Raw genomic sequence first — 110,804 nt, forward strand, 5'->3', positions numbered from 1 at the left:
GAGCACTTGCGAAACCCATCATGCTTTTGCGCAGACAGAGATGTGATGGGGTTCGCTTCGCTCTACCCATCCTACGCACCGCCTGTTCAGCCGCCGAGGTAAGGTTAATTCTTCCTTTCGATTGTCGGTAAGATTTTATCTATTATCGTCCTGGGCATTCAAGACGAACTCGGGGCTCCGATAGTGTTTGCGTTTTGCTTGATCGTGACTGGAACTGCGTTGCTTCTGTCCGGCCTGGTTGCCTTCGGCCTTCATCGAAACTCGCTGCACTCCTTGGCGCTGCTGTAGCGCGATCGGCACCGAAGTTTCGTAGCCCGGATGGAGCGCGAGCGTAATCCGGGGTAGGAAATGCGGACATATGCCCCCGGATTACGCTTCGCTCCATCCGGGCTACGAACTCGAAGGGCGGCCTACGCCCTCACTACAGGACAAGCCAGCAACGCCGGCAGATCGGCGATGCGATGAAAGACGCCGTGGGAATCGAAGATCACGAGCTCGAGAATTTCAGGCGCATTCATCTCGCAGAGGGCTCCCCATCGCGCATCTGATACGCCGCGACGCGCTCATCGGCCCGGCGCAGCCGCCGGCACAGTTCGCGATTGATGTTCTGCAGGATGATCACATAGGCGCGGATATCGGCCTTGTAGCAGGCGTAGAGTTTTTGGGCCGTCAGCTCGTAGAGCACCGTCGGGCTTTCGGCGACCACGGTGGCGGAGCGGTTCTGCATTTCGATCAGCGTCATCTCGCCGAAGAAATCGCCGGGCTCCAGGGCGGAAAGCGGAATGACGCTGCCCGCGTTCGCCCGTTTGCTCACGGCGAGCCGGCCAGACTTGACGATGAACATCGAGCGGCCCGGCTCGCCCTCGGCGACGACGGTCGCGCCGGTGTCGAAATAGCACTCGACCAGCATCGAGATCAGGAGGTCGAGGCTGGCATCCGACAGGCCGCCGAAGAACGGCGTCGCGAGCAGGAACGCTTTCAGGTCGGGAGCGCTGGCGGTCATCCTGCGAGCATAGCTGTCGCCGCCATCAGCGGCAATCGGCTCGCAGGATAGGTTCAAGCCATGCGGGCGCTATTGCCGCGCAAGGTTCTCGCTCCGCACCATCCGCTTTCGCCAGAGGTCCACCATGACCTTGACGGCGGCCGCAAGCACGGCTGCGCAGAGCACCGCTTTCGAGACCGTCTCCATCGTGCCCTCGATCAGCAGGCAATGCACTACGGCTCCGATCACGATGACGATCGCGAGCGGGATATGGACCGCGCGCCAGGTGCGCAGCCGCAATCCCAGCCGCCGGCGCATGGAAGCGAGAAGCGCGACTGCAAAAATGGCCCACATGGCGATCACGCCGAAGGGGGAGAACGGGGTGGGCGATGAGAAGGTGAGCGCGTCGATCATGTCGGGCGGGCTGGTGAACCAGAGGCCGGCGACATGGATCACCACCGCGAGGATGAGCGCACCACCGATCCAGTGATGGACGCGCCTGCTACGATAGGCCGATAGTCCCGGCAGAACTCCGCCGATCAGCAGGGGTTGAACCAGCACGAGACCGAGGGCGATGATGCCGGCGAAACCGGCGAGGATGTAGACCGGGCCGCGCCATGCGAGCTGTTCGCTTGTCGCCGCGAGCGCGACCGGCACGCCGATGACCAAGGCGAGGGCGGCCCAGATCAAGGGTCCCCGGGCCGATCTCCACGCCTTCCCTTGCAACGCGGTCAGGCCGGCTGAAGCACGAAGTGCGCCTCGAGGCTGGCGTCTTTTGCGCTCCGCATGATCGGCCGCAGGAACACGGTCTTGAACTCGCCGCTGTCATAGGCGAGGTGGCCATGCGGCTGGCCGAAGATCGGAATGATCTGCGGCATCTCGAGCCTGAAGGCGCCGTCCTTGTCGGTGAGCGTGGCGCCGTGACTCTGCGGCTCGTGCTCCTGCCCTTCCACCGTGTGGGCCCAGATCTGGATGCGCTGCCCGGCCAGCGGCGCCCCGTCGCCGGCGCGGCGCACGGTGCCGCTCATCCAGAAGCCGCCCTTGCCGATCCGTTCCACGATCGGCGCGCCCTTGCGATAATTGTTGGCGCCGCCGGTCATGGACTCCGTCGGCGCCAGGCCTTCCGCGCGCGCGGGCAGCAAGAGGCTGGAAGTTCCGGCTGCCAGGACGCCTGATGCAAGCACGGCGCCGCCGCTAATGAGGAGGTTGCGGCGATTGAGTACGACAAGGCTCATGTCTGTCCTCCTGGCAACGGTGGCATTGGTTGGAGCCTACAACAACACACGCGGAACGCCCAGTTGAGACAATGGGCGCCATGGTTCGCAATAACAGGGTTGTGAACGCTGCTCTATCTATTCGGTGCGGTGACACTACATGTGGCTTTCCCGGACGCGCAGATCCCTCCACTTCGGCAGCCACACATGATCCCCTTCTCCGTGCTCGACCTCGCCCCGATCAAACAGGGCTCAGACGCCTCGCAGGCGTTTCGCAATTCGCTCGATCTCGCCCGGCATGCGGAGAATTGGGGCTTCAAGCGGTTCTGGCTCGCCGAGCATCACAACATGACGGGGATTGCGAGCGCGGCGACGTCGGTGGTGATCGCCCATGTCGCGGCTGGCACCAGGACGATCCGCGTCGGCTCCGGCGGGGTGATGCTGCCGAACCATTCGCCGCTGGTCATCGCCGAGCAGTTCGGCACGCTGGAATCGCTCTATCCCGGCCGGATCGATCTCGGGCTCGGCCGCGCGCCCGGCACCGACCAGCTCACCGCGCGGGCGATGCGGCGCGACCTTGCGACGGCTGCCGAAAACTTTCCGCACGACGTGCTGGAATTGCAGGCGCTGCTCGGAGATGTCGAGCCGAACCAGGCGATCCGCGCCGTGCCCGGCATGGGCATGAAGGTCCCGCTGTGGATCCTTGGGTCCAGCATGTTCGGGGCGCAGCTTGCGGCGATGCTTGGGCTGCCCTTCGCATTCGCCTCGCATTTCGCGCCGCAGATGATGATGCCGGCGCTGCGCGAATATCGCGCCCGGTTCGAGCCCTCGGCCCAGCTCGGCAAGCCCTATGCGATGATCGGCGTCAACGTGTTCGCCGCCGACAGCGACCGCGAGGCACAGCGCCTGTTCAGCTCGCTGCAGCAGCAATTCATCAATTTGCGCCGCGGCACGCCCGGCCAGCTGCCGCCGCCGGTCGACGACATGGACGCGCTGTGGTCGCCGGCCGAGAAGGCCGGCGTCGCCCAGTCGCTGGCCTGTTCCGCCGTCGGCTCGCCCGCGGTGGTCGAAGAGAAATTGCAGGCGCTGATCGCCGACACCGCGGCGGACGAGCTGATGACCACGGCCCTGATCTACGATCACGCCGCGCGGCTGCGCTCGTTCGAGATCGCGGCCGAGGTGCGGGACCGGCTGGCCGAACGGTCTACGCCGCCCTGATCGAGTTCAGGAAAGTGGCGACGCCGCGCTTGAGGCGCGCGCTTTCGCCGGCGAGCGATTGCGCGGCCGACTGCACCTGGGCCGAGGCGCCACCGGTCTCCGACGCGCCACGCTGCACGTCGGCGATGCTGGCCTCGACCTGCGAGGTGCCTTCGGCAGCGCGCTGCACGTTGCGGGAAATCTCCTGCGTCGCAGAGCCCTGCTGCTCGACCGAGGTCGAGATCGCCGACGATATCTCCGAGATCCTGCCGATCGTCGCGCCGATCTCCTTGATCGCTGCGACCGAGTCGCGCGTCGCCGACTGGATGTCGGCGATCTGCTGGCTGATCTCGTCAGTCGCCTTCGCGGTCTGCTCGGCCAGCGACTTCACCTCGGAGGCCACCACGGCAAAACCTCGGCCGGCATCACCAGCACGCGCGGCTTCGATGGTCGCATTCAGCGCCAACAAATTGGTCTGGCCGGCGATGGTCTGGATGAGATCGACGACGTCACCGATCCGGCTCGCAGCCTGCGACAGCTCGCTGATACGGCTGTCGGTCTTCTGCGCCTGGCTGACGGCCTCGCCCGCGATCCGAGCCGAAGTCTCGACCTGGCGGGAGATCTCGCCGATGGAGGAGGCCAGCTCCTCGCTGGCTGCGGCAACCGAATGCACATTCGCCGATGCTTCGCCCGACGCCGTAGAAGCGCGGTTCGAGACTTGCGAAACGATGCCGGCCGTCCTTGACAGCGTGGTCGACGATGTTTCGAGCTGGCCAGCGGCCACCGAGACCAGCTCGATGATTTCGCCGACCTCACGCTCGAACTGATCGGCGAGCCGTTTCATGTCGACCTTGCGCGCTTCGCCCTGGCGGTGCTCGGCGACGGCCTGCTCCTCGCGCAGGCGGTTGGCTTCGGTCATCGCGTCGCGGAACACCTGCACGGTGCGCGCCATCTCGCCGATTTCGTCGCGGCGATCGGCATAAGCGACCGGCGCGTCGAGTTGGCCAGCGCTGAGTGAAGCCATGCGCTCCTTCAGCCCGATGAGCGGCTTGACCACGCTGCGGCCGACAGCCCAGGCGATCACGATCGAAATCAGCATCAGGACAGCGATGACGACCGAGGCGGTCTGCACCATCGACCAGAAGGAATTGTCGACCTCGGACATGTATTCGGCCGAGCCGATCATCAGGTTCCAGGGCGCGAAGCCCCGGGTGAAGGCGACCTTATCGAGCGGCGTGGCGTCGTTGCCGCTGCGACGGAACGAATAGCGCAGCGTGCCCTGGCCCTTTTTTGCGAGGTCCATCAGCGCGACCGCGAACAACATGCCGTTGGCGTCTTTGTTCGGACGCATGTCCTTGCCGACGAATTGCGGGATGCCCGGGTTGGAGACGCAGAGGCCCGTCTCATAGTCGTAGATATAGGCGTAGTTGCTGTGGTCTTCGTACCAGACGTAATTGTTGGCTTCGAGGAACCGCTTCTTGGCTTCCTCCTCGGTCATTTGGCCGGCCTTGAAGGTCTTGTAATAGCCATCCGCCAGATTCCAGACGATGTCGACGGCGGCATGCGCCTTCTCGATCCGCTCGGTCACGAGCTGGCCCCGGGCGATCCACAGCACGGTCGAGGCGACCAGCGCCATGCAGACCGCGCCGACCAGGGTCATCAGCGCGAGCTTGGGGCCAATCGAACGGAGCGAAAACAGTGTCCTGAGAGCCGGCATTCTGCCTCTTCGGTGTTGCCGGACAGCGCACACGCGAATCAAGGTGCAGGCCATCCCGAGGTGAGGATGCGCAAATTAGAGGCAATTCGTTAAGGACGCGGTTACGCCGGGAAAATCTGGAAGTGTCGCGGGTGTTACTGCGAGGTTAACTGCGAGCCTCCCGACATGGCGACGAAAACGCTCTAGTCCGGAAAGCCGAACAGCTTCGCCGGATTGTGCACCAGGATCTTCTCCAGCTCGGTCTGATCAGGCGCGTAGCGGTACATCAGCTCGAGCAGATCGGTGTCGTTCGGCGGCTGCTTGACGGAGACCGGATGCGGCCAGTCGCTGGCCCAGACGCAGCGGTCGATGGCGGCCTCGATATAGGTGCGCGCGATCGGGATCACGTCGTCATAGGGCGGACCGGCCTTCGAGGTCTTCTCGCCGAGTGACAGCATCACCCAGAAATTGCCCCTCTTGAGCAGCTCCAGCATCTTGCGCAGGTTCGGATCGCTCTTGCCGGCCTCGGGATCGGGGCGCGCCATGTGGTCGATCAGCACGGGCACGTCGAGATTCTCGTACTTGGCAACGCTGGAGACGATGCCGTCCTTCTCAGGCTGAATCTTGACGTACCAGCCGAGCTCGCGGATGCGGGCGATGGCGCGGGCGAAATCGGCATCTGACAGCACCGCGCCAAGCTCCTGGCGAAAGCTGAAACGCGCGCCGCGCACGCCGGCGTCGTGCAGCTTGGCCAGATAGGCGTCGTTCGCCTCGGCGAACACCAGCGCATTGGCACAGCCTCGATAATTCGGTCCCATTGCGGCGAGGCCGTCGAGCACGACGGAATGGTCGGCGCCGTAGGTCGTGGTCTGCACGATGATGCCGCGCTCGATGCCGAGCGTCTTGTGCATGCGCAACGCCGCTTCCCAGGTCGCCGATGGCATCCGGTACGCCGCACCCGGACGTTCCGGATATTTGTCGATCGGCCCCAGCACGTGAAACTGACTGTCTATCGTCTTCGGCGGCGGAGCCTTGATCGGACGGCGCGGATTGGGATCAAACGGCAGATAGGTCGGCATGCGCAAGAGCTCCCTCAGTCGATCACGGCGGTGAAGTCGCACTGCACCAGTGCGCCGCCATCCATGTTGTCCATCGGCAGCGCGTGGCGCGCCGGGCGCGAATGCTCGTCCGGAAACATTTTCAGCCACTCGACATTGACAGGGCCACGCTGCGAGCGGTCCTTCAGCCACACTGTCATCTTGATGATGTCATCGGTGGTGCCGCCGGCCGCCTCCACCGTCGCCTTCATATGCGCGAACATGTTGGCGCATTGGGCGTCGAGGCTCTCCGGCATCGCGTTGGTCGCGGGATCGCGGCCGAGGATGACGCCCGACATCACGAGATTACCGATGCGGCAGGCATTCGGAATCGGATTGACGTGCTTGAACCCGCCGATATGGACGCTCTTGCGCCGCGATGAGGCTGTCATGGTGCGCTTCCTCCTACGTTTTGGTTCAGACGAACTGGCACGACACCGAGCCGAAGGCGCCGTAGTCGGCATGAAACGTGTCGCCCCGCTTGATATCGACGGGCCGCGTGAACGAACCCGCTAGCACCACCTCGCCGGCCTTAAGATGCTCGTCGTGCGGCGCAAGACGATTGGCGAGCCAGGCGATGCCGTTGGCGGGATGGTTGAGCACGCCGGCCGCAAGCCCTGTTTCCTCGACCTCGCCGTTGCGGAACAACAGCGCGCCGATCCAGCGCAGATCTGCGTCCATCGGGCGGATCGGCCGGCCGCCGAGCACCAGCGCGGCGTTTGCCGCGTTGTCCGAGATCGTGTCCATGACCTTGCGGGTCTTGCCCGTTTCGGGATCGACGCGATGCATGCGCGTCTCCAGAATCTCGAGCGCCGGCGTGACGTAATCCGTAGCGTTGAGCACGTCGAAGATGGTGCAATCGGGCCCGCGCAGCGGCGCCTTCAGCACGAAGGCGAGCTCGACCTCGATCCGCGGCGCATGGAAGCGGTCGAACGGGATCGGCGTCGCGTCGGCATAGAACATGTCGGCGAACAGCACGCCGTAATCGGGCTCGGAGATGCCGACTGCATTCTGCATCGCCTTCGAGGTCAGGCCGATCTTGAGGCCCTTGATGACACGCCCGCGGCCGAGCTGAAGTCTGGTCCAGGCGCGCTGGACGGCGTAGGCATCCTCGATCGTGAACTCGGGAAACTCCTTCGTGAACATCGGGATCAGCCTCTTGGTGCGCTCGGCTTCATCGAGCCGCGCGGCAAGGCGTTCGATCGTGGCAGCGTCGAGCATGGTCTACTGCTCCGCGGCCACGGTGTTGCGCAACACGCCGATGCGGCTGGACTCGACTTCGACGACGTCGCCGACCTTGAGCCAGCGCGGCGGGTCGAAGCGTGCACCCGCGCCGGTCGGCGTGCCGGTCACGATCATGTCGCCGGGCTTGAGCGTGGCGAAGGTCGAGAGATAGGAGATCAGGAAGTCGAACGGGAACATCAGCCGCTCGGTCGTGTCCTGCTGCCGCACCTCGCCATTGACGCGCGTGACGATGTCATGTGGTCCGCGCGGGTCGAGCTCGTCCGCGGTGACGATCCAGGGACCGATGCTGCCGGAGCGATCGAAGTTCTTGCCTTGCGTGACGTTGAACTTGCCGTGGCGCAGCCAGTCGCGAATCGTGCCTTCGTTGCACAGCGTCATGCCGAAGATGTGGGCCCAGGCTTTCTCGCGCGGGATGTGGCGGCCGCCCTGCCCGATCACGATAACGAGCTCACCTTCATAGTCGAGCTGGTCGGAAACGTCAGGCTTCTCCAGCGGCTGGCCCGAGCCCGTCATCGAGGACATGCTGCGCACGAACAGGCTCGGATATTTGGGCAGATCCGAATTGTCCTTATATTCGGCGTTGCGCTCGGCGTAGTTGACGCCGATGCACCAGAGCTTCTCTGGTGCCAGCACCGGCGGAAGCAGCGTCAGTTCGTCCAGCGGGTAGTCCGGCTTTTGTCCGGCCACCGCCTCCTGCGCATCAGCCAGCGCGTTGGCGGCGATCAGCGCCTTGACCTCGGAGAAATCGCGACCGATCCGCCTGGTCAGATCGACGACACCGCCTTCGACCGCCGCGCCATAGCGCGGCTCGCCGTCCACCAGATAGCTCACCAGTCGCATCGTCGTTCTCCTGATGTCTCGAGGCGCGGTCGGAGCTCGCGCGCTCAGTCTTTCGATTTGGGCGTCTGGAAGACGGTGTTCAGCGTCACAATCTCGCCGAGGCGGGCGTAGCGTGGCCCGCCGATCCGGGCGATCGGATCGAGCGCCCTGGTCTCGACCTTGCCGTCATTCACGAGACCGTCGCGCAGGTGGAACATCACGACCTCGCCGACGATCAGCCGGCTGCGGGCATCGCCGAATTCGAGGCACTGCCGGAACACGCATTCCATCGCGACCGGCGCGGCTGCGAGCCGGCTCACCTTGATGCGCTCGCAGGGCAGCGTCTCCAGCCCGAGATGCTCGACCTCGCTGATCTCGGGCGGATGCTCGACCGAGCTGTCATGCACCGCAGACATCAGCGGCGTATCGGCGATGTGGATGACATATTCCTCGGTATCGAGGATATTGTGCGCGGTGTCCTTGTAGTCGGCGCCCTTGCGGCCGACGCTGATGGCGAGCATCGGCGGCTTCTGCGAGACGAAGGTGAAGGCGCTGAACGGTGCGAGGTTGAGCACGCCCGCGCGCGACAGGCTCGTCACCCAGGCGATCGGCCGCGGCACCACGATGCCGGTCATCAGCCGGTAGATGCGTTCCGCGCCGAGTTCGGTGGGGTCGATCCGCATCGCTCAGTCAGCCTTGATGTTGGCCTTGCGGACGACCGGAATCCACTTGGCGTCCTCGCGCTCGAGATAGGCCTTGAACTCGTCCGGCGTCATCGCGACGGCTTCGCCGCCGAGCTTTTCGAACTTGTCGATAACGCCCGGGTCTTTGAGGATCGCGACCAGCGCCTCGTGCAGCTTGTCGACGATGGGCGCCGGCGTGCCGGCGGGGGCGAACAGGCCGGTAAAGGTCTGACCGTCGAAGTCCTTGTAGCCGAGCTCGGCGAAGGTCGGGACATCAGGCAGCGACTTCAGCCGGTGCGGGCTGGTGACGGCGAGCGCGCGGAACAGGCCGGCCTTGATGTGCTGGAGGCTGACCGTGAGCTGGTCGAAGGCGAACTGCACCTGTCCGCCGAGCAGATCGTTGATGGCAGGGGCATTGCCGCGGTAATGCGCCGTGACCCATTGCAGGCCGAGGCTCTCCTGCATGAGCTCGCTGAGCAGATGGTTGGTGGTGCCGGGACCGGGCGAGGCCATGGTCAGCTTGCCGGGTTCGCGCTTGGCGAGATCGATGAATTCCTTGAAGGTATTGGCCTGCACTGACGGATGCACCTCGAGCACCAGCGGCGTCATCGAGATGGTCGAAATGGGCAGGAAATCCCGCTTCCAGACATAGGCTTCGCGCTTGTTGATTTCGGTCGCGAACAGCACCGGACCATTGGCGCCGACGAACAGCGTGTAGCCGTCGGGCGCGGACTTGGCGAAGGCTTCGCCAGCGATCATGCCGCCGGCGCCGGCCTTGTTCTCGATGATGAAGGGCTGACCGAGCTTTTCCTGGAGCTTGTCGGCAATGATGCGCGCCGCGCTGTCGACATTGCCGCCGGCGGGATAGGGCACGATCAGCTTGACGCTGCGCGCCGGCCATTGCTGAGCCGACACAGGCCCCGCCAGCATCGCACCGACAGCGGCGATGGCAATCCAGATTAATCTCATGTTAACCTCCCGGCGGCGCGTCCAATTCCAATTCGATTGCCCTGAGGTCGCGCAAGGCATCTCGACGGGAGCGCAATCTCCAGATGCGCGCTTGTCCTGTCGAGCGAATTGTGGCGTTGTTGTCCATATTATGGACAACAGATCTTCCCCGAAAGCGGCCCGTATTGCGGCGGAACCCCGGCAGGGCGCCCAGGCGATCCGGCGCGCATTGTCGGTGCTGCGCATTCTTGCCGCAGGCCGCGAAGACGGCGTGCCCTTGGCCGAGGTGGTGCGGGCGACCGGCCTGACGCGTCCGACCGTGCACAGGATCGTTCACGTGCTGATCGAGGAAGGCATCGTCGAGCGGCATGACAGGAGCGGCCGCTACGCGATCGGCAACCAGGTGCCGGAACTGGCGCTGGCGCGTCCCCGGCCCTCCCCGCTGCTGGTCGCAGCGGAGCCCTCGCTGAGGCGCGCCTCGACCGAAATCGGCGATACGCTGTTTTTGACGATGCGGACCGGCAACGACACGCTGTGCGTCGATCGCCGCATTGGCGCCTATCCGATCCAGGTGCTGTCGATCGAGGTCGGCGCACGCCGGCCGCTCGGCGTCTCCAGCGCCGGCGTCGCCATCCTCGCCGCACTGCCGGCGCAGGACGCGCGAAAAATCGTCGCGGCGAATGAGAAAAGGTTCGAGACCTACCGGACCGACGCGGCAACGGTGCTCGGCCAGGTCACCGCGGCGCGACGTCGCGGATACGGCATGCGGGAGATCGGCCTCGTGCAGGGCACGAAATCGATCTCGACCTGGATCAAGACAACCGACGGGCGGCCCGTCGCGGCGATGACCGTCTCCGCCGTTCGGACGAGGCTGGGCCCGCGCCGCGAGCAGGAGGTCGCCGAGATCCTGTTGCGCGAGACCCGCGCGATCGAACAGGCGATCGGTGGCTAGCTCGCCTATCCTCAGGCAGGACGAGGAAGCGCACTGCCCTTGCGGCGCTGTCAATGGCTGACTTGATGCTCCGTTTTATGGCACAACGGCCACCCTGACCGACCGACCAACGAGGCCACGCATGCCCGCGCCCAAACCGCCCGCCTTCGAAACCCTGAGCCTGCATGCGGGCCAGCATCCGGATCCTGTCACCGGTGCCCGCGCGGTGCCGATTTACCAGACCACATCCTACGTGTTCCAGGATTCCGATCACGCCGCGGCGCTGTTCAACCTCGAACGTGCCGGCCACATCTATACGCGGATCTCCAATCCGACCACCGGCGTGCTCGAGGAACGGCTCGCGGCGCTCGAGGGCGGCGTGGGCGCGATCTGCACCGCGAGCGGCATGGCGGCGTTGCATCTGGCCATCGCGACGCTGCTCAATGCCGGCGACCATATCGTGGCCTCGAGCTCGCTCTATGGCGGCACCATCAACTTGCTGGCGCACACGCTGCCGCGCTTCGGCATCACCACCACTTTCGTAAAGCCGCGCGATCACGACTCGTTCCGCGCCGCCATCAAGCCGAACACGAAACTCGTAATCGGCGAGACCATCGGCAATCCCGGGCTGGAGGTGCTCGACATCCCGAAGGTCGCGGAGATTGCGCATGATGCCAAGATTCCGCTCCTGATCGACAACACCTTTGCGACGCCCTATCTCAGCCGTCCGATCGAGCTTGGCGCCGACATCGTCATGCATTCGGCGACCAAATGGATCGGCGGCCACGGCATCGCGATTGGTGGCGCCATCGTCGACGGCGGCCGCTTCGACTGGCGCGGCTCGCGCAAGTTCGGCGTGCTCACCGAGCCCTATGGCGGCTATCACGGCATCGTCTTCGACGAGCAGTTCGGCACGGCCGCCTTCATCATGCGCGCGCGCACCGAGGGCCTGCGCGATTTCGGCGCCTGCCTGTCGCCGACCAACGCCTTCCAGCTGCTGCAGGGCGTCGAGACGCTTCCCGTGCGCATGGACCGCCATATGCAGAATACGCATCTCGTTCTGGAGGCGCTGAAATCCAACAAGGCCGTCGACTGGGTGCTGCATCCCTCGCTGGAGAACCATCCCGACTATCAACTTGCCAAGACGCTGCTGCCGCGCGGCGCCGGCTCGATCGTCTCCTTCGGCATCAAGGGCGGCCGGCCTGCGGGACGCAAGTTCATCGAGTCCCTGCGCATGATCAGCCACCTCGCCAATGTCGGCGACGCCAAGACGCTGGTGATCCATCCCGCCTCGACCACGCATCAGCAGATGGATGCCGAGCAGCTCAAGGCCGCCGGCATCGGCGAGGAGCTGGTACGCCTCTCGGTCGGCATCGAGACCGCCTCCGACATCATCGACGATCTGGCGCAGGCGCTGCGCATCTCGCAGAAGGTTTGACACGATGCAGCTCTCCGTCAACGGCACTGATGTGTTCGTCGCAACCGGCGGCCGCGAGTTCGACAAATCACTGCCCACGGTCGTCTTCCTCCACGGCGCCGGCTTCGATCATTCGACCTGGGCGCTGCACACCCGCTGGTTCGCCCATCACGGCTTTGGCGTGCTCGCGCCCGACCTGCCCGGCCACGGCCGCTCGGCCGGGCTATCGCTGGCGAGCATCGCCGAGATGGCCGACTGGACCGCGGCACTCCTCGACGCAGCAGGCAGCCCAAAGGCGCATCTGATCGGCCATTCCATGGGATCGCTGATCTCGCTGGAGACCGCGGCACGCCACCCCGACAAGGTCTCGGCGCTGAGCCTGATCGGCACCGCGGCGACCATGACGGTCGGGCCGGATCTGCTCAAATCAGCCGAAGCCAACTCGCAAGATGCCAATGACATGGTGTCGATCTGGGGCCTCGGCTTCAAGGCCGAACTCGGCGGCAGCCTCGCGCCGGGGCTGTGGATGCATGGCGGCGCGCAGGCGGTGCTCAAACATTGCGAGCCGGGCGTGCTGTTCAGGGATTTGTCGGCCTGCAATGCCTACGCGAATGCGCTTGCCGCTGCCGCGGGCGTGAAGGTGCCGACCACGCTCATCCTGGGCGAACGGGACATGATGACGCCGGCAAAAGCGGGAAAGGCGCTGGCGGCGGCGATCCCGCATGCGAAGACCGTGGTGGTGCCCGGCGCCGGCCACATGATCATGGCCGAGCGGCCCGACGAGTTGCTCGCTGCATTGAAGGGCTGACAGGATCAATTGTCGCGTCAGCGCGTTGCGGTCAAACATCCCTGCGACTCAAAAAGGGAACTCGACCCATGCCAAGACAAGAGATCATTCGCAAAGCCAGGCAAGACAAGCGGGCGGGCAAATCGGCCAGCACGCAAGCCGGCGAATTCGTCAAGGACGAGATCGACAAGATTCGGAAAGGCAAGCACGGCGCGCGCTCCACCAAGCAGGCCATTGCCATTGGCCTGTCCGAGGCGCGTCGCGCCGGCGTCGATCTTCCCCCGCCGCGCAAGGGGCGCACCAAGAAGTCCACACGCAAGAGCGCCAAATATGCCTATGAGGTCGGCCAGGGCAAGCGGACGCCGAAACGCCGGCCACGAGTGTCGCGCGCGGTCGAGAATGTCCTGAAGAAGGAGCCGCGCTCGACCGCGTCGCGGAGCGCGCTGTCGAAGCAGGCCAAGGCCGCCGCGGGCCGGCGAAGCGCCGCATCGCGCTCGGCGGCTGCGCGCAAAGCGAGCCAGACCAAGGGTGCCAAGGTCCGCTCCGCCGCCGCCCAAAAAGCGGCGCGCACCAGGGCGCGCCGCCAGAGTTAAGTCGGGCGCCGCGCCGGGCGAGACTACTCGGCGGCCTCGCTGAGATCGAGCCGGGCTCGCGGTGCCTCGCCGGTCACCACCGAGACACGCTCGCCCCAGCGCTCCTCGGGATAGTAATCCCAGATCGCATGGTGCTGGCTCGCCCAATTGTCCCACACCAGCAGCGAATTCGGCAGCCAGCTGACGCGCGTCTGCAACGCAAGCTGGCTTTCGACATGCCGGAACAAGAGCTGCAGAATGGCGTCGCTTTCCCGCCGCGTCAGTTGCACAATGTGCGAGGTGAACGACGCATTCACATAGAGGAACTTTCGTCCCGTGCGCGGATGGATTGCCACCACCGGATGCTCGGTCTGCGGATAGGTCTTGCCGGGATCGGGCTTCGCACCATAGCCGGCGGTCCAGGCCAGCGCCCCGTCATGGATCGCGGTCAGGCCGTCGAGCAATTGCTTGACCGGATCCGACAGGAATTCGTAGGCGAGATACATGTTGGCGAAGGCGGTATCGCCGCCGAGCGGCGGGGTCTTCGTCACCCGCAGCAACGAATAGGCGATCGGACTGGGATCGCAGGACACGTCGGGATGCCAGCCATCGCCGGCAGTGAAGCGCGAGTCCCGGCCGGTCTTCCATGACAGGAATTCCGGATCGAACGGACCATCGCCCTTAAGCGCGTGGCGGCGAGCTCATGCCGGTGCAAAGACTTGCCGAAGCGGCGCGCAAAGCGCTTATGGTCCTCCGGCGACAGTTTCTGGTCGCGGAAGATCACGGCAAGATTCTCGTCCAGCGCCCGCCTGATCTCGGCGAATTGCGTCTCGCTCACCTCCTTGGAGAGATCGATACCAGAGATCTCCGCGCCGACGGTCGGCGAGAGCTGCCTCACCTTGATCGTCTGGAACGGTTCGCGCTGGTGCGTATTCCACCGTTCGATCGCGAGCTTGTCGTTGAAGTCTCTGTAGAAACTCATACTGCCACTCCTCAAAAGGATGCCCGCTCAGGAGCCCGGATTCCATTTCCAGACGATATCGGAGACGTTGACCGGCTTCGGGATCGGGCCAAGCCTGGCGAAACGATCGGCCACCGCTTGCTGGCTCCTGATCACCTCGTCGTCGATCGGCACCACGCTGAAGTTGGAACGATCGACAAAGCGTCTGACAGCCTCGATGTCGACGCCCGTGGCCTCCGCCTGCGCCTTGGCGACCTCCTCGTGATGACCGTTGGCCCAAACGCCTTCGGAGGCGAAGGCGGCATTGAGCTTCGCGACCAATGATGGGTACTTGTCCACGAAGTCGGAACCCGCGATGTAGAAGGCATTCGGCTTGTGCACGTCCTTGTCGAAAGCGATGACGCGCGCGTTTTCCTTCAGCTCAGCCAGCGCGAGATAGGGATCCCAGATCGACCAGGCATCGACCGAGCCCTTGATGAAGGCGGCCGTCGCATCCGCCGGAGCAAGCGGTGCCGGCGTGATGTCGGACCAGGACAGGCCGGCCTTCTCGAGCGCGGCCACCAGGAGATTATGTGCGCTCGATCCCTTGCCGAAGGCAACGCGCTTGCCCTTGAGATCAGCCAGCGTCTTGATGGCCGAGTCTCTCGGCACGATGATCGCCTGAGTGTTGCCTTCCGATTTCACCGCTGCGACGTAGCGGATCCTGGCGCCGCCGGCCTGCGCGAAGATCGGCGGGGAGTCGCCGACATAGCCGAAATCGACGCTGCCGACATTGATCGCCTCCAGCAGCGGCGGACCGAACTGGAAGTCGATCCACTTGACCTCGATGCCGAGCGGCTTGAAGGCATTCTCGATGGTGTGGCGCTGGCGCACTGCGGGGAAGAAGCCGCCCTTCTGCGTGCCGATGCGGATCTCGGCCGGCTTGTCCTCGGCCCGCACCGGCGAACCCGCCGCACTTGCCAGCAATAGAGCGCCGGCGATGATGTGTCGTCGCGTGATCATTTGCAAAGTCCTTTCGGTCTGCTGGTGCTCAGATGGAGACAAGGTGCCGGCGCTCCGCGAACACCGCGCTTGCGGCGCGTTCGGCGTCCCGGGCCGAGCGGAACTGGCGGCCCTCGAGGCTGTCAAACAGCCGTTCTGAGGAGAAGAAGCGGAAGCCGCGCTCGTCGCTGGCGATGATGCCGGCGGTGCGGTCGTGAACTTCGATGATATAGGCTTTGGGCATGGCTGCTCGTTCGCCGACGGGTCGGCTTTCCTGTCAAGAGATTGCGATCGGGATTTGGCTCGGCGATCAGCGGCAACAACAGGTGCCGGTCGCGGCCGAGACGCAGCGACGCATCATGCGCTTGCGCATGTCGCTCTTCACTCGCTGGTCATTCGATGTCATGCAGCGGCTTTCGGCCCGAAGAAGCAGTTTCGATGTTTCGAATATCGAGGGATTGACCCGATCGGTCAATGAAATGGCTATCCATATTTGCCGCGGTCGCGTGCGCGCACTTCTCTGCGCGCAAGCCGCCACAGCCGAAATCATCTCGCAATGATGTCAACACGCAAGGGTTCCATAGCGTGGTACCGTTGCCCTGAGAGGCGCAGAAAAATGCGGGAGGACAACATGACGGATACCATCAAGGGGCGCGCGGCGCTCGTCACCGGCGGCTCGCGCGGGATCGGCGCAGCCGTCTGCCGTGCACTCGCCGCATCAGGGGCAGCGGTCGCGATCAACTGCCGCGAGCAGATCGGACAGGCCGAGAGGTTGGCAGGCGAGATCGGCAGGAACGGCGGCCACGCCATCGTGGTCGCTGCCGATGTCTCGCAGCGTGAGGCGGTGGCCGGCATGGTCGAGTACGTCACGACGACGCTCGGGCCGGTCGACATCCTCGTCAACAATGCCGGAATCGCGATCACACGCGGCATCGACGATCTTACCGAGGACGATTTCGACCGCACCATTCTGGTCAACCTGAAATCGGCCTTCCTGTGCAAGCAAGCGGTGCTGCCGTCGATGCGCGCGCGGAAGTGGGGCCGCATCGTCAACATCTCCTCGGGTGCTGCGCGCGGCGCCGGCTCGATCGGCCCGCACTACAACGCCTCAAAGGCCGGCATGGAGGGTCTGACGCGCGGCTATGCGGCGCGGCTGGTGAAGGAAGGTATCACCGTCAATGCCGTCGCGCCGTCGCTGATCGAGACCGACATGATGAGCGGCCAGCCGCAGCTCATCAGCCGGATCCCGCTCGGCCGTTTCGGCACCGCGGACGAAGTGGCGAAAGCCGTGATGCTGCTGGTCGACAACGCCTATATGACCGGGCAGACGATCGCGCTGAGCGGCGGGATGGCGTTCAACTGAACGGGGGCGGCGGACTGCCTTCTCCCCTTGCGGGTGGCGCGAAGCGCCGGATGAGGGGTATCTATCCGCGCGCAACACTCTTGGTGAGGACGGATACCCGTCTCGCCGCTGACGCGGCGATCCACCCTCTCCCGCAAGGGGAGAGGGGAAGAAGAGCCATCACCACATCGTCGCTGCGGCGCGCGCCGGCCACAGGCGGTCGTATTCGGCGCCGCCGACCGTGTTCTGGCTCATCTCGGCAAGGATCTGGCCTGGGGTCGGCAATTTTTTGGGATCGACCCGCCTGTCGGGATTCCAGAGGTCGGCGCGAACGATGGCGCGGGCGCACTGGAAGTAGATTTCGTCCACATTCATCACCATGACGCTGCGCGGCGGCTTGCCCTCGACCTTGAACGAAGTCAGCAGCTCGGGATCAACGGAGAGATGCGCGCGGCCATTGGCGCGGACCGCGTTGCCGGAGCCGGGAATCAGGAACATCAGCGACACGCGGGGGTCGCGTACGATGTTGCGCAGGGAATCGATCCGGTTGTTGCCGCGGCGATCCGGCAGCATCAGCGTCTTCGGGTCATGAATGCGCACGAAGCCGGGCAAATCGCCGCGCGGCGAGCAATCGATGCCTTCGGGACCGACGGTCGCAAGCGCCGCAAACGGCGCCGTCTCGATGAAGACACGGTAGAGCGGCGTGATGTGATCGGCGACTTTCACGGTCGAGGCGTCGTTGGTGGCGCCGTAGATGGCCTCGAGCTCCTCGACCGTCCTGATCACCGTCATTGCACGCTCTCCTGTTCCGCCAGCCGTTAGTTTTTGTTCGACGCGTTTTCTTCACGCGAACCGGAGTCCCACTTCGCCTGAAAACGCTCTACTCGCGCCAGCCTTCGTTCCTGATGACGCGCACGAGCTGGCGGCCGTGATAGTCCGCGCTGCCGGCATTGAGGATGGTGACATCCGCCTTGGCCGACGCGTCGTCGATGCTGCGCGCGAGCCGGTCGGCGATGTTGCCGTCGCTGTTCCGCGCCCGCGCGGCGAGCCGCTGCGCCAGCACGTCAGGCGGTGCCGTGACGGCGACCACGACGACATTGGCATAGACCTTGCGCAAGGCGGCGATCACGGTGCGCGAGACGTTGGCGACGACAGAACGCCCGGCACGGATGTCGTCGTTGATCTCCCGCGGCAGCGCATAGGAATGTCCATGCGCATCCCAATGAACGGCGAAATCGCCGTGATCGCACGAACGAGCAAATTCCTCAGGGCTCACGGCGATGTTGTCCTCATCGACCGAGGACGCGCGCGTCACGATTCGGCGCGGAAAAACGACGTGGTGGTCGTCGGCGCAGGCCGCCTGGGCCAGCCGCAGCAGCGTGTCCTTGCCGGCGCCGCTCGGGCCAACCACGAGCACGAGCCGCCCGGGGCCGATCGCAGCCACCGCGTCCTTCGCCGTCGTGACGGTCTCGCTCATGCGACGCGGCCCCCTTCGCGCCAGACGCTGCGCACCACGGGAACGCTGCCCGCGACATGGACGCGGATCAGATCAGCACGCTTTCCGAGTGCGATCTCGCCGCGATCGGTGAGGCCGACGGCTTCCGCCGGCGCCTTGGTCACGGTCCGAACGGCCGCGGGCAGGCTGATTGATGGCGCATGCTCAGGCAGTTGCAGCGCACCCATCAGGAGGCTCGACGGGATGTAGTCCGACGACAGGATATCGAGCAGGCCTTCCCGGGCAAGATCGACGGCGGCGATGTTACCGGAATGCGAGCCGCCGCGCACCACGTTAGGCGCGCCCATCAGAATGTCGATGCCGGCCTGGTGCAGGCCGCGCGCAGCTTCAAGCGTGGTCGGAAACTCGGCCACCGCGACGCCGTCGCGCACGGCGTCCGCGACATTCTCGTCGGTGGTGTCGTCATGGCTCGCGAGCGGAATCTTGTATTGATGCGCCAGCGACACGATCTCGCGCATGTTGGCCGCTGCGTATTTCTTCTGGTACTCGAAGCGCCTTGCGAACAATTCATCGAGCTCGGCGTCGGTTTTGCCGCCACCCTTGCCGCGATAATAATCACGCAGCTTGACCTCGTCGCGGAACTGGCGCTGGCCGGGCGTGTGGTCCATCAGCGACATCAGCTTGACGTCGGGCCGGTCGATCAGCTCCCTGGCCTCCTCGACCACGCTCGGCATCGGGATTTCGCAGCGCAGGTGCAGGAAATGGTCGGCGCGCAGCAGGTTCGAGTCGCGCGCGGTGGTGATCGCGGCGGCGAGGACGCCGGCACGGCCATCGACCTCCTCGGCACCATCCTCCCGCCAGACCCGAAGCGAGTCGAACACGGTGGTGATGCCCGAGGTCGCGAGCTGGCCGTCATAGGAGATGACGGCGGCGACCGGATTCCAGAACACTTTTGGACGCGGCACGTAATGCGCTTCGAGATGATCGGTGTGCAGCTCGATCAAACCCGGCATGATCAGATCACCGCCGGCGTCCTCAGCACCCGCGGGCGCGGTCCCATCGCCGATCTCGACGATCCGTCCGTCGGCGAGAGCGAGCCAGCCCTGCTCGATCACCCGGTCAGCCAGCACGATCCTCGCGTTGGCGATCACAGTCTCCTTCGGCTTGGCGTTCATGTCCCTCTTCCTTCAGGCCGCGGCGGCAAAGCTGGTGACGTCGACGATGCGGTCGGCAATCAAATGGCGGATTTCGTCGTCATGGACAATGGCGAGCATGGCGACGCCCTGGCGCTTCTTCTCGGCAACCAGCTCGACCACCACAGCGCGGTTGGCGGCATCGAGCGAAGCGGTCGGCTCGTCCAGCAGCAGGATCGGCAGATCCGGGATGAAGCCGCGCGCGATGTTGACGCGCTGTTGTTCGCCGCCGGAGAAGGTCGCGGGCGGAAGCTGCCAGAGCCGCTCGGGGATGTTGAGGCGATGCAAGAGCTCGCCGGCTCGGGCCTGCGCATCAGGCCGGTTGAGGCCGCCAGCGATCAGCGGCTCGGCAACGACGTCGATGGTCGCGACGCGCGGCACCGCGCGCAGGAACTGGCTGACATAGCCGATGGTGGCGCGACGGACGTTGAGCACTTGCCGCGGCTCGGCCGTGGCAAGATCGATCACCTCGCCACGATGGCGGATACCGATCCGGCCGCCATCGCAACGGTAGTTGCCGAAGATCATCTTCAGGATCGACGATTTGCCGGCGCCCGATGGCCCTGACAGCACGACGCACTCGCCCGGCTGGACCTGAAAGGTCACGCCGCGCACGACGGGCAACGCGATGCCGCCCTGCAGGTGCATCGTGAAGGTCTTGCTGGCGTTGGCGACGTCGATCATGGCGGTCATGGGTGAGCTCATGTTGCGAAGTTCATGGCGGCAGAATCGAGGAGACGAGGAGCTGGGTATAGGGCTCGCGGGGATCGTCCAGAACCTGGTCGGTGAGACCGGTCTCGATGACACGGCCGCCCTTCATCACCATCACGCGATGCGACAGCAGGCGCGCGACCGCGAGATCGTGGGTGACGATGACGACGGCCAGGTGCAGCTCGGCGACGAGATTGCGCAGCAAATCGAGCAGCCGGGCCTGCACCGACACGTCGAGGCCGCCGGTCGGCTCGTCCATGAAGACCAGCCGCGGCCCGGTGACGAGGTTGCGCGCGATCTGGAGCCGCTGGCGCATGCCGCCCGAATAGGTGCGCGGTGCATCGTCGATCCGCGCGACGTCGATCTCGACACGGGTCAGCCAATCGGAGGCCGACTCGCGGATCCGACCGTAGTGATTCCAGCCGACCGCCATCAGCCGTTCGCCGACATTGGCGCCGGCCGAGACGGCCATGCGCAGACCCTGCGCGGGATCCTGATGCACAAAGCCCCAATCGGTGCGGAACAAGAGGCGCCGTTCGGCTTCGCCCAGCGAAGCGAGGTCGCGGGTGACGCCGTCGCGCATCCGGTAGGACACGTGGCCGCCGCTCGCGGCGAGCTGACCTGACAGCATCTGCAGCAAGGTCGACTTGCCCGAGCCGGATTCGCCGACGATTGCCAGCACCTCGCCGGGATAGAGCGAGAACGACACATCGCGGCAGGCGGCGATGCGGCCGTAGGACTTGCTGAGGGATCTTGCGATCAGCAGCGGCTCGTCGGTTTCGAGCAGACCTTGGTCAGCCATTCGACGCCTCCTGCGCCTTGTCCTTGTATGGCGCAGCACTCTGGGCGCCGTGATGGCCGGCGGCCTGACGCCCCTCGCAATAGTCGGTGTCCGAGCAGACGAACATGCGGCTGCCCTTGTCGTCGGTGACGATCTCGTCGAGGTAGGAATTTTCAGCACCGCACAGCGCGCAGGGCGCGTTGAAGCGATAGGGCTCGAACGGGTGATCCTCAAAGTCGAGCGACACAACTTGCGTATAGGGCGGGATCGCATAGATGCGCTTTTCGCGGCCGGCGCCGAACAATTGCAGCGCCGGGCAATTATCCATCTTGGGATTGTCGAATTTCGGCGTCGGCGACGGGTCCATCACATAGCGCGCGTTCACCTTGACCGGATAGGCGTAGGCGGTCGCGATGTGGCCGAAGCGAGCGATGTCCTCGTACAGCTTCACATGCATCAACCCGTATTCGGCAAGCGCATGCATGCGCCGCGTTTCGGTCTCGCGCGGCTCGAGGAAGCGCAGGGGCTCCGGGATCGGTACCTGATAGACCAGCACCTGATTCGCATGCAGCGACGTCTCGGGGATGCGGTGCCGCGTCTGGATCACGGTCGCCTCGTCGGTCGACGTCGTCGTCGCGACGCCGGCCGTCTTGGCGAAGAATTTGCGAATCGAGATGGCGTTGGTGGTGTCGTCCGAACCCTGGTCGATCACCTTCAGAACGTCCTGCGGCCCCAGGATCGCGGCCGTCACCTGCACGCCGCCGGTGCCCCAGCCATAGGGCATCGGCATTTCGCGGCTGGCGAACGGCACCTGATAGCCGGGAATCGCGATCGCCTTCAGGATCGCGCGGCGGATCATCCGCTTGGTCTGTTCGTCCAGGTAAGCAAAGTTGTAGGCAGGCGCGTTCATTCCGCGGCCTCCTTCATGGCATCGGGCGCGTTGGCGCCAGCAGAGGTTTCGGCAAATTCCTTGCGCAGCTTGCGCAGCAGGCCCAGCTCGGACTGGAAGTCGACGTAGTGCGGCAGCTTCAGATGCTCGACGAAGCCGGTCGCCTGGACGTTGTCCGAATGCGACAATATGAATTCTTCATCTTGCGCCGGGGCCAGGGCCTCTTCGCCGAGTTCGCGGGCACGCAAGGCACGATCCACCAGCGCCATCGACATGGTCTTGCGCTCGCTCTGGCCGAAGGCGAGGCCATAGCCGCGGGTGAAGCACGGCGCTTCCGTTGTCGAGCCCTTGAACTGGTTGACCATCTGGCACTCGGTGAGTTCGATCGAACCGAGCGGCACGGCGAAGCCGACGTCCTCCGCGGCGAACTCCACCTCGACCTCACCGAAGCGGATTTCGCCAACGAAGGGGTGGTTGCGGCCGTAGCCGCGCTGGGTGGAGTAGCCCATCGCCAGCAGAAAACCTTCGTCGGCGCGCGCGAGGTTCTGCAGACGCAGGTCCCGGTCCGCCGGGAAGTTCAACGGCTCGCGGGTGAGATCGCCGACGCTGGCTCCGTCCTCCGCCTGCGGCGAGGTCTCAATCAGCCCGTCGCGGCCGAGAATGTCCGTTACCCGCGGCGTCGCCGCGGTTGAAGCCTCAGCGCTCGCCGGCGTTTCCGGCACAAAGCCTTCGGCCAACGATGGATCCAACAGGCGATGCGTGTAGTCGAAGGTCGGCCCGAGGATCTGGCCGCCCGGAATGTCCTTGAAGGTCGCGGATACCCGTCGCTGCACGCGCATCGCACCGGTGTTGACGGGCTCGCTCGTCCCGAAGCGCGGCATCGTGGCGCGAAAGGCGCGAGCCAGGAAAATCGCTTCAATCAGGTCTCCGCGCGCCTGCTTGATCGCAAGCGAGGCGAGCTCGCGGTCATAGAGTGATCCTTCGCTCATGACGCGATCGACGGCGAGCCCAAGCTGTTCCGAGATCTGATCGAGGGAGACTTCCGCGACAGTTTGATCGCCGCGCCTGGCATTGGCGAGCAAGCGATGGGCGTTCTCGATGGCGCGTTCGCCGCCTTTGACTGCCACATACATGCGTCAGACTCCCTTGCTCACGACGCGCGTTGTGCGCGGGATCGCAACAACCGCGTCATCGGCGACCAGAACCACGTCGATGCCGCGCGGAAACAGCGTCTCGTTCACACGCAGGCGCTCGAACAGGTCGAAGGGCCTGATCGACGCCTGAAGCGTCGCAACGCCATCGATGCCGGGCCCACGCAGCTCGAAGCTTCGCCCTGTGCCCAGGCTGTCGACCTGAATGATCACCGTGGTCGAACGATCCGGATATTCGTTGGTGCCAAGCGCGAAACGCTCGAGCGCGGGCAGCAACACGCCGTCGCTGATCAACGCGAAAGCCGCGATGGAGGAATCCTGAATCACCGGCGCGCCGGTATGGAACTTGAGCCACTTTAGGACATCGCTGCTGTCAGCCATCCGTGCGTCGAGCCAGAGCGGCGTATCGTGGTCGAACAGCGTCAGCGCGATCGCGGCGGTGCCGCGCATCATCGTATCGGGCGCTCCCGCCATCGGCACGATGGGCTGGACCGAGCCCGGCCGCGCCATCGCGTCCATCACCGAGCGAAAGGTCGATTGCGCCGACAACACCTTGTCCGCGAATCCCGGCGGCAGTTCCGCAATCGTCGTCATGGTCTCACCCCTCACCGCGCACCATGGTGTAGAAATCAACCTTCGTCGCAGCAGTCTCTTCCGCCGCCCGCTTGCGTCTAACCATAAGCTGCTCGCGCAACGGCCCGATAACGTCGCGCTCGACGGTGGCGCTGAAATCGCGCGACTGCACCAGCGCGTCGCACAGGGCGATCAGCCGCGCCTTCTCGCCGTCGCGTCCGAGCGTATAGCCGAAACCGACCTCACCGCTCGCAAGCCGCACGGCCGCGCGCGATACCGTGGCTTCGCCGAGATTGAACGGCGCGCCGTCACCGCCGATCCGGCCGCGCAGCATCAAGAGGCCGCTCTCCGGCGCGCGCATATCCTGATGGCCGGGCAAGAGAATCGTGCGGAGGCGGGCGGCGATCTCGCCCGCCTCCGCGTGAGCCAGCACGGCCATGGCGGCCTGGCGCTGGGCTTGCTGGGTGTTTTGCTGGGTCACCAAATCCACCGACCGTTTCTGCAGAACTTGCCGAATCCAAGTTGTCTATGATACTAGACAACTTGATACGGAAGCGCCATGACTGTTTCGTGACAAACGTGTGATTTGTGGGCTAGGCTCGCCGTCGAGATGAGCATGCAGGACACCGCCTCCTCGGGCGTCGCGCTGTGGCGCCTCGTTGCCGACGGCATCGAGCGCGGCATCGCCGACGGCCGCTTTTCCGCCGGCGACAAATTGCCGGGCGAAATGGAGATCGCCGAAACCTATCGCGTCAACAGGCACACGGTGCGTCGCGCGCTCGCCGCGCTTGCCGAGCGCGGCATCGTGCGCGCCGAGCGCGGCAGCGGCACCTATGTCGAGGCGCAGAAGCTCGCTTATCCGTTGCGCTCGCGCACGCGCTTCTCCGAGATCGTCGGCGCCGAAGGCCGCGAGCCGCAGGGCCGATTGATCGAAGCAACCGATGACCTCGCGACGCGTGAGCTTGCACGGGAACTGGGATTGAAGGTCGGCGCACCGCTGGTGCGCATCGAGGCGATACGACTCGCCGACCGCACACCGATCTGCGTTTCCACCACCTGGTTGTCGGCGGAGCAGTTCCCGGGCGCTGGCGAGGTGTTTTCAGCCACGCGCTCGATGACCAGGATGCTCGAGCATTACGGGATCCGCGATTATCGCCGCGGCGCCACCAGGATCACCGCCGGCATCGTCGACGCCACCGACGCCGCGCGGCTCGATCTGCCGCTGGGGCGGCCGATCCTGGTCGTGGATGCCACCGACCTCAATCTCGAGGGCAAGCCGCTGGTGACCAAGCATTCGCGCTTTGCGGCGGAGCGGGTGGAGTTTCTGGTGGAGAACGGGTGAGCGTTTCGTAGGGTGGGCAAAGGCGCACTTGCGCCGTGCCCACCTTCTTTCCGAGATACGCGAGAAGCGGTGGGCACGCTTCGCTTTGCCCACCCTACGGCGCCCTTGCTCAAGCGACAGCGCGCCTTCCAATAATCGCAAAGCGCAGCTTGCCCGAGATGAAATCGATCGCGGCGACTGCGACCAGGATCATCAGGACCAGGAACGACACCTTCTGCCATTCCAGCACGCGGATCTGCTCCGCGAGCTGGAGGCCGATGCCGCCGGCGCCGACGATGCCGATGATGGTGGCCGAGCGGGTGTTGGATTCGATGAAATAGAGCACCTGGCCCGCGATCACCGGCAACACCTGCGGCATCAGGCCGAAGCGAATCTCATGCAGCGCGCTGCCGCCGGAGGCGCGGATACCCTCGACCTGCTTCTGGTCGGCCCCCTCGATCGCCTCCGAGAACAGCTTTCCGAAGGCGCCGAAATCCGACACCATGATGGCGAGCACGCCGGCGAACGGGCCGAGGCCGACGACGTTGATCCACACCAGCGCCCAGATCAGCGTGTCGACACCTCGGATCGAATCGAGGAAGCGCCGGATCGGAAAGCGGACGATGTTCGGCACGACGTTGCGTGCCGCCAGCAGGCTGACCGGCAGCGCGAACAGCGCAGCAAGCGTGGTGCCGAGCAGCGCGATCGACAGCGTCTCGCCCAGCGCCTTCAGATAGAGCGGCAGCGACGAGCCGGGATCGGGCGGGATCATCATCATGCTGATCCAGCCGAGCTGGCCCAGCCCCGAGATCAGCCGCGCCGGCGAGAAATCGAGATCGACGAGGCCGAACACGAAAATCGCGAGCGCGGCGACGAGCATCAGGGGCGTTGCCAGACGCGCCGAGGCTGGGCGATCGAAGACATCGGGATAGCGCGCGCGGATCTCGGCGGTATTGATGTCGGGCGCCTTGCTCACGTGCGCGCCTCCTCGCCGAACAGGCGGGCGCGCAGCCAGCCGGTCGTGATGTCGATGATGAAGACCGTAACGATGATGGTGACCAGGATGGCGCTGACGTCCGAATAATAGAAGTTGCGGATGGCGACGACGAACTCCTGCCCGATGCCTCCGGCGCCGACCAAACCCATCACCGAGGCTTCGCGCACATTGACCTCGAAGCGCAGCAGCGCGTAGCTGACGTAGCTTGCAGACACCTGCGGCACGATGGCAAAGCGCATGCAGGACATCCAGCTCGCACCGGTCGAGCGGATGCCCTCGACCGGCTTCATGTCGACGTTCTCGACGATTTCCGAAAACTGTTTTCCGAGCGCGCCGGTGGAGTGGATTGCGATCGCGAGCACGCCGGCCATAGGACCCAAGCCGAAGGCGATGACGAAGATGAGCGCGAACACGATACCCGGCACGGTGCGCGCAAACTCGAGCAGCCGGCGCACGGTGAAACGCAGCCAGGCCGCAGGCGAGGTGTTTTCCGCGGCGAAGAAGTTGAGGACGAAGGCGAACACGGCCCCGATCAGCGTGCCAACATAGCTGATGAGCAGCGTCTCACCGAGCAACTTCAGCCATTTGTGCCAGCCCCAGAACCACTCGCCGACATTGGTCCAGACACGCTGACCGCTTTCGAGGGTCAGGATGCGGTCGAAATAGCTGACGAAGTTTCCGAAACTGCTGAAGAAGGTACGCAGCCTCACGTCGGCGCCGATGGAGGCCACGATCAGTGCGACCACGAACAGAGCAAGGCCAGCGAGGAGCCGCAGGCGCTTGCGCGCGACCGCCTTGCGGTAGACGGCGTTCAACGCGGCGAGCTGATGCTCGGGAAGGATCGAAACCGCAATCGTCATCGATCACACTGGTCCATCAAGAAAAAGAGCCGGGTCCATCGACCCGGCTCGAGTGGCATCGTCCCGACGGGGTCAGGACGCCTTCTTGCGCAAAGCGTCGACGAACTTAATCAGCTCGATGGTCTTGTTGTAATCGTCGTTGGCGATCGGCTCCCACGGCTTGTTCTTGCCGTCGGACAGCTTCTTGAACGCCTCGGGATCCTTTTGCGCCGCATCGAGGAAGGCCTTCTTGATCGCAGCCTTCATGTCGTCGGGCAGATCGCTGAGATAAGCATAGGGCGAGTTGATGATGAGGTCGGACTTCACGATGATGCGGAAGTCTTCCTTTTTCATCACGGTGCCGTCGGTCGACTTCACCATGCCCTTGTTGAGCATGCGGGTCAGGTTGGAATCGTCATCCGCGTTCCACCAATTGGCGGCAACGTCGACGGTGCCCTGGGCCAGCGCGAGAACCGCGTTCTCGTGGCTGCCGGTGAAGACCACCTTGGAGAAATAGGCGTCGGGATCGATGCCCATCGCGTTCAGCTTGAAGCGGGGCATGTTGTTGCCCGAGGTCGAGTTCGGGTCGACCAGACCGAGATTCTTGCCCTTGAGGTCCTCGATCTTCTGGTAGGGCGACTTCGCCAGCACGTAGAACACTGAGTAATAGCCCTTCGAGCCGTCGGCATTGACGTCGATGACGAAGGCATCGGTCTTGACGCCCGTGAGACGGGCGCGCGCGAACGAGGCCGGGCCGTAATAGCCGATGTGGATGTTGCCGGCGCGCTGGCCCTCGATCACCGCAGCGTAGTCGTTGGCGACGCGCAGCGTCACCTTCACGCCGAGCTCCTTCGACAGATAGTTGATGAAGGGGCCATATCGCTCGGTGACGCCCGAGCCGTTCTCGGCCGGGATCACGGCGAAGGTGATCTCCGGATATTTGGCCTTCCAGTCTTCGGCGGAAGCAGATCCGGCAAAGGTCAGCGCGGCGACGCCGGCGAGAATGAGTCTGCGAGTGATCATGATGCCCTCTTCACAGGTTGGGATCGGTTGACGCAAAAACTGGCAACAACGGATGCGATGCGGCTCAAGCCGCGGCAGCCGTTCCGAGTGCCGGGACGCCCTCTGGCGCCGGGGCAGGCGTGCCGCCCATGACGTCGGCGGCTTCGAGATCGTAGAGCTCACGCGCGACAAGGTCGGTCAGCGCTGACGGCGCGCCGTCGAACACCACCCGGCCCTGCGCCATGCCGATCAGGCGGTCGCAGTAGCTGCGGGCCAGGTCGAGCGAATGCAGGTTGCAGAGCACGGTGATGCCGAAGTGCTTGTTGATGCGCAAAAGCGCATCCATCACGATCTTGGTGTTACGCGGATCGAGCGAGGCGATCGGCTCGTCGGCGAGGATGATGTCGGGCTGCTGCACCAGCGCCCGCGCGATCGCGACGCGCTGCTGCTGGCCGCCGGAGAGCTGGTCGGCGCGCTGGGCGGCGAGCGAAGCTATATCGAATTGCTCGAGCGCCGACATCGCCAGCGCCTTGTCTTGCTCGGGCCAGATCTGCGACAGCGAGCGCCAGGCCGGCATTGTGGCGAGACGTCCCATAAGCACGTTGGTCAGCACGTCGAGCCGGCCGACCAGGTTGAACTGCTGGAAAATCATCGCGGAGCGCGCCCGCCACTGCCGCAGCTCCTTGCCGCGCAGCGCGGTGACGTCGAGGCCGTCGAACAGGATTCGGCCCTGCGTCGGCGTCGCGAGGCGATTGATCATGCGCAGCAAAGTCGACTTGCCGGCGCCGGAGCGCCCGATCACGCCGACGAAGCCGCCGGGGGCAATTTGAAACGAAGCGTCGTCCACCGCGGCTTTTGCGCCGAAGCGGCACGTCAGACCTTCCACCACCAGCATGCAGGGCTCCAGAGTAGCTGGGACCACCGCTAACGCTGGCGCTTGACAGTTGTGTGACACGCGCGCTGCGGTGCGGCGATGCTACACACCTCGTCCCCTGTCATCACGCCGTCATGAAGATGTCATCAAGCACCCCGAAGACGAGCGCCCGCCCCTCGAACTGCCGGATGCAACATGGCCAAGGTGCTATCGATCGAACCGACCATCGATCCCTCGGCGAAGCTCCACGAGGTCAGGCTCGGCGCCTACACGGAGGTCGGCGCACGCACCATCCTGCACGAAGTGGCGATGGGCGATTACTCCTACGTCGTCAACGACGCGCAGATCACCTACACCACGATCGGAAAATTCTGCTCGATCGCGGCGATGACGCGGATCAATCCCGGCAACCACCCGATGCACCGCGCGACGCAGGCGCATTTCACCTACCGTTCAAGCGCCTACTTCCCGGGCGAGAGCGACGACACTGACTTCTTCGACTGGCGGCGCCAGCACCACGTCCATATCGGCCATGACGTCTGGATCGGTCATGGCGCGATCGTGCTGCCCGGCCGCAACATCGGCACCGGCGCTGTGATCGCGGCCGGCGCCATCGTCACCAGGGACGTGCCGGCCTACACCATCGTCGCCGGCAATCCCGCACGCATCGTGCGGCGGCGCTTCTCGGAAGAGGTTGCCGGACGGCTGGCCAGGCTGGCATGGTGGGATTGGGATCACGACAAATTGCGCGCCGCATTGCCGGATTTCCGCCAGCTCGCGATTGAAGATTTCCTGACGACATACGAAGCAGGGGCGCATTCCTCTGCCAGCAAACGAAGCGCGGTCGCGTGACAGACATTTTCATCGAGGGTGGCCGGACCCTGCTCGTCTTCGGGCTCGTCGAAACTTCGCTCTCCGTATCCGGAACCGACATCGCGCAGATTGATGCGCCGCGCGGCCACGCGCGGCTGGCGATCGATGCGCGCAACCTTCTGGTGCTGCCCGGCATCGTCGACCTGCATGGCGATGCCTTCGAACGGCAAATGATGCCGCGCGCCGGCGTCGATTTCCCCATCGACGTCGCGCTGGCCGACACCGACCGCCAGGTCGTCAGCAATGGCATCACCACGGTGTTCCACGCAACCACCTGGTCGTGGGAGCCGGGGCTGCGCAGCGGCGACAATGCAAGGCGCCTGCTCGAGGCGATCGAGCGACAGCGTCCGCGGTTCGCCGCCGATACCCGCTTCCATCTGCGGCACGAGACCTACAATCTCGATGCCGAGGCCGAAATCAGCCGATGGCTCGCTGATGGCCGCGTCGACCTGTTCGCCTTCAACGACCACATGGACGGCACGATCGGCGACATGGCCAAGCCGCGCAAGCGCAACCGCATGGTGGAGCGCACAGGCCTATCGAGCGAGGAGTTCGACAGACTGGTCGCACATATCGTGTCGCGTTCGGCCGATGTTCCTGCATCGATCGCCCGGCTCGCCGCCGCGGCTCGCGCGGCCGGGGTGCGGATGCTCTCGCATGACGATGCGACGCCGGCGACGCGCCGGGAGTTTCGCGCCATGGGCGTGACGCTCGCCGAGTTTCCGATCAACGAGGAAACGGCGCGCGAAGCCGCAAGCCACGGCGATGCCATCGTCTATGGCGCGCCGAACGTCGTGCGCGGCGGCAGCCATACGGGCTGGACCAAGGCGGCGGACATGATCGCGAAGGGGCTCTGCTCGGTGCTCGCCTCGGACTATTACTATCCGGCTCCGCTGCTTGCCGCGTTCCGCCTTGCCGCCGACGGCGTGCTGCCGCTGACCGAGGCCTGGAAGCTGATCTCGTCGGCGCCGGCGCAGGCCACCGGCCTCACCGATCGCGGCACCCTCGCCGCTGGCCATCGCGCCGACATCCTGCTGGTCGACGACAGCATCCCGCTGCGGCCGCTTCTGGTCGCGGTGATCGCGGCCGGCAAGCTCGTGCATCTGACCGATGCGACACGGCTGCTCGCCGCGGCAACGACGCCGCGCAAGACTGTCGTTGCGGCGTAAATTGGCTATGCTCACGCCATGACAGGTGTCCCCCGCTACGCGATCTATTTCGCCGCCGACGCCGACAGCGCGCTTTCCCGCTTCGGCGCCGAGTTGCTCGGCTACGATGCCTATGCCGGTGACGAAGTTTCATTTCCACGGGACGCGCTGCATGTCGCGCCGGACTGGCGTGACATCACCAACGATCCCCGCAAATATGGCTTTCACGGCACGCTGAAGGCGCCGATGGCGCTGGCATCAGGCAAGTCCGAGGCTGGGCTCATGGCGGCCTGCGCGGCCTTCGCCGAGCAGGCGCGGCCGGTGCCGGTGATCCGGCCTGTCGTCGATGCCATCAGCGGCTTCATTGCCGTTATTCCGGCTGAGCCCGTCTCCGCGCTCCAGCAACTGGCTGCCGATTGCGTCCGCGATTTCGACTGCTTCCGTCCGCCCTTGACGGCGGAAGATCGCGCGCGGCGCCAGCCCGGGAAACTCACCGAGCGGCAGCGCGACTATCTCGACCGCTGGGGCTATCCTTACGTGATGGAGGAATTCCGCTTCCACATGACGCTGACGGGGCGGCTGGATGCGGAGCGGCGCGGGCCGATCCTGGAGATGCTGCGCGGGCGGTTTGCGGCGCTGCAACTCGAGACCCTGGCGATCGATCGCATCACGCTGTTCAGACAGGATGATGCGAAGGCGCGTTTCCGCATCATTGACGAGTGGAAGCTCGTTAGTTAGCCGGGATCGTGCGGCGCGCTCAGTGTCGTCCCGGCGAAGGCTGCGACCCATATCCATAGGGAGTGGCTATGGAGCGAGAACGCAACTCCGAATCTTCGTCGAATGTCTGCCGGTGGTTATGGATCCCGGATCGGCGCGCGCTTGGGCGCGCTTGTCCGGGATGACAGCGGAGGTTTTGGTCGGCTGTGCGGCTCTACTTCCCCCACCGCAGCGCCAGCGCGTCGCGCTCCTTGGCGAGCTCCAGCAGTCCCGCGCGCGTCGCCGGATGCAGCGGCTGCAACGGATGGCGCACGGTGTCCGACTTGATGATCCCCCCGGCCTGCATCATCGCCTTGCAGGCGATCAGGCCGCATTGGCGGTTCTCGTAGTTGATCAGCGGCAGCCAGCGTTCATAGGCAGCCTTCGCCTTCTCGCGATCGCCGGCGAAATAGGGATCGATGATCTGGCGAATACCGTCGGGATAGCCACCGCCAGTCATGGCGCCGGTCGCACCGGCATCGAAATCGGCAAGCAGCGTGATCGCCTCCTCGCCGTCCCAGGGGCCCTCGATATCCTTGCCGCCCGCCTCGATCAGGCTGCGGAGTTTTGACGCCGCGCCTGCGACCTCGATCTTGAAATAGCGGATGTTGGCGAAGTCGCGCGCCAGCCGCGCCAGCAGCTCGACCGACAGCGGCGTGCCCGCGACAGGCGCGTCCTGGATCATGACCGGAATGTTGATCGCGCCCGAGAGCACTTTGAAGAACTCGACGATGCCTTTTTCGGGCACGCGGAAGGTCGCGCCGTGATAGGGCGGCATCACCATCACCATGGCGGCACCGGCGGCTTCGGCCTGCTGGCTGCGCGCGGCGCAGACGGACGAGCTGAAATGCGTGGTGGTGACGATGACCGGCACGCGGCCCGCGACGTGCTCCAGCACCGCATGCATCACGGTTTCGCGCTCGGCATCGGTCAGCACGAACTGCTCGGAAAAATTGGCGAGGATGCAGATGCCGTTCGACCCTGCATCGATCATGAAATCGATGCAGCGGCGCTGGCCCTCGAGATCGAGCTCACCGCGCGCGTCGAAGATGGTGGGCGCGACCGGGAACACGCCGCGATAGGGGCGCTGGGCCTTGTTTGGGGTAACCGGCATCGAATGATCTCCCTGTCGTCCTGCCGCAGCTTTTGCCGCTTGCGGAGTATGGTACCGCTACCATTTACAGGGCGCGCGCACGCGCTGCAATGCCGATCCGCCAAACAGGGAACAGAGGCCTAAGCGGACTTCACCGCACCGAGGAAGCCCTCGACCGCGACGCGGAGGCGATCGGCATCGGCCGACATCTTGGTCACGGACTGAGACAGCGTGGTGCCGGCATTGCCGGTCTCCTGATTGAGCTTGGCGACGCTGCCGATCGTGTCGGTGACCTCGCGGGTGCCTTGGGCGGCCTGCTGGAAATTGCGGGAGATCTCGGTGGTGGCCGCACGCTGCTGTTCGACGGCGGCCGCGATCGCGGTCATCTTCTCGTCGATGCCGCCGATGGCACCGCCGATCGAACGGATGGCGGCGACCGCCTGGCTGGTCGCGCCCTGGATCTCCTCGACCTGGCGCGAGATTTCTTCGGTCGCCGTTGCGGTCTGCGAGGCAAGGCTCTTCACCTCGCCCGCGACCACGGCAAAGCCACGGCCCGCCTCGCCGGCGCGCGCCGCCTCGATGGTGGCGTTCAGTGCGAGCAGATTGGTCTGGCCGGCGATGGCGTGGATCATCTTCACGACTTCGCTGATGCGGCTTGCAGTCTGATCGAGGATCTCGACGGTGGCATTGGTCCGCTCCGCCTGCGACACCGCTTCGCGCGCCTCGCGCGCGCTCGCCTGCACCTGCGCGGAAATCTCGCCGACGGAGGCCGAGAGTTCCTCGGTCGCGGCAGCGATGGTCTCAAGGTTGTTGGTGGCCTGCTCGGCAGCAGAAGAGACCGCAGCGGTCTGGCTGCTCGATTCCGACACAAGCGAGCGCACGTCGGTTGCGGTGGCGTCGAGTTCCTTCGCCGATGCGGCGACGCTCTGGATCACGGCCTGCACGGTGTCGTCAAAGCTGCGGCAGGCGGCATCCACTGTTCCGGAACGGGCCAGCTGCAGCGCCTGCTGCGATTCGCGCTCCTGGCCGAGGCGTTCTGCGGTGGCCGCGCTCTCGCGCAGGCTTTCGAGCGCCGCCGCCATGGTGCCGAACTCGTCGGGATATCTGGATTGCGGAACCGGCGTCGCATAGTCGCGGGCGCCGATACGGGCGATGGCATCGAGGATGGCGCGTACCGGACGCATGAGGCGATTGCGCACGACATAGACGCCGGTGAGCGTCACGGCGAGCGCCAGCAGGAAGGCGAGCGACTGGACCACGAGATTGCTCAGCGCCTTCGCCTGCACCGCTTCCGCCCGCGCGATCGATTGATCCAGCGCCTTGGTTGCGACTGCGACGATCGGCGCGAACGGCGACTGGCACAGCGCGTTCCATTCCGAAGCCATCATCGCCGGCTTGCCGCTGCCGTCAAAATTCTTGGTGATATCCCCGATCTGCTTGAGAACGCCATCGGTCTTGGCCCTCGCCTCCTTGGCCGCGTTGACGAGATCCGCCGCCACGTCAGGCGCCGCCAGAAGTTCCTCCATGCCTGCCCAGGCGGCGGTGACGACGCCGTTCCATCCCGCGACAGTCTGCTTCTGGGTCTCGTCGAGCGGCTTGCTGGCGTTGACGTTCGGCCGCAGGGTCGAGCACTGGATGCCGTAGCGGTCGCGCACCTGCCAGGCGAGGCGGCGGGCCTGGATCATGCGTGCGATGTAGGGATCGTTCATCCAGGCGCGATTCGACACCGCGGTGGACGCGAGGTTGGCAGTCTCGATCACCTTCGTGACCGCATCGTACCAAGGTGCGGTGCGCTCCAGCTTGCGCTCGGCGCGCGGCAGCTTGGCCTCGTCGTGGAACAACTGGAACTTTGGAGCGGCCTCAGTCCAGCGCTGCTTCAGCGTGCCTGCGAGCTCGCCGCGCGCTGCGAATTCGATGGTGGCGAGTGCGGCGCTGATGGCGTCGAAACCGGCCTGCTCGGCCTTCTCGGCGGCTCCGAGCTTGGCGCGCGGATCGTCTTCGCCCAGCAACGCACTCTGGGCATCGCCGCGATTGCTGCGCAGGGCTACCACGCCATGGAAGATCGCCTTGTCGGCGGCGGCAAGTCGCGCCGTCTCGAGACTGTCGCTGTAGCGGCCAAAGGCGCCGACCATCTGGATGGCCGTGCTGGTGAGCGCGCCGGCCGCCAATAGGGCCATCAACAGCAGCAGAAGCGAGCTTACTGATTTCTTAAACATCGCCATGGGACAGGGGCCTACTCTTCGAAGGAAGCAACCCTGCACCGCGACCCGCCAACGTTCCGTTAAGGTTTCAATCAAATGCGGGTGATCCCCCTTCCACGAAACCTCAAGCAGGCCCTCGCGGCCGTCATGAAACCTTCGTAAAATCGGGCGGACGCCGCTCGGCGAACGCGGTGAACGCCTCGCGCGCCTCAGCGGTGCGTAGGCGCTGCGCGAACTGCTTGCCCTCGGCCGACATCTGGGCGACCAGCGCTTCGCCGTTGCGCATCAGCTTCTTGGTGGCAGTGAGCGCGCCGGCCGGCTGGTGGGCCAGCCGCTGGGCGAGCGCGAGGGCCTCGGCATCGAGCTTGTCGAGCGGCACCACGCGGTTGGCAAGGCCCCATTCGAGCGCGGCCTTGGCGGGGACAGTCTCACCAAGCGCGAACATTTCGTAAGCGCGGGCATAACCGATGCGCGCCGGCATCAGCAAGCTCGAGGCCGCCTCCGGCACCAGTGCGAGACTGACGAAGGGCGTCGACAACTGGGTGTTGTCGGCGAGCACGACGAGATCGCAGTGCAAGAGCATCGTGGTGCCGACACCGACGGCGCGCCCTTGCACCGCCGCCACCAGCGGACGAGTGCAGCGCGCCAGCGACTGGATGAAGCGGCCGACATTGCGACTGCCTTCCGACTTTCCGCTGGCGACGGCCGCGAACTCGCCGACGTCATTGCCGGCCGTGAACATGTCGCCTTCGCCACGAATCAGCAGCACGCGCGCGGAGGGATCGAGCTCGGCGGATTCGATGGTGTCGGCGAGCTTGCCGTACATCGCGTCCGTCAGCGCGTTCTTCTTGTCGGGGCGCGCCAGGGTGATCGTGAGAATTCCGCCGCTGTTCTCGACTCGCACATGTTCGGTCATGAGTGTCTCCTCTTATTCCTCGGGATCTCTCGTGGTGTCTCTGTTTGGTCTCTTGGAAACTTGTCCTGAATGCTCGTCAGCCAGCGTGCGACGACGTCGATCTCAGCAGCGCTAAAGCCTTCCGTCAGCGCAGCATTGACCGCGGCCGCGTCGGTCTTCGCCTGCGCCAGCACGGTGCGGCCCTTCGGCGTCAGCCATACCCGCCAGGCGCGGCCGTCGTCGCGATCGGTACGCCGCTCGACGAGCTTGGCCGCGGCGCTGCGATCGACCAGCCCGGAGATGCCGGCAGGCCCCAGATCCAGCGCCGCGCCCGCCTCGCCCATCAGCACGCCGTCCTGCTTGCCTAGAATGAAAAGCAGTCCCGCCTGCGCCGGCGTCACTTCGTTCGAGGGCTGCGTCGCCATCCAGCGCTGCAGCCGGCGCTGCGCGACGTTCAGCAGGTAGATCAGCCGGTGATGTCTCGCCTCTGGCGATTTATTTCGCATACGAAATAGATAGCCCGAAGGCTGCGGGTTGTCAAAGCCCGTGGCCGCTAGCTCGAGCGCCCGCGACAGCCGTCGAGCAGAATCGCGGCGCAGACCCGCGCGCGCCGCTCGATCTCCCTGCGTGTCGGCAGCGTCAGGCCTGCGTAGATGGCCGCACGCTGGGGCGCCGACACCATCATGCCAATCATCATTCCAGCGGCTTCGTCGACGTTATCGAGCGCGATCCGCTTCTTTCCAACTTGATCACGCAGCCAACCCGCGAGCGCCGCCGCGGTGCGCGCAATGCCATCGCGGTAGAAATTCGCGGCAAGATCCGGGAACGTCGCTGACTGCTGCAGCACCATACGTTGCAGCGCCACCACCTCGGGATCGAGCGCAAGATCGGCGCAGGCGACCAGCACGGCAGCCAGGCTCGTTTCGATATCGGCCTGATTGTTGGACTGGAGATTGAAGTCGGAGAGCAATCGCTCGAGCCTATCAGCGCACATCGCCTCGAACAGCGCCGCCTTGCCCGGGAACAGCCGATAGAGCGTCTTGGTGGAGATACCGGCGCCCCGCGCCAGCTCCTCGGTGCTGGTGGCCGCATAGCCGTCGACGGCAAAGGCGTGCCGCGCGGCCTCGAGGACGATCCGCTTCGTCTCCTCTTCGCTGCGCACCGGCGGCCGGCCGCGCGGGCGGTTCTCGCCTTCCGATCTTGTCCGAGCCATGCCTTTAAATCGAGCCATGCCTTTAAATGATGTCTGTCATTCCATTGACAGTCCCAAAGCTAGTCCTATTTTGGAAATCGTCAAGTTTCCTAATTCAGGGAGCCGGCGATGACCGTGCACACCAATCCGTCCAAGACCGAGCCCAATGCGGTTCCAGCCAAGGCGCCGGAGGGCGTTCTGCCCACCGCGCGCACGTCCGCCTTGCGACAAAAGCCGAACTTCCGCAAGCTGTTGCTGGCCGGAGTGGCGGTCGTCGGCCTCGCCGGCGCCGGCTGGTATGGCTACGATTACTGGACCGTCGGGCGCTTCCTCGTCTCCACCGATGACGCCTATGTGAAGGCCGACAACACCACGATCGCGCCGAAGGTCAGCGGCTATCTCGACCGGGTCCTGGTCGGCGATAACGAGCATGTGAAGGCGGGCCAGGTGCTGGCCCGCATCGACGACCGCGACTTCCGTGTCGCGCTCGATCAGGCCAAAGCCGATGTCGCCGCCGCGAACGCGACCGTGAGGAGCAAGCAGGCGCAACTGGACGTTCAGGACGCAGTGATCGCCGCAGCCAAGGCGACCATCGACCTCGACACGGCCGCGAGGACCTTCGCGCAGCAGGAGAACAAGCGCTACACCGATCTCGCCGCGACCGGTTATGGCAGCGTGCAGAACGCGCAGCAGGCGCAGTCGCGCAATGCCGGCGCCGATGCCGCGATCCAGCGCGACACCGCCAATCTTGCCTCGGCCCTCAAACAGGTCGAATTGCTGAAGGCCGAAATTGCGCAGGCAAACGCCGCAGCCGCTCGCGCCGCCGCGCTTCAGCATCAGGCCGAGCTCAATCTCGGCTATACCACGATCGTGTCCCCGATCGACGGCGTCATCGGCAACCGTACGCTTCGCGTCGGCCAGTTCGTGCAGGCCGGAACGCAGCTGATGTCGATCGTGCCTACCGAAGGCGCCTATGTGGTCGCCAATTTCAAGGAGACCCAGCTCACCCATGTCCGCGCGGGACAACAAGTCGAGATCGAGGTCGATACGTTCCCGGGCCAGGTGGTGCACGGCCACGTCGATTCCATCGCGCCGGCCAGCGGGCAGGAGTTCGCCCTGCTGCCGCCCGACAACGCCACCGGCAATTTCACCAAGATCGTGCAGCGCATCCCCGTGAAGATCGCGCTGGATGCCGAAAAGCAGCCTGCGATCGCGCTGCGGCCCGGCATGTCCGTGATCCCGACGATCGCAACCCGTTCAGCGCCGGCCGCGCAAGCGGCAACGACGCCCAAAGCGAAACTTGTTTCCGGAGGGTCGTGCCATGTCAAACAGCCTCTCGATCGCGACGCCAGCACAAGCAACAGCGGCCGCGACGCCTGATCGCGTCGCCGCCGATCCGAACCGCGCCAGCGCCACGGTCTGGATCGCCGTTTTCGCCGCAATGATCGGCGCCTTCATGGCGATCCTGAACATCCAGATCACCAACGCCTCGCTGCTCAACATCGAGGGCGGCATCGGCACCGGGGTCGACAACGGATCCTGGATCTCGACGTCATATCTGATCGGCGAGATCATCGTGATTCCGCTGACCGACTATCTGTCGCGGGTGTTCTCGTTTCGCAACGTCATGCTGAGCTTTGCCTCGCTGTTTGCGGCATTCTCGGTCGCCTGTGCCTTCACCCACGACCTGCCCTCGATGATCGCGATGCGAGGCTTCCAGGGCTTCTTCGGCGGCGTGCTGATCCCGATGGCCTTCACGCTGGTCTTCACCAAGCTGCCGAGGGGCCAGCAGCCGATCGGCCTTGCCATGTTCTCGCTTGCGGTGACCTTTGCGCCCGCGATCGGCCCGACCATCGGCGGCTATCTCACCGAGAATTACGGCTGGCAGACCATCTTCTATGTCAACGTGCTGCCGACCGCCGTCATGGTGAGCATTCTGTTCCTGACGCTCGAGCGGCAGTCGACGAACCTCGCTTTGCTGCGCGAAGGCGACTGGCTCGGCATCGCGACCATGGCGATCGGCCTCGCCTCGCTTCAGGCCGTGCTCGAGGAGGGCAACAAGGACGACTGGTTCGGCTCGCCCTTCATCGTGCAGCTCGCCATCATCGCAGCAATCAGCCTCTCGCTGTTCATCTTTATCGAGCTCGTGGTCGAGAAGCCGCTGCTTCGCCTGCGCCTGCTGACACAATGGAATTTCGGCGTCGGCACCATTGCCGCGGTGTTCCTCGGCTTCGCGCTATTCGGCTCGGTGTATCTCTTGCCGGCCTATCTCGGCCAGGTGCAGGGCTACAATGCCGAGCAGATCGGCAACGTGCTGGCCTGGACCGGCCTGCCGCAACTGCTGCTGATTCCGCTGGTGCCGAAATTGATGCAGCGTTTCGACACCCGCTATATCGCGACGGTCGGCCTGCTGCTGTTTGCCGTGAGCTCTTTTCTGAACGTCGAAATGTCGCTCGATTATTCCGGCGATCAGTTCTTCATTCCGAATGTCGTGCGCGCCGTGGGTCAGGCCCTGACGCTGGCACCGCTGTCAGCGCTCAGCCTCGGCAGCGTCGCGCCGCAGGACGCGCCCGCGGCGTCCGGCATCTCCAACATGATGCGCAACCTCGGCGGCGCCATCGGCACCGCGGTGCTCGCGACCATCGTCACCAAGCGCGAGCAGTTTCACTCCAACATCATCGGCCATTCCGTCACTCTCGGCCGCGAGGAGGTCCGCGCCCGCATCGCGCAGATGACCAACTATTTCATCGCCCACGGCGTGCCCGACCCCAACGCCGCGCGCGAGCAGGCCATCATCGCGCTCGGCAAGACCGTGAAGCGCCAAGCCTTGGTGATGGGTTTTTCCGACACGTTTGCGGTCATCGGCGTCGTGCTGGTGCTGGCCGCGATCGCGGTGCTGCTGACGCGGCGCGTGAAGGCGGCGGGCGGTGGAGGTGCGCACTGACAGCTCGCCCATCGACTGCAATTGATCGCGGCAGTTACACTTGACGGCCGCTTCTTTTTGTGTTCCCTATTTGTTCTAATCAATTTTAGATTGTCCAAAGGGAGCGTTTCGTGAGCGAGACCGAGGTCGAGATCGTGCCAGTTCAACTCGTGTTGCACGACGACGAAGACGTTCCGCGTGAGTTCATTGTCGACCTGTTGAGCCGTGTCTTCGGCAAGTCGGATAGCGAGGCAGCTTCCGTCATGGCCAACATCAAGAAGAACGCGACCGCTGTCTGTGGCCCTTACCCACCATCTGTCGCGGATGCTCTGCTGGAATCCGCCCGACGGCGCATCACCATCGCCGGCCATTCTCTCCTGATCGTGCGGGAAACGGCGAAACCTCGCTGCGGGCTTTGCGGTCAACCTGCAGCGCAATCGGAAGTGCAGTTAACGGACCGTACAATCTGGCTCTGCGCCGATTGCGTGCGCGCGGCGGCAACGGCATCCCAGCAACTCCCCGAGGAGGAGTTCAACTACGCGTTCAGCGTCCTGAATGCGTATTTCGCCGACGTCCCGCGCAGCCAGCTCGTAACCACGGTCCGCCAGTTTCCCGGCCACATGCGCGCAGATGTCCAAGCTGCCGTCGATCGACTATTCGCCGCACCGGTTCGGTTATTCGGCCTTGCTGAGGATCGTCGCTACGAAACGCTATCGATGTCGCGACTGATGCAGGACGATAATTTCGCGGTGACAATCGCACCACTTCAGTACAATGACGTCGATATCGGCGAACCGATACCGGCCAAATGCCTCGACAATGGTCTCTGGCTTTGCGCTGTGTCTGGCCTTCGCTACGCGATACTTTTGGCTATTCATCGGGAATACAGCCGTGAGGCCGGGGTGCGAATCGAGATCATGGTGCCGGCCGGGGCCGCAGGAGCGGAACTTGTCCAACAGTGCTTTACCGCACTGGAAGATGCAGTGCAGGCCGCACGCACTTATCGCGGCAAAATCCTCTCGCTCGATGCCGATCCCGACTATCGCGGACGCTCGCGCGGGATCACGGTGCACCGGCTTCCTTCTATCGGTCGTGATGAAGTGATACTGCCCGAACAAACGTTACGACTACTTGACCGCAACGTCCTCAACTTCGTGGGCACGCGGGATGTTCTGCGCCGCCTCGGCCAGTCGACCCGGAAGGGTATCTTGCTCTACGGACCGCCGGGCACGGGAAAGACCCATACGATCCGCTATCTCGCGAGCCATCTGCCTGGGCACACGACGCTGATCATCACGGCGGAGCAGATCGGCCTGCTCGGCGCCTATATGAATCTCGCTCGCCTGCTGCAACCGGCCATGGTTGTGATCGAAGACGTCGATCTCATCGCTCGGCAGCGCGAGAACATGAACGGCTGTGAGGAACCGTTGCTCAACCGTCTCCTCAACGAGATGGACGGCTTGAAGCAGGACGCCGACATCCTGTTCGTGCTGACAACCAATCGTCCTCAGCAACTCGAAGGAGCCCTCGCCGGTCGCCCGGGCCGCATCGATCAGGCGATCGAAGTGCCGCTGCCCGACGAGACCGGCCGCGACAAGCTGGTCCGGCTCTACGGCAAGGGACTGCCGCTCGACGAACCGATAATCGCGGAGGCGGCACGCCGCAGCGAAGGAACGAGCTGCGCGTTCATCAAGGAATTGATGCGGCGGCTGGCGCAGGCGAGCCTCGCGCGGGATGGCGGCAGGTCCGTTATCTCCGCCGACATCGACGAAGCCCTCGACGACATGTTGTTCTCCGGCGGGCGGCTCAATGCCCGACTGCTGGGAGGCGCACAGGCCATGGCGGCGGGGTGACACGCACCGCCGTGGCGTTTTGCGACCGCTGCCGGCCGTCGACGAAGCGCTAGTGCTCGAACACCAGCCGGGCGCCGACGGTGCCTTCGAGGCTACGGATCTGCGCCAGCAGCGCGGCTGAATCCTGGCCGCCGAGATCGGCATCGAGCACGACATAGCCGAGGTCGCCTGCTGTCTCCAGATATTGTGCGGCGATGTTGATGTCGCGCTGCAGGAAGACCTCGTTGAGCCGGCGCAGCATCCCCGGCACGTTGCGATGGACGTGACTGAAGCGCGCGCCGGAGGGGCGCAAATGCAGCTGCACCTCCGGGAAATTCACCGCACCCATGGTCGATCCCGTGATGAAATAGTCGACCAGCTTGCGCGCGACCTCGCCGCCGATCCGCTCCTGCGCCTCCTCGGTCGAGCCGCCGATATGCGGTGTGAGAATGACGTTGCGGAGGCCCTGCACCGGGCTCTTGAAGCGCTCCGAATTCGACGACGGCTCGACGGGGAACACGTCGATCGCGGCACCGGCGATATGGCCGTCACGCAGCGCGCCCGCGAGCGCATCGAGATCGACCACCGTACCGCGGCTGTTGTTGATCAGGAACGAGCCCGGCTTCATCCTGCGCAGCTCCTTCTCGCCGATCATGCCTGCGGTCTCCGGCGTCTCCGGCACGTGCAGGCTGACGACGTCGCTCTGCGCCAGCAGTTCTTCCAGCTTCTCGACCGGCTCGGTGTTGCCGTGGCGGAGCTTGTCAGTGCGATCGTAGTAGATCACACGCATGCCCATCGCCTCGGCCAGCGTCGAGAGCTGCGATCCGATATTGCCGTAACCGATGATGCCGAGCGTGCGGCCGCGCACCTCGCGGCTGCCGGTCGCGGACTTGTCCCAGCCGCCGTCATGCGCCGAGACCGAGCGCGGAAAGATCTGCCGCAGCAGCATCACGATCTCGCCGATCACGAGCTCGGCAACGCTGCGCGTGTTGGAAAACGGCGCGTTGAACACGGGAATACCGCGCTTGCGCGCCGCCAGCAGGTCGACCTGGTTGGTCCCGACGCTGAAGCAACCAACCGCGAGCAGGCCGTCGGCGGCCTGCAGCACGTCGTCGGTGATCTGGGTACGGGAGCGGATGCCGAGCAGCGACACCCCCTTGAGCGCCTGGCGCAGCGTCTCGCCGTCCAGGGCCTTGGTCAGGCGCTCGACATTGGTGAAGCCCGCGCCGCGAAACAGATCCACGGCGCTGTCGTTGACACCTTCAAGCAGCAGCGCCTTCGCGCTCCGCTCAGGGCTTTGGCCTGGGGCTGGCATGTGATCTCCATGAATGACGGCTTTGCCGCAGCTCTTAAACCGCGGACGACGCACAGCACAATAGGGTTTGGATATGGGTTTTCGCTTCGCTCCGTGCACGCGACGGCCTACAAGCATACAAAACCGGCTGGAAAACCCGCCTGATGCGCCCTGCCATCTTTTTCGACTGCGACGGCGTACTGAACGAGGAGCCCGGCGGCCACGGCGTGCTGGGGCCGGACGACGTCCACCTGATCCCGGGCGCGGGCCAGGCCGTGCGGACGGCGCGGGACGCCGGCTACCTCGCGATCATCGTCACCAACCGCGCCCAGGTGGCAAAGGGTTTTGTCACGCTCGCCGGCCTGGAGGGGATTTTCGCAAGGCTCCGTGACCTGCTGTCCCGGGACGGGGGTATCGTCGATGCCATCTATTTTTGCCCGCATCATCCCGAGCGGACGCCGGGCGGGGCGCCCGATTTCCAGATCGCCTGCGAATGCCGCAAGCCGGGAACGCTGCTGTTCCGCCGGGCGGTTGCCGATTTCGACATCGATGTCGGCCGTTCCGTGCTGATCGGCGACAGTCTGCGCGACATCGGCGCAGGCCGCGCAATGGGGCTGAAGTGCTACGGCGTGCGCACCGGCTTCGCCTGCCGCGATGTCGAGCGCTATCCGGACCGCACGCCGCCCCAGGCAGACCAGATGTTTGCCGACGTCGGCGAGGCCGTCGCATTCTGTGTGTCCCATCCGGCGAAACACGGGCAAGCCGGCCAGCCCGATTGACGCGGTCCGGCCGTTCGCCGATACCGGCATGATCGCGATTCGAGCGGGGACTGGACCGGACCGATGAAGACAGCTCTGGTGATCGGCGGCGGCATCGCCGGCTGCGCGGCCACGCATCAGCTCATGAAGCTGGGCGGCTGGGACGTCACGATCGTCGAAGCCGCGCCGTTCCTCGGCGCCGGCGTGCGCACCTTCTGGTATGGCGGCCATCCCTACACGTTCGGCCCGCGCCACTTCCTGACCCAGAACCGCGCCGTGTACGACTATATGGACGCGATCGTGCCCTTGCGCTCCTGCGCCGACCACCAATTCATCACCTATGTCGAGCGCGACAACGCCTTCTACAATTATCCGATCCACGAGGACGACATCGCGCGGATGCCTGACAGCGCCAAGATCGCCGCGGAGCGGGAGTCGGCGCGCGGCGTGGCGGAGGCCAAGAACCTCGAGGAATACTGGGTCGGCTCGGTAGGCCAGACGCTGTATGACAAGCTGATCGACAAGTACAACAAGAAGATGTGGCTGGTCGACGACAACAAGCGCATCGACACGTTCAACTGGTCGCCGAAGGGCGTCACCATCAAGAGCGGCTCCCGCGCGGCGTGGGACACGGCATGGTCGGCCTATCCGCACGCGGAGGACGGCTACAACCGCTATTTCGACGTCGCGACCGAGGGCGCGCGCGTGCTGCTGTCGACCCGCATCGAGCGCTACGATCTGCCGGCGCGCGCGGTCTGGTTCGGCGGCGAGAAGCACAGCTACGACGTCATCATTTCCACCATCTCGCCGGACGAACCGTTCGGCCGCTGCCATGGCGAGCTCGCCTTCATCGGCCGCGACTTCCACAAGATCGTGCTGCCGACCGAGCACGTCTTCCCCGAGCACGTCTACTTCCTCTATTACGCCAATGACGAGGCGTTCACGCGCCTCGTCGAATACAAGAAATTCACCCACCACAAATCGCCGACGAGCCTCGTCGGCATGGAAATCCCCTCGCACAACGGCAAGCATTATCCGCTGCCGTTCAAGTCCGAGCAGGAACTCGCACGCAAATATTACGCGCTGATGCCCGACCACGTGTACTCGATCGGCCGCGCCGGCAGCTATCGCTACGGCCTCGACATCGACGACTGCCTCGAGCAGGCGATGGTGATGGCGCGCCAGATCGCCGAAGGCGGCCGAGATCATCCGGTGCCGATCGAGGCGTGGCGCTAGATGAACAGGCCCGCCGCCACGCCGCATCGCTGCGTCGTCTGCGGATCGGGCGATGCGATGACGATTTGGTCGGTGGCGCACGCGCCGATGCATGCGGTGCGTCCGGCCGGGATGACGGATGCGGCAGGCGGCTTCGGCCGTCTGGACATCGCCGCCTGCCGCAGTTGCGGACATCTCTCCAACAGGGCCTTCGACATTGACGCAGCCGATGAGCTTTATGGCGCGCTGGTACTGACGAACGAGCCGGTGAGCCCGGGCATGATCGCCGCGGTGGACGAGACCGCCGCGCTGATCATGCGATATCTGAAGCCCGATCCCACCGTGCTCGAGGTCGGCGGTGGTGGCGGCGCATTGTCGCTGGCAATGGCGCGCCGATCGGCACGCGTCGATCTGGTCGAACCCAGTCGCGCGCTTCAGCCCGAGCGCTTCGCCGGCACGGGCGTGACGTTGCATCGCGCGATGTTCCCGGTCCCGGCGCTCGCCGGGCGCCGCTTCGATGCGGTGGTTTGCCGCCAGGTCATCGAGCACGTGCCGGACCCGGCGCCATTCCTCGCGGCGCTGCGCGCCAGCCTTGCCGATGACGGCGTCGCCTACATCGAGCTCCCAAGCGCCGACGACATCCTGCGCCGTCATTCGATCGTCGATTTCCATTACCCGCACGTGCACTACTACCGGCGCGCCGAGATGGAACTGCTGCTCACCCGCGCCGGCTTTGGGGTTGCGGAGGTCTTCGACATCAAGCAGGGACACGACATGGGCTTCCTGCTGCGTGCGGCCGAGCCGCAGTCGCGCCAAATCCGCACGCCGTCCGATATTTCCGCCTCGGAATTTGCCGCGGCGCTGGCCGAGCGACGCGCGCGAGGCGCGCGGCGCCTCGCCGCGATCGACGGTCTGATCGCGCTCTACGGTGCCAATGCCTATGCCCAGGCGCTGCTCGGACTTTATCAGGACAGCACGCCGTTCGCGGCTGTTTTCGACGACACCGCCTCCTATGCAGGACGCTGCGTCTATGGCCCTGCCGGCGAGATCGCGATCGAACCGCCGCGCGGCGAACGCCTCGCCGGCATGGCGGCCATCGTCATCGCAGCCTATCTGCACGATGTCGAGATCGCGCGGAAAATCGCGGCGATGGGATTCCGCGGGCCCGTCTATACGCTGCGGGCGCATGATGTGAAAGGACTGGGCCCGGATGCAGCAAGCCCCATCGCAAGCCTGTTCGATCCCTAGAATCGATCAGATCAGATCAGATCAGATCCGACTCGGTCTCGGAGGCAATGTAGGACCGCCCCCACCAGCCAATGTCGAGATGACGCACGAAGCGCCAGCGCGAGCGCTGGCGGTATTCAACGAAGGCCTTCGCCAAGCCGCGGCCGGGATTGCCGCGGTTGCCGACAAAGAGATCGTCGATATAGAGCACCGATCCGGCCTGAAGCAGCGGCTCGATGAAATCGAACACGGGCACGGCGGACTCATAGAGATCGCAATCGATGTTTGCGAGCGCGATCTTGCGCCCTTGGCTTGCGAATTGCTGCTTCAGCGCCGGCGTGAGAGAATCGCCGTAGAGGCCCTTCACCGTGCGCACCTTGTCGGTGTAGATGCCGTGCTCGCCGATCAGGCGCAGAAACTCCTGCTCCGAGGTCGCGAGCGCGCCCTGGGTCCATTTGCCGACGCTGGTCTCGGTTTCCGGCGCAGGCAGGCCCGCAAAACTGTCGAACGCCCAGAACGCCATCTCGTCGAGATTCTTGCGACGCGCCTCCGTCAGCGCCATGCGGAAGGTTCGCGCGCGATGGCAGCCAAATTCATGATAGTCGCCGGCGATCTCGTTCTCCTTCAGGAAATCGAAGACCTGGCGGAAGAATTTCAGCTTCTCGCCCTGCCTGACCTGCTGGTTGTAGCGGATCTCGTCCTCCCCCGACCAGTTCGCAAGCGCGGCCCCATCGGCGATCTCGACCCAGGGCTCGCGCGCGAGCGGCCTGATTCCGGCACCTGCTGAGACGTCGTCGGCACGATTGCTGCTCATGGCGCTTCACCGGCTGGAGGTATTTCGTGGTCCGCCCCTGCCTCGAACCCGGCGCGGGATAGAATCAGCGCGTGTTAGCTTAAGCGAGCCGCCGATCAATGCCAGCGGCCGCTTGGCACCCTCGATTGGCGCCAGCACGAGCCTTTCCCCGCACGACCTGTTGATAACTGCCCCCGGCCTATCGTCGGCGGCCTCGAATCGACTCAGAACAAGACATGGAACAGCAATACGCGGACACACGTAAGACTACGGTGACGCAGGTTGTGGCCGTGCGTCGGGATTCGCGGCGGGATAATCAGGTCAGCAGTGATTCGCCGGCTGCCCCCCACACCGGGCTCGGCGATACACAGACGAGGCCGGTTGCGAAGGTGGAACACGTCGCCCAATATTTGCGGGAGGTCTGCGACATCGCCCTGGCCCTGCCGGCAGGCGAGATCGAGGCGCTCTGCGACGAGCTCGTGGCCTTGCGCGAGCGCGGCGGCCGGCTGTTCATCCTCGGCGTCGGCGGCAGTGCGGCGAATGCAAGCCACGCCGTCAACGACTTCCGCAAGCTGTGCGGCATCGAGGCCTACGCACCGACCGATAATGTCTCGGAGCTCTCCGCCCGCACCAATGACGAGGGCTGGCCAAGCGTCTTCGTGGAATGGCTGAGGGTCAGCCGCGTCGGATCGCGCGATGCCATCCTGGTTCTCTCGGTCGGCGGCGGCAATCTCGAGCGCAATGTCAGCCCCAACATCGTCTCGGCGGTACAGGAGGCGAAGGCCAGGGACGCACGCGTGCTCGGCATCGTCGGCCGCGACGGCGGCTATGCCAAACAGGCCGGCGACGTCGTCATCGTCATTCCCACCGCAGCAGAGCAGCGTGTCACGCCGCATGCCGAAGCGTTCCAGGCGGTGGTCTGGCATTGCCTGGTGTCGCATCCGAAGTTGCAACGCAACGCCACCAAATGGTGAGGCGCTGGCTTGGCGACTCCGGGAGGAGTAATTTTAGGTCGTGCGTGAGTCGCGTTTGTGCCGGGCGGAATGCGCTCGGTGCGATGGGGTAGATGGGTTTGATCTGGCTGCGCTGGCCCGCGTGAGGTGGATCCAGCGGGCAACGGGCTGAAGGGGCTTACGCAACATGAACGCACCGAGCATCGACGCGCTCAATATCAAGATCTTCGGCGACGGCGCGGATCTCGCAACGATCCAGCGCACGTCGCTCGATCCTCGGATCAAGGGCTTCACCACCAACCCGTCCCTGATGCGCGCGGCGGGCGTCGGCGACTATCGCACCTTCGGTTGCGCGGCGCTGCAGATGGTGCGTGATCGGCCGATCTGCTTCGAGGTGCTCGGCGACGACCTCGCCACCATCACCCATGAAGCCCGCGAGATCGCTTCCTGGGGACCGAACGTCTATGTGAAGCTGCCGGTGACGACCACCCGCGGCGAGTTCTGCGGCCCGGCCATCGCCGAGCTGGCGCGCGAAGGCGTAAAGGTCAATGTTACTGCCATTCTCACACTGAGTCAGGTGGAGCTCGTCCGCGACGTGCTCGACGCCACGACGCCGGCCATCGTCTCGGTGTTCGCCGGGCGCATCGCCGACACCGGACGCGATCCCGTGGCGATGATGTCGGAGGCGCTGGACATTCTGGCCGATCGTCCGGCCGCGCAACTGCTCTGGGCCAGCCCGCGCGAGCTGCTCAATCTGTTCCAGGCCGATGCCATCGGCTGTCACATCATCACGCTCTCCGCCGACCTCCTGAAGAAATTCGACCTGGTCGGCAAGGACCTCGATGTCTACTCGCGCGAGACCGTCGCGATGTTCCGCAATGACGCGCTGGCAGCCGGCTACGAGCTGTCACCGCGCAAGCCGGCCCGCAAACGCGTGGTCGGCCGTAACGATCGTTAACGACACCGGATTGCAATGTTCAAGAACGTCCTCGTCACAGGCGGTGCCGGATATGTCGGCCATGTCCTGGTCCCGCGCCTGCTCGCCGACGGCTACAACGTCACCGTCTACGATCTCCTGTTCTTCGGCTGCCGGCTGCCGAACCATCCGAACCTGCGCGTCATCAAGGGCGACATTCGCGACACCGCCAAGCTTGCTACGTATCTCAAGGGCCAGGATGCCGTGCTGCATCTCGCCTGCATCTCCAATGATGCAAGTTTCGAGCTCGACGAGAACCTCTCAAAGACCATCAATTACGACTGTTTCGAGCCGCTGGTGGTCGCGGCGCGCAAGCAAGGCGTGAAGCGCTTCGTCTATTGCTCGACCAGTTCGGTCTATGGTGTCAGCGAGGCGCCTGACGTGACTGAAGAGCATCCGCTGGTGCCGCTGACGCTCTATAACAAGTTCAAGGGCATGTGCGAGCCATTGCTGTGGAAGCATAAGGCTGACGACTTCACCTGTGTGACGGTGCGCCCGGCGACGATCTGCGGCTACAGCCCGCGCACGCGGCTCGACCTTTCCGTCAACATCCTGACCAACCACGCCGTGAACAAGGGCGTCATCACCGTGTTCGGCGGCAAGCAGATGCGGCCCAACCTCCATATCGAGGACATGGTCGACGCCTACAGGCTGATGCTGACGGCGCCGCACGACAAGATCCACGGCGAGACCTTCAATATCGGCTTCGAGAACCACTCGATCGCCGATCTCGCCAGCATGGTGAAATCCGTCGTCGAGGCGAAGGGCAGCCGGGACATCGGCATCGTCACCACACCGTCGGACGACAATCGGTCCTACCACGTCAATTCCGACAAGATCCGTCGCGTGCTCGGTTACGCGCCTGCGCGGACGATCGAGGACGCGATGCGTGATCTCACCCGCGCCTTCGTCAACCACCTGCTGCCGCACAGCTTTGACGACGACTGGTACTACAACGTCCGCACCATGAAGAAGCTCGGGGCCAGATGAGCGCGCGTCCGACCGCACTGGTGACAGGTGGTGCCGGCTTCATCGGCAGCCACATGGTCGAGCTGTTGCTGGCGCGGGGTTACCGGGTGCGCGTGATCGACAATCTCGTCGGTGGCCGTGAGGCCAACCTCGCCGCTCATGCCAAAAATCCGGATCTCGCCTTCGAGCGTGGCGACATTCGCGATCTTAAGCCGGGCGGCGCGCTGTTCCGCGACGTCACCGGCGTGTTCCACTTCGCCGGCATCGGCGACATCGTGCCCTCGATCGAGTCCCCGCTCGACTACATGTCGGTGAACGTGCAGGGCACGGCGCAGGTGCTGGAATGCGCCCGACAGGCCAAGGTGCGTAAGCTCGTCTATGCGGCGTCGTCCTCCTGCTACGGGCTGGCCGCGACGCCGACCCGCGAAGACCATCCGATCTCGCCGCAATATCCCTACGCGCTGAGCAAATACCAGGGTGAGCAGGCAGTGCTGCACTGGCACGCCGTGTACAAGCTCCCGGTCAACGTCATCCGCATCTTCAACGCCTATGGCACGCGCTCGCGGACGTCGGGAGCCTATGGCGCGGTGTTTGGCGTGTTCCTGCGGCAGAAGCTGGCCGGCAAGGCCTTCACGGTGGTCGGCGACGGCACCCAGACGCGCGATTTCGTCTATGCCAGCGACGTTGCCGACGCGTTCTTGCGCGCCAGTGAAACCGAGCTCGCCGGCGAAATCTGGAACCTCGGCGCCGGCAATCCGCAATCCGTCAACCATCTGGTGGCCCTGCTTGGCGGCCCCGTGATCCATATTCCCAAGCGTCCGGGCGAGCCGGATTGCACCTTTGCGGATATCGCAAAAATCCGCCGCGAGCTCGGTTGGGAGCCGAAGGTGTCCTTCGAGGAAGGGGTTCGCCGTATCCTCGCCGAGATCGAGTATTGGCGCGATGCGCCGCTCTGGAACCCGGAGACCATTGCCGCGGCGACGTCGGCATGGTTCAACGCCCTGGCGACCAAGGGAGCGCCGGCATGATGGACGATGCGACGCATCGTATGGTGAGCCATAAGCTGAAGAGCGCGGCCGAAATCGCCGCGCTGATCGGCCGCCGTCCGCGCGCCCGCAAGGTCATCATGTGCCACGGTACATTCGATGTCGTGCATCCCGGCCATGTCCGGCATCTGCTCTACGCCAAGAGCAAGGGCGACATCCTGATCGCGAGCCTGACCGCCGACGCGCATATCCTGAAGGCGAACTTCCGCCCCTTCGTGCCGCAGGAGCTCCGCGCCTTCAACCTCGCCGCGCTCGAGGCGGTCGATTACGTGATGATCGATCCGAAGCCGACGCCGATCGACAACATCCGCCTGATCGAGCCCGACATCTTCGCCAAGGGTTACGAATACACCGCCGCAGGGCTGCATCCGCGCACCGCCGAGGAGAAGGAGGCCGTCGAGGCCTATGGCGGCGAGCTGATCTTCACGCCCGGCGACATCGTGTTCTCGTCCTCGCACATCATCGAGACGGCGCCGCCCTCGATCGCGACCGAGAAGCTCCTGACGCTGCTCTATGCCGAGCACCTCGATTTCGACAGCCTGCGCGGCGTGCTCGACCGTTTCCATGATCTGCGCGTCCACGTGATCGGCGACACCATCGTCGACACCTACACCCGCTGCGCCGTGATCGGCGGAGGCACCAAGACGCCGACCATGAGCGTGCGCTTCGAGGAGAAGCAGGATTTCGTCGGCGGTGCGGGCATCGTCGCGAAACATCTCGCCAGCGCCGGCACGCGCGTGACTTTCTCCACCGTGCTCGGCGATGATGCGACCGCAGAATTCGTCAAGCAGGATCTTGGTACGACCGACATTGATTTCCACGCCGTGATCGATCCGAACCGGCCGACGACCAACAAGGACGTCATCGTCGCCGCCGGACATCATCTGCTCAAGGTCGACCGCGTCGACAACCGGCCGATCCCGGAGCGCATTCTGCGCACCCTGATCGATCGCATCGCGTCGGTGCCGGCCGACATCGTCGTGTTCACGGATTTTCGGCACGGCATCTTCAACCGCGAGACCATTCCGCATCTGGTCAAGGCGATCCCGAAGACCGCGTTCCGGGTCGCGGATTCGCAGGTGGCGAGCCGCTGGGGCAACATCCTCGAATTCCAGGGGTTCGATCTGATCACGCCAAACGAGCGTGAGGCGCGGTTCGCGCTGGGCGACCAGGATTCGGTGGTGCGGCCGCTCGGCACCGAACTGTACCGCCAGGCGCACTGCAAGACGCTGCTGCTCAAGCTCGGTCCGCGCGGCCTGATGGCCTTCCGCGGTGAGCCGAAGGGCGACGAGGATGTCCGCTCCTTCTTCGCCGTCGACAGCTTTGCCGATAACGTCGTCGATGCCGTCGGCTCGGGCGACGCCCTGCTCGCCTATGCCGCACCGGCGATGTACCTCACCGGCAACGCCGTCGTGGCCGCCGTGCTCGGCTCGCTCTCCGCCGCGGTCGCCTGCGAGCATCAGGGCAATGTCCCGACCGAGCCGAACGACATTCTCGACAAGATCGACCGTCTCGAGCGGCAGGCGCAGTACCGCTGAGGTCGCGATGAAAGTCATCGTCGTCGGGTACGGCGTCCAGGGCCACAAGCGCTTCAGGGTCGCGGGCGAAGACGCGGTCGGGATCGTCGACCCCGTCACGCCGGAGGCCAACTGGCGACGCCTCGAAGACGTTCCTGCCGACAGCTTCGATGCGGCCATCGTCTGCACGCCTGATGCCCCCAAGATCGAGCTGCTGCGCTATCTGCTCGAGCGCGGCAAGCATGTGCTGGTGGAGAAGCCGCTATTTGCCGCCAACGGTGACGAACTTCGCGCGCTGGAAGCCCTGGCCCGACGGACAGGCGCCCTGTGCCTCACCGCCTACAATCATCGATTTGAGCCGCATTTCGTGCGGATGCGCGCGCTGCTGCAATCCGGCCGGCTTGGTTCGGTCTATCGCTGCCGCATGTTCTATGGCAACGGCACCGCGCGGCTGGTGCGCAACTCGGTCTGGCGCGACAGCGGCGACGGCGTGCTCGGCGATCTCGGCTCGCATCTGCTCGACACCGTGCGGTTCTGGTTCGGTGATGTCGCCGATACCTTCCGCATCGTCTCGGCTGAAAGGTTCGAGAACCGCGCACCTGACCACGTGGTGATCGCCGCCGAGGGGCGCCCGCAGATCGAACTCGAGATGACCCTGTTGTCGTGGCGCAATCATTTCACCTGCGACATCTTCGCCGAGCATGGCTCGGCTCATATCGAATCGCTGTGCAAATGGGGCCCGAGCAGCTTCATTCACCGCACCCGCGTGCTGCCGAGCGGCCGTCCGCCGGAGGAGAGCCAGGTCCTGGTGCAGGACGATCCGACCTGGGCGCTGGAATACGCGCACTTCAAGCAGCTCTGCGAAGTGCGCGCGGCGACCGATCTCGCCAATGACATCTGGCTGCATCGCGCGCTGATGCGGCTCGGCGATGAGATTCGAGCGGGGAGGGCTGCATGACCCTGCTCCGCATCGCCTATGCCGGCATGACGCATCTCGGCCTCTGCTCGGCGGTCGCCGCCGCCGCCCAGGGTTTTGCGACACTCGGCTTCGATGCCGATGCGCACCTGGTCGGCCGCGTCGCCGCAGGCGAATTGCCGGTGCGGGAGCCCGGGCTCGATGATCTCTTGCGTGCGCACCGCGGCCGCATCAGCTTCTCCGCAGACGCGGCGGCGATGCGCGCATGCGACCTCGTCTATGTCGCTCCGGACGTCCCGACCGATAGCACCGGCGTCAGCGATCTCGGCAGCATCGGAGCCCTGCTCGACCTCGTGCTCGCCAACACGCGCGACGATGCCACGATCGTCATTCTGAGCCAAGTGCCGCCGGGCTTTACCCGGGCCCGACAGCGTCCCGGCCGCACCATTCTCTATCAGGTCGAAACGCTGGTGTTCGGCCGCGCGGTCGAGCGCGCCACGAAGCCCGAGCGCTTCATTCTAGGCTGCCTCGATCCGGAGGCGCCATTGCCGTCCGCCTGGCAGAGCTTTCTCGAATCCTTCGGCTGCCCTCTGCTGCCGATGCGGCTGGAGAGCGCCGAGCTTGCAAAGATCTCCATCAATTGCGCGCTGGCGGCGTCCGTTACCACCGCCAATACGCTCGCTGAACTCTGCGAGCGCGTCGGCGCCGATTGGTCGGAGATCGCGCCGGCATTGAAGCTCGATGGGCGCATCGGCCCCTATGCCTATCTCGCGCCCGGGCTGGGTCTCGCCGGCGGCAATATCGAGCGCGATCTCGCCACCGTGATGCGGCTGTCGGACCAGCACGGCACCGATTCCGGCATGATCCGCGCCATCGTCGCCAACAGCGTCCATCGCAAGGATTGGGCGCATCGCGAGCTGGACGAGGCCTTGCTGGCGACAGCGCCGCAAGCCCGCATCGGCGTGCTCGGTCTCGCCTACAAGGAAAACACGCATTCGGTGAAGAATTCGGCCGCACTGGCCCTGATCGCGCAGCTCGCCGCATGGCCGGTGCGTGCCTTCGACCCGGCCGTGCCTGCTTCCGCTGCACAGCATCCGAATGTGACGGCCGCTTCGAGCGCGCTCGACGCCGCGCGCGATGTCGATGCGCTCGCGATCATGACCCCCTGGCCTGAGTTCCGCGCGCTCGCCCCCGCCGATCTGGCGCGCCTCATGCGCGGGCGGCTGGTTCTCGATCCCTACCGCGTGCTCGACGCAGCGGCCGCGCGCATGGCCGGGCTTGATTACCGCACGCTCGGCGCACGAGCGTCGTGACCCGAACTGGATGATGCCAATGGCTGAAGTGGACCTCCTCTCCAAACTGCCGCGCGGCAAGCGCAATCTCTCGGCGCGCGCCACCGCCAAGACCGAGGAGCACATCCGCATCTCCCGCGAATATGGCGAGACCTATTTCGACGGACCGCGCGAATATGGCTATGGCGGCTATCGCTATGACGGACGCTGGGTGCCGGTGGCGCGGGACTTCATTGAGCACTTCTCCCTAAAACCGGGCGATCGCGTGCTCGATGTCGGCTGCGCCAAGGGCTTTCTGGTCAAGGATTTCATGATTGCCTGTCCGGGACTCGAGGCTTTCGGTCTCGACATCTCCCGCTATGCCCTGATGCATTGCGAGCCTGAGACGATCGGCCGCCTGCATCTCGGCAACGCGCTGGAGCTGCCGTTCCCTGACAACAGCTTCGCCTGCGCGACCTCGCTCAACACCATTCACAATCTCGACCGCGCCGGCTGTATCCAGGCGCTGAAGGAAATCCAGCGCGTCTCGGGCGGCCGCGCCTTCGTGCAGGTCGATTCCTATCGCACGCCGGAGCAGAAGGCTGTCTTCGAGGAGTGGGTGCTCACCGCCCGCTTCCACGACTATCCCGAAGGCTGGATCGCGCTGTTTGGCGAAGCCGGCTATACCGGCGACTATTTCTGGACGATCATCGAGTAGGACGAGGACGCTGTCATGACCCAAGCCAGCTTCACCCAAGCGAGCTTTACTCAAGCCAGCTTCGATGCAAAGGCGGCGCGAGCGCGCTGCCAGCGCTACCGCCGGCGTATCCTCGACATCTCGCAGCGCGTCTCGGCGCTGCATATCGGCGGCGCGTTCTCCTGCACCGAGATCGTCGACGGCATCTACAATGAGCTGATGCGCAAGCCAGGACTGTCCTCGCCCGACACGTTCCTGATGTCGAAGGGCCACGGCTGCATGATCCAGTATGTCGTGCTGGAGGAACTCGGCGTGCTCTCGCGGGCCGATCTCGACGCCTATTGCACGCCGCACGGCCGCCTCGGCGTGCATCCGGATTATGGCAATCCCGGCATCGAGGCCTCGACCGGCTCGCTCGGCCACGGCCTGTCGATGGTGGTGGGCATGGCCCTCGCCGAGCGCGGCAGGCGCCGTGACGGCATGATCTACACCGTGCTCAGCGACGGCGAGACCCAGGAGGGATCAACCTGGGAGGCCGTGCTGATGGCGTCCTCGCTGAAGCTGACCAACATCGTCGCCTTCATCGACAACAACGATTTTCAGAGCCTCGGGCGCACCTCCGAGACCCATCCCTCGCTGTATCCGCTGGCCGCGAAGTTCGAGGCGTTCGGCTGGGAGACGGCTGAGATCAACGGCCACGATTCCGCGGCGATCTTCCACGCGGTGACGACACGCAAGGGCGACCGGCCGCTGATGGTGGTGGCGCGCACCACCAAAGGCAAGGGCGTCAGCTACATGGAAAACGCACCGATCTGGCACTATCGCGCGCCGAACAAGGACGAGTATGCCCAGGCGATCCGCGAGTTGGAGACACAGGCGTGAGAAACACTTTTTCCGAGACGCTGTACGCTGAGGCGACCGCCAATCCCGAGGTCTACATTGTCGTCGCCGACATCTCGCCGGCCGGCAGCATGGCAAAGTTCTCCAGCGAATATCCTGAACGTTTCATCAATGTCGGCGTCGCCGAGCAGACCATGATCGGCATCGCCGCCGGTCTCGCGCTGAAGGGCTGCCAGCCCTTCGCCTACACGATCGCGACCTTCAGCCTCTACCGTCCGTTCGAGATGATCCGCGACGATCTCTGCTACCAGAACCTGCCGGTCACCGTGGTCGGCATGGGCGCAGGCGTGATCTATTCGACCTTGGGCGGCACGCATCACACCCAGGAGGACATCGCGATTGCCTCGGCGCTGCCCAACATGCAGGTGCTCGCGCCCTGCGATCCCCTCGAATGCATCGAGGCCACGCGCTGGTGCGCGCGGCAGAAGAACGGGCCGGTGTATTTGCGCATCGGCAAGGCTGGCGAGCCCGTGCTGACCGCGGACGCGGAGCCCTGGCAATTCGGCAAGCTGCGCTATCTGCGACGCGGCAGCGACGTCTGCATCCTCACCTATGGCGTGATTACGGCGATGGCGGTGGAAATTGCCGACAAGCTTACGGCGCAGGGGCGCTCGGTTTCGCTGGTCTCGGCCCATACGCTCAAACCGCTCGATCGTGAGGGCATCAGTTCCGCCCTGCAACAGCACCGCCACGTCGTCGTCATCGAGGAACACGCGCCGCAGGGCGGCCTTGCCTCGCAGGTGAAGCAGATTGCCTGGGACGTCCGCGCCACCTGCCGGCTCGATACGTTCACCCTGCAGGATGCCTTCATCCACAATTACGGCTCGACCAATGATCTGCTCGCGGCGCACGGCCTGTCGCCCGAGCGGATCCTGGCCACGATCGGCTGAGGTCGAACGATGCGCGTGCTCGTGACCGGCGTCTCCGGCTTCTCGGGCTGCGCAGTGGCGCGACGGCTGGCGAGCGCCGGCCATGATGTCGTCGGCACTCATCGCCGCGACACGGATTTTCTATCATCCTTGCGAGACGTCAGGCGGCTGGAGCTGATCCGGACCGATCTGGCCGATGCGGGCCAGCTTGCCGGGCCGTTCGACGCCATCGTGCACACCGCGGCGACATCGCCCGCCCCGGGCGTCGACGTCGCAACGCTCGTGCGTGACAACATCGGTGCAAGTTTCGCGTTGATCGAGGCGGCCCGGCGCTGGCGCACCAGCCGCTTCGTCTTCTTCTCGTCGCTCTCCTATTATGGCCGCATCGCGCAGGACGTCGTCGACGAGGCCACGCCGGTACGTGATCCCGACGCCTATGGCGCAACGAAGCTCATCGTCGAGCAGCGGCTCGCCGAGCTCCCGGCCGAATTTTCCACGCTGGCATTGCGCCTGCCGGGAATCGTTGGCCCAGGCGCGCATCGGAATTGGCTTTCAGGCGTGGCGTCGCGGCTGCGGGCCGGCAAACCGATACGTGCATTTCATCTCGACCGGCCCTACAACAACGCAGCTCATATCGATGACATCGCCGCACTGATCCAAACCTTGCTGTCCCGCGAGCCCTCGGGTGGCTTTGGCGCGGCAGTTCTCGGCGCCGCCGGATCGCTGACGGTACGCGAAATCATCGACCGCCTTGCACTGGCGCTCGGCGTGTCCGCCAAGATCGAAGAGATCGCCCCGACCAACACATCATTCACGCTCTCGAGCGCGCACGCCATCGCGCGCTACGACTACCAGCCATCGGAGATCGGCGCGATGATTGATCGCTATGGCCGTGAGATCAAGGGCTAGGCGCGATCATCCTCGCGATAGCAGCCCTTGCACACTTCGGGGATGCGACCCTCGCGGTGCTCCTTGCGAAAGGTCTCGTAGGCCTCGCCGTGCCAGAGCGCGACGAGATCCTCGGCGTTGCCGAAGTCCACGACCTCGGGGTTGGCGATGGTGCAGCAGGGAACGGCGCGCATGTCGGAGGAGACGTAGAGCCGCTCGAACGGCCATGGGCAGAGCTTGTCGGTCTTGCGCCAGCTGTATTTGTCGGTGACGTTCCAGAACGCCACGCGCACGCCGAGCTCGCGGCCGCGTGCCATCAACCGCTCGCAAAGCTCTTCGGTAAAGGCGTTCTCCGCGACGATGTCGCGGAGCGCCTCGCCCCATTTGTCCTGGCCCCAATTGGTGAGGTCGAGCGAGAAGGCAAGGCTGGTGAAGCCGGCTTCGGCGGCAAGCTCGACGAATTCAGGCAGCTGGTGCCGGTTGGACTGCTGGACCACCACCCACATCTTGGTGCGGTCGACACCGCGCTCGCGGGAATAGGCGTTGATCAGCTTGCAATTGGCGATGACGCGCGAAAACACCGATCCACGCCGGATGCTCTCGAACGTCGCTTCGTCCGCGCCGTCGATCGAAATCTGCACCTCGTTCGGATCGGCGTCGATCAGCCGGCGGTAGTTCTCCCGCAGATGCAGCAGCGAGGCATTGGTGGTGGTGCGCACCCAGATCTCGCGCTCGCGCGCATGGCGGAGCATGGCGAGATAGGCATCGCCCTGCATCAGCGGCTCGCCCATGCCCTGGAGCTTGATCTCGATCAGGCCGTATTGCTGGTCGAGCAGTGCCTTGAAGCTCTCGAGCGGCATGTCGCTGGCCCGCTGGCCTTTGTGCCAGTCGCTGACCTGACACATGGTGCAGCGAAAATTGCAGCGGCTGACATTCTCGATATCGAGCTTGATCGGCAGGTAGTCGACGATCCTGCGATCAGTCCGCGCGCGCAGATATTTTTCGTAATTGGCGCGGCGGCGCGGATCGAAGGCAAGGGCGCGCTCACGCTGGGCTGCGTAGGCGGCCGAACCCATCGAAGGCTCCGGCGCCGGCAGGTTGCGCAGGAAAACGGTGCTGGCGGCAGCACCTTGTGTCGGGGCTGGTCGTTCGATCGTATCGACGTCGTGGGCCATTTGCGTCCGTCGCGGCGGGATCCCGGGATCCGGGGTGTCTGAGCAGAACGCAAAACTGATTCGGGTTAAAATCGACCATCATTCGCGCAACGTGGCAAGGCCCGGCCCGATCGCTCCGTAAAACTCCGGTGGATCGGCGCCGCCGCGTTCAGATCACATAGAACCCGTGGGTGCCGTCACGGCGGAGCTGGTCGACCAGGCCGTATTCCCAGTCGAGATAGGCCTGCATCGCGCGCTCGGCGACGTCGGTTCCCTCGTAGGGGCGGCGATAGCGATGCGCCGGATCCGGCTTGGGCAGGACCTGCGGCGGCCCGACCTCGAGCGTGCCGGCATAGCCGCCTTCGAACACATAGACCTCCCAGCCCATCTGCGCGAGCCACGAGGCCGTCATATCGGCGCGCACGCCCTTGTCGTCGGTCAACAGGATGCGCGCGCCGCGCACCGGTGCGGCCATATCGGTCTCCTGGACGAGCTGACCGCCCGGATAGTGACGGAAGCCCGGGAGATGACCGGCCGCATATTCCTCTGCGTCACGCACGTCGAAGCGATAGAGCGTGCGGCTGGTCTCAGCGGCCAGTGCCGACATCTCGATAGCACCGATATGACGGACGCCGGCGCGATAGGCAACATCGCGGGCATTGGCTGGGCCGCCTTCGAACGACCCGATCGCGCCGCGCTGATCGGCGCCATGGTTGAGCGAATGCCGCGCCAGCGTCCAGCCGATCGTGCCGTTGCGCAGCGCCCGCACCTTGTTGGGCACGCCGGCATTGATCAGCGACTGGGTGCCGATGATCGAGCGGGTGCGGCCGGCGCAATTGACGATGATAGTGGTGTCAGGATCGGGTGCGGCCTGCCCGGCCCGCAGCACGAGCTCGGCACCAGGCACGCTGACCGAGCCCGGAATGTTCATGGTCGCATATTCGTCGAAGCGGCGGACGTCGAGAATGGCGATCTTGGCTTTGTCGGCAATCAGCTTTGCCACTTCATCGGCACTCAACGACGGCGTGTGACGGCGCGCCTCGACCAGCTCGCCAAAGGCCTTGGAATACGAGTTGACGTCCTCGAACACCTCATAGCCCGCCGAGCGCCAAGCTTTCAGCCCGCCGTCGAGCGCGCGGACATTGGTGTAGCCCAGCGCGGCAAGGCGCTCGGCGCCATCAGCGACCAACCCCTCGCCATCATCATAGAGCACGATTGGCACGTCCTTGCGCGGCAGCCGCACCACGGCCTCGATCGCGATCCGGTCCACGGCCATATTGGCCGCGAACAAAGGGTGTCCGGTGGCGAAGGCTGCCTCAAACCTGAGATCGAGCAGCGCGATCTCCTCGCGCAGCAGCAGCGCGCGGCGGATATCGGTCGGAGTTACGCTGGGAATGGTCATAGGAAAGCTGCCTTGAAAGCCCGGTGGCGCCGATCGATCTGGACGCTTTTGGACCATTGCCGCAGCGTTGGCTAGCCGCTCCGGACGCAGACCGTCATTGCTTCGGCCCAACGGTCCCGGTTTGCCTCAGTCGTTCCGACCTCACCCAGCCGGATACGCTGTCCGTCGTTCTCGGATTCATGTACATCACCGACGACCAGCCATTGCCGGTTCGGGCGTAGGCGATCAACTCATCTCGGGGGATGACGAAGATCCCTTTCATCGGGCAGCCGGGCTCCGGCGCCGAATAGAATTGCAGCCGCCCCGCTCCGGTTACCACATTCGATGTTGGCGGCGAGAGCATCGGGGCCTCGTTCGACCCCATTTTCGGCTCCTTGCAGACCGCATCCGCACGGACGGGCGTCTCGAACGGGCCGAGAATCACAGCAACGCAGAATGTGCATGTCAGCAAGCGTCGGTTTGGCGACATCATCATCTCCCTGATGCATCCAGATTTTGTACCGGATCGCCAGGGTGAGGTTCGAAGCGACACGGCAACCGGTACCGTTGGGGATTCTCAATGCCGGTTGATCTTGCGGGCATTTACAGCTGCCCCTGGACGCGCGAAGAACCACAGCGCCGCGACCTGCAGCTCACCATCGGTGTTCGCCGAGTCCAACGACGTGAGTTTCAATACCAAGACCTGTAATGTTGCGGGCACCACAGGTACCGTGACGACGATATATTCCGCCAACCGGGCGAAGCTCGGCGCAAATTATAATGTCTGACGAACATTTCAGCCCTCCGCCATGCCGGGCCTCCCCCACGAATCCGCTCGCATGGCGGAGGATCTTTTTGAATGTCGCGCCTCAACCCGCAGCGGCCAATTGCTTCTCGATGATGCCGGCGACCCGCACCGGGGTTTCCAGCATGGAATAATGCCCGGCATCGTCGATGACCTCGAACGTCACCCGGGGATAGGCGAGCGCAAAGGCGTTCCGCAGCGGCTCGCCGCGATAAAACGGGATATCCAGCGCGCCGGTCACGACATGCATGGTCGCACCCAGCCCGTGCGTCTCGCCCGTGATGGCCGACGTCGTGAACATGGTGAGATAACCCCGCTTGGCCTCGACCGTCGAGGCTTCCCGCGCGATGGCGAGCTTGCGGCGCAACCATCCGGCGCCGTAACGGCTGGAGGTGCGGGCCGTGATCGCGCGCCCCGCCGCCTCGTCCGCGTCGATGACGGCATTGAGCGCCTTCAAGGCGGCTTCGTCGGCGCGGAAACCGGTGGGCGGCACCGGCGAGAACAGCGTCACGCCGCGGATGCGGTCGCCGGCCTGGAGCGCGATCTTTTGCGCGACGAGACCGGACATCGAGTGACCGATAAGATGAAAGCGCGTGATGGCGAGTTCGTCGGCGGTGCGCAGCACGTCGGCGGCCGCCTCGTCCAGCGAGTAGCTGCCGCTCATGCCACGCGACCAGCCATACCCGCGCAGATCCATGAACACGATCGTGGTGCGCGCCGGATCGAGATAAGGCAGCACCGGCTCCCAATTGACGTGATCGCCGAGCCATTCGTGCAACACCACGCAGACCGCGGGGCCATTGCCGAGTCGGCAGTGGCCGAGCCGGCCGGCGGTCGCCAATTGCGCTGACGGCCAGGGATATGGCGATGCGCTCACGCCGCTGCCGCCACTCTGCGCGAATGTCGGCGTGGTGGCGACGGCGGCGGTAGCGGTCAATCCAAAGCCCTTCAGAACGGTGCGGCGTTGCATATGTTTCCCCCCGCGCCCCGATTGGCGGCTGGCGCTGCCTGCCTGATAGCGCGCAGCCCCGCAGGGGAGAAATTGATTTCTGCAATGGCTTGATCGATAAATCTCATTCTGGCCGCCGAGACGGACGCGGCGGCACCGTTCGGAGCCTCACCATGCCGACGACCCTCGATATTGATACGCTTCGCGCGCTGGTCGCCATCGTGGCGTTGAAGAGCTTTTCGCGCGCGGCGGAGCAGCTGGGACGATCACAATCCGCGATCAGCCTTCAGATTGCCCGGCTCGAAGCCGTGGTCGGCCACCCCCTGCTGGAGCGCGCGCGGGGCCACGTGCTCGGGCCGACCTTGAAGGGCGCGGAATTGGTTGCACATGCGCGGGAGATGATCGCACTTAACGAGCGGGCGGTCGCAGCGATGCGGCAGCCGGCTTCGGAGCGGCGGATCAGGCTTGGTGTTCCCGCGGATTTCCTCGAGCGCGATTTCGCCTCGGCCTTCGGCGAGATCCGCTCACGCTTTCCCAAGGCACAGCTGTCGGTGCGCACCGACCTCTCGGCGCGGCTCGCTGAGGACCTCGATCACGGCCGGCTCGATCTCGCCTTCTACAAGCGCGCGCCTTCGAACGCAGACGACGCCGCGATCGCTTTCGAACCGATGGCCTGGTTCGGCAAGGCGCCGGCGTCGCGCCGCGACGGCAATGCCGTTCCGTTGGTGGCCTTTGCGGAAGGCTGCGCCTATCGCGGCGAAGCATTGCGCAGCCTGCGTCTCGTCGGGCGGGAATGGACCATCGCCTGCGAAGCGCGCAGCCTCTCTGCGCTGGTCGGCGCCGTCGAGGCCGGCCTCGGCTATGCCGCCCTGCCAGTCCGGCTGGGCGAGCGCAAATCTCTGCGCCACGCGGCCGATCTAGTGGACTTGCCGCAGCTCAATGCCGTCGAGCTCACCCTCGGCATCGCCCGGGGCTGCAACCTGCCGTTCGCTCGTGCGATCGGCGGCATCATCGCCGAGCGCTGCGCGCTGGCGTGACGGCCGCAGCTTGCGGCGCGACAGGTAAAGGAGCACACCCGTGATCGCGAATAGCGGCATCAATGCTGCAGCGATCATGAATGCAAGCTTGCCGGGCCAGCCCAGCACCGCACCGCGGTGGATGTCGAGCACGCCTGCAATGGCTTTCTCGCCGAGCGTCTTGTCGGCATAACGCTCCGCGGAGACCAGTTGACCCGTGACGGCGTCGATGCGGAACTCATCGCGCATACTTTCGAGCGTGGAATCCTTCCGCCACGACCGGATCCGCATCACCGTGCCGGCACCCGCCGGCAGCGTCAACTGCGCTCTGACGAAGTCGCCGCTCTCCTCGCGCTGGAGGGTCGACCAGGCGCGGTCGAAGCCGACATTCTGCGCCGCTCCGGGAAGCTCGGCTGGGTGATGCTGCTTCGGCAGCATCTTCGCCGCCACGACATGCGGACGCGACAGCAGCCAGATGACGCCGTCCTTGTACCAATCGAACGAGTACCAGAGCCCGGTCAGCGTCATCACCAGATAGATCGGCAGCACCCAGGTGCCGACAACCGCGTGCAGCGAACGATGCAAGCCACGGCCACGAAGCCCGAAATTTGGCTTCAGCCACATCTTCATGCTACCGGCGCGACGCGGCCAGCGCAGCACGAGGCCCGAGACCAGCATCACGATGAGGCCGAGCGCCGCAATGCCGGTGATCTGGCGCCCCCAGCCTCTGCCATCGCCGGGGATCAGCAGCCAGCGATGCAGCCGGCGCACGGTTGCAAAGAAATCCTCGCCGCGCGGAACGCCAAGCACATGGCCATCATAGGGATCGACATAGACCGAGGACGGCCGCACGCCCTGCCCGTCACGCACGAAGCGAATGTGCACGGCGAACGACGGATCTTTTGACAGCGTGATGGCCGCGACGTTGCCGGAATCAGGCACGGTTTTCAGCCGCGACACCAGTTCGTCCGGCAGCAGCGCCGGAACCGCTCGCGGCGCGACCTGCTTGATGCCGGCGTTCAGGTGATCGACGATTTCGTCCTCGAAGCTCATGATCGCGCCGGTCAGCGCGATCAGCGAGAGCAGCAGCGCGAACGCGAGGCCGATGATGGAATGGACCTGGAGCAGAGCGGCCTTGATTGTGGGCCCGCGTTTATGCATCGGCGGGGCTTTCTCGCCCAGTCGTATCGCCATGGCTAGAACTTCACCGTTGCCGACAGCGAGATGCGTCGGCCGTCGCCCATCGCGACGTTCAGGGCGCTCCCGGTGGTGGAGGTGTAGTAGACCTTGTCGAACAGGTTCTTGACGTTGAATTGATAGGACACCGGCACCTTGTCGATTTTGGTGTCGTAGGTCGCGAAGACGTCGGCAACGGTGTAGGCCGGCAGGAAGAACGTATTGGCGGAGTCGCCCGGCCGGTCACCGACATAGTGCGCGCCGCCGCCAAGCCGCAGGCGTCCCGGCAGCCGGTCGCCAAAATCATAGACGAGATAGAGCGACGCCGTGTTCATCGCAGCGTTCAGTAGCTTTGCGTTGCCGACGACAGGATCGTTGATCAGGCGCGCGTCGGTATAGCCGTAGCTGCCGATCATGCTCCAATCGTCCGTCAACCTGCCGGTGACGTCCAGTTCGACACCTCGCGACCGCGCCGCGCCGGAAGCGCGCCCAGTCGACCTCCCGTTGCCGAGATCGTCCAGCACCAGCACGTTCTTCTTCTGGATATCGTAGACGGCCAAGGTGCCCGATAGCCGCTTGTTGACGTCGAACTTCAGGCCGGTCTCCCACTGAGTTCCCTCTTCGGGCGCGATCGTGGAATCGACGACAAAGCCGCTGGTGAACGCCGCGATGGTCGAGGTCGGCTTCAGCGACTGCGTATAGCTCACGTAATAGGAAAGTTCGTCGCTCAGCTTGACGATGACGCCGCCGAGCGGCAGCACCTTGTCGCCGGCCAGATTGGTGTTGGTGACGAACAGAGGCCGGCCTTTTCCCGCGAGCTGCTCGTATTGCATCCAGCGCACGCCGCCGACCACGGACAGCCAGTTGGTCAGATGGAACGTGTCCTGGGCGAAGAAGCCGCGGGTGCCGAGCTTGTCGGTCTGCTCGCTATCGACAGCCGAGACGGTCGTGCCCGGCGTGACCAGCCCGTAGACCGGGTCATAGAAATTGAAGCTCGCCGTCGCCTGACGGATCAGGTCGCGGCGATCGATGGTGCGGTACAGCGCCTCGCCACCGAACAGGATCTCGTTGCGGAAGCCGCCGACCCAGACGTCGCCTTGCATGTAGGACGTGCCGTAGCTGGCGTTGCTCAGCGAGTTCTGGGTGCCGTCATTGCTGCGGGTCTCGACGCCGGTCTTGGCGTTGACGCCGGTGATGCGGAGCTGGTTGGCGCTGTAGGTCTCGGTGTTGTAGCTGTAGGCCGCCGTGACCTTCCAGCTGTCATTGAGCCGCTGCTCGACCGAGCCCTGCACCAGGTCGGACGTGCCCCACATGTTGTTGAAGGGCTCGTCGAGCCGGCGCGTCTTCGGGATTGCCAGCGGGGCTCCGTTGACGAAGGCCGTGCCGCGGTCGAATGGATAGATGAATTCGCGGTGCTCGTAGGTGAGCTGCACCGTCGTGGTCTCGCCGTACCAGGCGAGCGACGGGTTCACCAGCATTTCGCGGTGGCGGCCGAAATTGCGCCAGTAATCCTCGCTGACACCGTAGCCGATGAAACGATAGGCGAGACCGCCGTCGCCGATCGGACCGGTGACGTCGAGGGTGCCGTCGGCTCCGTTGCGGTTGTTCGCGTAGGTCGATCCAAGCAGCGTGACCGAGCCGTGCTGGTAGAGCTCTGGACGCTTGCTGATCGTGTTGACGATTCCGCCGGGATCCATGATGCCGTAGAGCAACGAGGCAGGTCCCTTCAGCACCTCGACACTGTCGACGGCCGCGTTCAGGCTGCGTCCCTGCACCAGCGGCATGCCGTTGCGCATGATCGAGCCGTCGCGGTTGTCGCCAAAGCCGCGGCGAATCACCGCGTCCTGGGTGCCTGCGAGCGTGTTGGTCTGGGTGATGCCGCTGATGTTGACCAGCGCGTCGTCGATGTTGCGCGGCAGCTGGTCCTTGAGGACCTGCGCGGGCACGACATTGACGGATTGCGAGGTGTCGAGCGGCGACGCGCCCGAGCGCAGCGTGGTCGCGCTCGGCATCGCACGATAGCCGAGCTTGGCGCCCTGTTGTGCGGCGGCCTCCGCTGCGGCGCGCTCGGACGGTGTCGGCGCCGATGGCGGAGCTGCGGTTGCGTTACGCCGCGCAGCCTGCGCGCGGCTTTGAGGCTGCTCCGATGCGCGCGCCTGCTTTGGCCGCTGCGTCGGCGCATCCACATTCACCGGCGGCAGTGCCGTTTGCGCCTGCGCGTGAGTGGTGCTGGAGGCGTATTCGGCGAGCAGCACGGCTGCTCCGATGAGAAGACCTGCGCGGCTCTTGCCGGCGCGAATTCGATGACCGCTGACGCGCTGGCCACCCACAGAGGCACGCACTTTCGATTCACTTCCAAGTCACAGCATTGATGCTGCGGCATCTAGCAGCCGCGACGAACGAAGAGAACACGGCGACAGCTTGAATCGCTCTAGTGTTGAATCGTTCTAAGACCAGCGCGATCGCACGATCATGCGCGCCCGACGGTGCGGTGCCTACGTCAGCAAGCACCTGAGGGGGCGCGGTTGGAAGATGAATAAAATGAGCACACACGCCCATCGTCGATGCTGACCACTCAGCCGATGATACCGCGATATCTTGCGCTCACATCTTTTTGTTCAGTTAAACTGTACAGTTTTTCTTTACAGGTTACCTTTATATATGTCATTCATTCCATCATGATCAATTCGTCGGACCAACGCCCGTCCGCGCGCGCTGGCGCGCTCGCGGAAGACCTCCGTTCGCTGGTCGGAAAACTGAAACGTCGACTTCGCGAGCAGGCCGGCCCAGATGATTTGACGCCGTCCCAGGTGTCGATCCTGCTGCGCCTGGAGAAGGATGGGCCTGCCACGGTGTCGAGCCTGGCGCGATCGGAGAAGATGCGCCCGCAATCGATGAGCGCCGCGGTCGCCGCCCTTCTGGCCGCAGGACTGGTCAGTGGCGCGCCCGATCCGGGGGACGGCCGCCAGACCATCCTGTCGCTGACCAAAGCATGCCGCGAATGGATCCGTGTCGGTCGCGCCGCTCGGCAGGACTGGCTCTCCCGCACCATTTCGGCGCGACTGTCGGCGCGGGAACAGGATGAACTCGCCGCCGCAGTTGAATTGCTGAAGCGGCTTGTCGACGACTAACGCGCAGCCGAACTTACGTCGACTGGAAGGAAACCATCATGGCCCTCACATCGCTCGATCCGATCACCGCGCTCGTCATCGTCGACCTGCAACGCGGCATCGTCGGTCTCCCATCTGTCCATCCCATCGAAGATGTCGTCGCGCGCGCCGGCACGCTAGCGGCAGCGTTTCGGCGGCATCGCCTGCCGGTCGTGCTGGTCAATGTCGCCGGCGGCGCGCCGGGCCGCACCGAACGGCCGCGCCTTGGAGGTCCCTTCCCCGACGGCTGGACCGATCTCATTCCGGAACTCGATCCACAGCCAAGCGATATCACCGTGACCAAGCGGACCTGGGGTGCATTCGCCAGCACCGACCTCGAGAGCCAACTGCGCCAACGTGGCGTTACGCAGGTCGTCATCGCCGGCGTCGCTACCGGCACCGGTGTCGAATCCACCGCGCGCCAGGCCTATGAGGCGGGCTTCAATGTCACCCTTGTTACCGACGCCATGACGGATCCGCGCACCGAGGCTCACGACTACAGCATCGCAAACGTCTTTCCGCGGCTCGGCGAGAGCGGCTCGACGCAAGCGATCATTGAATTGCTGGCAACACGGAGCGCGCAGGCATGAACTGGCTTGATTTGGTTTCCTATTTCTTTGGCGGTGCTTTTCTGGCGAACGCCGTTCCTCATCTCGTCAGTGGCCTGCGTGGCGAGCCGTTCCAAAGCCCGTTCGCGCGGCCGCGCGGAGAGGGATTGTCCTCGTCGACGGTCAACGTGCTCTGGGGCTTCTTCAACCTCATCGTCGGGTATGTCCTTGTCTGTCGCGTCGGAGAGTTTGCATTGCTGGAGACACGCGATGTCACCGCGCTCGGTCTCGGCGCGCTGCTCCTCAGCCTGTTTTGCGCGCGACACTTCGGCCGGTTTCACGGCGGCAACACGCCATGAGGTTCGTGAGCGTGGCGGCCGCGGGCACATTTCGCTCCCTGCGGAACTACAATTACCGGGTCTGGGCCGCAGGCGCGCTGGTGTCCAACACCGGAACCTGGATGCAGCGCGCCGCGCAGGACTGGCTCGTTCTCACCGAGCTCACACGGCACAATGCATCGGCCGTTGGCGTGGTGATGGCGCTGCAGTTTGGACCGCAGCTCCTTCTGATGCCGTGGACGGGTTTTGCGGCAGACCATTTCAACCAGCGACGACTGCTGGTCGCGACCCAGGCGACGATGGGCGCGTTGGCGCTGGTTCTCGGCCTCCTCACCGTCAGCGGCCTCGTGCAGCTCTGGCACGTCTATGTGTTTGCGTTTCTGTTCGGTTGCGCTGCAGCCTTTGACGCTCCCGTGCGACAGACATTCGTGGCCGAACTCGTCGGCGACGGCGAGCTCTCCAACGCGATCGGGCTGAACTCGACGTCCTTCAACGCCGCGCGGATGATCGGGCCAGCGGTGGCAGGAATCGTCATCGCCTCGATCGGCACCGGCTGGGCCTTCCTGCTCAACGCCGCATCCTTCGTTGCGGTGCTCTGTTCGCTCGCCTTGCTGCGCACCTCGGAGCTTCGCCCAAATGCTCGGGCGCACCGGACCAAAGGCGGCATGACCGAGGGATTTCGCTACGTCTGGTCGCGTGGCGATCTGAGGGCGATCATGATCATGCTGTTCCTGATCGGCACGTTCGGGCTGAACTTTCCGATCTTCATCTCGACCATGGCGGTCAGCGTCTTCCACACCGACGCCCGCGGCTTTGGTCTTTTGTCATCGACAATGGCGGTCGGAACGATTTCGGGCGCGTTGCTGGCCGCAGGGCGCGCGCAGCCGAAATTCATCTCGCTGCTGCTGGGGGCCGCAACGTTTGGCGCCGGATGCACGTTGGCAGCGCTGGCACCGAGCTACTGGCTGTTTGCCGGCACTCTTGTGCTGATCGGCGTCGCGGCACTGACGGTCACCAATACCTCGAATGCCATGATGCAGCTCTCCACCGAGCCGCGAATGCGGGGGCGCGTGATGGCACTGCGTCTCGGCGTCGCGCTTGGTGGCACGCCGATCGGCGCACCGATCGTCGGGTGGGTTGCGGACAATCTGGGTCCACGCTGGGCGCTCGGCGTGGGCGCGGCTGCCGGCTTTGCCGCCGCGCTCATCGCGATACGGGCCATGCCGGCGCGTAGCGCGGACAGCCGCAACGACGAAGCGAGCGCCTAGGCGATCACTGGGCTCGTCAACTCGTCCAGCTTCGCCTTGAGCGCGGCGCCATCCGACAACGCGCGCAGCGGCGGCCGCACGCGCAACCACGCGGCGTCACCGATCTGCGCGGCGAGAATGGCCTTCAGCGTCGGAAGGAAGGATGGTGATTTCACCACGATGTCGACCGCGGCCTGCAGTCGCGCTTCGACATCCTTGCCGTCGATCATCGCCTTGACCAGCTCCGGCGCGATATTCGCCATGCCGCAAATCGTGCCGGCGCCGCCGCCGGCAATGGCGCGGGCGATGTCCGTTTCATTGCCGACGGTGATGGCAAGCTCGGGTGCGGCGGCGCGGAACGCCTGGAACTGCTTGAAGTCACCGCTCGAATCTTTCAGTCCGGCAACCACCTTGCCGTAGCGCTTGCGCAGGCTTGCGGCGACGGTGGTCGGAATCGCGACGCCCGATATCTGCGGGATATGATAGAGATACGCGCGCAGACGATCGTCGGAGACGGCGTCGATGATCGCCGCAAACGCGTCTTCGATACCGGCAGGCGTGACGCTGCGGTCGAAATAGGGCGGCAGATACAGCACGTGACGGAGGCCAAGGCCGAGCGCGGCGCGAGTCAGCGCGGTGCTGTCGCTGATGGCAGGAAAGCCGCCGCCGATGCCGATGCGCTCCGCCGGCACACCGGCCTTGAGCAGCGCTTCGACGGTTGCGACGCGCTCGGTGACGTTGAAAGAGGTCCCCTCGCCGGTGGTGCCGAACAGGACGACACCGTCCACGCTCTTGCCGAACAGGTTCTTGATGTGGGCGGCAAGCTTGGCAGCATCCACGTTGCCGTCCATCGCCAGCGGGGTTGCCGACGCCACCCAAAACCCGCGAATTGCCTCCATCATAGCACCACCCTCTGTTGCGCCCGAATAAGCCACTGATCCATAAAGATCTTTTGGCGGCCGGGGGCTGTTTTTGCTTTACTTTTCCAGCTTGTACCTTACATACTAGATCGATGCAATTCCCGGCCTGAGAGGATCAACCTCGGCGCCCGGCCAGATCTGCAAGAGGTCTCACATGGACATGGTGACGCCGGTCGGACATCCCGACCCATTGCTCGCCGGCTTGCGCGCCAAGCTCGGCGGCGCGGCCGTTCTGACCGGCGGCGACGTGCCCGCGCGCAATGGCAACGACTGGAGCGCGAGCCTGCCGCAGACGCCGCTGGCGGTGATCCGCCCGCTCGACGCGCAGGGCGTCGCCGAGGCGATCGCGACCTGCCGTCAGGCGCGTCTGCCCTTCGTGCCGCAGGGCGGACTGACCGGCCTCTGTCGCGGCGCCGCGCCGGAAGCCGGCTGGGTCGCGATCTCGCTCGAGCGCATGACCGGCATCGAGGAAATCGACCCTGCCTCGATGACGATGACGGTGAAAGCAGGCACGCCGCTGGAGACGATCCAGAAGGCCGCCGACGAGGCCGGCTTCTTCTTTCCGCTCGACCTCGGCTCGCGCGGCTCCTGCGCCATCGGCGGCAATCTCTCCACCAATGCCGGCGGCAACCGCGTCATCCGCTACGGCATGACGCGCGAGCTGGTGCTCGGCCTCGAAGTGGTGCTGCCCGACGGCACCATCATCACCAGCCTCAACAAGCTGATGAAGAACAATGCCGGCTACGACCTGAAGCACCTCTTCATTGGCTCGGAAGGCACGCTCGGCATCATCACCCGCGTGGTGCTGAAACTGTTCCCGAAGCCGCGCTCGACCATGGCCGCGCTGTGCGCGCTGCAGGACTATGACGCGGTGGTCGCGTTGCTCGGCGCCGCACGCAGCGGGCTCGGTCCGCTGCTGTCGGCCTTCGAGGTGATGTGGCCGGATTATTGGGACGTGATCACCACGCGCGCCGGCGTCAAGCCGCCGGTCGCCGCCGGCCGGGGTCTCTACGTGCTGGTCGAGGCGCAGGGCACCGACGAGAGCGTCGATGCGCCGCGCTTCCAGGCCTGGCTGGAAGAGCTGATGGAGCGCGGGCTATTGGTCGATGCCGCCGTCGCGCAATCGCTGGCGCAGACGCAGGCCTTCTGGCGCGTGCGCGACATCTGCGCCGAGTTCGGCCACGTGCTGGGACCGCACATTTCCTACGACATCGGCCTTGCCGTGGCGCGGATGGATGCGTTCGCCACCCGCTGCAAGGCGGCGCTCGCGGACGGTATCAAGGGCTGCGAGAGCGTCTATTACGGCCATATCGGCGACGGCAATCTGCACCTCGTCTCCTGGGTGACAGGCCTTCCCGTCGAGCAGCAGCCGAAGGAAGCAATGGACGAGATCATCTACGGTCTCGTGCGCGAGCTGGGCGGCAGCGTCTCGGCCGAGCACGGCATCGGCACGCTGAAGAAGAAATGGCTTGGCCACGCCCGCAGCGAGCCCGAGATCGCCTTGATGCGGACGCTGAAGGCCGCGCTCGATCCCGATCATCTGCTCAACCCCGGCAAGGTGATCTGAGAGACACCACATGCGATCGCTCAAGCTCGATGCGCCGAAATCGCTGTCGCAGCGGGTGATGCTGCGGTTGCGGCAGGCGATCATCGACGGCGAGTTCGCGCTCGGCGCCGCCATCTCCGAGGAGATGGTCGCCAATTCATTCGGCGTCAGCCGCACCCCGGTGCGCGAGGCGATGGGCCAGCTGCAGGCGCAGGGGCTCGTGGTGATCAGGCCGCAGGTCGGCAGCTTCGTGTTCACTCCAAGCGACGAGGACATTACCGCGCTGTGCACCTTCCGCATCGCGCTCGAGCCCAAGGCCGCCGAGCTTGCCTTTCGCCACGACCGCAAGCGCGCGATCGCGACGATGAGCGCGGCGGTCGCGGCAATGGAGCCGGCGGTCGCGGCACGTGACAACATCGCCTACGGCCGCGCCGACGCAACCTTTCACGAAGGCATGTTCGCACATTGCGGCAATCGCTATCTCGCCGAATCCTACCAGCTCGTCTCGGGCCGGGTCGCGGCGCTTCGCACCAATCTCACCTCCCCGATCGACGTGCGGACCCGGTCGTCGTTCGACGAGCATCGCAAGCTGCTCGATCTGTTCGCGCGCGGCGAGTTCGCCGCGTTCGAGGTGCTGATGACGACGCACATCATGAATTCGGGCGTGGTCTACGCCAAAGCCCTGAAGGTCGAAGCGCCGGCGGTGAAGTGAGCGGTTCTATTCCCCGCCCCTTGGTCCCGGCCTGTCCAGAAAATCCAGCGCGGTGTTGATCTGTTCGAGCTGATGCTCGATTTTGTCGCGGTCCTCGACCGACTGCGCCTTCTCGAGCTGTTCGACGAGCTTCTGCTTCCGCAACAGCAAATTCTCTATGACCGTACTCACGAGTCCCCCTCGCCCGAGGCAAATTTCGATGCAATCTGGATCCTGGACACGGGCGCGCGCGAGCTGGCGCTGGTTCCTCAAGTGAGAATGTTCAAAAGGGCGGATGGTTCCTGCGAATGAACATGTCCATGGGTGGCACGACGTGCCAATCAACCGCGGGAGTGGCCTCAAGGCATAGCCGACGCTTCGGATGATGGTCATAGGCGCCGCGATTCCGCCAAAGTCCATCTTGTCGCGAGCCGCTCAAGGACGCGAGCACCTCCGGCGGTCGTGCCGATCACCTGGCGCCAGAGACCCGCTCGCAGAACATCAATGGCCATTGATGAAGCAACGAACATGGAGCATGGCAGCAGGCGCCACATCCCGCTAAAGCGACAAGAGTCGATCTCACAGCGAAGCCCGGCGGATTGTTGACCATGAAGACCTCCTTTCCTGCGACGGCTGTCGCGTTCGTCGCCATGGTCATCGCCGGCCACCCGGCCTTTTCAGCGGACCGATCGATCACGGCAAAGCCACCTGCCGAGACGACGAACTGGACGGGCTTTTACGCAGGCGTGAGCGTTGGCGGCGCATCGGCCAGGGAGAACAGCACGCTGGCGCTGGTTCAGAACAACGGCAGCGCAACGGCTTCCAATCAGATCTTGACCGCCGCGGGCTCGCCGGGCTTCTCCCCGTCGTCCGCTATCGCGGGCGGACAGCTCGGCTTCAATTATCGGTTTGCGCCGCAATTCGTCGCCGGAGTCGAGACCGATTGGTCCTATCTGGGCATGAACGCAGCGCGCCAGACGACCTCGATTGCGCGGGCACCGGATCCCTCGGCCGATTTCCGCGAAGACGTGAGCTTGCGATCGATAGCAACGCTCCGTGCACGCCTCGGCGTGTTGGTGACGCCGCAGCTTCTGCTGTTCGCAACCGGCGGCCTCGCGCTCGCGGACATCGGCTACAGCCAGCGCATTCACTTCGCCCAGGTGCCGGATACGTCCTTCAATCGCGCCAGCCTCTCGGGATGGCGCAGCGCGCCGGTCGTCGGACTAGGTGGCGAATATGCCCTCGGCGCGCATTGGTCGCTGAAAGCCGAATATCTCTATGCCGGCATCAAGACGCAGCGGCTTAGCAGCACCAACAGCTTTGATTCCTCCTATCAGCTCCAGCACGGGCTGGATGCAAAGCTCTCGATCGGCCGCGTCGGCATCAACCATCGGTTCTGACCGCGACATGCTCCATCGGCGCGCATCGTCAACGCCGATCGATCCCGCACACGTTTACAGTTGCAGCCTTGCGCGCGCATACCTGAGCAACCGGTGCCGCCGACGCGGCAACGTCCAACCATCAGGAAAATTTCGAGGCCGTCATGCGTCACTTGCTCGTCATCATCGCCGCGCTGCCTGCTTCGGCAGCCGACCTGATCGCCCGCAAGGCGCCCGCCCTGGAGATTCAGGCCTTCAATTGGACCGGCTTCTACGCCGGCGCTCATCTTGGCAGCGGCTGGGTCAGCGAGAGGCAAACCTATCTCGGCACAAACGGCGTCGGCCTCGACGCGGTGGGCACAAATTACAGTACCACCCGCTCGAGTGCGCTCGGCGGTCTCAACGCTGGCTACAACTACCAGATCGGCCGCTTCGTGATCGGCGCATCGGGTGACTTCTCCTGGACCCGCGCCAGCGGTTCGGCCGTCACGGCCTCGAACGATCTCCCGGGCTTCGTGATCACCACCAATGGCCGGACCGACTGGTATGCAACACTTGCGGCGCGCGCCGGTATCGCCTTCAACGACGTGCTGCTCTACGGCAAGGGCGGCGTTGCGTGGTCGCGGCAGGTCTATGACGGCCGGGGCCGACGGCTTCGCCCCGGTGACCTACGCCGCCTTCCCCGACATCCGGACCGGCTATCTGGTCGGCGCCGGCGCCGAATGGGCCATCTCAAGGAACGTCGCAGTCTTCGCTGAATACAATTATCTGAATTTCGGCACCAGGACCTACAACGTCACGGACACGACCGGGACCGTGAACACGACCTATTCCGCCAGGACGTCGGCCAATCTGGCCAAGCTCGGCATCAACTATCATTTCTGATGATCGAGTTTGGTCGGCCCCGCCATGGTGGATCGGATGTGTCCCCCCGACACTCGTCCGAACCAGATGGCGGGGCCACTTTCTCCCCGGCTCACGGCGCTGGTTCCTGCGACTGACGCACGGCTCCGATGGAATCTATCGTCGCAGGCTCGCCCAGACGCCGCCGAGAATCAGCAACCCGCCGAACAGATGGATCAGCTTCGGCGGCTCGCCGAGGATTGCGAACGACAGTAGGGCACTCGCGATCGGCCCGAGATAAAGGACCAGCGAGGTCCGGACCGAACCGAACCTGGCTCCGAGCCAGGCAAAGCCGGCATAGGCCAGCAGACCGGGGCACGATCCCGGCGAAGACATAGGCGAGAAGCGCCTTCGTGCTGAAGACCTGCGCCGGCAGGGTCCACATCTCCAGAAGCGCCTGCGGCAGCGAGAACAGCGCGCCTGCACCGGCAAACAGGCTCATGCGCGCCAGCAGCGATGCGCCCGGGGCGGCGCGCGATTGCAACAGGGTGTAGCTCGACCATCCCAGCATCGCGATCACGACGAGACCGTCGCCCGAGGCGGTCTCCAGCTCGACCAGGGTCGCCGGATGGCCGCCGGAAATGATGAGCAGCGCGCCTGACAGCGCAAGCGCCGTGCCGAGCCATTGCAGCGGACCGATCCGCTCGATGCCGAGCACCGCTGAGATCAGCAGCACCATGATCGGCGACAGCGCCATGATCAGCGCGATGTGGATCGCCGTCGTCGAGACGCCCGCAGCGTAGACCGGGCCGCCGCAAAGGAACATGCCCATGAAGCCGGCGGCGAGGATCGACCTGATGTTCCTGCCGAGCGGCACGCGTCCGGCGCGGATCTCGCCGAGCGCGATCGGCGCGAGCCCGACGGCGACGATGCTCCAGCGAAAGAAGGCGAGCGCGAAGGGCGGGACCGAGCCCGCGAGCCCGCGCGCCAGGATCTGGTTCGAGGCCTGCGCGGCCGCGACCAGGACGAACCCGATCAGGGCAGCCGCGCCCAGCCAGGCGCCCGCCGATGGCGTCGCGCCGGCATTGTCACCGCCGTCAGAAGTCTCCCTCCCCATGGAGCGATCGCATATCCGATACCGGCTGCGGTGAGAACCCCGACGACGGATCACTGGTGTGCATGCGGCGCCATTCCGGGAGGGGAAGCGATGCCCGCGAGCAGCACCGGCACGACATGGGCGCGGGTGATCGAGACCGAGAACACCGCCAGCAATGCGCCGAGCATGCAGAGCCGCATCCGCACCGTCCTGCGATCGGTGATCGGCAGAAACAGGAAAAACAACATCGCCAGGATCAGCAGCGCGTCGATCAGGAACATGGATCTCTCTCCCTTGAAACTGCGGGGAGAATGACCGGGGGCCGCCGCCCGGTATGTGGGGGGCGTCACAGTGCCAAACCCGGCCGTCCGCCTGCGCCGTGCTGCCGGATTATGCGCCACCGGGGAACCCTGATCGGCGGCGAAGGCGTCAGGGGCCGGTTGAATTCGTGGGCCCGGAGTCCTATGCCTGTGCCCCATGGACACCCAGATCATCACCGCCGCGAAGCCCCTGATGGCGAGCGCGCGCCCGCGCAAGCCTGCGCCCTTCCTGCCCATGAGCCGCGCCGAGATGGACGCGCTCGGCTGGGATGAATGCGACATCGTGCTGGTGACGGGCGATGCCTATGTCGACCATCCGAGCTTCGGCATGGCCATCATCGGCCGCCTGCTGGAGGCGCAGGGTTTTCGCGTCGGCATCATCGCCCAGCCGGACTGGCACTCGGCCGAGCCGTTCAAGGCGCTGGGCAAGCCAAGAGTGTTCTTCGGCGTCACCGGCGGCAACATGGATTCCATGGTGAACCGCTACACCGCGGACCGTCGCATCCGCAGCGACGATGCCTATACGGCCGGCGGCGAGGGCGGCAAGCGGCCGGACCGCTGCACCATCGTCTATGCCCAGCGCTGCCGCGAGGCGTTCAAGGATGTGCCTGTTGTGCTCGGCGGCATCGAAGCTTCGCTGCGCCGGATCGCGCATTACGACTACTGGTCGGACAAGGTGCGCCGCTCGGTGCTGGCCGACGCCAAGGCCGATCTCCTGCTCTACGGCAATGCCGAGCGCGCCGTGGTCGAGGTGGCGCAGCGGCTCGCCGCCGGCGAAGCGCCGCGCGAGCTCGACGACATCAGGGGCGTCGCGCTGTTCCGCCGCGTCCCCGAAGGCTACAGCGAGCTGCACGCCGACGATCTCGATTCCGCCGACGAAGGCGCCACGCGCCAGAAGGGTGCAACCGTGATCCGCCTGCCGGCGCTGGAGCAGGTCGAGCAGGACAAGGAAGCCTACGCCCGCGCCTCGCGCGTGCTGCACCGGGAGAGCAATCCCGGCAACGCGCGGCCCCTGGTGCAGCGTCACGGCGACCGCGATCTCTGGCTCAACCCGCCGCCGATCCCGCTGACCTCGGAGGAGATGGACGCGGTCTACGACCTTCCTTACGCGCGCGCGCCGCATCCCTCCTATGGCGAGGCCAAGATCCCCGCCTGGGACATGATCAAGTTCTCGGTGACGATCATGCGCGGCTGCTTCGGCGGCTGCACCTTCTGCTCGATCACCGAGCACGAGGGCCGCATCATCCAGAACCGCTCGGAAGGATCGATCCTGCGCGAGATCGAAATGATCCGCGACAAGACGCCCGGCTTCACCGGCGTGATCTCCGACATCGGCGGCCCCACCGCCAACATGTACCGGATGGCGTGCAAGGACCCGAAGGTCGAGGCTGCGTGCCGCAGGCCATCCTGCGTCTTCCCCGAGATCTGCCCGAACCTCAACACCTCGCATGACGATCTCATCCGCCTCTATCGCAAGGTGCGCGAGACCAAAGGCATCAAGAAGGTGATGGTCGCTTCGGGCGTGCGCTACGACCTTGCGGTCGAGAGTCCCGAATACATCAAGGAGCTCGTCACCCATCACGTCGGCGGCTACCTCAAGATCGCCCCTGAGCACACCGAGCGCGGTCCGCTCGACAAGATGATGAAGCCGGGCATCGGCGCCTACAACAAGTTCAAGCGGATGTTCGACGATGCCGCCGAAAAGGCCGGCAAGAAATATTACCTGATCCCCTATTTCATCGCGGCGCATCCGGGCACGACCGACGAGGACATGATGAACCTCGCGCTGTGGCTGAAGAAGAACCGCTATCGCGCGGATCAAGTGCAGACCTTCCTGCCCTCGCCGATGGCGACGGCGACCGCGATGTATCACACCGGCGTCAATCCGCTGCGCGGCGTGCGCCACGGCGGCAGCGACAAGGTCGAGGCGATCAAGGGCCTGCGCCAGCGCCGCCTGCACAAGGCGTTCCTGCGCTACCACGATCCTGACAACTGGCCGGTGCTGCGGGAGGCCCTGATCGAGATGGGCCGCCGCGACCTGATCGGCTCGCAGCCCCATCACCTGGTCCCGGCACACCAGCCGCCCGGCACCGGCAAGGCCGCCGGCACCAGGCGCCCGGTTCGCCCAGGCGCCAAGGCGCAGAAGTTCACGACCAAGGGCGTGCGGCTGATGAAGTAGCGGCGCTCCCGCCCGCTACAGCGCGAGCACGACCGCGCCCGACACCGCATCCGTGACGCCGCGTCCATTGCCCTGGTCCTCCAGCGTGGACCTGAAGCTGTCGAGCGTCTTGATCATCGCCGGCCGCGCCGCGACCATCGCGTCCTGACTGGCCCAGGCGCCGATCAGGCAGAAGCTCTGCTCGCCGGTCTTGATGATGACGCCGTGCTCGAGGCCCGGCCATTTCGCCTTGCCGTCCCGGTGCGCATCGAGGAAGGCGGCTTCCTCGCCCGCCTTCACCTTGAACTTCACCACATTGTAAACCTGCATGGTGCGTCTCCTGAAAATGGACTGATGAAAAAGGCGAGCGTCGACCAGGTCGGGCTCGGCCGATAGTTTTGCACCCTTGAGGCAAAAAGTCGAAAACAACCCCATGCACAGTAGACGGTAAGAGCAAAATCAAGCGCCTGAAGCGCTGGCGAGGCCGAGCCGCGCCGTCCTCGCCGGAGCGGGTCGTTCGCACCCGATATTTCTGAAAAACCGCAATTCAAGTTGACCCGTCGGGCAAAACAGGCGCATGATGGCATCATCGGGTCCACCGGCTATGGCGCCGCTGGTTCGCTCCCCCTATGCGATGTGACCTCCCAGAAACCCGCCAGCCGTCGATATCCGCCCCCACCCACCGGTCATGATCAAGCATTCTTGATGACGTCGAGACCACTCGGTCGGCAAGTGGGAGCGACCAAAGCCGAGTGAAGGCGGTGGGGGTGAACGCGGCTCCGCACGTCGGCTCGATGTTGTGCCTTTCGTCCTCGCAGGAGACCACGTGACGTGTCCGACACCCGGAAACTGACGCCCGCACACGCGATGCCCGGGCGCGACCTGCTACGGCGAGCAACATATGAAGGACCGGCAAACAGCGCGGCTGGCGGCGTCAAAGACCCGGACGGCGACGCCATTCTTGCCAAGGTAAAGCAGCTCTTCCGGAAGCGCTCCATCTCCAAGGCAACGCCATTCGGCGTTGATGCGCGAAAGACGCTCTGCCTGCTGCTTCTCCTGTTCGCGATCCCCGCAAACGCCTGCTTCGCGCAGACACCGCCGCCGCCCCTCGACGAACATGCGCTGGAGCGCGTGCCGCCGACGGTCGCAAAGAGATTGGCGACCCGCTTTTCGCTCGGCGCCTTCGCCGGCGGCTTCGAGGAGACGCGGCTCGGCGCGGTCCGCGATGCCGTGGGCGAAGGGACCATCCAGCACCAAGGCGATGCCGGCGGCAGCCTTTATTGGCTGTGCTATCGGCGCCCGCAGCATCTGATATGGGTGGTATCAGGCGGCGAGATCGGTGGCCCGGACCATCTCGTCACGGAGATCGTCGAAGAGTTCACCGAGAAAGACACGGCGACCTCGACCGATTGCGCCCCCCTCCCGGACAAGTTCGCGCCCGTCGCCGTCGACGGCAAGCTGCATGTGGGGATGTCGCGTCAGGAGGTCATCACGGGGCTGGGACCGCCGTCGAAGGCCGACGGAGCCCAGATGGTGTATTCGCGCGCCGGAAAGCTCAAAGGCGGTTTCGATGAGACCGCCTGGCTCATTCTCCGGTTTCGTGAGAACAAGCTCGTGGCCATGCGCGGCGGCAAGACCACGACGAATTGAAGCGGTTGCGAATGGCGGCTATGGGCCATGCGTCATAGCGTGATGCGAGGGTGTCACGCCTTTGTGCCGTGGCCAGGCTTTTCTGGTTTCTCGACGAACGAGGATCGAACCTTGCTCCGCATGCAGGGACTGGGCTGGGGCGTCACTGCGCGCCAGTGATTTAGTCGTTCATGATGTTGCGATGGCGAACCGATCTCCAACTACGGTGACAGTGCCGGACTTAATCAATGGTGTCGGGCGTGAAGCCTGAAAGCGAGCAATTGAGTGCACTGTCACCGTAACCGTAATGTGCCGACGACAACGACCTCAATCCTCAGGTGATTGAAGAATCTGCCTTAAATTTAGCAATCGCCTCGGCCAAGTTAGGCGGAAAGAACTGAGAGGCTTCAATGTCCGATACTGACAATTCCCTAACTGTCCAGGAGAGCCTGATCGCGGTCATGCAGAGCGGGCATGTATCCGCGGAGACGACCGTGCTCGCAGCAGAGGTGATTGCTGCGGAGGCACGGTTCGATATCCGCTTTGGCGCACTCAAGGAACGCGCGATCAAATCGGATGAAGAGATGTTCGGAATATTGGAGGCATCTGAGCGCCTTCTGTACGAGTGCAGAGAGGCCGCGGAAACGTTCTATGAATCCGGCAACAGAAAACAACTACATGCCGACCTCGTTCGTCTAAGAAGCGCATTCGACAATTTGGCGCCCGACAAAAAAGATGGCAATTGCAGTGATAGCGCTGGGCTTCACTCCTGAAGTTAGACACGATAATTACAGTGACAGTGGTGATTACGGTGACAGTTCACTTAATCGATTCATCCTCAGCTAGAAGCGGACCATCCAATTGAATGCACTGTCACCGTAATTCGGACAAGTTCGCGCCCGTCGCCGTCGACGGTAAGCTGCATGTGGGGATGTCGCGTCAGGAGGTCATCACGGCGCTGGGACCGCCGTCGAAATCGGACGGAGCCCAGATGGTGTATTCCCACGCCGGAAAGCTCAAGAACGGTTTCGATGAGACCGCCTGGCTCATTCTCCGGTTTCGTGAGGACAAGCTCGTGGCCATGCGCGGCGGCAAGACCACGAATTGAGCTGGCCGCGAGTGGCGTTCATGCTTCAGCGTGATGCGAGCGCTCCGCCCGCATGATCCCCATCTCATAACCGGCTTCGTCACCTGCGGCGCAAGCAAGCCCTCTGCCTGAATCCTTATTGGGCCTGCCGAAGTTGACCTGGTGCCGCGCTTGAATCGGTTGGCTGAGCGAACCAGGAACTCTTTCGCGTCCGACGATGTATTCGTCCGCAGCAGGGACACTTCAGGGGAATTTCGACGTGGGGCAACGTCTCGTAGACCACGCTCTCCGTGTTCAGTTCCATGAACACAGCCCGACCGGTGTCAGGACGTCTGACCCAAATATCTGCCGTCGCCTAGCCACCAAACTTATGTTAATAAATTGTGACAGACACCAAGCCAGAGAGCTAGAGATGAGAAAAAGCGACGTGATTTGCTCCGAATGCGGCGCTGGCTTTCGTCGCCTCGAATTATCATCGCAATCTGGGGAAAGAGGCGAGTATCGATGCCCAGCGTGCGACACCTCGCTAGAGACCTTCGACGGTAAAACGCTGATCGCCTACCGCCTGACAATTGAACCTTGCACCAGGGCGATGCGCGACTAAGGCCGGCATCAGCTGGTGGCCTCCTTCATTGAATCATTCGGGCCGCCAATTACGGTGACAGTGCGCTCAATCAATGGTGTCGAGCTTGAAGTCCGGGCGAGCAATTGAGTGCAAATTGAGTGCACTGTCACCGTAATTCCGTAATTCTTAGTAGCCAACTATCCGAAGAAGGCGGCCGTCAGCTGCATCGACCTTCATCGTTGTTCGTCAGCCCCCGGATGTTGGCAGTGCGCTGCCACTTAATAGTGCGACGAGATCGCTTTGGCGGCCAAGGCCGGTTTTGTTCAAGACAGATTTGAGCTGATTGCGGATCGTAACATTGGAAAGGCCTGCCTTGCGTGCGACTTGCTCCACAGTTTCGCCAAGCGCAATCTGTCGTGCCACACGCGCTTCCGCAGGGGTCAAATCGAACAGGCCTGCAATGACCTCGGCATTCGGAACCGCACCCCGGTCGACAGGGGTGATGATGATAAGTTTTGAGGCGGCGAAGAAGATGTCTTGCGCGTTGCCGGCGACTGGCAGCAGATGAACGATCATTGGCACCCCTCCCTCGGCCGCTGCAATAGGGAAGGAGCAGACCCGTGGCGTGCCGATGACGCTCTGGTTAATGGCATCCAGCCCCGCGAGAAACAGTCGATCGATGGCCGGATCGCTGAAGATCAGACGTGAAGGCTGGTCGTTGACCGTATTCGGTATCAGCGCCTCGAATCGCTCGTTTGCGGCGTAGAGCTTGCCACGAGCTTTCAGCACGGCGGCGGGCAACCCGACCTCCCTCAGAGCGTCCGTCATCGCGCGCGCTTGTTCCAATCCAAGGCGTGCTGCCAATAGTGCGGCCCGGGCTAGGTGTGGGCGAAGGGAATCGAGAAACCCTATCGCCTCCATCGTTACCGGTCCCTTCCGGTGAGATTTCTCAAAAGAGAAGGTGATCGCATCACCGCTCGGCACGCACAAAACAGTGCCGGCCGCATATCCGAGCCCTTTGCTTCGCAGGAAGCCGTAGACGGGATCGTTGTTGAGCTCTTCGGTTGTGAAGTGGTCGCTATCCCGGATGAAGCCAGCGTGGTTTACGGCCGCTATGCGTGCTGGACGTGGATTGATGGCAGCCCAGCCATCTCGGATGAACTCGACAAAATCGTCATGTAGATCGGGCGATGAAGTCCACCGAAAGATCTGAGGGCTTGTGGCGGTACGCAGCAGGCCGCCCGCGCCATCGACCGTTCGGGACACTGTTGCAAGCACGCTGGGCCAACGATCGGGGATGGCTGCAGCCTCATAGATCAGGCCAACTAGTTCCGGCAATTCAACTGGCATTCTCATTGATTATTCCGGTCGTGCTCTTCTCTTTTAGAGCCGGCAGTATTTCTCTATTTAGGGCCCGTCTCTGCGATTCCCGATCAAGTAACTCGCTATCTTTTGGTCCAAATGGACCATGACATCTTGCGACGCCTGGTTCTAGTTCTTCTTGCGTTCGACTCTGGCTTGGCACGGAGCATTTCGTTCAAAATGAGTTCAGGTCCGGCGCGAATAAGGGCGAGCGGCTAAAGCGATCATTTGACAGGTGGTTTAATGGGCAGGATCAAAACTCTGGGAGTTAAGTTCTCAGTCGCTTTTGGGATGATGTTCAGTGTGTCGGCTGTTTCCTCCACCAATGCATTTGCTGACACGATCTTGCCAGACGCCATCGTGGTGGGAGGGCCATCAGGGGGCGTAAGCGCGAACAATTGCTGCAGCGGAAACACAGTGCCCACGAACAACTTTGGAACCACATCAACGTCGATCACGTCTACGGACGGAGGCAAAGGAACTGCCACATTCATCGCGAGCAGTTCGCGTTCCGTCAGCGCATCAATCGATCTACAGGCTGGGACAAGTTATGTAGCTAACGGACATATCGGGGCAGCGGCAAGCGGGGGCATGAGCTATTACTTCGAGGTATTCGCGCCTCAGCCTCGAAGCATCACTATGGACGTCACCGCAGCAGGAGGAATTACAGGCACTGGTTGGTTGTCAGCAGCCGGCGACTTAGCGCGCTCGCAACTTACAATCGATCCGATCCAGACCTCGACGGCCGGCGGTTACACTCTCGTTCTCGGCAAATATCTTTCCAACGGTTTGTTTTCCACGGTCGACTTTAATACGTCATGGTCTACGACCAACCAAAAGTTCACAGTCTCTACGAATAAGATCTACACGGTGACATTGACGGCTTTCGTTGCTGCAGACGTCTATAACGGTGCAAGTGCATCGATGACCGCGTTTGTTGATCCTACTTTCAACATCGATGCCTCCAATACAGATGCCGACCAGCTACAACTCGTGTTCAGTCCCAACATCGGCGCCGTCCCCGAGCTTTCGACGTGGGCGATGATGATTCTCGGCTTCTGCGGGCTGGGCTTCCTCGCGCATTCGCGCCACGACGGCAGGACGCTCGCCGCCTGATCATCAAAAATGAGAGCCAGAAACGTGACGATCTAAATTACGGTGACAGTGCACTTAATCGACGGTGTCGGGCATGAGGCCTGATCGAGCAATTGAGTGCACTGTCACCGCAATTACAATTGAGTGCACTGTCACCGTAATTACCTGTCACCGTAATTACCGCCGGTGACGGCCCCATGTCGATCCAGGCGCGCGACCAGTCGAGTGCCGCCCATTGCTCCTCGGTGATGGTGTAGCCGTCGCGCAGCCAATCCTTGCGCGTGGTTCCAGTAAGCCAATCGGGAAATTCTAAAGTAGTCACTGCGAGCTCTCCATATCTGCAATATCGGTCCTCGACGGGAATGATGGGGGAGACAATTGCCAGTTTCACAGCAATTCTCATAACTTAACGGTATTGACCCGAAGCAGACGCACCGGGATCGGTGCTTGCGATTTGCAAGCTCACTTATTTGCAATTTCAAGACTGGCAGCAACGCTATTGCCTATTCGGGTGAGCCGACGCATTCGTGTTCTTTCCATCGCTAAGGACGGGTCGTAGATCAGATCCTTAAGCTCAGGCGCAAGCCGTGCGGCGTTTACAACTCTAATGATAAACGGGGGCTTGAGGCCGTTCATTCCTCCCCCGAAAGATTGAGTTCAGGAAAGCGCCCGTCATGTCCCCATGCCATTCCGGTGCCCGTATTGCAGTCATAAAGGCCGATCGAAGATCGGAGACCGTCTTCCAACAGCTCGCATCGAGCTCTATTATGGTTGTCGTCATTGCGATGCGTCCCATCGACTAGGTGGCAACAAAAGCCGTCGATCCGCGCGGAACCCCTGACCAACCAGGAACGAAGCCCTTCGGCCCCGCTTAACCCGCAGCAGAAGTGGTTCTCTCATGACACGCTATTTCTTCGATCTCATCGACCCGGACGGACGCTTGGTTGACGAAGAGGGCCTGGAGTTCACCGACATGGAAGCGGTCGAGCGGGAGGCCACCGAAGCCATGGCCGATGCCGCCCGCGAAAGCATGCAACGCGCCATCAAGCCCCGCGAAACGACGATCGAAGTCCGGGACGAATTTGGGCCGGTCATGCGGGTGCGGTTCTCGGTGGAAGTCGAACACGTTCGAACGCAGTAGGACCCGGCAAGCGGATCGCAACTGCGCCCTATGGCAAACCCCTGCGATCGTGCTTAACTTGCTCGCATGAAAAAGATCGGATTTCTGTCCTTCGGACACTGGACCCCCTCGCCGCAATCGCAGACCCGCTCGGCCAGCGACACGCTGCTGCAATCGATCGAGCTTGCGGTGGCGGCCGAGCAGCTCGGCCTCGACGGCGCCTATTACCGCGTGCATCATTTCGCGCGACAGCTGGCCTCGCCCTTCCCGCTGCTCGCCGCGGTCGGCGCCAGGACCAGCAGGATCGAGATCGGCACCGCCGTGATCGACATGCGCTACGAGAACCCGCTCTACATGGTGGAGGATGCCGGCTCGGCCGACCTCATCGCCGGCGGCCGGCTGCAGCTCGGCATCAGCCGCGGCTCGCCCGAGCAGGTGATCGACGGCTGGCGCTATTTCGGCTATCGCCCGGCCGAGGGCCAGACCGACGCCGACATGGGCCGCCGCCACGCCGAAGTGTTCCTCGACCTCTTGCGCGGCGAGGGTTTTGCCGAGCCCAATCCGCGGCCGATGTTTCCGAACCCGCCGGGGATGCTGCGGCTCGAACCGCATTCGGCGGGCTTGCGCGAACGGATCTGGTGGGGCGCCGGCTCGAACGCAACCGCGGTGTGGGCGGCCAAGCTCGGCATGAACCTGCAGAGCTCGACGCTGAAGAACGACGAAACCGGCGAAGCCTTTCACGTGCAGCAGGCCGCGCAGATCCGCGCCTATCGCGCGGCGTGGAAGGAGGCCGGTCACGCCAGAGAGCCGCGCGTGTCGGTCAGCCGCAGCATCTTCGCGCTGATGGACGATCGCGACCGCGCCTATTTCGGCGGCGAGCGCGGCGGCGAAGACCAGATCGGCTTCATCGACCCGCAGACGCGGGCGATCTTCGGCCGCTCCTATGCCGCCGAGCCTGATGCGCTGATCGCGCAGCTCAAGCAGGACGAGGCGATCGCCGAGGCCGACACCCTGCTGCTGACTATTCCGAACCAGCTCGGCGTCGACTATTGCGCGCATGCGATCGAGGCGATCCTCAAGCACGTTGCGCCGGCGCTGGGGTGGCGGTGATCCGGCGCGTCTGCTCGGCATGAGGGCTCCGCGACCGCGTGATGGTCGCTGAGCCCGGGACTCGGCTCAGCCGCCGCTCAGGCTGTGGCTGATGCGCGTGACGACCGCGTCCCATTGGCGCTTCTCGGCCGCAGGATAATTGATCAGCACGCAATGCACGTAGCGGCTGGTGAAGTTGCAGCGGTCGTACCAGATCTTGGCGCGCTTGATGCTGGAGACGACGAAGAAGTCAGGCGTGATCCGCTTGTAGACGATTCCTTGCGGCGGCTGCTTGGTGGCAAGGAAGGCGGCGGGCGAAATGCCCTGCTGCCGGCGAACCGCCTGCACCGTGAGGTCGGCGGCGCCGTCGGATGAGCGAAATTGCTGGCCATAGCCGTCCGGCTTTCCGGCCGGTTCCGTGAAGATCGAGCTGGGAATGTCGACCGACGTTCCCGACTGAGGGATCCGATAAGTCGTCCAGCTCTCGGCCCGCGCAGCGGACCATGACATCGCCAGCACAATGACGACGGCGGTGGATGTCTTCATATTGACCTCATCCATCGCGCGAACCCAGCTGCAGCTCCATCAACGCAATCCTTTGCAGGTCTGCCAGGTTGCGTTCGCCCGCGCCCGCGGTGCGCAGGATCGACTCGGCGAGCGCATTGACATGCGAGGAATGCACAGGCTCCGGCAGGGTCGCGACCGCGGCCTCCAGGGCGAGGGTCATGAGATCGATCACCTCCGGGGAAAATTCTGCGTTTGCAAAGTTCTTCATGTCGGCGAGCCGCCCGCTTCGAGCAAGCCGCCAGCCTAACGTCGGGAAAAACCGGAAGTTCCTGTTATCCCGTCTTCGTTCCGGTGATAATGGCCAGTGGCTCGATCAGGCGATTCAGGGTGGCTCAGGCGGTGACCGGCATCGACCGCGGCGACGACACTTTTTCGAGCGTATATGACCGAATCAAATTCGGCAGTCGGTACCGTCCGCCGCCTTCCGTGGTCTCAAACGAGATCAGCGACTTCGCGACCAGCATGCCGACGATCTGCAGCGAATCCGAACGCGATTGCAAAGTCCCGCGCAGAGCGTCGCATACGTCGTCGAGGGTCAAAAGCCCCTGGCAGACGGAAAGGCGGCGCATCGCGGCGCGCTCCTCTTCGCAGAGCAAATCGTAACTCCAGTCGATGGCCGCAGCCATCGTCTGATGGCGGGGCGAGGCGGTACGCTGGCCGAGCCAGCGCAGCCAACTGCCGCTCTGCAGTGAGCTCGCAACCTGCGGGAAGCCGAACGAAGGCACGCGCGCGGCCGCGATTTTGATCGCAAGCGCAAGTCCGTCCAGCTTTCGGCAAATATCCGCGGCGAGCAGCGCGTCGGCTTCGGTGATCTCGATGTCGTACCCGTTTGCCACGACATGATTGGCAAACAATCGGGGCGCATCAAATGCGAGAATCCCCTCCGCCGACCGGTCGGCCGCCTCGTCCGACGGATACGCGAGCCCAGAAAGACGGTACACGTGCTCGCCATTGACGCTGAGCATTTCCCTGCTCGTCGCAAGGATGCTCACCTGCGGGGCTCGATGGAGGATTCGCTCGATGATCACCGACACCGGCTCGATCAGATGATCGCAACAGTCGAGAACCAGCAGCGCATGCCGGTCCTCGAGATGATTCAGCAGCGCCGGCAGCGGATCGATGGATTGATGCGGCAAGCCGAAGCCCGCAGCGATCACGTCCGGCAGTCGATGCGCCGACGCGACCGGGCCGAGATCGAGAAAGTGAACGTCGCCGGCAAACGATGACGCCTCGGCATGCGCCACGGCCACCGCGACCGCCGTCTTTCCAACGCCTCCCGGGCCGTGAACGGTGACGAGGCGATTGGTCTTCAGCAGACCTGAAATTCCGCGAACCGCATCGTCGCGACCGATCATGCCTTCAACCGGCGCGGGAAGCTGCGGCGTGGAGCAGATCTCCGTGGCCGGGGGCGGTGCCTCGAGCGAGCGCGGCCGATCGCGTGTCGCGATCAGGCAATAGCCGCGACCGGAAACGGTCTTGATGTGGCCGTCATCGCCCATTTCCTCGCCGAGCGCCTTCCGCAATGCGGCGATCTGAAACCTCAGGGCGCCGCTGTCGACGATGATGCCCGGCCAAACCCGCGCGAAGAGCTCCTTCTTGCCCACAACCTCGCCACGCCGTTCCGCAAGGACGGTCAGGAGATCGATGGATTTACCGCCCAGCTGAACCCGCTGACCGGCCCTGAACAGGCACCTGCGGCGGGGGAAGAACTCGAACGGACCAAAGCAAAAGGACGCTTCGATGCTGCTGTTCGATCCGAACGCCTGAGCCGGCAAGCCCACGGGAAACGCGCCGGGATCTTCTGCCGCCGCTGCCGCCGAAAGTTGCCGGGTCCTGACAGAGGCGTTCATGGCACATCCTATGGCGCTTGCTTGCCGAGGGCGTTTTCAATGCACCCCAGAAGATCGTCCCGCCCGAACGGCTTGGCGAGAAAGCAGACGGCCCCCGCGCGCAGCGCGCGTTCCCGGGTGCGCGCTTCCGGAAAGGCCGTCATGAAGATGGTCGGAATCCGGTGACCGGTCGCGAGCAGTCTCGCATGCAGCTCGAGGCCACTTATGCCGTCCATCTGGACATCCAGAATCAGGCAGGAGGCGCCGGGCAGTTGACTGGAGTTCAGAAAGTCATCGGCTGATTGGAACGTGGCAGACGCGTAACCGAACGACTCGACCATGCCGCCCATGGCGACCCTCACGGATTCATCGTCGTCCACGATTGCGATCAGGGCTTCGTCGCTCAACGCACTCTCCCATGTCATCAGGCTGGCCTCGATTGGGCGAGAAGACCATTGGCGAAGACGATGCTCCATGTGTCGTCTTGCCCCTCGACATGATCGAATGGATTGCTCTACTTTCGTTTCGTTTAGGTGCATTGCCGCATTTCGCGATTTTTGCTATTGAAGCAGGCATATGGGGTCGATGACACAGTTTCCCGGTCGTCGCGAGGGCAGGCGTGCCCTCGCCTCGGTCGGGATCGTCTTGTCCGCGGCCGTCATTTTCGCCATCGACGCGGTAACGCCGATCGAAGTTTCGGTCTCCGTGCTCTACGTCTTCGTCGTGCTGATCGCCTCGGTCACATTCAGCTCGACCGGCATCCTGCTGACGGGGATCGGATGCGAAATCCTGACGATCTTCACCCATTTCATTTCGCCGGGAGATCCCTGGGCGCATTGGCCGCTGCTCGATCGCGCCATTGGCGTGACCGGAATCGGCATGTCGACCATGCTCATCATGCGCAATCGACGGGCGATGGAGGCACTTGACGTCAGCCGGGCCTATCTCGCCCAGGCTCAGCACCTGAGCCACACCGGAAGCGTCGGCTGGCAAGATCCGAGGGGCGCGCTCTTCTGGTCGGAAGAAACCTTTCGGATCTATCGGTATGAGCCCGATGTCGAGCCGACCCTGGCGAGAATGATCGCGAGGACCCACCCCGACGACCGCGCGCTTCTGCAGCAGACGATCGACCGGTCTTTCCGCGAGAAAACCGGCTTTCAGCTCGAGCATCGTCTGTCGATGCCGGATGCGACGACGCGCCATGTCCAGCTCGTCGTGCGCACCGCCGAAAGTCGGAACACCGGCACCGGCTTCATCGGCGCCGTCATGGACGTCACGGCCGCCAGGAACGCGGCGGACGAATTGCAGGGTATCCAGTCCGACCTCGCCCGCGTCACGCGAGCCACGACAATGGGCCAGCTCGCCGCTTCGATCGCGCATGAAGTCCGCCAGCCGCTCACCGGCGTCATCACCAACGGTCACACGGTGCTGCATTGGCTGAACGCGGCTACGCTGAATATCGACAAGGCGCGCACGACGGCGGAGCGAATGCTGCGCGACGGCGAGCGCGCCAACGGTGTGATTCAGCGCATCCAGGGATTGCTGGCGAAGACGCCACCGCAGGCGCGGAGCATCGACGTCAACGAGTTGATCCATCAGGTTCTCGACCTGCTGCAGACCGAGCTGCGCCTGCGCGATGTCTCGGTGCAGACCGAGCTCGCGCCATCGCCGCCGCCTCTGCTCGGCGACACCGTGCAGCTTCAGCAGGTCCTGCTGAATCTCGTCATCAACGGAGCAGATGCCATGTCCGACGTCACCGGCCGGCCCAGGCTGCTCGTCGTCGGCTCGAAAGCCGGCCCCGACGGGGACGGCCTGATCTTCGTCCGCGACAGCGGGATCGGTCTGGATGAGGCCACCGTCGACAAGATCTTCAGCCCGTTCTTCACGACAAAACCCAAGGGAATGGGAATGGGGCTGGCGATCTGCCGGTCGATCATCGAGGCTCATGGCGGACGCCTGTGGGCCTCGCCCGCCGAGCCGCATGGCGCACTATTCCAGTTCACCTTGCCCGGCAAGGCCAGGGACGAGCCATGAGTATGAGTGATGAGTGATCCGGCCCCGATCGTCGCGGTCATCGACGACGACATATCCGTCCGCGAGTCCATCCAGGGACTGCTGGAGACGGCGGCGCTGCGGGTCGAACTGTTCGCCTCACCGCGCGAGTATCTCCAGGAAGCCCGCAAGGACGGTCCGAACTGCATCATTCTGGATGTGCGCTTGCCGGGATCGAGCGGGCTCGATTTTCAGCGCGAGCTGGCCGCTGCCGGCAGTCATCCGCCGATCATCTTCATCACCGGCTATGCCGACGTCTACATGTCCGTCCAGGCGATGAAGGCAGGTGCCGTGGAATTCCTGACCAAACCCTACCGCGACCAGGCTCTGCTGGAGGCGGTGCTCGCAGCCGTTCAGAAGGACCGGCAGAGACGCGTTGACGATCACATCGTGGCCGACACCCGACGACGGTTCGAAGAGCTGACATCCCGCGAACGCGAGATCATGGCGCTGACGGTGTCAGGCCTGCAGACCAAGCAGATCGGAGGAGCCGCCGGAATCAGCGAAGTCACCGTCAGGGTTCATCGCCGCGAGATCATGCGCAAGATGAATGCGAGATCGCTGGCCGATCTCGTCAAGATGGGGGAGACGCTCCGGAGTCACGGCATTTCGCTCAAGGCGGACGCCGCCAGGGAGGACGAGTAGCATCCGCGATCACGGCTTCGCGGCCGCTCGGCGGCGCGGCCGTCCCGCCCTTTATCCCGTCTTCGTCCCTGTTATCACAGCCAGCGCCTCGACGAGGCGATCGAGATCGGCCTCATCCGTGAAGAGCGCCGGGGTCACGCGGATGCACTGGCCCTTGGCGACGCCGGCGCGGCGCACCGTCATGATCTTGTGGCTGTCGCGGAGCTTGGCCACGATCGCCTCGTTGTCGGCCTTGCTGGTCTTGCCGGCGAGACGGAACGAGGTCATCGCGCCGTAGGAGCCCGCTTCATCGGGCGTCAGGATTTCGAGATCCTTGAAGCCGCGGGCGCGGCTGACCCAATAATCGCGCAAATAGCGCAAGCGCGCCTGCTTGGCCGGAGCGCCGATCTGTTGATGCAGCGCCACGGCGGTCGGCACCGTCAGCACGGTGGCGAAATTGACCGTGCCGGTGTGAACGCGCGAGCGGATATCGGTTTCCGCAAAATCCTCATCGCCCATGGCGCGGTCGATGTCGGCCAGACGGTCCTTCTTGATGTAGAGGAAGCCGACGCCGAGCGGTGCGCCGATCCATTTGTGCAGGTTGAAGCCGACGAAATCGGATTCGAGATCTTTCACGCGGAAGTCGATCTGTCCCCAGGAATGCGCGGCGTCGACGATAGTGTCGATGCCTTTCGCCTTCGCCATGCGGGCGATCTCGGCGATGGGCATGACGAAGCCGGTGCGATGGCTGACATGGGTCAGCAGCAGCAATCTCGTCTTCGGATTGGCCTCGATGGCGCGAGCGTAGGCGTCGAGCACCGCCTGGCGCGTGGCGGGCTCTGGGATGTCGAACTTGACCACGTCGACGCCGCGGCGCGCCTTCAGCGAATTCATCGCATATTGCATCGAATCATAGTCGAGGTCGGCATAGAGCACGCCATCGCCAGGCTGCAGCCTGTTATAGCCGCCGATGAGGAGCTGCAGCGCTTCGGTCGCACCACGCGTCAGCGCGATCTCCTCGGGCGCGGCACCGACTGCCGCAGCGACCTTGGCGCGAACGGCCTCGAAATCCGCCCCGACGCGCTCCCGCGCGTAATAGGTGTTCTGGAAATTGACCATGTCGGACTGGCGGATGAACTCGCGCCTGACAGGCTCGGGCATGATGCCCCAATAACCGTTCTCGAAATTGACGATGTCGGGCGTCACGGCATAGAGGCCCTTCACGGCGGCCCAATAGGCCTTGTCGGTGGCGATTGCAGCGGCCGAACCGGTCGGCGCCGGCGGAAGGCTTTCGGCGGCCATGGCCGGTGCGACGAGCGAGGTGGCGGCAGCGGCCACGAGGCTCTTCAGGATCAACCGGCGGTCGGACGAAATCGTTTCAGTCGGATGCATGTCAGCCTCTGCGGTGCGCGGCGAAAGGAGCCGCAATCAATAGAGCGCGGATGACAAGACAATGACAGCCAGCGATGCGGGCTGGCGGTGAAAATGAAGCGATAGCGGCCGCCGGATAATCTCACCCCGCCTTGACGCTCGCATCGATCAACAGCTTCGCCGCCGCAAGCGCCGACTGCGCCGGGCCGTCCTCGGATTGCTGGCCGGTGACGTAGATGCCTTCGATCAAAAGCAGCAGCGCATCGCCGAGCACGTTCGGCTGCCGCGCGCCCATTTGGCTCGCGAGCTCGCGCAGACGCTTGCGGAACACCTTCTTGTGGGCCTCGGCGACCTGGCGGGCGGGATTGTCGCGCGCCGGATATTCCACCGCGGCATTGCTGAGGCCGCAGCCACGATAGCCCCTGGCCACCGCGCGCGGCGCAAGCTGGCCGATATAGGCGAGCACGTGGTCGCGCGCGTTGCTGTAGCTCTTGCCGCCGGGCCGCTCGAAATTCTCCCAGAAGTTCAGATCGTAGTCGCGCAAATAGGCGGCGGCGAGATCGTCCTTGGAGGCGAAGCTGCGATAGAGGCTCGGTTTCGTCACCCCGGCGCGGTCCACCACCTCGTCGACGCCGACGGCCCGGATACCCTCGCGATAGAACAGCTCGCTGGCGGAGGCGCGGATGCGGTCGGCGGCCCGGAGCGGGGCACCTTCGGGCTTTTCGGCTTTTTTCGGCATCTGGCTTCCACTGCCTCCCAGACAGGCTTGACAATGTTACTGACCGGTACGTACTAATACCGCACCCCCATACGTACCGGTAAGTAACATGCCCCCATCCTCGATTCAACCTGCCTCCGTTCAATCCATCGCCGTCTCCCGGCGGCCGTTCGGCCAACGCTACGCCTTCGTGGTCGTTGCCGTGATCTTCCTGGCGCTGCTCGCCTCCGCCGGCCTGCGCGCGACACCGGGCGTGCTGATGCTGCCGCTGCAGAAAGCCTTCGGCTGGGACGTCAGCGTGATCTCGTCCTCGGCCGCAATCGGCATCTTTCTTTACGGCCTCGCCGGTCCCTTCGCCGCGGCGGTGATGCAGCGTTTCGGCATCCGCCGCACCGTGCTCGGCGCCTTGATGCTGATGTCGGTCTCGACGGCCATCAGCTATTTCATGACCGCGCCGTGGCAATTGTTCATGAGCTGGGGACTGCTCTCCGGCATCGGCTCGGGCGCGGTCGCCAATGTGCTCGGCGCCACCATCGTCAATCGCTGGTTCACCACCAATCGCGGCCTCGTCATGGGACTTTTGACCGCGAGCACCGCGACCGGCACGCTGATCTTCATGCCGGGCCTCGCATCGCTGGCGGAATATGGCGGCTGGAAGCCGGTGGTGCTGACGGTCGCCGCGTGCTGCGCGGCACTGATTCCGCTGGTGTATTTTCTGGTGCCGGAGCGCCCCTCAGCGATCGGTCTGCGTTCCTATGGCAGCCCGCATGAGGATCAACCGGCCGCGCCGGCGCTGGGAAACCCGTTCGTCGCGGCGATCGGCAACCTCGTCCGCGCGGCGAAGACGCAAGCCTTCTGGTTCCTGTTCGCGACCTTCTTCATCTGCGGCTTCACCACCAACGGCCTCGTCGGCACCCATCTGATCGCGTTCTGCGGCGACCACGGCATCTTCGAGGTGCAGGCCGCAAGCCTCTTGGCGCTGATGGGGTTCTTCGACCTGTTCGGCACCACGCTGTCGGGCTGGCTCACCGACCGCTTCGATCCGCGCAAGCTGCTGTTCTTCTATTACGGCCTGCGCGGGCTGTCGCTGATCTACCTGCCCTATTCGGACTTCTCCTTGGTCAGCCTGTCGGTGTTCGCCGTGTTCTACGGTCTCGACTGGATCGCCACCGTGCCGCCGACGGTGCGCATCGCCAACGAGGCCTTCGGCGACAAGAACGCGCCGCTGATCTTCGGCTGGGTGGTCGCCGGCCATCAACTCGGCGCGGCCTGCGCCGCATTCTTCGCCGGCTTCATGCGCTCGTCGCAGGGCGATTATCTGCAGGCTTTCATGATCGCCGGCGCAACCGGCATCGTGGCGGCGGTGCTGTCGCTGATGATCGGCCGGCGGCCGGTGCAGCCGCAGCTGGCTGCGGCGTGAGCACGGGCCATCCCTTCGCATCAAACGCCGCGACCTCCCGTCATTCGACCGGAGGTCGCGGTTGACTTCAGCCACTACCCTGCCGATGATGCCGCGGGGACATTGGAATATCAGGGGCTGGAATGCGTGGTGCCGTGCTGGGGATTTTTGTCGTCGCTGTGTTACTTTCCGGGTGTGCATCTGGTCCAACAGGCAACGTCGCCCTGACTGACAACGTCAAGCCGGGTGGCTCACGGCTTATCATCTATCGGTCGTCGTCGCTGGGATTTGCCATTATGCCCAACTACGCCATCGACGGGCGTGTGATTGGCGGCAGTCAGGCCGCTGGCTTCCTGTCGTGCGATCTGCCTCCGGGCCCTCATGAGGTCGCGGTCAACAATCTGCCGCTGAGCAGCACTCTGTTCGGACAGGGAAGCGAGAAGGTGAGCGTCGATCTGCGTCCCGGCACCACGACCTACCTCGCCGCCCAGCCGCAGATGGGAATCATAACACCCGGCGCGATCACGCTGATCCAGGTCACTGACAGCCAGGGCCGATCAGACGTCGCCGGTCTGCATCAAAACAATGTCTCGTGCGGCGCCTGAGCGGAATCACTCCGCCGTCGCAGTGCGGATGAACCGTCTCGTCTTGAACATCATCCTTCGCCTCGGTCGCTATGCCGTGCTTCCGGTCGTCGCGCTGGCATTCGTGATTCTCGCGATCTGGTTGCTGGCCATGGATCGCTACACGATCGCCGTGCTGGCCACGGCGCCCATCGTCTTCTCGATGGTTCTGGGCGCATTGGCGCTCGCGATAGGTCTGCTACTACTGCCCTCGCGCAAGCATCGGGATTTCGAGGCCGACGAGGAGACTGCGCCGGGCCTTTGGGCGATTTGGAAAGAGCTCGATCCAAGCTTCGTCCGGTCGCGCCGCACCCTGTTGATCGATACCAGATTCAACGCCTCGATCGGCGAAGTGAGCCGATATGCCGGGCTGTTCGGGCAACACGTCACCATGACCGTCGGCTTGCCGATGCTGATTGTGCTGGACGAGCCTGCGGTTCGCGCTATTATTGCCCATGAGGTGGCACATGCCGAGCTTCGGCATACCTCGGGAGCCGTCAACCTCGCGGATTTCATCGCGGCTTCAGAGAACGTCTTCCTCTACGCCAATCCGGAGAGGACAATCACCGGGCGCATCCTGCGGGTGCTGCTCCATTCCATGCTTGAACGGCTGGAACGGGAATATCGCGCGCTGTCGCGGGAGAACGAGCTTCATGCCGATCTTGGCTCGGCCGCGCGGGTTGGACGCACTGAGGCGGCGCGTGCCCTGGTGCTAATGGAAGCCTGCGGAACACGCCTCACCGATCTCGTGTACTCTCCCCTGGAGAAGGAGGTGCTCGGTGCCATCAATGCACCGCGCCCGCCCTTTGAGCGCATCTTCAAGCAACTTGCGGACATCTGGGCGCCGGAGCCAATCGCTGCCGCCGCTAAAGCTGGCCTGACGGGTGAGCACGAACCCGACTCGACGCATCCGCCCTTCGCCAAGCGGCTCGCCAATCTCGGCTATGACGAGATTCCCGAGATCGACGAAATCAGCACATCCGCTATCGACCAATTGCTGTCGCGGGATGCGGCAAGAGACATTGCCACGCTTTTCGACGCCGAATGGACCAAGACGGCTCAGGCTTGGGTTACGATCGGCCGGTGAACCGCGGCGACAGGTGCCGATCGGCGATTGATTCCGTGTGATCGCCGGCCAGCGGCCCGTGCAGCCGCAGCGTGACTGGCGGGGGATCTGCCGATCCGCACCACGGGAGTTTCGCGTCTTGCCAATATCTCAAAAATAAGATATTGATGTGCCGTGGCGAGTTGACATTCTCAACGAAACCGTAGTCGCGGAGATAGCTGCCCTGCCGGCCGACATGCAGGCGCGCTTTCTGCGACTTGCGGAGCGCATTGTCTCGACCGGTCTGGAAAGACTGGGCGAACCTCACGTCAAGCACCTTGAAGGAAAGCTATGGGAGCTGCGACTGACAGGGCGCGACGGAATCGCTCGCGCCCTCTACGTCACGGCAATCGGTCGGAGAGTTGTCGTCGTGCGCGCTTTTGTGAAGAAGACGCAGAAGACCCCGCGCGCCGAGATCGAACTTGCTCTACGGAGAGCAAATGAGATCACATGACGATGGCGTTCGAATGTCGACCTTGTCCTGCGCAATTGTGCGCAATTGATGAAGAGAGCCCTATGACAATTCCATTCGACAAGCTCAAGGCTCGCCTTCTGGCCAACCCGAAGGTCAAGGCCGAGTACGAGGCGCTCGCTCCTGAATTCGAGATCGCCGCTGAGTTGCTGAGGGCGCGCTTGCGGGCTGGGTTCTCGCAGTCCGAGTTGGCCGCGCGAATGGGCACCAGCCAGTCGACGATCGCCCGGCTTGAAAGCGGTCAAACGCTACCGAGCACAAAAACACTTTTGCGCTATGCCGAGGCAACCGGCAGCAAATTCCGGGTCCGACTCTCGGCGGCTTGATGCCGCCCCTCGGATCGACCGGAGCGCCAATGATTTGAAGATTGATTCCGTTAAGGAATTTGAAATATTGTGGTGACGAAGCGGGCCATGTGAAGGCTCGGTCCGGAGCCTGAGAGTTCGCGTTGCGTCCAGCTCCACCTCAATCAACCCTGACAATCTGTGGCGGCCCGGCGGATGAGCGATTCCCTTCTTGCAACGGTCGGTGACCATTTCTTCCTCGGGCTGCGGCCGACCAGCGTCCTCGACGATCGCGACCGCGCGCTGCTGCGCGATCTCCGGCCCGCCGGCGTCATCCTCTACAAGAGCAATTTCCGCCACGATCTGCCGTATCGGGACTGGCTGTCTGTTCACCGCGACCTGATCGCCGCGATTCGCGATGCCTCGCAGCGCGACAGGCAGTTCATCGCCATCGATCATGAGGGCGGGCGGGTGTGCCGCACACCGGCGCCGATCACGCGCTTCTCCTATGCGGCGCGCTGGGCCGGCACCGCGGAGCAGGTCGGCGACGCCATGGGCACCGAGCTCGCCTCGCTTGGCTGCAATCTGAATTTTGCGCCTGATCTCGACATTCACTCCAACCCCGCCAACCCTGTCATCGGCGAGCGCGCCTTCGGCCGCACCGCCGACGAGGTCATCCAGTCGATGCTGCCCTTCACCAAGGCGATGGAACGCCGCGGCGTGCGCGCCTGCGGCAAGCATTTCCCCGGGCATGGCGACACGCAGGTGGATTCCCATCACGAATTGCCGGTACTCGATCTCGACCTCGAGCAGATCAAGGCACGCGAGCTGAAGCCGTTTGCCGCGGCCATCGCCGGCGGCATCGGGATGATGATGACGTCGCACATCCTTTACCGGAAGCTCGATCCCAACGATCCCGTGACGCTGTCGCGCGCGATCACGCAAGGGCTGCTCCGCGAGGCGATGAGGTTCGACGGCGTGATCGTGTCCGACGACGTCGGCATGCGCGCGATGGCGGGCCGGTTGGATGCGCCCGATTCCGGCGCGCGCTTCATGGCCGCCGGCAACGACATGCTGATGATCTGCTCGCATCTGACCGACACCGAGCGCGCCCGCGTCCTGGCGCAGTCGATCATCAACGGCGTCGAAACCGGCAGGCTCGACCCGGCGCTGCTGGCGGCTTCAGCCAAGCGGGTCCGCGCGATGCTCGAGGCTACCGCCCAAAACGAGGTCACGGAGCTGCCGGATGAGGTGCTCGCCCGCCACCGCGGCGCCGGCGCCCAGTTCGAGGCGGCGACCGTCGAAGTCGTTTAAGGACGCAACAAGGCCCGCCCCGGCGCAAAATCCATCAGCGAAACCAGACGGTCATCAACGCCGGCGACGTTGATCTGGATGTGCTACACGTGCTAGTGTTACACATGGTAGCGGGTAGACCCTCGCCGCCGTCAACGCCCGGTTGCCTCTCCATACCGAGTGGTCCAATCTCGGAACAGCTGTCTCCGGCATGAAGGCGGCCGGCTGAGATGATGGGTTCGAACGTGAAACGCGCAGCAAAACTCCTCATCGGCGCGCTGGTCGTGTTGCCGGCAGGCTATGCCGCCTATCATTTCAGAGATGACATCAAGGGCCTCAAGCTCCCTTTCCCGCTGCCCTTCATGCAGGCGGCAGACGCCGAGCAAGGCCCCGCCGCCGCGCCTCCGCCACGGCCGCCGGTCGCGGTGAAAGTCGCCGCCGCGAAGGCGGAGGACGTCCCGATCTATCTGACCGGCATCGGCACCATCCAGGCCTCCAACACCGTCAACGTGCAGAGCCGGGTCGATGGCGAGATCGTCCAGATCCTTTTCCAGGAGGGGCAGGACGTCAAACAGGGCGACATCCTCGCGGTGATCGATCCGCGCCCGTTCCAGGCCCAGCTCGACCAGCAGATCGCGGTGCGGCAGAAGGACCAAGCGCTGCTCGACGGCGCCCAGATCGACATGGAGCGCTATGACGCGCTGATCCAGAAGGCCGCCGCGATCTCCCGGCAGGTGGTGGACCAGCAGCATGCGCTGGTCGAGCAATACAAGGCGCAGGTCCGCAACGACGATGCGCAGATCGAATACGCCCGCACGCAGCTCGGTTTCACCAACATCCGCGCGCCGATCAGCGGCCGGCTCGGCATCCGCCAGGTCGACCAGGGCAATTACGTGCGCGCGGTGTCGCCGACGACCATCGTCACCGTGACGCAATTGCAGCCGATCTCGGTCATCTACACGCTCGCCGCGGTCGCGGTCGGCCAGACCCGGCTCAGCCTCGGCCAGACCGATGCGCCGGTGGTCGCGCTCACCGCCGACAACAGCACCGAGCTCGACAAGGGCACGATCACGCTGGTCGACAACCAGGTCGACCAGGCCAGCGGCACCATCAAGCTGAAGGCGACCTTTCCCAACAAGGCGCTGAAGCTCTGGCCGGGCAATTTCGCCAACGGACGGATCACGGTGGACACGCGCAAGAACGCCATCACCGCGCCGGCGGTCGCCGTACGGCACGGGCCGCGCGGCGATTTCGTCTGGGTCGCGAAGGCGGACGACACCGCGGCGTTCCGACCCGTCACGGTCGGGCAGATCTTCGACGGGCGCGCGCTGATCGACAAGGGTCTCGCCCGGGGCGAGCGCGTCGTCACCGACGGCTATTACCGGCTCGAGAACGGCGCCCGCATCGCGATCGAGGGCCAGACGCCGACCGCCAAGGCGCAGCCCGCCCCTCAGACGCGCCCCGAGCCGCGCGTCGACTAAAGGCTCGCCATGTCCGCGCCCTTCATCATCAGGCCGATCGCGACGACGCTGATGATCGTCGCGGTCGTGCTGCTGGGCATGCTCGGCTATCGTGAACTTCCCATCGCGCCGCTGCCGAACGTCGACTTCCCCACCATCCAGGTGGTGACGGGCTATCCCGGCGCCTCAGCGACCGTGGTCGCAACGTCGATCACCGCGCCGCTGGAGCATTATTTCGGCACGATCTCCGGGCTGACGGATATGAGCTCGACCAGCTCGTACGGCTACAGCCAGATCACGCTGCAATTCGACCTGTCGCGCAAGATCGACGCCGCCGCGCAGGACGTGCAGGCGCGGATCAATGCGGCGGCCGGCTGGATTCCGGTCGAGCAGCTGCCGAGCCCGCCCACCTATCGCATGGTCAATCCGGCCGACACGCCGGTGCTGATCCTGGCTCTGACCTCCAAGACCATGGCGCTGCACGAGGCCAATGATCATGCCGCGACCATCCTGGTGCCGAAGCTGTCGCAGATCCCGGGCGTCGGCGCCGTCAGCATCGAGGGCGGACAGACCCGCGCCGTTCGCCTGCAGATGAACCCGACCCGGCTGGCCGGGCTCGGCCTGTCGCTCGACGACGTCCGCCGCGGCATCGCCGCCACCACCGCAGACAATCCCAAGGGTTCGCTCGACGGTCCGAGGCAGGCGTTTCACGTCGACACCAATGACCAGCTGTTCACCGCGGAGGCCTACCAGGACGCGGTGATCGCCTATCGCAACGGCGCGCCGGTGCTGCTGCGCGATGTCGGCACGGCCATCGACGGCGTCGAGGATGCCGAGCAGGCCGCCTGGTTCCAGGGCGAGCGCGCCGTGCTCTTGGACATCCAGCGCCAGCCCGGCGCCAACACGATCGAGGTGGTGGATGCCATCAAGAGCATCCTGCCGAAGCTGCAGGATTCGCTGCCCGCGGCGCTGAAGATCTCCGTCGTCAGCGACCGCACCACGACAATCCGGGCGGCGATCCACGACGTGCAGTTCACGCTGGTGCTGACGGTGGCGCTGGTCGTGCTCGTGATCTTCATCTTCCTGCGCAAGCTGTGGGCCACCGTGATCCCCAGCGTCACGCTGCCGGTGTCGCTGATCGCGACCTTCGGAATCATGGCGCTGTGCGGCTTCAGCCTCGACAATCTCTCGCTGATGGCGCTGACGATTGCGTCGGGTTTCGTCGTCGACGACGCCATCGTGATGATCGAGAACATCGCGCGCTATGTCGAGGACGGCGAGGACCCGCTTCAAGCGGCGCTGAAGGGCGCCCGGCAGATCGGCTTCACCATCGTCTCGCTGACGGTGTCGCTGATCGCCGTGTTCATCCCGCTGCTGCTGATGGGCGGCGTGGTCGGCCGGCTGTTCCGTGAATTCGCCATCACGCTGTCCATCGCCGTCGTGATTTCCGGGCTGGTCTCGCTGACGTTGACCCCGATGATGTGCGCGCAGCTGCTGCGGCACGAGGATCCCGATGCGCGGCACGGCTTTCTGTACCGCCTCAGCGAGCGCGGCTTCGATGCCTCCGCCAGCTTCTACGTGTGGGGCCTCGACTGGGTGCTGCGACACCGCAACCTCACGCTGGCGTTCACCGTCCTCACCCTGGTTGCCACGGGAATGCTGTATGTCGCGATCCCCAAGGGCTTTCTGCCGCTGCAGGACACCGGCCTCTTGATCGGCACCACGGACGCGGCCCAGGACATCTCCTTTGCGGCAATGGCCGAGCGGCAGCAGCGGCTTGCAGCGGTGATCGCCGGGGATCCTGACGTCGTCACCGTCGGCAGCTTCGTCGGCATCGGCTCGGTCAACACCACGCTGAACAGCGGCCGGCTCTATATCGACATTGGCAGCCCCGATGCACGGAAATCGTCCGCGGCGGCCGTGATGGCGCGGCTGCAACATGCGGTCGAGGGCGTTCATGGCATCACGCTGCATCTGCAGCCGGCGCAGGATCTGCAGATCGAAACGCGCGTCTCGCGCACGCAATATCAATATGCGCTGCAGGATCTCGACGAGGACGAGCTTCGGCTCTGGAGCCGGCGCCTGGTCGAAGGCTTGCGAAAACGGCCTGCGCTTGCCGACGTCGCCGACGACCGTCAGGACGAGGGCCTGCAGATGTCCGTGACCATCGACCGCCAGCTCGCGGCGAGCTACGGCATCAGCCTGAACACGATCGACCAGACGCTGTACGACGCCTTCGGGCAGCGCCAGATCGCAACCGTGTTCGGTCCCCTCACCCAATATCACGTCATCCTCGAGGTCGATCCGGCCTTGCGCAACGATCCCGACATCCTGGGCAAGATCTACCTCACCGCCGCCGCGGCCCAGGCCAGCACGATCGATCAGCAGACCGGCGGCTTCAGCGGCGCCTTCAGCAAGGCTTCGGCGCCGGTGCCGCTGTCGGCCTTCGCGCGGATCGAGCGGCAGCACGCGCCGCTCTTGATCTCGCATCAGGGCCTGTTTCCCGCCACGACGATCTCGTTCAACCTCGCCGACGGCGTGTCGCTGAGCCATGCGACCGAGGCGCTGCGCCAGACCGAGCGCGAGATCGGCCTGCCCGATGCCGTCACGACCAAGCTGATCGGCACCGCCGCCGAGTTCGCCAATTCGCTCAGCGATGAAAAATGGCTGCTGCTGGCCGCGATCGTCACGGTCTACCTGATCCTCGGCATGCTCTATGAGAGCTACATCCACCCGATCACGATCCTGTCGACATTGCCGTCGGCCGGCATCGGCGCGCTGCTGGCGCTGATGCTGTACCGGCAGGATCTCAACCTGATCTCGCTGATCGGCATCATCCTGTTGATCGGCATCGTCAAGAAGAACGCCATCATGATGGTGGACTTTGCGCTCGCCGCCGAACGCGAGGAGGGCGCGACCTCGTTCGACGCCATCAGGCAGGCCTGCATCCTGCGCTTCCGCCCGATCATGATGACGACGATGGCGGCGCTGTTCGGCGCGCTGCCGCTGGCGATCGGCGCAGGCACCGGTTCCGAGCTGCGCCAGCCGCTCGGCATTTCCATCGTCGGCGGACTGATCGTCTCCCAGGTCCTGACGCTCTACACCACCCCCGTCGTCTATCTGGCCTTCGCCTCGCTGCGCACTCGCTTCGGGCGGCGGTCCGCATCTCCCGGCGATGTGGCGACGCTGCCCCAGGCCGAGCGGCCGGCGCCGTGAGCGTCACCGCGCAATTCGTACTGCGGCCGGTGGCGACGACGCTGCTGATGATCGGCGTGTTCCTGCTCGGCTGCGTCGCTTATTTCCGTCTGCCGATCGCTTCGGTGCCGGCGGTGGAGCGTCCGACGATCGGCATCTACGCGCCGTTCCCCGGCGCAAGCCCGGCAACGGTCGCGAACGCACTGTCGCAGCCGCTCGAGACCACGCTGGCGCTGATCCCCGGGGTGACCGAAATCACCTCGTTCAGCGCCATGGGCGGCACCAGCATCACGGTGCAGTTCGAGCTCTCCGTCGATCTCGATGCCGCCGCCGGCGCGGTGCAGGCCGCCATCAACTCGGCAGGGCCGAACCTGCCGAAGGGGCCGTGGCCACCGACCTATTGGAAGGCGAACCCCGCCGGCGCCGCGGTCATCGCGCTCGCACTCACCAGCGACGTGTTCACCTCAGGCGAGGTCTACAGTCTTGCCGACGGGGTGATCTCGCCAAAACTGTCGGAGCTTCCGGGCGTCGCGCGGATCAACGTCACCGGCGCCGAACGGAGCGCAGTGCGCATCCAGGTGTCGCCGGCCCGGCTCGCGGCCATGAACCTGTCGCTGGAAGCGGCGCGCGTCGCCGTCCTCAATGCTTCGCAGAACCTGCCGAAGGGTGCAATCTCGGTCGACGGCCAGCGCCTGACCATCGAGGCCAACGATCAGCTGCTCCAGGCGGTCGACTATCGCGACATCGTGCTGGCCTGGCGCAACGGCGCCCCTGTCAAGCTCGGCGATGTCGCATCCGTGACCGATAGCGTCATCAACAACCGCCTCGCCGGCTGGTACGGCACCGAGCGCGGCGTCGTCCTGTTCGTCTACAAGCAGTCGGACGCCAACATCGTCGAGACGGTCGATTCAATCAAGGCCGAGCTGCCGGAAATTGAGCGCTGGCTGCCGCCCGGCATCAAGCTGCACACGATCTACGACCGCACCACGCTGATCCGCGCCGCCGTGAACGACGTCAAGCTCACGCTCATCATCGCATCGGCGCTGGTCGTGCTGGTCATTGCGTTGTTCCTCCGGCACTTCTGGGCGACGGTGATTCCGAGCGTCACGATCCCGGTCTCGCTGGCCGCCACCCTGTTCGTGATGAGCCTGTGCGGCTTCAGCCTCGACAATCTGTCGCTGATGGCGCTGACCATCGCCGCCGGCTTCGTCGTGGACGATGCCATTGTCATGATCGAAAACATCATCCGGCGCATGTCCGAAGGCGAGCCGGCGCTGCAGGCTGCGATCAACGGCAGCAGGCAGATGGCGTTCACGGTCGTCGCCATCACCGTATCCCTGATCGCGGCGCTGATCCCGATCCTGTTCATGCCCGACGTCGTCGGCCGCTATTTCCGCGAATTCGGCGTGACGCTGGTGGTCGCCATCGTGTCGTCTGCGGCGATCTCGCTGACGCTGACGCCGATGATGTGCGGACATCTGCTCGATCGCGGCCGCCAGCGCCTGCACAACCCCGATGCGGATCCGGGCCGCCGTACCTTCTATGCCCGCAGCCTCGACTGGACGCTGCGCCACCGTCTCCTCACCGCCGTGATGATCGCTGCTCTGACGGGGGCGAGCGTCTGGCTCTATCTGCAACTGCCGAAGGGTTTCATGCCGACCCAGGACACCGGCGTGATGTTTGTGCGGACCGTTGCTCCCTCGAACATCTCGTTCCTGTCCATGGAGGACCGGCAGCGCGCCGTCGGCGCAGCGATCCTCGAGGACCCCGCGATATCAGGCCTGACGTCCTATATCGGCGAGGGCAATGGCAACGCACTCAGCGTCGGGCAGATGCTGGTCGCGCTGAAGCCGCCCGAGATCCGCAAGCAGTCCATCCAGCAGGTGATCACGCGCCTGCGCGAGCGCATGAACCAGATTGACGGCGTCCGGGTGTTCTTCGTGCCGCTGCAGGATCTCAATCTCGGCGTCCAGTCCGGCGGGTCGCGTTTTCAGTATACGATGTGGGGCATCGACGAAGAGGCGGTGATACGCGCCGCGGAAAACATGATCCGCCGCGTCCGCGGCATCCCTGACATCATCGACGTCATCGCGAGCTGGGAGACCGGCGGCCTGCAGGCGGGCCTCACCATCGACCGTGTTCGCGCCGCGATGCTCGGCGTGACGCCCGTGGCGGTCGACAACACGCTCAACGACGCCTTCGGCCAGCGCCAGGTCAATCTGTTGTTCTTTCCGACCAATTATTCGCGCGTGATCTTCGAGGTCGAGCCGGAGGCGGCAACCGGCCCCGACTCCATGAGCCAGATCTACGTGCCGAGCGCCAGCGGCAAAGCGGTGCCGCTGACGGCCTTGACCAAGCCGCAGCGCGCCCACGCCGCGATGTGGGTGCGTCACAGCGCCCAGTTTCCGGCCGCGACGATTTTCTTCGACATCAAGCCCGGCACCTCGATCGCCGACGCCATCTCCTCGATCCGGAAGCAGGAGGCCGAAGCCAAGCTGCCCGACGACATCAAGGCGGAATTCCGCGGCGAAGCCAAGGAAGCCGACAAATCGATCGTCAAGCAGGCGGCGCTGTTCGCAGCCGCCCTGATCGCGATCTACATCGCGCTCGGCATGCTCTACGAGAGCTACGTCCATCCGCTGACCATTCTCTCGACCCTGCCGCCGACCGCGTTCGGCGCGCTGGTCGCGCTGTGGGCGACCAAGACGCAGTTCACGCTGGTGACCACGATTGCCTGCATCCTCCTGGTCGGCATGGTGATGAAGAACGCCATCATGATGGTCGACTATGCGCTCGATGCCGAGCGGAATCGCGGCCTCGAAGCCCGCGAGGCCATCCTGCTCGCGGCACGGCTGCGGGCGCGGCCAATCACCATGACGATGCTGGCCGCCTTCCTGAGCGCAGTCCCCATCGCCTTCGGCACCGGCCCGGGTTTCGAGATCCGCCAGCCGCTCGGCATCACCGTCATGGGCGGCCTCGTCGTCGCGCAGCTGTTCACGCTCTACTCGACGCCGGCGATGTATCTGATCCTGGACAGGTTGCGACGGCGGAAGAAGGGGGCGGCGCGTTTTGCTTCGCCCCTCCCGCTTGCGGGAGAGGCCGACGCGCTGCCAGAGCGCGGCTTGTGAGGGCTCTCTCTACGCCGATGCCGCTGCCATCTCCTATCGCCCGGAGCGCAGGTAGATCCAATCGTCATCATCGCCGGCTGCCGCGATACGGGGCAATGACGGCAAGTCAGACTGCTCGGGATCTTCGGTGCTCTCCGGGACCAAGCGATCGCTCTCGCTGTCGAAAATGCACAGCACGCCTGTCGCGGTCCTTGCATTTTCGCGACCGCCGGCGTCCCGCGGCTTGCTCCGCTTGACCATGGCCGGCAACAGGATGCCGCCGGCGAACAGCGCCTGCAGCACGTCCGACCGCCGCGGTTGATCGCCCATCATGATGGCGATCTGATCGGCGGACGCCGCCTGTGTCGACGCAATCCGGATCGCGGAAGTTCTGGCTGCGTTGGCGTTCGGCAGAGACGCGCCATCCGCCGCGGCGCGCGTTACCGCGACGCCGGTGCCGGCGGCCGAACCCATTTGATCCGCTTCCGCGGCCGCCAGGACGATCGGCTGCTGGACCTCCTCGCCATGTTCGATGACCGTTCGCGGCACTGCCTTGGCGTCGAGCGCGGACAGCTTGATCGTGGACCGAACCAGAGCGGCGGTGCGGCCGTCTCCGATCGCGAACAGGATGGTCAGCGACTTCGGCTTGGCGGTCCCGAAGTCGATGGTCACCATGCCCGTCGCAGCATTGTACGACATGGTGCCGCCGCTGACCTGCAGAACGCCTTGCAGGCTCAGCGGGCGCCCGTCCGGCTGCCAGGCATTTCCGAGCAGTTCGGCCGCGGATATCGTGACAATCTGCGCCGCCGGTTTGGTGATGACCTCGGGCACGCCGACGACGGCGCTCGGCACGACCGCCGCGGTCACGTTCACCGTCACGACGGCGGTCGAGGCTAGATTTCCGGACCCGATCGTGTAGGTGAAGCTGGCCTTCCCGGTGAAGCCCGGGTTCGGCGTGAACTGGATGATGCCGTTGACCTGGTCGAACACGACGCTGCCATTGACCGGGCTTCCGACGGCCGAGACCGCGCCGATCGGCAAGGTCAGCGAACCACCGTCGTTGGCCGTGAGTGCGGCGACGGGAATGGAGATCGTCTGGTTCTTGGACGTGGTGACCGTATCGGCCACGGCCTTGGGATAGGCATTGACCGTCGCCGTGCCCGACGTCGTCGAGACGCCATCGCTCACCAGGTAGGAGAACGAATCCACGCCGGCCGTGGTCGACGGGGTGAAGACGACGACCTGGTGGTCGAAGTCCACGCTGATCGTGCCGCCATGCGGATTGAGGACATTGGCGATGTGAAGCGCGAGGCCGTCCGGGGACGACGCCGTGGCGAGCAGCGTGGCGAAGGAGATCTGGACCGGCTGCCCGGCCAGCGTGTCGAACGAGACCTGGCTGACCACCGGCGCGGAATGGCGCGGAGCAAGATCGATGGTCACGCGCGCGGTCATGGTGGTGAGACCATCGCTCGCCGAATAGGTAAGGCTCGCCAACCCGTTGGTGTCGTTGAAATCAGGCGTCGGCGTGAACGTGATGGTCTGCTTGACGGCGTCGAACACCGCCGAGCCGTTCAGGATGTCGGAGACGCCCGTCAGGGTCAGCTTCTGGTTCTTGGCCACGATGTCATTGGCGAACAGACGAGACGCCGTCAGCGTGATCGAGGTGTTTTCCGCACCGGCAATCGCATCATCGACCAGCTGGGACGCGGCGGACTTCTCCTCGATCAGGACATTGACGTGGGCCGCCGACGACAATTGCCCGTTGCTGACGGTGTAGTCGAAGCTCGCGTTTCCGGTGAAGCCGGTCGTCGGCGTGAAGGTGACCGTCTTGCCGTTGGTCGAGAGAGCGACGATGCCGCCGACGGGATTGGCGACGGAGGCAAGGCTCAGCGTCCCCTTGTTGGGGTCGCTGTCGTTGAGAAGCAGCGTCGAGGCGCTGATGACGAGCGGCTGGTTCTTGAATCCGACGAAGCTGTCGTTCACGGCGATCGGTGCCGAGGCGACCGGGCTGACGACCACGAAGGCGGTCGAACTGCCCGTCAGCGTGCCGTCGGTCATCGAATAGTTGAAATAAGCGCGCCCGACGAAATTCGGATTGGGCGTGAACAGGACGACGTTCTTCTGCAGATCGATCGCGTAGGTTCCACCGGAAGCGCCAGTCACATTGACGAAGCTCAGCGGCGCGTTGCCGAAGTCGACGTCATTGGCCAGCAGCGACGCGAACGGAATCTCGATCGATTGGTTTTCCTTGGTGGCGAAGCTGTCGATGACGCCGACGGGGGCCTGCGGCGGCGCCTTGATATTCAGCGTGACGTGAGCCGAAGCTGCGTGGACACCATCGGTGATCGCATAGTCGAAGCCGGCGACGCCGGCACCGGACGGCGTGAACTGGATTAGTCCATGCGAACTGTCGAAGGCGACGCTGCCGCCAACCGCGCCGGAGACGCCGGTGATGGTCGGTATGATGTGGTCGGCATCGGTGTCGTTGGCCAGCAGCGAGCTGACCGGCAGGACGATCTTGTCGCCGAGCTGATAGTTGTAGGTATCGCCATTGGCGACCGGCGCGTGGGCCGTTGCGACGGTCCCGAACCGGACGATCGCGGTCCCGAAGCTGTAGTGATTGCCGTCGGATGCACCGAACCGGAAGCTGCCGTCGCCGGTAAAGCCGGCGTTGGGCGTGAATGTCACCGTCCGGGCCAGCGGATCGAGCGCAACGGTCCCGTTCTTCGGCTGATCGGCCGAAGCGATGGTCAGCGTCACGTTGGTCGACTGGAACACGTTGGCCAGCAGGTCGTCGAACGAAACCGTGATCGCCTGCCCAACCGGCTGGCTGGGAAGTCGGACGGTCCCGGCAACCAGGGTCACCACCGACGGCGGCACGACGTTGATCGTGACGTGCGCCTGCGCGCTCGCGCTGCCGGAGGCATATTGCACCTGATAATCAAAGCCCGCCGTGCCGGCAAAACCCGCCTCGGCGACGAACGAGAGAATGTGCTTGGCACTGTCGTAGCTCACCGTCCCATGGCTGGGATTGAGCGTGTTGGTCAGCACGAGCAGGGTCGGGTCGCCCGTCGTATCGTTGCTGAGCAGCCGCGTCGCATCGATCGTCATCGAGCTCGCAATGGTGAACGTGTCGTCCTTGGCGAGGGGTGCAGGTGTCGATGCGGTCACCGCGATTGTGACCTTCGCCGCGGTCGACGTATCGTGTCCGCCATTGGCGGTGCCGCCGGTATCCACCACCTCGAAGCCGAAGCTCGCATAGGCCGCGCCGGAGCCCACGCCCGGCGTGTAGACCAGCTTGCCGGCGGCGATGTCGGCGGCCGCAATCGCTTGCGATGCGGTCACCGCCGTGCCGTTGAGGCTGAGGGTGCCCAGCGTCGGCAGGCTGGTGATCAGCACCGACTTCAGCGCATTCGCTGGGGTGTCGTTGGGATCAGAGAAGGCGAAGTCCGTGGTCTTGAAGATGTAGGCCGCGCCTTCATTGGTCGAGACCGTCACGTCTGAGGTAACAGGCGCGTGGTTGACCGCACCGACCGAGACGGTGACCGTGGCGGCCGCGGAGGTATCGTGTCCGCCATTGGCGGTGCCGCCGGTGTCCACCACCTCGAAGCCGAAGCTGGCATAGGCCGCGCCGGAGCCCACGCCCGGCGTGTAGACCAGCTTGCCGGCGGCGATGTCGGCCGCCGCGATGGCCTGCGATGCGGTCACCGCCGTGCCGTTGAGGCTGAGGGTGCCCAGCGTCGGCAGGCTGGTGATCAGCACCGACTTCAGCGCATTGGCCGGTGTGTCGTTGGGATCGGCGAAGGCAAAGTCCGCGGTCTTGAAGACGTAGGCCGCGCCCTCATTGGTCGACACCGTCACGTCTGAGGTAACAGGCGCGTGGTTGATCGCACCGACCGAGACGGTGACCGTCGCCGCGGTCGACGTATCGTGTCCGCCATTGGCGGTGCCGCCGGTATCCACCACCTCGAAGCCGAAGCTCGCATAGGCCGCGCCGGAGCCCACGCCCGGCGTGTAGACCAGCTTGCCGGCGGCGATGTCGGCCGCCGCAATCGCCTGCGATGCGGTCACCGCCGTGCCGTTGAGGCTGAGGGTGCCCAGCGTCGGCAGGCTGGTGATCAGCACCGACTTCAGCGCATTGGCCGGTGTGTCGTTGGGATCGGCGAAGGCAAAGTCCGCGG

Annotated in this window: 109 protein-coding genes and 2 pseudogenes; 56 read left to right on the forward strand and 55 right to left on the reverse strand. The window is 64.5% G+C overall.

Annotated features, from left to right (window positions below):
• Positions 1 to 514 precede the first annotated feature (514 nt).
• The 3 genes from G8O24_RS20560 to G8O24_RS20570 all read right to left on the reverse strand — a co-directional run bounded on the left by G8O24_RS20560 (position 515) and on the right by G8O24_RS20570 (position 2,217).
• Positions 515 to 1,003, reverse strand: coding sequence for a Crp/Fnr family transcriptional regulator (locus tag G8O24_RS20560; RefSeq protein WP_188102453.1), 489 nt, complete (start codon positions 1,001 to 1,003; stop codon positions 515 to 517).
• Between the two features lie 69 nt (positions 1,004 to 1,072).
• Positions 1,073 to 1,672 (reverse strand): ferric reductase-like transmembrane domain-containing protein, encoded by a 600-nt coding sequence (locus tag G8O24_RS20565; RefSeq protein WP_244645921.1) that lies wholly within the window; start codon positions 1,670 to 1,672, stop codon positions 1,073 to 1,075.
• 41 nt (positions 1,673 to 1,713) lie between these two features.
• Entirely contained in the window at positions 1,714 to 2,217 is a 504-nt protein-coding gene (locus tag G8O24_RS20570) for a peptidase associated/transthyretin-like domain-containing protein (protein WP_188102455.1), read from the reverse strand.
• Between the two features lie 186 nt (positions 2,218 to 2,403).
• Between G8O24_RS20570 and G8O24_RS20575 the strand changes: the two genes are divergently transcribed.
• The gene (locus G8O24_RS20575; protein WP_188102457.1) at positions 2,404 to 3,414 is read left to right on the forward strand and encodes an LLM class flavin-dependent oxidoreductase; all 1,011 of its coding nucleotides are present in this window, start codon (positions 2,404 to 2,406) and stop codon (positions 3,412 to 3,414) included.
• Here the strand turns inward: G8O24_RS20575 and G8O24_RS20580 are convergent.
• The 7 genes from G8O24_RS20580 to G8O24_RS20610 form a co-directional block, all read right to left on the reverse strand.
• Complete coding sequence (locus G8O24_RS20580; RefSeq protein ID WP_188102459.1) at positions 3,401 to 5,110, reverse strand: methyl-accepting chemotaxis protein; 1,710 nt, start codon at positions 5,108 to 5,110, stop codon at positions 3,401 to 3,403. The two genes, G8O24_RS20575 and G8O24_RS20580, sit on opposite strands and share 14 nt — an antisense overlap.
• Positions 5,111 to 5,292: 182 nt before the next feature.
• Positions 5,293 to 6,168 (reverse strand): amidohydrolase family protein, encoded by an 876-nt coding sequence (locus G8O24_RS20585; RefSeq protein ID WP_188102461.1) that lies wholly within the window; start codon positions 6,166 to 6,168, stop codon positions 5,293 to 5,295.
• 14 nt (positions 6,169 to 6,182) lie between these two features.
• Complete coding sequence (locus G8O24_RS20590) at positions 6,183 to 6,578, reverse strand: RidA family protein (protein ID WP_188102463.1); 396 nt, start codon at positions 6,576 to 6,578, stop codon at positions 6,183 to 6,185.
• 25 nt (positions 6,579 to 6,603) lie between these two features.
• Positions 6,604 to 7,407, reverse strand: coding sequence for a 2-oxo-hept-4-ene-1,7-dioate hydratase (gene hpaH, locus G8O24_RS20595; protein ID WP_188102465.1), 804 nt, complete (start codon positions 7,405 to 7,407; stop codon positions 6,604 to 6,606).
• 3 nt (positions 7,408 to 7,410) lie between these two features.
• Entirely contained in the window at positions 7,411 to 8,271 is an 861-nt protein-coding gene (locus G8O24_RS20600; RefSeq protein WP_188102467.1) for a fumarylacetoacetate hydrolase family protein, read from the reverse strand.
• Positions 8,272 to 8,315: 44 nt separating this feature from the next.
• On the reverse strand, positions 8,316 to 8,933 hold the full coding sequence (locus G8O24_RS20605) for a flavin reductase family protein (protein ID WP_188102469.1): 618 nt from the start codon (positions 8,931 to 8,933) through the stop codon (positions 8,316 to 8,318).
• A gap of 3 nt (positions 8,934 to 8,936) precedes the next feature.
• Positions 8,937 to 9,902: a Bug family tripartite tricarboxylate transporter substrate binding protein gene (locus G8O24_RS20610; RefSeq protein ID WP_188102471.1), complete on the reverse strand. Its 966-nt coding sequence runs from the start codon at positions 9,900 to 9,902 to the stop codon at positions 8,937 to 8,939.
• Between the two features lie 130 nt (positions 9,903 to 10,032).
• On the opposite strand from G8O24_RS20610, the gene G8O24_RS20615 reads away from it, so the two are divergent.
• The 4 genes from G8O24_RS20615 (at position 10,033) to G8O24_RS20630 (ending at position 13,609) form a co-directional block, all read left to right on the forward strand.
• The gene (locus G8O24_RS20615) at positions 10,033 to 10,833 is read left to right on the forward strand and encodes an IclR family transcriptional regulator (RefSeq protein WP_188102472.1); all 801 of its coding nucleotides are present in this window, start codon (positions 10,033 to 10,035) and stop codon (positions 10,831 to 10,833) included.
• 121 nt (positions 10,834 to 10,954) lie between these two features.
• Positions 10,955 to 12,250 carry an O-acetylhomoserine aminocarboxypropyltransferase gene (locus G8O24_RS20620; RefSeq protein WP_188102474.1) on the forward strand — a complete coding sequence of 432 codons (1,296 nt, stop codon included), beginning with the start codon at positions 10,955 to 10,957 and terminating at the stop codon, positions 12,248 to 12,250.
• A 4-nt stretch (positions 12,251 to 12,254) separates the two neighbouring features.
• A complete protein-coding gene (locus tag G8O24_RS20625) occupies positions 12,255 to 13,037 on the forward strand; it encodes an alpha/beta fold hydrolase (protein ID WP_188102476.1) in 783 nt (260 codons plus the stop codon).
• Positions 13,038 to 13,105: 68 nt separating this feature from the next.
• Positions 13,106 to 13,609 (forward strand): DUF6496 domain-containing protein, encoded by a 504-nt coding sequence (locus G8O24_RS20630; RefSeq protein WP_188102478.1) that lies wholly within the window; start codon positions 13,106 to 13,108, stop codon positions 13,607 to 13,609.
• A gap of 23 nt (positions 13,610 to 13,632) precedes the next feature.
• On the opposite strand, the gene G8O24_RS45180 is transcribed toward G8O24_RS20630, so the two are convergent.
• Genes G8O24_RS45180 through G8O24_RS20645 form a run of 4 tightly spaced genes read right to left on the reverse strand, consistent with a single transcriptional unit; the run spans position 13,633 to position 15,774 of the window.
• Positions 13,633 to 14,181, reverse strand: coding sequence for a TauD/TfdA dioxygenase family protein (locus G8O24_RS45180; protein ID WP_311972250.1), 549 nt, complete (start codon positions 14,179 to 14,181; stop codon positions 13,633 to 13,635).
• A complete protein-coding gene (locus G8O24_RS45185; RefSeq protein WP_283815570.1) occupies positions 14,136 to 14,570 on the reverse strand; it encodes a TauD/TfdA dioxygenase family protein in 435 nt (144 codons plus the stop codon). Before G8O24_RS45185 ends, G8O24_RS45180 begins: the two co-directional genes overlap by 46 nt.
• 27 nt (positions 14,571 to 14,597) lie before the next feature.
• A complete protein-coding gene (locus tag G8O24_RS20640) occupies positions 14,598 to 15,551 on the reverse strand; it encodes an aliphatic sulfonate ABC transporter substrate-binding protein (RefSeq protein ID WP_188102480.1) in 954 nt (317 codons plus the stop codon).
• 28 nt (positions 15,552 to 15,579) lie between these two features.
• The gene (locus tag G8O24_RS20645) at positions 15,580 to 15,774 is read right to left on the reverse strand and encodes a hypothetical protein (protein ID WP_025032400.1); all 195 of its coding nucleotides are present in this window, start codon (positions 15,772 to 15,774) and stop codon (positions 15,580 to 15,582) included.
• Between G8O24_RS20645 and G8O24_RS20650 the strand changes: the two genes are divergently transcribed.
• The gene (locus G8O24_RS20650; protein ID WP_188102482.1) at positions 15,773 to 16,090 is read left to right on the forward strand and encodes a hypothetical protein; all 318 of its coding nucleotides are present in this window, start codon (positions 15,773 to 15,775) and stop codon (positions 16,088 to 16,090) included. The genes G8O24_RS20645 and G8O24_RS20650 overlap by 2 nt on opposite strands.
• A 71-nt stretch (positions 16,091 to 16,161) precedes the next feature.
• Positions 16,162 to 16,893 carry an SDR family NAD(P)-dependent oxidoreductase gene (locus G8O24_RS20655; RefSeq protein ID WP_188102484.1) on the forward strand — a complete coding sequence of 244 codons (732 nt, stop codon included), beginning with the start codon at positions 16,162 to 16,164 and terminating at the stop codon, positions 16,891 to 16,893.
• A gap of 159 nt (positions 16,894 to 17,052) precedes the next feature.
• On the opposite strand, the gene G8O24_RS20660 is transcribed toward G8O24_RS20655, so the two are convergent.
• From G8O24_RS20660 to phnG, 9 genes are all read right to left on the reverse strand, one after another.
• Positions 17,053 to 17,664, reverse strand: coding sequence for a pyridoxamine 5'-phosphate oxidase family protein (locus tag G8O24_RS20660; protein ID WP_188102486.1), 612 nt, complete (start codon positions 17,662 to 17,664; stop codon positions 17,053 to 17,055).
• A gap of 88 nt (positions 17,665 to 17,752) precedes the next feature.
• Positions 17,753 to 18,349, reverse strand: coding sequence for a phosphonate metabolism protein/1,5-bisphosphokinase (PRPP-forming) PhnN (gene phnN, locus G8O24_RS20665; RefSeq protein WP_188102488.1), 597 nt, complete (start codon positions 18,347 to 18,349; stop codon positions 17,753 to 17,755).
• Positions 18,346 to 19,503: an alpha-D-ribose 1-methylphosphonate 5-triphosphate diphosphatase gene (locus G8O24_RS20670; protein ID WP_188102490.1), complete on the reverse strand. Its 1,158-nt coding sequence runs from the start codon at positions 19,501 to 19,503 to the stop codon at positions 18,346 to 18,348. The genes phnN and G8O24_RS20670 overlap by 4 nt, the downstream gene beginning before the upstream one ends.
• A 12-nt stretch (positions 19,504 to 19,515) precedes the next feature.
• Entirely contained in the window at positions 19,516 to 20,214 is a 699-nt protein-coding gene (gene phnL, locus G8O24_RS20675) for a phosphonate C-P lyase system protein PhnL (RefSeq protein ID WP_188102492.1), read from the reverse strand.
• A 22-nt stretch (positions 20,215 to 20,236) separates the two neighbouring features.
• Positions 20,237 to 21,034, reverse strand: a complete 798-nt coding sequence (gene phnK / locus G8O24_RS20680; protein WP_188102494.1) for a phosphonate C-P lyase system protein PhnK — start codon at positions 21,032 to 21,034, stop codon at positions 20,237 to 20,239.
• A complete protein-coding gene (locus G8O24_RS20685) occupies positions 21,027 to 21,923 on the reverse strand; it encodes an alpha-D-ribose 1-methylphosphonate 5-phosphate C-P-lyase PhnJ (RefSeq protein WP_188102496.1) in 897 nt (298 codons plus the stop codon). The genes phnK and G8O24_RS20685 overlap by 8 nt, the downstream gene beginning before the upstream one ends.
• Entirely contained in the window at positions 21,920 to 23,035 is a 1,116-nt protein-coding gene (locus G8O24_RS20690) for a carbon-phosphorus lyase complex subunit (protein WP_188102498.1), read from the reverse strand. The genes G8O24_RS20685 and G8O24_RS20690 overlap by 4 nt, the downstream gene beginning before the upstream one ends.
• A 3-nt stretch (positions 23,036 to 23,038) precedes the next feature.
• Complete coding sequence (gene phnH / locus G8O24_RS20695; protein WP_188102500.1) at positions 23,039 to 23,647, reverse strand: phosphonate C-P lyase system protein PhnH; 609 nt, start codon at positions 23,645 to 23,647, stop codon at positions 23,039 to 23,041.
• Positions 23,648 to 23,651: 4 nt separating this feature from the next.
• Entirely contained in the window at positions 23,652 to 24,065 is a 414-nt protein-coding gene (phnG, locus tag G8O24_RS20700; protein ID WP_191093274.1) for a phosphonate C-P lyase system protein PhnG, read from the reverse strand.
• Between the two features lie 171 nt (positions 24,066 to 24,236).
• Between phnG and phnF the strand changes: the two genes are divergently transcribed.
• Positions 24,237 to 24,968 carry a phosphonate metabolism transcriptional regulator PhnF gene (gene phnF / locus G8O24_RS20705; protein ID WP_188102503.1) on the forward strand — a complete coding sequence of 244 codons (732 nt, stop codon included), beginning with the start codon at positions 24,237 to 24,239 and terminating at the stop codon, positions 24,966 to 24,968.
• A 109-nt stretch (positions 24,969 to 25,077) separates the two neighbouring features.
• Here the strand turns inward: phnF and phnE (G8O24_RS20710) are convergent, their stop codons facing one another.
• The 4 genes from phnE (G8O24_RS20710) to phnC form a co-directional block, all read right to left on the reverse strand.
• Positions 25,078 to 25,923, reverse strand: coding sequence for a phosphonate ABC transporter, permease protein PhnE (phnE, locus tag G8O24_RS20710; protein WP_188102505.1), 846 nt, complete (start codon positions 25,921 to 25,923; stop codon positions 25,078 to 25,080).
• Positions 25,920 to 26,804, reverse strand: coding sequence for a phosphonate ABC transporter, permease protein PhnE (gene phnE, locus G8O24_RS20715; RefSeq protein ID WP_188102506.1), 885 nt, complete (start codon positions 26,802 to 26,804; stop codon positions 25,920 to 25,922). Before phnE (G8O24_RS20715) ends, phnE (G8O24_RS20710) begins: the two co-directional genes overlap by 4 nt.
• Before the next feature lie 72 nt (positions 26,805 to 26,876).
• Positions 26,877 to 27,806 carry a phosphonate ABC transporter substrate-binding protein gene (gene phnD / locus G8O24_RS20720; RefSeq protein WP_188102508.1) on the reverse strand — a complete coding sequence of 310 codons (930 nt, stop codon included), beginning with the start codon at positions 27,804 to 27,806 and terminating at the stop codon, positions 26,877 to 26,879.
• A gap of 64 nt (positions 27,807 to 27,870) precedes the next feature.
• A complete protein-coding gene (gene phnC / locus G8O24_RS20725; protein ID WP_188102510.1) occupies positions 27,871 to 28,680 on the reverse strand; it encodes a phosphonate ABC transporter ATP-binding protein in 810 nt (269 codons plus the stop codon).
• Positions 28,681 to 28,854: 174 nt separating this feature from the next.
• On the opposite strand from phnC, the gene G8O24_RS20730 reads away from it, so the two are divergent.
• From G8O24_RS20730 to G8O24_RS20740, 3 genes are read left to right on the forward strand one after another with little or no spacing between them, the layout of a single operon-like run.
• Positions 28,855 to 29,511 (forward strand): LbetaH domain-containing protein, encoded by a 657-nt coding sequence (locus tag G8O24_RS20730; protein WP_188102512.1) that lies wholly within the window; start codon positions 28,855 to 28,857, stop codon positions 29,509 to 29,511.
• The gene (locus tag G8O24_RS20735) at positions 29,508 to 30,701 is read left to right on the forward strand and encodes an alpha-D-ribose 1-methylphosphonate 5-triphosphate diphosphatase (protein ID WP_188102514.1); all 1,194 of its coding nucleotides are present in this window, start codon (positions 29,508 to 29,510) and stop codon (positions 30,699 to 30,701) included. Before G8O24_RS20730 ends, G8O24_RS20735 begins: the two co-directional genes overlap by 4 nt.
• Positions 30,702 to 30,719: 18 nt before the next feature.
• Positions 30,720 to 31,418, forward strand: coding sequence for a DUF1045 domain-containing protein (locus tag G8O24_RS20740; protein ID WP_188102516.1), 699 nt, complete (start codon positions 30,720 to 30,722; stop codon positions 31,416 to 31,418).
• Positions 31,419 to 31,611: 193 nt separating this feature from the next.
• Here the strand turns inward: G8O24_RS20740 and G8O24_RS20745 are convergent, their stop codons facing one another.
• From G8O24_RS20745 to G8O24_RS20765, 5 genes are all read right to left on the reverse strand, one after another.
• Entirely contained in the window at positions 31,612 to 32,550 is a 939-nt protein-coding gene (locus G8O24_RS20745; RefSeq protein ID WP_188102518.1) for a dihydrodipicolinate synthase family protein, read from the reverse strand.
• Between the two features lie 119 nt (positions 32,551 to 32,669).
• Positions 32,670 to 34,751 carry a methyl-accepting chemotaxis protein gene (locus G8O24_RS20750; protein ID WP_188102520.1) on the reverse strand — a complete coding sequence of 694 codons (2,082 nt, stop codon included), beginning with the start codon at positions 34,749 to 34,751 and terminating at the stop codon, positions 32,670 to 32,672.
• 124 nt (positions 34,752 to 34,875) lie between these two features.
• Positions 34,876 to 35,646, reverse strand: a complete 771-nt coding sequence (locus tag G8O24_RS20755) for an enoyl-CoA hydratase (protein WP_188102521.1) — start codon at positions 35,644 to 35,646, stop codon at positions 34,876 to 34,878.
• Complete coding sequence (locus G8O24_RS20760) at positions 35,643 to 36,050, reverse strand: MarR family winged helix-turn-helix transcriptional regulator (RefSeq protein WP_376708080.1); 408 nt, start codon at positions 36,048 to 36,050, stop codon at positions 35,643 to 35,645. Before G8O24_RS20760 ends, G8O24_RS20755 begins: the two co-directional genes overlap by 4 nt.
• Positions 36,051 to 36,178: 128 nt before the next feature.
• On the reverse strand, positions 36,179 to 36,838 hold the full coding sequence (locus G8O24_RS20765; RefSeq protein ID WP_188102525.1) for a TetR/AcrR family transcriptional regulator: 660 nt from the start codon (positions 36,836 to 36,838) through the stop codon (positions 36,179 to 36,181).
• Positions 36,839 to 36,946: 108 nt separating this feature from the next.
• Between G8O24_RS20765 and G8O24_RS20770 the strand changes: the two genes are divergently transcribed.
• From G8O24_RS20770 to G8O24_RS20780, 3 genes are all read left to right on the forward strand, one after another.
• Positions 36,947 to 38,197 (forward strand): HlyD family secretion protein, encoded by a 1,251-nt coding sequence (locus G8O24_RS20770; RefSeq protein WP_188102527.1) that lies wholly within the window; start codon positions 36,947 to 36,949, stop codon positions 38,195 to 38,197.
• Positions 38,139 to 39,761, forward strand: coding sequence for an MDR family MFS transporter (locus G8O24_RS20775; protein WP_202988765.1), 1,623 nt, complete (start codon positions 38,139 to 38,141; stop codon positions 39,759 to 39,761). The genes G8O24_RS20770 and G8O24_RS20775 overlap by 59 nt, the downstream gene beginning before the upstream one ends.
• Positions 39,762 to 39,871: 110 nt before the next feature.
• Positions 39,872 to 41,593, forward strand: coding sequence for an ATP-dependent Clp protease adaptor ClpS (locus tag G8O24_RS20780; protein WP_188102528.1), 1,722 nt, complete (start codon positions 39,872 to 39,874; stop codon positions 41,591 to 41,593).
• A gap of 49 nt (positions 41,594 to 41,642) precedes the next feature.
• Here the strand turns inward: G8O24_RS20780 and serA are convergent, their stop codons facing one another.
• On the reverse strand, positions 41,643 to 42,887 hold the full coding sequence (gene serA / locus G8O24_RS20785) for a phosphoglycerate dehydrogenase (RefSeq protein WP_188102530.1): 1,245 nt from the start codon (positions 42,885 to 42,887) through the stop codon (positions 41,643 to 41,645).
• 143 nt (positions 42,888 to 43,030) lie between these two features.
• On the opposite strand from serA, the gene G8O24_RS20790 reads away from it, so the two are divergent.
• The 3 genes from G8O24_RS20790 (at position 43,031) to G8O24_RS20800 (ending at position 46,087) form a co-directional block, all read left to right on the forward strand.
• Entirely contained in the window at positions 43,031 to 43,645 is a 615-nt protein-coding gene (locus G8O24_RS20790) for a D-glycero-alpha-D-manno-heptose-1,7-bisphosphate 7-phosphatase (RefSeq protein WP_188102532.1), read from the forward strand.
• A gap of 63 nt (positions 43,646 to 43,708) precedes the next feature.
• Complete coding sequence (locus tag G8O24_RS20795) at positions 43,709 to 44,860, forward strand: UDP-galactopyranose mutase (protein WP_188102534.1); 1,152 nt, start codon at positions 43,709 to 43,711, stop codon at positions 44,858 to 44,860.
• Entirely contained in the window at positions 44,861 to 46,087 is a 1,227-nt protein-coding gene (locus tag G8O24_RS20800; RefSeq protein WP_188102536.1) for a class I SAM-dependent methyltransferase, read from the forward strand.
• Positions 46,088 to 46,103: 16 nt separating this feature from the next.
• Here the strand turns inward: G8O24_RS20800 and G8O24_RS20805 are convergent, their stop codons facing one another.
• Entirely contained in the window at positions 46,104 to 46,880 is a 777-nt protein-coding gene (locus G8O24_RS20805) for a TylF/MycF/NovP-related O-methyltransferase (protein WP_188102538.1), read from the reverse strand.
• A gap of 368 nt (positions 46,881 to 47,248) precedes the next feature.
• On the opposite strand from G8O24_RS20805, the gene G8O24_RS20810 reads away from it, so the two are divergent.
• From G8O24_RS20810 to G8O24_RS20860, 11 genes are all read left to right on the forward strand, one after another.
• Entirely contained in the window at positions 47,249 to 47,833 is a 585-nt protein-coding gene (locus tag G8O24_RS20810) for an SIS domain-containing protein (RefSeq protein WP_311972249.1), read from the forward strand.
• A 166-nt stretch (positions 47,834 to 47,999) separates the two neighbouring features.
• The gene (locus G8O24_RS20815) at positions 48,000 to 48,770 is read left to right on the forward strand and encodes a transaldolase (RefSeq protein WP_188102542.1); all 771 of its coding nucleotides are present in this window, start codon (positions 48,000 to 48,002) and stop codon (positions 48,768 to 48,770) included.
• Positions 48,771 to 48,785: 15 nt separating this feature from the next.
• A complete protein-coding gene (locus G8O24_RS20820; protein ID WP_188102544.1) occupies positions 48,786 to 49,778 on the forward strand; it encodes an NAD-dependent epimerase/dehydratase family protein in 993 nt (330 codons plus the stop codon).
• The gene (locus G8O24_RS20825) at positions 49,775 to 50,785 is read left to right on the forward strand and encodes an NAD-dependent epimerase/dehydratase family protein (RefSeq protein ID WP_188102546.1); all 1,011 of its coding nucleotides are present in this window, start codon (positions 49,775 to 49,777) and stop codon (positions 50,783 to 50,785) included. The genes G8O24_RS20820 and G8O24_RS20825 overlap by 4 nt, the downstream gene beginning before the upstream one ends.
• Entirely contained in the window at positions 50,782 to 52,341 is a 1,560-nt protein-coding gene (locus G8O24_RS20830; RefSeq protein ID WP_188102549.1) for a PfkB family carbohydrate kinase, read from the forward strand. The genes G8O24_RS20825 and G8O24_RS20830 overlap by 4 nt, the downstream gene beginning before the upstream one ends.
• A 7-nt stretch (positions 52,342 to 52,348) precedes the next feature.
• Positions 52,349 to 53,278 (forward strand): Gfo/Idh/MocA family protein, encoded by a 930-nt coding sequence (locus G8O24_RS20835; RefSeq protein ID WP_188102551.1) that lies wholly within the window; start codon positions 52,349 to 52,351, stop codon positions 53,276 to 53,278.
• Positions 53,275 to 54,549 carry a nucleotide sugar dehydrogenase gene (locus tag G8O24_RS20840; protein WP_188102553.1) on the forward strand — a complete coding sequence of 425 codons (1,275 nt, stop codon included), beginning with the start codon at positions 53,275 to 53,277 and terminating at the stop codon, positions 54,547 to 54,549. The genes G8O24_RS20835 and G8O24_RS20840 overlap by 4 nt, the downstream gene beginning before the upstream one ends.
• 19 nt (positions 54,550 to 54,568) lie before the next feature.
• Entirely contained in the window at positions 54,569 to 55,225 is a 657-nt protein-coding gene (locus G8O24_RS20845; protein WP_188102555.1) for a class I SAM-dependent methyltransferase, read from the forward strand.
• Between the two features lie 15 nt (positions 55,226 to 55,240).
• Complete coding sequence (locus G8O24_RS20850) at positions 55,241 to 56,086, forward strand: transketolase (RefSeq protein WP_188102557.1); 846 nt, start codon at positions 55,241 to 55,243, stop codon at positions 56,084 to 56,086.
• Positions 56,083 to 56,994, forward strand: a complete 912-nt coding sequence (locus G8O24_RS20855) for a transketolase family protein (protein WP_188102558.1) — start codon at positions 56,083 to 56,085, stop codon at positions 56,992 to 56,994. Before G8O24_RS20850 ends, G8O24_RS20855 begins: the two co-directional genes overlap by 4 nt.
• A gap of 9 nt (positions 56,995 to 57,003) precedes the next feature.
• Entirely contained in the window at positions 57,004 to 57,882 is an 879-nt protein-coding gene (locus G8O24_RS20860; RefSeq protein WP_188102560.1) for an NAD-dependent epimerase/dehydratase family protein, read from the forward strand.
• On the opposite strand, the gene G8O24_RS20865 is transcribed toward G8O24_RS20860, so the two are convergent.
• The 4 genes from G8O24_RS20865 to G8O24_RS20880 all read right to left on the reverse strand — a co-directional run bounded on the left by G8O24_RS20865 (position 57,879) and on the right by G8O24_RS20880 (position 62,171).
• The gene (locus G8O24_RS20865) at positions 57,879 to 59,036 is read right to left on the reverse strand and encodes a radical SAM protein (protein WP_188102562.1); all 1,158 of its coding nucleotides are present in this window, start codon (positions 59,034 to 59,036) and stop codon (positions 57,879 to 57,881) included. The genes G8O24_RS20860 and G8O24_RS20865 overlap by 4 nt on opposite strands.
• 148 nt (positions 59,037 to 59,184) lie before the next feature.
• Positions 59,185 to 60,417: a rhodanese-like domain-containing protein gene (locus G8O24_RS20870; RefSeq protein ID WP_188102564.1), complete on the reverse strand. Its 1,233-nt coding sequence runs from the start codon at positions 60,415 to 60,417 to the stop codon at positions 59,185 to 59,187.
• A gap of 556 nt (positions 60,418 to 60,973) precedes the next feature.
• Entirely contained in the window at positions 60,974 to 61,150 is a 177-nt protein-coding gene (locus G8O24_RS20875) for a hypothetical protein (protein WP_188102565.1), read from the reverse strand.
• Positions 61,151 to 61,265: 115 nt separating this feature from the next.
• On the reverse strand, positions 61,266 to 62,171 hold the full coding sequence (locus tag G8O24_RS20880) for an alpha/beta fold hydrolase (RefSeq protein ID WP_188102567.1): 906 nt from the start codon (positions 62,169 to 62,171) through the stop codon (positions 61,266 to 61,268).
• A gap of 152 nt (positions 62,172 to 62,323) precedes the next feature.
• Here G8O24_RS20880 and G8O24_RS20885 point away from each other — a divergent pair, with 152 nt between their 5' ends.
• Positions 62,324 to 63,187 (forward strand): LysR family transcriptional regulator, encoded by an 864-nt coding sequence (locus G8O24_RS20885; protein WP_188102569.1) that lies wholly within the window; start codon positions 62,324 to 62,326, stop codon positions 63,185 to 63,187.
• Here G8O24_RS20885 and G8O24_RS20890 read toward each other — a convergent pair.
• Both G8O24_RS20890 and G8O24_RS20895 read right to left on the reverse strand, forming a co-directional pair.
• A complete protein-coding gene (locus G8O24_RS20890) occupies positions 63,068 to 64,327 on the reverse strand; it encodes a PepSY-associated TM helix domain-containing protein (protein ID WP_188102571.1) in 1,260 nt (419 codons plus the stop codon). The genes G8O24_RS20885 and G8O24_RS20890 overlap by 120 nt on opposite strands.
• Before the next feature lie 35 nt (positions 64,328 to 64,362).
• Positions 64,363 to 66,684 (reverse strand): TonB-dependent siderophore receptor, encoded by a 2,322-nt coding sequence (locus G8O24_RS20895; RefSeq protein WP_188102573.1) that lies wholly within the window; start codon positions 66,682 to 66,684, stop codon positions 64,363 to 64,365.
• Positions 66,685 to 67,020: 336 nt separating this feature from the next.
• Here G8O24_RS20895 and G8O24_RS20900 point away from each other — a divergent pair, with 336 nt between their 5' ends.
• The 4 genes from G8O24_RS20900 to G8O24_RS20915 are packed head-to-tail and all read left to right on the forward strand — an operon-like array spanning position 67,021 to position 69,645.
• Entirely contained in the window at positions 67,021 to 67,473 is a 453-nt protein-coding gene (locus tag G8O24_RS20900) for a MarR family winged helix-turn-helix transcriptional regulator (protein WP_188102648.1), read from the forward strand.
• Between the two features lie 38 nt (positions 67,474 to 67,511).
• The gene (locus tag G8O24_RS20905) at positions 67,512 to 68,081 is read left to right on the forward strand and encodes an isochorismatase family protein (protein WP_188102575.1); all 570 of its coding nucleotides are present in this window, start codon (positions 67,512 to 67,514) and stop codon (positions 68,079 to 68,081) included.
• On the forward strand, positions 68,078 to 68,398 hold the full coding sequence (locus G8O24_RS20910; protein WP_188102577.1) for a hypothetical protein: 321 nt from the start codon (positions 68,078 to 68,080) through the stop codon (positions 68,396 to 68,398). The genes G8O24_RS20905 and G8O24_RS20910 overlap by 4 nt, the downstream gene beginning before the upstream one ends.
• Positions 68,395 to 69,645 carry an MFS transporter gene (locus G8O24_RS20915; RefSeq protein ID WP_188102579.1) on the forward strand — a complete coding sequence of 417 codons (1,251 nt, stop codon included), beginning with the start codon at positions 68,395 to 68,397 and terminating at the stop codon, positions 69,643 to 69,645. Before G8O24_RS20910 ends, G8O24_RS20915 begins: the two co-directional genes overlap by 4 nt.
• Here G8O24_RS20915 and G8O24_RS20920 read toward each other — a convergent pair.
• Entirely contained in the window at positions 69,642 to 70,526 is an 885-nt protein-coding gene (locus G8O24_RS20920) for a dihydrodipicolinate synthase family protein (protein WP_188102580.1), read from the reverse strand. The genes G8O24_RS20915 and G8O24_RS20920 overlap by 4 nt on opposite strands.
• A 172-nt stretch (positions 70,527 to 70,698) precedes the next feature.
• Between G8O24_RS20920 and G8O24_RS20925 the strand changes: the two genes are divergently transcribed.
• Positions 70,699 to 72,111, forward strand: coding sequence for an FAD-binding oxidoreductase (locus G8O24_RS20925; protein WP_188102583.1), 1,413 nt, complete (start codon positions 70,699 to 70,701; stop codon positions 72,109 to 72,111).
• A gap of 10 nt (positions 72,112 to 72,121) precedes the next feature.
• Positions 72,122 to 72,802 (forward strand): GntR family transcriptional regulator, encoded by a 681-nt coding sequence (locus G8O24_RS20930; protein ID WP_188102585.1) that lies wholly within the window; start codon positions 72,122 to 72,124, stop codon positions 72,800 to 72,802.
• Between the two features lie 6 nt (positions 72,803 to 72,808).
• On the opposite strand, the gene G8O24_RS20935 is transcribed toward G8O24_RS20930, so the two are convergent.
• Positions 72,809 to 72,973 carry a hypothetical protein gene (locus G8O24_RS20935; RefSeq protein ID WP_188102587.1) on the reverse strand — a complete coding sequence of 55 codons (165 nt, stop codon included), beginning with the start codon at positions 72,971 to 72,973 and terminating at the stop codon, positions 72,809 to 72,811.
• 416 nt (positions 72,974 to 73,389) lie between these two features.
• Here G8O24_RS20935 and G8O24_RS20940 point away from each other — a divergent pair, with 416 nt between their 5' ends.
• The 3 genes from G8O24_RS20940 to G8O24_RS45620 all read left to right on the forward strand — a co-directional run bounded on the left by G8O24_RS20940 (position 73,390) and on the right by G8O24_RS45620 (position 75,045).
• Positions 73,390 to 74,181: an outer membrane protein gene (locus tag G8O24_RS20940; protein WP_188102589.1), complete on the forward strand. Its 792-nt coding sequence runs from the start codon at positions 73,390 to 73,392 to the stop codon at positions 74,179 to 74,181.
• 152 nt (positions 74,182 to 74,333) lie between these two features.
• A complete protein-coding gene (locus G8O24_RS20945) occupies positions 74,334 to 74,918 on the forward strand; it encodes an outer membrane protein (RefSeq protein WP_188102591.1) in 585 nt (194 codons plus the stop codon).
• Positions 74,824 to 75,045 (forward strand): outer membrane protein, encoded by a 222-nt coding sequence (locus G8O24_RS45620; RefSeq protein ID WP_188102593.1) that lies wholly within the window; start codon positions 74,824 to 74,826, stop codon positions 75,043 to 75,045. The genes G8O24_RS20945 and G8O24_RS45620 overlap by 95 nt, the downstream gene beginning before the upstream one ends.
• 91 nt (positions 75,046 to 75,136) lie before the next feature.
• Here G8O24_RS45620 and G8O24_RS46365 read toward each other — a convergent pair whose 3' ends face one another.
• Together G8O24_RS46365 and G8O24_RS20960 are read right to left on the reverse strand one after the other, a co-directional pair.
• Positions 75,137 to 76,120, reverse strand: coding sequence for a DMT family transporter (locus G8O24_RS46365; protein ID WP_438503269.1), 984 nt, complete (start codon positions 76,118 to 76,120; stop codon positions 75,137 to 75,139).
• Between the two features lie 50 nt (positions 76,121 to 76,170).
• Positions 76,171 to 76,380, reverse strand: coding sequence for a hypothetical protein (locus tag G8O24_RS20960; protein WP_244645922.1), 210 nt, complete (start codon positions 76,378 to 76,380; stop codon positions 76,171 to 76,173).
• 196 nt (positions 76,381 to 76,576) lie between these two features.
• Here G8O24_RS20960 and G8O24_RS20965 point away from each other — a divergent pair, with 196 nt between their 5' ends.
• Positions 76,577 to 78,598, forward strand: coding sequence for a YgiQ family radical SAM protein (locus G8O24_RS20965; RefSeq protein WP_188102595.1), 2,022 nt, complete (start codon positions 76,577 to 76,579; stop codon positions 78,596 to 78,598).
• A gap of 15 nt (positions 78,599 to 78,613) precedes the next feature.
• Here the strand turns inward: G8O24_RS20965 and G8O24_RS20970 are convergent, their stop codons facing one another.
• Positions 78,614 to 78,907 (reverse strand): DUF718 domain-containing protein, encoded by a 294-nt coding sequence (locus G8O24_RS20970; RefSeq protein ID WP_188102597.1) that lies wholly within the window; start codon positions 78,905 to 78,907, stop codon positions 78,614 to 78,616.
• A 501-nt stretch (positions 78,908 to 79,408) separates the two neighbouring features.
• Between G8O24_RS20970 and G8O24_RS20975 the strand changes: the two genes are divergently transcribed.
• The 3 genes from G8O24_RS20975 to G8O24_RS20985 all read left to right on the forward strand — a co-directional run bounded on the left by G8O24_RS20975 (position 79,409) and on the right by G8O24_RS20985 (position 81,314).
• Positions 79,409 to 80,227 carry a hypothetical protein gene (locus G8O24_RS20975; protein WP_188102599.1) on the forward strand — a complete coding sequence of 273 codons (819 nt, stop codon included), beginning with the start codon at positions 79,409 to 79,411 and terminating at the stop codon, positions 80,225 to 80,227.
• Positions 80,228 to 80,616: 389 nt separating this feature from the next.
• Complete coding sequence (locus G8O24_RS20980; RefSeq protein ID WP_188102601.1) at positions 80,617 to 80,979, forward strand: hypothetical protein; 363 nt, start codon at positions 80,617 to 80,619, stop codon at positions 80,977 to 80,979.
• A 92-nt stretch (positions 80,980 to 81,071) separates the two neighbouring features.
• Positions 81,072 to 81,314, forward strand: a complete 243-nt coding sequence (locus tag G8O24_RS20985) for a hypothetical protein (protein ID WP_188102602.1) — start codon at positions 81,072 to 81,074, stop codon at positions 81,312 to 81,314.
• A gap of 790 nt (positions 81,315 to 82,104) precedes the next feature.
• Here the strand turns inward: G8O24_RS20985 and G8O24_RS20990 are convergent.
• A complete protein-coding gene (locus G8O24_RS20990; protein WP_188102604.1) occupies positions 82,105 to 83,214 on the reverse strand; it encodes a helix-turn-helix transcriptional regulator in 1,110 nt (369 codons plus the stop codon).
• A gap of 230 nt (positions 83,215 to 83,444) precedes the next feature.
• Entirely contained in the window at positions 83,445 to 83,714 is a 270-nt protein-coding gene (locus G8O24_RS20995) for a hypothetical protein (protein WP_188102605.1), read from the reverse strand.
• A gap of 508 nt (positions 83,715 to 84,222) precedes the next feature.
• On the opposite strand from G8O24_RS20995, the pseudogene G8O24_RS46370 reads away from it, so the two are divergent.
• From G8O24_RS46370 to G8O24_RS21010, 3 genes and pseudogenes are all read left to right on the forward strand, one after another.
• Positions 84,223 to 84,336: pseudogene (locus tag G8O24_RS46370) on the forward strand (choice-of-anchor K domain-containing PEP-CTERM protein); the annotation flags it as partial.
• Positions 84,337 to 85,213: 877 nt separating this feature from the next.
• The gene (locus G8O24_RS21005; protein WP_188102609.1) at positions 85,214 to 85,456 is read left to right on the forward strand and encodes a DUF6894 family protein; all 243 of its coding nucleotides are present in this window, start codon (positions 85,214 to 85,216) and stop codon (positions 85,454 to 85,456) included.
• A gap of 66 nt (positions 85,457 to 85,522) precedes the next feature.
• Positions 85,523 to 86,545: an LLM class flavin-dependent oxidoreductase gene (locus G8O24_RS21010; RefSeq protein ID WP_188102611.1), complete on the forward strand. Its 1,023-nt coding sequence runs from the start codon at positions 85,523 to 85,525 to the stop codon at positions 86,543 to 86,545.
• Positions 86,546 to 86,611: 66 nt separating this feature from the next.
• Here the strand turns inward: G8O24_RS21010 and G8O24_RS21015 are convergent, their stop codons facing one another.
• The 5 genes and pseudogenes from G8O24_RS21015 to G8O24_RS21030 form a co-directional block, all read right to left on the reverse strand.
• Complete coding sequence (locus G8O24_RS21015; protein ID WP_188102613.1) at positions 86,612 to 87,070, reverse strand: hypothetical protein; 459 nt, start codon at positions 87,068 to 87,070, stop codon at positions 86,612 to 86,614.
• Between the two features lie 7 nt (positions 87,071 to 87,077).
• Positions 87,078 to 87,299, reverse strand: a complete 222-nt coding sequence (locus G8O24_RS21020; RefSeq protein ID WP_188102615.1) for a hypothetical protein — start codon at positions 87,297 to 87,299, stop codon at positions 87,078 to 87,080.
• Between the two features lie 124 nt (positions 87,300 to 87,423).
• Positions 87,424 to 88,341: an ATP-binding protein gene (locus G8O24_RS44370; protein ID WP_244645923.1), complete on the reverse strand. Its 918-nt coding sequence runs from the start codon at positions 88,339 to 88,341 to the stop codon at positions 87,424 to 87,426.
• Between the two features lie 210 nt (positions 88,342 to 88,551).
• Positions 88,552 to 88,941 (reverse strand): annotated as a pseudogene (locus tag G8O24_RS45625) (winged helix-turn-helix domain-containing protein); the annotation flags it as partial.
• Positions 88,942 to 88,949: 8 nt separating this feature from the next.
• Positions 88,950 to 89,327, reverse strand: coding sequence for a response regulator transcription factor (locus tag G8O24_RS21030; protein WP_244645924.1), 378 nt, complete (start codon positions 89,325 to 89,327; stop codon positions 88,950 to 88,952).
• Positions 89,328 to 89,505: 178 nt separating this feature from the next.
• On the opposite strand from G8O24_RS21030, the gene G8O24_RS21035 reads away from it, so the two are divergent.
• Together G8O24_RS21035 and G8O24_RS21040 are read left to right on the forward strand one after the other, a co-directional pair.
• On the forward strand, positions 89,506 to 90,954 hold the full coding sequence (locus tag G8O24_RS21035; protein WP_188102619.1) for a sensor histidine kinase: 1,449 nt from the start codon (positions 89,506 to 89,508) through the stop codon (positions 90,952 to 90,954).
• A gap of 9 nt (positions 90,955 to 90,963) precedes the next feature.
• Positions 90,964 to 91,617 carry a response regulator transcription factor gene (locus G8O24_RS21040; protein ID WP_188102621.1) on the forward strand — a complete coding sequence of 218 codons (654 nt, stop codon included), beginning with the start codon at positions 90,964 to 90,966 and terminating at the stop codon, positions 91,615 to 91,617.
• Between the two features lie 51 nt (positions 91,618 to 91,668).
• On the opposite strand, the gene G8O24_RS21045 is transcribed toward G8O24_RS21040, so the two are convergent.
• On the reverse strand, positions 91,669 to 92,988 hold the full coding sequence (locus G8O24_RS21045; RefSeq protein ID WP_188102623.1) for an aminotransferase class V-fold PLP-dependent enzyme: 1,320 nt from the start codon (positions 92,986 to 92,988) through the stop codon (positions 91,669 to 91,671).
• 121 nt (positions 92,989 to 93,109) lie between these two features.
• Positions 93,110 to 93,706 carry a TetR/AcrR family transcriptional regulator gene (locus G8O24_RS21050; RefSeq protein WP_188102625.1) on the reverse strand — a complete coding sequence of 199 codons (597 nt, stop codon included), beginning with the start codon at positions 93,704 to 93,706 and terminating at the stop codon, positions 93,110 to 93,112.
• Between the two features lie 88 nt (positions 93,707 to 93,794).
• Between G8O24_RS21050 and G8O24_RS21055 the strand changes: the two genes are divergently transcribed.
• The 9 genes from G8O24_RS21055 to G8O24_RS21095 all read left to right on the forward strand — a co-directional run bounded on the left by G8O24_RS21055 (position 93,795) and on the right by G8O24_RS21095 (position 106,644).
• Positions 93,795 to 95,105, forward strand: coding sequence for an MFS transporter (locus G8O24_RS21055; RefSeq protein WP_188102626.1), 1,311 nt, complete (start codon positions 93,795 to 93,797; stop codon positions 95,103 to 95,105).
• Positions 95,106 to 95,227: 122 nt separating this feature from the next.
• The gene (locus G8O24_RS21060; protein ID WP_188102628.1) at positions 95,228 to 95,689 is read left to right on the forward strand and encodes a hypothetical protein; all 462 of its coding nucleotides are present in this window, start codon (positions 95,228 to 95,230) and stop codon (positions 95,687 to 95,689) included.
• Positions 95,690 to 95,717: 28 nt separating this feature from the next.
• Positions 95,718 to 96,794 carry a M48 family metallopeptidase gene (locus G8O24_RS21065; protein ID WP_188102630.1) on the forward strand — a complete coding sequence of 359 codons (1,077 nt, stop codon included), beginning with the start codon at positions 95,718 to 95,720 and terminating at the stop codon, positions 96,792 to 96,794.
• 148 nt (positions 96,795 to 96,942) lie between these two features.
• The gene (locus tag G8O24_RS21070; protein WP_188102632.1) at positions 96,943 to 97,266 is read left to right on the forward strand and encodes a type II toxin-antitoxin system RelE/ParE family toxin; all 324 of its coding nucleotides are present in this window, start codon (positions 96,943 to 96,945) and stop codon (positions 97,264 to 97,266) included.
• Positions 97,267 to 97,328: 62 nt separating this feature from the next.
• A complete protein-coding gene (locus G8O24_RS21075; protein WP_188102633.1) occupies positions 97,329 to 97,610 on the forward strand; it encodes a helix-turn-helix domain-containing protein in 282 nt (93 codons plus the stop codon).
• 174 nt (positions 97,611 to 97,784) lie between these two features.
• Positions 97,785 to 98,882, forward strand: coding sequence for a glycoside hydrolase family 3 N-terminal domain-containing protein (locus G8O24_RS21080; RefSeq protein WP_188102635.1), 1,098 nt, complete (start codon positions 97,785 to 97,787; stop codon positions 98,880 to 98,882).
• Positions 98,883 to 99,106: 224 nt separating this feature from the next.
• Entirely contained in the window at positions 99,107 to 100,342 is a 1,236-nt protein-coding gene (locus G8O24_RS21085; protein WP_188149109.1) for an efflux RND transporter periplasmic adaptor subunit, read from the forward strand.
• A 9-nt stretch (positions 100,343 to 100,351) separates the two neighbouring features.
• Positions 100,352 to 103,537 (forward strand): efflux RND transporter permease subunit, encoded by a 3,186-nt coding sequence (locus G8O24_RS21090; RefSeq protein ID WP_188102639.1) that lies wholly within the window; start codon positions 100,352 to 100,354, stop codon positions 103,535 to 103,537.
• Entirely contained in the window at positions 103,534 to 106,644 is a 3,111-nt protein-coding gene (locus G8O24_RS21095; protein ID WP_188102641.1) for an efflux RND transporter permease subunit, read from the forward strand. Before G8O24_RS21090 ends, G8O24_RS21095 begins: the two co-directional genes overlap by 4 nt.
• 33 nt (positions 106,645 to 106,677) lie before the next feature.
• Here the strand turns inward: G8O24_RS21095 and G8O24_RS21100 are convergent.
• Positions 106,678 to 110,804 (reverse strand): Ig-like domain-containing protein (locus tag G8O24_RS21100; RefSeq protein ID WP_188102642.1); only part of this gene is annotated, 4,127 nt, incomplete at its 5' end.

It is taken from the genome of Bradyrhizobium campsiandrae (genome assembly GCF_014529705.1).
Lineage (GTDB): Bacteria > Pseudomonadota > Alphaproteobacteria > Rhizobiales > Xanthobacteraceae > Bradyrhizobium > Bradyrhizobium campsiandrae.

Excerpts from the sequence above, each read along its gene's own strand:
- G8O24_RS20965 (WP_188102595.1), top strand. The coding sequence starts at position 76,577 with ATGGACACCCAGATCATCACCGCCGCGAAGCCCCTGATGGCGAGCGCG.
- G8O24_RS20610 (WP_188102471.1), bottom strand. The coding sequence starts at position 9,902 with ATGAGATTAATCTGGATTGCCATCGCCGCTGTCGGTGCGATGCTGGCG.
- phnE (WP_188102506.1), bottom strand. The coding sequence starts at position 26,804 with ATGACGATTGCGGTTTCGATCCTTCCCGAGCATCAGCTCGCCGCGTTG.
- G8O24_RS20840 (WP_188102553.1), top strand. The coding sequence starts at position 53,275 with ATGACCCTGCTCCGCATCGCCTATGCCGGCATGACGCATCTCGGCCTC.
- G8O24_RS20660 (WP_188102486.1), bottom strand. The coding sequence starts at position 17,664 with ATGACGGTGATCAGGACGGTCGAGGAGCTCGAGGCCATCTACGGCGCC.
- G8O24_RS20820 (WP_188102544.1), top strand. The coding sequence starts at position 48,786 with ATGTTCAAGAACGTCCTCGTCACAGGCGGTGCCGGATATGTCGGCCAT.
- G8O24_RS20790 (WP_188102532.1), top strand. The coding sequence starts at position 43,031 with ATGCGCCCTGCCATCTTTTTCGACTGCGACGGCGTACTGAACGAGGAG.
- G8O24_RS20645 (WP_025032400.1), bottom strand. The coding sequence starts at position 15,774 with ATGCCCAAAGCCTATATCATCGAAGTTCACGACCGCACCGCCGGCATC.
- G8O24_RS20990 (WP_188102604.1), bottom strand. The coding sequence starts at position 83,214 with ATGAGAATGCCAGTTGAATTGCCGGAACTAGTTGGCCTGATCTATGAG.
- G8O24_RS20865 (WP_188102562.1), bottom strand. The coding sequence starts at position 59,036 with ATGGCCCACGACGTCGATACGATCGAACGACCAGCCCCGACACAAGGT.
- G8O24_RS20640 (WP_188102480.1), bottom strand. The coding sequence starts at position 15,551 with ATGATCACGCGACGACACATCATCGCCGGCGCTCTATTGCTGGCAAGT.
- phnH (WP_188102500.1), bottom strand. The coding sequence starts at position 23,647 with ATGACGACGATTGCGGAACTGCCGCCGGGATTCGCGGACAAGGTGTTG.
- G8O24_RS20750 (WP_188102520.1), bottom strand. The coding sequence starts at position 34,751 with ATGGCGATGTTTAAGAAATCAGTAAGCTCGCTTCTGCTGCTGTTGATG.
- G8O24_RS20575 (WP_188102457.1), top strand. The coding sequence starts at position 2,404 with ATGATCCCCTTCTCCGTGCTCGACCTCGCCCCGATCAAACAGGGCTCA.
- G8O24_RS20900 (WP_188102648.1), top strand. The coding sequence starts at position 67,021 with ATGATCAATTCGTCGGACCAACGCCCGTCCGCGCGCGCTGGCGCGCTC.
- G8O24_RS20730 (WP_188102512.1), top strand. The coding sequence starts at position 28,855 with ATGGCCAAGGTGCTATCGATCGAACCGACCATCGATCCCTCGGCGAAG.
- phnD (WP_188102508.1), bottom strand. The coding sequence starts at position 27,806 with ATGATCACTCGCAGACTCATTCTCGCCGGCGTCGCCGCGCTGACCTTT.
- G8O24_RS20940 (WP_188102589.1), top strand. The coding sequence starts at position 73,390 with ATGAAGACCTCCTTTCCTGCGACGGCTGTCGCGTTCGTCGCCATGGTC.
- G8O24_RS21090 (WP_188102639.1), top strand. The coding sequence starts at position 100,352 with ATGTCCGCGCCCTTCATCATCAGGCCGATCGCGACGACGCTGATGATC.
- G8O24_RS20745 (WP_188102518.1), bottom strand. The coding sequence starts at position 32,550 with ATGCCGGTTACCCCAAACAAGGCCCAGCGCCCCTATCGCGGCGTGTTC.
- G8O24_RS21005 (WP_188102609.1), top strand. The coding sequence starts at position 85,214 with ATGACACGCTATTTCTTCGATCTCATCGACCCGGACGGACGCTTGGTT.
- G8O24_RS20890 (WP_188102571.1), bottom strand. The coding sequence starts at position 64,327 with ATGCATAAACGCGGGCCCACAATCAAGGCCGCTCTGCTCCAGGTCCAT.
- G8O24_RS21015 (WP_188102613.1), bottom strand. The coding sequence starts at position 87,070 with ATGAAGACATCCACCGCCGTCGTCATTGTGCTGGCGATGTCATGGTCC.
- phnN (WP_188102488.1), bottom strand. The coding sequence starts at position 18,349 with ATGAGCGAGACCGTCACGACGGCGAAGGACGCGGTGGCTGCGATCGGC.
- G8O24_RS20650 (WP_188102482.1), top strand. The coding sequence starts at position 15,773 with ATGGCTGCTCGTTCGCCGACGGGTCGGCTTTCCTGTCAAGAGATTGCG.
- G8O24_RS20620 (WP_188102474.1), top strand. The coding sequence starts at position 10,955 with ATGCCCGCGCCCAAACCGCCCGCCTTCGAAACCCTGAGCCTGCATGCG.
- G8O24_RS20740 (WP_188102516.1), top strand. The coding sequence starts at position 30,720 with ATGACAGGTGTCCCCCGCTACGCGATCTATTTCGCCGCCGACGCCGAC.
- G8O24_RS20560 (WP_188102453.1), bottom strand. The coding sequence starts at position 1,003 with ATGACCGCCAGCGCTCCCGACCTGAAAGCGTTCCTGCTCGCGACGCCG.
- phnG (WP_191093274.1), bottom strand. The coding sequence starts at position 24,065 with ATGGCCGTGCTGGCTCACGCGGAGGCGGGCGAGATCGCCGCCCGCCTC.
- G8O24_RS21010 (WP_188102611.1), top strand. The coding sequence starts at position 85,523 with ATGAAAAAGATCGGATTTCTGTCCTTCGGACACTGGACCCCCTCGCCG.
- G8O24_RS20770 (WP_188102527.1), top strand. The coding sequence starts at position 36,947 with ATGACCGTGCACACCAATCCGTCCAAGACCGAGCCCAATGCGGTTCCA.
- G8O24_RS20960 (WP_244645922.1), bottom strand. The coding sequence starts at position 76,380 with ATGTTCCTGATCGACGCGCTGCTGATCCTGGCGATGTTGTTTTTCCTG.
- G8O24_RS21050 (WP_188102625.1), bottom strand. The coding sequence starts at position 93,706 with ATGCCGAAAAAAGCCGAAAAGCCCGAAGGTGCCCCGCTCCGGGCCGCC.
- G8O24_RS20580 (WP_188102459.1), bottom strand. The coding sequence starts at position 5,110 with ATGCCGGCTCTCAGGACACTGTTTTCGCTCCGTTCGATTGGCCCCAAG.
- phnK (WP_188102494.1), bottom strand. The coding sequence starts at position 21,034 with ATGGCTGACCAAGGTCTGCTCGAAACCGACGAGCCGCTGCTGATCGCA.
- G8O24_RS21040 (WP_188102621.1), top strand. The coding sequence starts at position 90,964 with ATGAGTGATCCGGCCCCGATCGTCGCGGTCATCGACGACGACATATCC.
- G8O24_RS20805 (WP_188102538.1), bottom strand. The coding sequence starts at position 46,880 with ATGAGCAGCAATCGTGCCGACGACGTCTCAGCAGGTGCCGGAATCAGG.
- G8O24_RS21080 (WP_188102635.1), top strand. The coding sequence starts at position 97,785 with ATGAGCGATTCCCTTCTTGCAACGGTCGGTGACCATTTCTTCCTCGGG.
- G8O24_RS20765 (WP_188102525.1), bottom strand. The coding sequence starts at position 36,838 with ATGGCTCGGACAAGATCGGAAGGCGAGAACCGCCCGCGCGGCCGGCCG.
- G8O24_RS20815 (WP_188102542.1), top strand. The coding sequence starts at position 48,000 with ATGAACGCACCGAGCATCGACGCGCTCAATATCAAGATCTTCGGCGAC.
- G8O24_RS20995 (WP_188102605.1), bottom strand. The coding sequence starts at position 83,714 with ATGAATGTGGCAGTTCCTTTGCCTCCGTCCGTAGACGTGATCGACGTT.
- G8O24_RS20615 (WP_188102472.1), top strand. The coding sequence starts at position 10,033 with ATGGACAACAGATCTTCCCCGAAAGCGGCCCGTATTGCGGCGGAACCC.
- G8O24_RS20570 (WP_188102455.1), bottom strand. The coding sequence starts at position 2,217 with ATGAGCCTTGTCGTACTCAATCGCCGCAACCTCCTCATTAGCGGCGGC.
- G8O24_RS20980 (WP_188102601.1), top strand. The coding sequence starts at position 80,617 with ATGTCCGATACTGACAATTCCCTAACTGTCCAGGAGAGCCTGATCGCG.
- G8O24_RS21055 (WP_188102626.1), top strand. The coding sequence starts at position 93,795 with ATGCCCCCATCCTCGATTCAACCTGCCTCCGTTCAATCCATCGCCGTC.
- G8O24_RS20880 (WP_188102567.1), bottom strand. The coding sequence starts at position 62,171 with ATGCAACGCCGCACCGTTCTGAAGGGCTTTGGATTGACCGCTACCGCC.
- G8O24_RS20590 (WP_188102463.1), bottom strand. The coding sequence starts at position 6,578 with ATGACAGCCTCATCGCGGCGCAAGAGCGTCCATATCGGCGGGTTCAAG.
- G8O24_RS20760 (WP_376708080.1), bottom strand. The coding sequence starts at position 36,050 with ATGGCGACGCAGCCCTCGAACGAAGTGACGCCGGCGCAGGCGGGACTG.
- G8O24_RS20930 (WP_188102585.1), top strand. The coding sequence starts at position 72,122 with ATGCGATCGCTCAAGCTCGATGCGCCGAAATCGCTGTCGCAGCGGGTG.
- G8O24_RS20685 (WP_188102496.1), bottom strand. The coding sequence starts at position 21,923 with ATGAACGCGCCTGCCTACAACTTTGCTTACCTGGACGAACAGACCAAG.
- G8O24_RS20835 (WP_188102551.1), top strand. The coding sequence starts at position 52,349 with ATGAAAGTCATCGTCGTCGGGTACGGCGTCCAGGGCCACAAGCGCTTC.
- G8O24_RS20825 (WP_188102546.1), top strand. The coding sequence starts at position 49,775 with ATGAGCGCGCGTCCGACCGCACTGGTGACAGGTGGTGCCGGCTTCATC.
- G8O24_RS20625 (WP_188102476.1), top strand. The coding sequence starts at position 12,255 with ATGCAGCTCTCCGTCAACGGCACTGATGTGTTCGTCGCAACCGGCGGC.
- serA (WP_188102530.1), bottom strand. The coding sequence starts at position 42,887 with ATGCCAGCCCCAGGCCAAAGCCCTGAGCGGAGCGCGAAGGCGCTGCTG.
- G8O24_RS20885 (WP_188102569.1), top strand. The coding sequence starts at position 62,324 with ATGCCGACGACCCTCGATATTGATACGCTTCGCGCGCTGGTCGCCATC.
- G8O24_RS20605 (WP_188102469.1), bottom strand. The coding sequence starts at position 8,933 with ATGCGGATCGACCCCACCGAACTCGGCGCGGAACGCATCTACCGGCTG.
- G8O24_RS21020 (WP_188102615.1), bottom strand. The coding sequence starts at position 87,299 with ATGAAGAACTTTGCAAACGCAGAATTTTCCCCGGAGGTGATCGATCTC.
- G8O24_RS20860 (WP_188102560.1), top strand. The coding sequence starts at position 57,004 with ATGCGCGTGCTCGTGACCGGCGTCTCCGGCTTCTCGGGCTGCGCAGTG.
- G8O24_RS20925 (WP_188102583.1), top strand. The coding sequence starts at position 70,699 with ATGGACATGGTGACGCCGGTCGGACATCCCGACCCATTGCTCGCCGGC.
- G8O24_RS20915 (WP_188102579.1), top strand. The coding sequence starts at position 68,395 with ATGAGGTTCGTGAGCGTGGCGGCCGCGGGCACATTTCGCTCCCTGCGG.
- G8O24_RS20970 (WP_188102597.1), bottom strand. The coding sequence starts at position 78,907 with ATGCAGGTTTACAATGTGGTGAAGTTCAAGGTGAAGGCGGGCGAGGAA.
- hpaH (WP_188102465.1), bottom strand. The coding sequence starts at position 7,407 with ATGCTCGACGCTGCCACGATCGAACGCCTTGCCGCGCGGCTCGATGAA.
- G8O24_RS20600 (WP_188102467.1), bottom strand. The coding sequence starts at position 8,271 with ATGCGACTGGTGAGCTATCTGGTGGACGGCGAGCCGCGCTATGGCGCG.
- G8O24_RS20670 (WP_188102490.1), bottom strand. The coding sequence starts at position 19,503 with ATGAACGCCAAGCCGAAGGAGACTGTGATCGCCAACGCGAGGATCGTG.
- G8O24_RS20630 (WP_188102478.1), top strand. The coding sequence starts at position 13,106 with ATGCCAAGACAAGAGATCATTCGCAAAGCCAGGCAAGACAAGCGGGCG.
- G8O24_RS20910 (WP_188102577.1), top strand. The coding sequence starts at position 68,078 with ATGAACTGGCTTGATTTGGTTTCCTATTTCTTTGGCGGTGCTTTTCTG.
- G8O24_RS46365 (WP_438503269.1), bottom strand. The coding sequence starts at position 76,120 with ATGGGGAGGGAGACTTCTGACGGCGGTGACAATGCCGGCGCGACGCCA.
- G8O24_RS21065 (WP_188102630.1), top strand. The coding sequence starts at position 95,718 with ATGAACCGTCTCGTCTTGAACATCATCCTTCGCCTCGGTCGCTATGCC.
- G8O24_RS20870 (WP_188102564.1), bottom strand. The coding sequence starts at position 60,417 with ATGACCATTCCCAGCGTAACTCCGACCGATATCCGCCGCGCGCTGCTG.
- G8O24_RS20845 (WP_188102555.1), top strand. The coding sequence starts at position 54,569 with ATGGCTGAAGTGGACCTCCTCTCCAAACTGCCGCGCGGCAAGCGCAAT.
- G8O24_RS20775 (WP_202988765.1), top strand. The coding sequence starts at position 38,139 with ATGTCAAACAGCCTCTCGATCGCGACGCCAGCACAAGCAACAGCGGCC.
- phnF (WP_188102503.1), top strand. The coding sequence starts at position 24,237 with ATGAGCATGCAGGACACCGCCTCCTCGGGCGTCGCGCTGTGGCGCCTC.
- G8O24_RS20830 (WP_188102549.1), top strand. The coding sequence starts at position 50,782 with ATGATGGACGATGCGACGCATCGTATGGTGAGCCATAAGCTGAAGAGC.
- G8O24_RS20795 (WP_188102534.1), top strand. The coding sequence starts at position 43,709 with ATGAAGACAGCTCTGGTGATCGGCGGCGGCATCGCCGGCTGCGCGGCC.
- G8O24_RS20800 (WP_188102536.1), top strand. The coding sequence starts at position 44,861 with ATGAACAGGCCCGCCGCCACGCCGCATCGCTGCGTCGTCTGCGGATCG.
- G8O24_RS21075 (WP_188102633.1), top strand. The coding sequence starts at position 97,329 with ATGACAATTCCATTCGACAAGCTCAAGGCTCGCCTTCTGGCCAACCCG.
- G8O24_RS20920 (WP_188102580.1), bottom strand. The coding sequence starts at position 70,526 with ATGATGGAGGCAATTCGCGGGTTTTGGGTGGCGTCGGCAACCCCGCTG.
- G8O24_RS45185 (WP_283815570.1), bottom strand. The coding sequence starts at position 14,570 with ATGAGTTTCTACAGAGACTTCAACGACAAGCTCGCGATCGAACGGTGG.
- G8O24_RS21035 (WP_188102619.1), top strand. The coding sequence starts at position 89,506 with ATGACACAGTTTCCCGGTCGTCGCGAGGGCAGGCGTGCCCTCGCCTCG.
- G8O24_RS20850 (WP_188102557.1), top strand. The coding sequence starts at position 55,241 with ATGACCCAAGCCAGCTTCACCCAAGCGAGCTTTACTCAAGCCAGCTTC.
- G8O24_RS21045 (WP_188102623.1), bottom strand. The coding sequence starts at position 92,988 with ATGCATCCGACTGAAACGATTTCGTCCGACCGCCGGTTGATCCTGAAG.
- G8O24_RS20585 (WP_188102461.1), bottom strand. The coding sequence starts at position 6,168 with ATGCCGACCTATCTGCCGTTTGATCCCAATCCGCGCCGTCCGATCAAG.
- phnL (WP_188102492.1), bottom strand. The coding sequence starts at position 20,214 with ATGACCGCCATGATCGACGTCGCCAACGCCAGCAAGACCTTCACGATG.
- G8O24_RS20985 (WP_188102602.1), top strand. The coding sequence starts at position 81,072 with ATGCACTGTCACCGTAATTCGGACAAGTTCGCGCCCGTCGCCGTCGAC.
- G8O24_RS20655 (WP_188102484.1), top strand. The coding sequence starts at position 16,162 with ATGACGGATACCATCAAGGGGCGCGCGGCGCTCGTCACCGGCGGCTCG.
- G8O24_RS20755 (WP_188102521.1), bottom strand. The coding sequence starts at position 35,646 with ATGACCGAACATGTGCGAGTCGAGAACAGCGGCGGAATTCTCACGATC.
- phnC (WP_188102510.1), bottom strand. The coding sequence starts at position 28,680 with ATGCTGGTGGTGGAAGGTCTGACGTGCCGCTTCGGCGCAAAAGCCGCG.
- G8O24_RS21060 (WP_188102628.1), top strand. The coding sequence starts at position 95,228 with ATGCGTGGTGCCGTGCTGGGGATTTTTGTCGTCGCTGTGTTACTTTCC.
- G8O24_RS20905 (WP_188102575.1), top strand. The coding sequence starts at position 67,512 with ATGGCCCTCACATCGCTCGATCCGATCACCGCGCTCGTCATCGTCGAC.
- G8O24_RS20690 (WP_188102498.1), bottom strand. The coding sequence starts at position 23,035 with ATGTATGTGGCAGTCAAAGGCGGCGAACGCGCCATCGAGAACGCCCAT.